The organism is Brevibacillus parabrevis (assembly GCF_022701015.1).
Classification (GTDB): Bacteria; Bacillota; Bacilli; order Brevibacillales; family Brevibacillaceae; genus Brevibacillus; species Brevibacillus parabrevis.
In genome coordinates this window covers 5937501-6049164 of sequence record NZ_CP064090.1, presented here as the reverse complement: position 1 = coordinate 6049164, position 111664 = coordinate 5937501, and the positions used below count along the sequence as shown (strand labels likewise).

General features: G+C 51.2%; 121 protein-coding genes and 2 riboswitches (1 of these 123 running past the window's edge). Of the genes, 72 read left to right on the top strand and 49 right to left on the bottom strand.

Annotated features, from left to right (window positions below):
* Window positions 1-325 carry the final stretch of a proline dehydrogenase family protein gene (locus IRJ17_RS27855; RefSeq protein WP_063230470.1) on the top strand. Its footprint begins 596 nt before the window's first position, so 325 of the gene's 921 nt are visible here — the last part of the coding sequence; its start codon lies off the left edge, out of view; its stop codon occupies window positions 323-325.
* Between the two features lie 100 nt (window positions 326-425).
* Window positions 426-1355 (top strand): DNA-3-methyladenine glycosylase family protein, encoded by a 930-nt coding sequence (locus IRJ17_RS27850; protein ID WP_242772597.1) that lies wholly within the window; start codon window positions 426-428, stop codon window positions 1353-1355.
* 372 nt (window positions 1356-1727) lie between these two features.
* On the opposite strand, the gene IRJ17_RS27845 is transcribed toward IRJ17_RS27850, so the two are convergent.
* Window positions 1728-2369 (bottom strand): hypothetical protein, encoded by a 642-nt coding sequence (locus tag IRJ17_RS27845; RefSeq protein ID WP_242772594.1) that lies wholly within the window; start codon window positions 2367-2369, stop codon window positions 1728-1730.
* Between the two features lie 349 nt (window positions 2370-2718).
* On the opposite strand from IRJ17_RS27845, the gene IRJ17_RS28385 reads away from it, so the two are divergent.
* The 6 genes from IRJ17_RS28385 to IRJ17_RS27820 all read left to right on the top strand — a co-directional run bounded on the left by IRJ17_RS28385 (window position 2719) and on the right by IRJ17_RS27820 (window position 8833).
* Entirely contained in the window at window positions 2719-2991 is a 273-nt protein-coding gene (locus IRJ17_RS28385) for a DUF4046 domain-containing protein (RefSeq protein WP_423751950.1), read from the top strand.
* Window positions 2992-3108: 117 nt separating this feature from the next.
* Window positions 3109-4464, top strand: a complete 1356-nt coding sequence (gene brnQ / locus IRJ17_RS27840; RefSeq protein ID WP_217022469.1) for a branched-chain amino acid transport system II carrier protein — start codon at window positions 3109-3111, stop codon at window positions 4462-4464.
* Window positions 4465-4685: 221 nt separating this feature from the next.
* A complete protein-coding gene (locus IRJ17_RS27835; RefSeq protein WP_063230467.1) occupies window positions 4686-5381 on the top strand; it encodes a response regulator transcription factor in 696 nt (231 codons plus the stop codon).
* Entirely contained in the window at window positions 5381-6835 is a 1455-nt protein-coding gene (locus IRJ17_RS27830) for a sensor histidine kinase (RefSeq protein ID WP_242772591.1), read from the top strand. Before IRJ17_RS27835 ends, IRJ17_RS27830 begins: the two co-directional genes overlap by 1 nt.
* 151 nt (window positions 6836-6986) lie before the next feature.
* A complete protein-coding gene (locus IRJ17_RS27825; protein ID WP_122966218.1) occupies window positions 6987-7361 on the top strand; it encodes a hypothetical protein in 375 nt (124 codons plus the stop codon).
* Window positions 7362-7816: 455 nt separating this feature from the next.
* Entirely contained in the window at window positions 7817-8833 is a 1017-nt protein-coding gene (locus tag IRJ17_RS27820) for a S66 family peptidase (protein ID WP_242772589.1), read from the top strand.
* Window positions 8834-8888: 55 nt separating this feature from the next.
* Here the strand turns inward: IRJ17_RS27820 and IRJ17_RS27815 are convergent, their stop codons facing one another.
* The 3 genes from IRJ17_RS27815 to IRJ17_RS27805 all read right to left on the bottom strand — a co-directional run bounded on the left by IRJ17_RS27815 (window position 8889) and on the right by IRJ17_RS27805 (window position 10946).
* Window positions 8889-9815, bottom strand: coding sequence for a DMT family transporter (locus IRJ17_RS27815; RefSeq protein WP_242772586.1), 927 nt, complete (start codon window positions 9813-9815; stop codon window positions 8889-8891).
* A gap of 163 nt (window positions 9816-9978) precedes the next feature.
* On the bottom strand, window positions 9979-10491 hold the full coding sequence (locus IRJ17_RS27810; protein ID WP_173597109.1) for a GNAT family N-acetyltransferase: 513 nt from the start codon (window positions 10489-10491) through the stop codon (window positions 9979-9981).
* A complete protein-coding gene (locus IRJ17_RS27805) occupies window positions 10488-10946 on the bottom strand; it encodes a DinB family protein (protein ID WP_242772583.1) in 459 nt (152 codons plus the stop codon). The genes IRJ17_RS27810 and IRJ17_RS27805 overlap by 4 nt, the downstream gene beginning before the upstream one ends.
* Before the next feature lie 165 nt (window positions 10947-11111).
* On the opposite strand from IRJ17_RS27805, the gene IRJ17_RS27800 reads away from it, so the two are divergent.
* Window positions 11112-11522 carry an acyl-CoA thioesterase gene (locus IRJ17_RS27800; protein WP_063230461.1) on the top strand — a complete coding sequence of 137 codons (411 nt, stop codon included), beginning with the start codon at window positions 11112-11114 and terminating at the stop codon, window positions 11520-11522.
* Window positions 11523-11594: 72 nt separating this feature from the next.
* Here IRJ17_RS27800 and IRJ17_RS27795 read toward each other — a convergent pair whose 3' ends face one another.
* Window positions 11595-11747: a hypothetical protein gene (locus tag IRJ17_RS27795; protein ID WP_229049827.1), complete on the bottom strand. Its 153-nt coding sequence runs from the start codon at window positions 11745-11747 to the stop codon at window positions 11595-11597.
* Window positions 11748-11885: 138 nt separating this feature from the next.
* On the opposite strand from IRJ17_RS27795, the gene IRJ17_RS27790 reads away from it, so the two are divergent.
* Complete coding sequence (locus tag IRJ17_RS27790; protein WP_173597108.1) at window positions 11886-12599, top strand: HAD family hydrolase; 714 nt, start codon at window positions 11886-11888, stop codon at window positions 12597-12599.
* A gap of 65 nt (window positions 12600-12664) precedes the next feature.
* On the opposite strand, the gene IRJ17_RS27785 is transcribed toward IRJ17_RS27790, so the two are convergent.
* Genes IRJ17_RS27785 through IRJ17_RS27775 form a run of 3 tightly spaced genes read right to left on the bottom strand, consistent with a single transcriptional unit; the run spans window position 12665 to window position 14431 of the window.
* Window positions 12665-12835 carry a hypothetical protein gene (locus tag IRJ17_RS27785; protein ID WP_167470373.1) on the bottom strand — a complete coding sequence of 57 codons (171 nt, stop codon included), beginning with the start codon at window positions 12833-12835 and terminating at the stop codon, window positions 12665-12667.
* On the bottom strand, window positions 12828-13748 hold the full coding sequence (locus IRJ17_RS27780; RefSeq protein ID WP_242772581.1) for an ABC transporter ATP-binding protein: 921 nt from the start codon (window positions 13746-13748) through the stop codon (window positions 12828-12830). The genes IRJ17_RS27785 and IRJ17_RS27780 overlap by 8 nt, the downstream gene beginning before the upstream one ends.
* Entirely contained in the window at window positions 13748-14431 is a 684-nt protein-coding gene (locus IRJ17_RS27775; protein ID WP_122966211.1) for an ABC transporter permease, read from the bottom strand. Before IRJ17_RS27775 ends, IRJ17_RS27780 begins: the two co-directional genes overlap by 1 nt.
* 136 nt (window positions 14432-14567) lie before the next feature.
* On the opposite strand from IRJ17_RS27775, the gene IRJ17_RS27770 reads away from it, so the two are divergent.
* Both IRJ17_RS27770 and IRJ17_RS27765 read left to right on the top strand, forming a co-directional pair.
* Entirely contained in the window at window positions 14568-15284 is a 717-nt protein-coding gene (locus IRJ17_RS27770) for a response regulator transcription factor (protein ID WP_122966210.1), read from the top strand.
* A complete protein-coding gene (locus IRJ17_RS27765) occupies window positions 15281-17059 on the top strand; it encodes a sensor histidine kinase (RefSeq protein WP_242772579.1) in 1779 nt (592 codons plus the stop codon). The genes IRJ17_RS27770 and IRJ17_RS27765 overlap by 4 nt, the downstream gene beginning before the upstream one ends.
* A gap of 47 nt (window positions 17060-17106) precedes the next feature.
* Here IRJ17_RS27765 and IRJ17_RS27760 read toward each other — a convergent pair whose 3' ends face one another.
* The 5 genes from IRJ17_RS27760 to IRJ17_RS27740 form a co-directional block, all read right to left on the bottom strand.
* Complete coding sequence (locus IRJ17_RS27760; RefSeq protein ID WP_173597104.1) at window positions 17107-17988, bottom strand: YitT family protein; 882 nt, start codon at window positions 17986-17988, stop codon at window positions 17107-17109.
* A gap of 133 nt (window positions 17989-18121) precedes the next feature.
* Complete coding sequence (locus tag IRJ17_RS27755) at window positions 18122-18910, bottom strand: FkbM family methyltransferase (protein WP_122966207.1); 789 nt, start codon at window positions 18908-18910, stop codon at window positions 18122-18124.
* Between the two features lie 248 nt (window positions 18911-19158).
* A complete protein-coding gene (gene eutH, locus IRJ17_RS27750) occupies window positions 19159-20439 on the bottom strand; it encodes an ethanolamine utilization protein EutH (RefSeq protein WP_063230453.1) in 1281 nt (426 codons plus the stop codon).
* Between the two features lie 396 nt (window positions 20440-20835).
* On the bottom strand, window positions 20836-21036 hold the full coding sequence (locus IRJ17_RS27745) for a cold-shock protein (protein WP_063230452.1): 201 nt from the start codon (window positions 21034-21036) through the stop codon (window positions 20836-20838).
* Window positions 21037-21304: 268 nt separating this feature from the next.
* On the bottom strand, window positions 21305-21904 hold the full coding sequence (locus tag IRJ17_RS27740; protein WP_122966205.1) for a nitroreductase family protein: 600 nt from the start codon (window positions 21902-21904) through the stop codon (window positions 21305-21307).
* A gap of 312 nt (window positions 21905-22216) precedes the next feature.
* Between IRJ17_RS27740 and IRJ17_RS27735 the strand changes: the two genes are divergently transcribed.
* Together IRJ17_RS27735 and IRJ17_RS27730 are read left to right on the top strand one after the other, a co-directional pair.
* Window positions 22217-22876 carry a futalosine hydrolase gene (locus tag IRJ17_RS27735; protein WP_242772577.1) on the top strand — a complete coding sequence of 220 codons (660 nt, stop codon included), beginning with the start codon at window positions 22217-22219 and terminating at the stop codon, window positions 22874-22876.
* Entirely contained in the window at window positions 22877-23722 is an 846-nt protein-coding gene (locus tag IRJ17_RS27730; protein ID WP_122966203.1) for a 1,4-dihydroxy-6-naphtoate synthase, read from the top strand.
* A gap of 132 nt (window positions 23723-23854) precedes the next feature.
* On the opposite strand, the gene IRJ17_RS27725 is transcribed toward IRJ17_RS27730, so the two are convergent.
* Window positions 23855-24379 (bottom strand): superoxide dismutase family protein, encoded by a 525-nt coding sequence (locus IRJ17_RS27725; protein WP_122966202.1) that lies wholly within the window; start codon window positions 24377-24379, stop codon window positions 23855-23857.
* Between the two features lie 159 nt (window positions 24380-24538).
* Between IRJ17_RS27725 and IRJ17_RS27720 the strand changes: the two genes are divergently transcribed.
* The 8 genes from IRJ17_RS27720 (at window position 24539) to IRJ17_RS27685 (ending at window position 32098) form a co-directional block, all read left to right on the top strand.
* The gene (locus tag IRJ17_RS27720) at window positions 24539-25216 is read left to right on the top strand and encodes a response regulator transcription factor (RefSeq protein ID WP_242772575.1); all 678 of its coding nucleotides are present in this window, start codon (window positions 24539-24541) and stop codon (window positions 25214-25216) included.
* The gene (locus IRJ17_RS27715; RefSeq protein WP_122966200.1) at window positions 25213-26640 is read left to right on the top strand and encodes a HAMP domain-containing sensor histidine kinase; all 1428 of its coding nucleotides are present in this window, start codon (window positions 25213-25215) and stop codon (window positions 26638-26640) included. Before IRJ17_RS27720 ends, IRJ17_RS27715 begins: the two co-directional genes overlap by 4 nt.
* Window positions 26641-26761: 121 nt before the next feature.
* Entirely contained in the window at window positions 26762-27871 is a 1110-nt protein-coding gene (locus tag IRJ17_RS27710) for a Fe(3+) ABC transporter substrate-binding protein (protein WP_122966199.1), read from the top strand.
* A gap of 3 nt (window positions 27872-27874) precedes the next feature.
* A complete protein-coding gene (locus IRJ17_RS27705; RefSeq protein ID WP_173597099.1) occupies window positions 27875-29530 on the top strand; it encodes an ABC transporter permease in 1656 nt (551 codons plus the stop codon).
* Window positions 29527-30168 (top strand): ABC transporter ATP-binding protein, encoded by a 642-nt coding sequence (locus IRJ17_RS27700; RefSeq protein WP_122966197.1) that lies wholly within the window; start codon window positions 29527-29529, stop codon window positions 30166-30168. Before IRJ17_RS27705 ends, IRJ17_RS27700 begins: the two co-directional genes overlap by 4 nt.
* 129 nt (window positions 30169-30297) lie before the next feature.
* Window positions 30298-31020: a DsbA family oxidoreductase gene (locus IRJ17_RS27695; RefSeq protein WP_173597098.1), complete on the top strand. Its 723-nt coding sequence runs from the start codon at window positions 30298-30300 to the stop codon at window positions 31018-31020.
* An 18-nt stretch (window positions 31021-31038) separates the two neighbouring features.
* Complete coding sequence (locus tag IRJ17_RS27690; protein WP_242772573.1) at window positions 31039-31524, top strand: Rrf2 family transcriptional regulator; 486 nt, start codon at window positions 31039-31041, stop codon at window positions 31522-31524.
* 94 nt (window positions 31525-31618) lie between these two features.
* Complete coding sequence (locus IRJ17_RS27685) at window positions 31619-32098, top strand: ankyrin repeat domain-containing protein (RefSeq protein ID WP_173597096.1); 480 nt, start codon at window positions 31619-31621, stop codon at window positions 32096-32098.
* Between the two features lie 79 nt (window positions 32099-32177).
* Here IRJ17_RS27685 and IRJ17_RS27680 read toward each other — a convergent pair whose 3' ends face one another.
* From IRJ17_RS27680 to IRJ17_RS27650, 7 genes are all read right to left on the bottom strand, one after another.
* Window positions 32178-32624 carry an NUDIX domain-containing protein gene (locus IRJ17_RS27680; protein WP_370641095.1) on the bottom strand — a complete coding sequence of 149 codons (447 nt, stop codon included), beginning with the start codon at window positions 32622-32624 and terminating at the stop codon, window positions 32178-32180.
* 78 nt (window positions 32625-32702) lie between these two features.
* Complete coding sequence (locus IRJ17_RS27675; RefSeq protein WP_242772571.1) at window positions 32703-33284, bottom strand: GNAT family N-acetyltransferase; 582 nt, start codon at window positions 33282-33284, stop codon at window positions 32703-32705.
* Between the two features lie 191 nt (window positions 33285-33475).
* Entirely contained in the window at window positions 33476-34003 is a 528-nt protein-coding gene (locus IRJ17_RS27670; RefSeq protein ID WP_122966192.1) for a DinB family protein, read from the bottom strand.
* Between the two features lie 36 nt (window positions 34004-34039).
* A complete protein-coding gene (locus tag IRJ17_RS27665) occupies window positions 34040-34915 on the bottom strand; it encodes a radical SAM/SPASM domain-containing protein (RefSeq protein ID WP_173597093.1) in 876 nt (291 codons plus the stop codon).
* 276 nt (window positions 34916-35191) lie between these two features.
* Entirely contained in the window at window positions 35192-37018 is a 1827-nt protein-coding gene (locus IRJ17_RS27660) for an ABC transporter substrate-binding protein (RefSeq protein WP_242772569.1), read from the bottom strand.
* Between the two features lie 72 nt (window positions 37019-37090).
* Window positions 37091-38599: an ABC transporter permease gene (locus IRJ17_RS27655; RefSeq protein WP_242772566.1), complete on the bottom strand. Its 1509-nt coding sequence runs from the start codon at window positions 38597-38599 to the stop codon at window positions 37091-37093.
* Between the two features lie 15 nt (window positions 38600-38614).
* Window positions 38615-40069 carry an ABC transporter permease gene (locus IRJ17_RS27650; RefSeq protein WP_423751947.1) on the bottom strand — a complete coding sequence of 485 codons (1455 nt, stop codon included), beginning with the start codon at window positions 40067-40069 and terminating at the stop codon, window positions 38615-38617.
* A gap of 101 nt (window positions 40070-40170) precedes the next feature.
* Between IRJ17_RS27650 and IRJ17_RS27645 the strand changes: the two genes are divergently transcribed.
* Together IRJ17_RS27645 and IRJ17_RS27640 are read left to right on the top strand one after the other, a co-directional pair.
* Entirely contained in the window at window positions 40171-41910 is a 1740-nt protein-coding gene (locus IRJ17_RS27645) for an ABC transporter ATP-binding protein (RefSeq protein ID WP_242772563.1), read from the top strand.
* A 232-nt stretch (window positions 41911-42142) separates the two neighbouring features.
* Complete coding sequence (locus tag IRJ17_RS27640) at window positions 42143-42277, top strand: hypothetical protein (RefSeq protein WP_423751973.1); 135 nt, start codon at window positions 42143-42145, stop codon at window positions 42275-42277.
* 129 nt (window positions 42278-42406) lie between these two features.
* Here the strand turns inward: IRJ17_RS27640 and IRJ17_RS27635 are convergent, their stop codons facing one another.
* Window positions 42407-42952, bottom strand: a complete 546-nt coding sequence (locus IRJ17_RS27635) for a TetR/AcrR family transcriptional regulator (RefSeq protein WP_242772560.1) — start codon at window positions 42950-42952, stop codon at window positions 42407-42409.
* Window positions 42953-43205: 253 nt separating this feature from the next.
* Here IRJ17_RS27635 and IRJ17_RS27630 point away from each other — a divergent pair, with 253 nt between their 5' ends.
* Window positions 43206-44105, top strand: a complete 900-nt coding sequence (locus IRJ17_RS27630; RefSeq protein ID WP_173597092.1) for an alpha/beta hydrolase — start codon at window positions 43206-43208, stop codon at window positions 44103-44105.
* Window positions 44106-44295: 190 nt separating this feature from the next.
* Entirely contained in the window at window positions 44296-46245 is a 1950-nt protein-coding gene (locus IRJ17_RS27625; RefSeq protein ID WP_122966187.1) for an AraC family transcriptional regulator, read from the top strand.
* Between the two features lie 167 nt (window positions 46246-46412).
* Here IRJ17_RS27625 and IRJ17_RS27620 read toward each other — a convergent pair whose 3' ends face one another.
* From IRJ17_RS27620 to IRJ17_RS27610, 3 genes are read right to left on the bottom strand one after another with little or no spacing between them, the layout of a single operon-like run.
* A complete protein-coding gene (locus IRJ17_RS27620; RefSeq protein ID WP_173597090.1) occupies window positions 46413-46835 on the bottom strand; it encodes a hypothetical protein in 423 nt (140 codons plus the stop codon).
* Between the two features lie 22 nt (window positions 46836-46857).
* A complete protein-coding gene (locus tag IRJ17_RS27615) occupies window positions 46858-49185 on the bottom strand; it encodes an ABC transporter permease (RefSeq protein ID WP_370641097.1) in 2328 nt (775 codons plus the stop codon).
* Window positions 49185-49889, bottom strand: coding sequence for an ABC transporter ATP-binding protein (locus tag IRJ17_RS27610; protein WP_122966186.1), 705 nt, complete (start codon window positions 49887-49889; stop codon window positions 49185-49187). Before IRJ17_RS27610 ends, IRJ17_RS27615 begins: the two co-directional genes overlap by 1 nt.
* 266 nt (window positions 49890-50155) lie before the next feature.
* On the opposite strand from IRJ17_RS27610, the gene IRJ17_RS27605 reads away from it, so the two are divergent.
* Window positions 50156-50728: an MOSC domain-containing protein gene (locus tag IRJ17_RS27605; RefSeq protein ID WP_122966185.1), complete on the top strand. Its 573-nt coding sequence runs from the start codon at window positions 50156-50158 to the stop codon at window positions 50726-50728.
* Between the two features lie 173 nt (window positions 50729-50901).
* Here the strand turns inward: IRJ17_RS27605 and IRJ17_RS27600 are convergent, their stop codons facing one another.
* The 3 genes from IRJ17_RS27600 to rlmD all read right to left on the bottom strand — a co-directional run bounded on the left by IRJ17_RS27600 (window position 50902) and on the right by rlmD (window position 53648).
* The gene (locus IRJ17_RS27600) at window positions 50902-51267 is read right to left on the bottom strand and encodes a DUF6713 family protein (protein ID WP_122966184.1); all 366 of its coding nucleotides are present in this window, start codon (window positions 51265-51267) and stop codon (window positions 50902-50904) included.
* 246 nt (window positions 51268-51513) lie between these two features.
* Entirely contained in the window at window positions 51514-52221 is a 708-nt protein-coding gene (locus tag IRJ17_RS27595) for a DNA alkylation repair protein (RefSeq protein ID WP_242775343.1), read from the bottom strand.
* A 38-nt stretch (window positions 52222-52259) separates the two neighbouring features.
* The gene (gene rlmD / locus IRJ17_RS27590) at window positions 52260-53648 is read right to left on the bottom strand and encodes a 23S rRNA (uracil(1939)-C(5))-methyltransferase RlmD (RefSeq protein ID WP_242772557.1); all 1389 of its coding nucleotides are present in this window, start codon (window positions 53646-53648) and stop codon (window positions 52260-52262) included.
* A 174-nt stretch (window positions 53649-53822) separates the two neighbouring features.
* Here rlmD and IRJ17_RS27585 point away from each other — a divergent pair, with 174 nt between their 5' ends.
* From IRJ17_RS27585 to yhfH, 3 genes are all read left to right on the top strand, one after another.
* A complete protein-coding gene (locus IRJ17_RS27585; protein WP_063228784.1) occupies window positions 53823-54164 on the top strand; it encodes a hypothetical protein in 342 nt (113 codons plus the stop codon).
* Between the two features lie 519 nt (window positions 54165-54683).
* A complete protein-coding gene (ilvA, locus tag IRJ17_RS27580; RefSeq protein WP_122966169.1) occupies window positions 54684-55931 on the top strand; it encodes a threonine ammonia-lyase IlvA in 1248 nt (415 codons plus the stop codon).
* Window positions 55932-56114: 183 nt separating this feature from the next.
* The gene (gene yhfH / locus IRJ17_RS28225) at window positions 56115-56276 is read left to right on the top strand and encodes a protein YhfH (protein ID WP_083955695.1); all 162 of its coding nucleotides are present in this window, start codon (window positions 56115-56117) and stop codon (window positions 56274-56276) included.
* A gap of 241 nt (window positions 56277-56517) precedes the next feature.
* On the opposite strand, the gene IRJ17_RS27575 is transcribed toward yhfH, so the two are convergent.
* A complete protein-coding gene (locus tag IRJ17_RS27575) occupies window positions 56518-56823 on the bottom strand; it encodes a hypothetical protein (RefSeq protein ID WP_173597086.1) in 306 nt (101 codons plus the stop codon).
* A 170-nt stretch (window positions 56824-56993) separates the two neighbouring features.
* Here IRJ17_RS27575 and IRJ17_RS27570 point away from each other — a divergent pair, with 170 nt between their 5' ends.
* From IRJ17_RS27570 to IRJ17_RS27560, 3 genes are all read left to right on the top strand, one after another.
* Window positions 56994-57557 (top strand): hypothetical protein, encoded by a 564-nt coding sequence (locus IRJ17_RS27570; protein ID WP_173597085.1) that lies wholly within the window; start codon window positions 56994-56996, stop codon window positions 57555-57557.
* Between the two features lie 80 nt (window positions 57558-57637).
* Window positions 57638-58201 (top strand): biotin transporter BioY, encoded by a 564-nt coding sequence (locus IRJ17_RS27565; RefSeq protein WP_242772554.1) that lies wholly within the window; start codon window positions 57638-57640, stop codon window positions 58199-58201.
* Between the two features lie 113 nt (window positions 58202-58314).
* Window positions 58315-59658 carry a cytochrome P450 gene (locus IRJ17_RS27560; RefSeq protein ID WP_242772551.1) on the top strand — a complete coding sequence of 448 codons (1344 nt, stop codon included), beginning with the start codon at window positions 58315-58317 and terminating at the stop codon, window positions 59656-59658.
* 154 nt (window positions 59659-59812) lie between these two features.
* Here the strand turns inward: IRJ17_RS27560 and IRJ17_RS27555 are convergent, their stop codons facing one another.
* The 3 genes from IRJ17_RS27555 to IRJ17_RS27545 form a co-directional block, all read right to left on the bottom strand.
* A complete protein-coding gene (locus IRJ17_RS27555; RefSeq protein ID WP_242772549.1) occupies window positions 59813-61177 on the bottom strand; it encodes a sensor histidine kinase in 1365 nt (454 codons plus the stop codon).
* Window positions 61178-61897, bottom strand: a complete 720-nt coding sequence (locus IRJ17_RS27550) for a response regulator transcription factor (RefSeq protein ID WP_173597083.1) — start codon at window positions 61895-61897, stop codon at window positions 61178-61180.
* Between the two features lie 223 nt (window positions 61898-62120).
* Window positions 62121-62648 carry a C40 family peptidase gene (locus IRJ17_RS27545; protein ID WP_122966162.1) on the bottom strand — a complete coding sequence of 176 codons (528 nt, stop codon included), beginning with the start codon at window positions 62646-62648 and terminating at the stop codon, window positions 62121-62123.
* A 4-nt stretch (window positions 62649-62652) separates the two neighbouring features.
* Window positions 62653-62789: riboswitch (cyclic di-AMP (ydaO/yuaA leader) on the bottom strand.
* Window positions 62790-63092: 303 nt separating this feature from the next.
* Between IRJ17_RS27545 and IRJ17_RS27540 the strand changes: the two genes are divergently transcribed.
* The 7 genes from IRJ17_RS27540 to prpE all read left to right on the top strand — a co-directional run bounded on the left by IRJ17_RS27540 (window position 63093) and on the right by prpE (window position 68560).
* Window positions 63093-63497 (top strand): LiaF transmembrane domain-containing protein, encoded by a 405-nt coding sequence (locus tag IRJ17_RS27540; RefSeq protein WP_122966161.1) that lies wholly within the window; start codon window positions 63093-63095, stop codon window positions 63495-63497.
* A 67-nt stretch (window positions 63498-63564) separates the two neighbouring features.
* Entirely contained in the window at window positions 63565-64260 is a 696-nt protein-coding gene (locus IRJ17_RS27535; RefSeq protein ID WP_063228773.1) for a PspA/IM30 family protein, read from the top strand.
* Window positions 64261-64352: 92 nt separating this feature from the next.
* On the top strand, window positions 64353-64931 hold the full coding sequence (locus tag IRJ17_RS27530; RefSeq protein ID WP_122966160.1) for a class I SAM-dependent methyltransferase: 579 nt from the start codon (window positions 64353-64355) through the stop codon (window positions 64929-64931).
* A gap of 14 nt (window positions 64932-64945) precedes the next feature.
* Window positions 64946-65836 (top strand): cell wall-active antibiotics response protein LiaF, encoded by an 891-nt coding sequence (liaF, locus tag IRJ17_RS27525; RefSeq protein ID WP_242772546.1) that lies wholly within the window; start codon window positions 64946-64948, stop codon window positions 65834-65836.
* A 13-nt stretch (window positions 65837-65849) separates the two neighbouring features.
* Window positions 65850-66998 carry a HAMP domain-containing sensor histidine kinase gene (locus tag IRJ17_RS27520; RefSeq protein ID WP_122966158.1) on the top strand — a complete coding sequence of 383 codons (1149 nt, stop codon included), beginning with the start codon at window positions 65850-65852 and terminating at the stop codon, window positions 66996-66998.
* 7 nt (window positions 66999-67005) lie between these two features.
* Window positions 67006-67635: a response regulator gene (locus tag IRJ17_RS27515; protein ID WP_063228769.1), complete on the top strand. Its 630-nt coding sequence runs from the start codon at window positions 67006-67008 to the stop codon at window positions 67633-67635.
* A 103-nt stretch (window positions 67636-67738) separates the two neighbouring features.
* The gene (gene prpE, locus IRJ17_RS27510) at window positions 67739-68560 is read left to right on the top strand and encodes a bis(5'-nucleosyl)-tetraphosphatase PrpE (RefSeq protein ID WP_122966157.1); all 822 of its coding nucleotides are present in this window, start codon (window positions 67739-67741) and stop codon (window positions 68558-68560) included.
* On the opposite strand, the gene IRJ17_RS27505 is transcribed toward prpE, so the two are convergent.
* Window positions 68545-68838 (bottom strand): hypothetical protein, encoded by a 294-nt coding sequence (locus IRJ17_RS27505; RefSeq protein ID WP_173598643.1) that lies wholly within the window; start codon window positions 68836-68838, stop codon window positions 68545-68547. The genes prpE and IRJ17_RS27505 overlap by 16 nt on opposite strands.
* A 19-nt stretch (window positions 68839-68857) precedes the next feature.
* Window positions 68858-69685, bottom strand: coding sequence for an N-acetylmuramoyl-L-alanine amidase family protein (locus IRJ17_RS27500; RefSeq protein WP_242772543.1), 828 nt, complete (start codon window positions 69683-69685; stop codon window positions 68858-68860).
* Between the two features lie 152 nt (window positions 69686-69837).
* On the opposite strand from IRJ17_RS27500, the gene IRJ17_RS27495 reads away from it, so the two are divergent.
* Window positions 69838-70068 carry a YneF family protein gene (locus IRJ17_RS27495; protein WP_063228765.1) on the top strand — a complete coding sequence of 77 codons (231 nt, stop codon included), beginning with the start codon at window positions 69838-69840 and terminating at the stop codon, window positions 70066-70068.
* Between the two features lie 18 nt (window positions 70069-70086).
* A complete protein-coding gene (locus IRJ17_RS27490) occupies window positions 70087-70272 on the top strand; it encodes a hypothetical protein (RefSeq protein WP_122966154.1) in 186 nt (61 codons plus the stop codon).
* Between the two features lie 96 nt (window positions 70273-70368).
* Here IRJ17_RS27490 and IRJ17_RS27485 read toward each other — a convergent pair whose 3' ends face one another.
* Window positions 70369-71139 carry a TSUP family transporter gene (locus IRJ17_RS27485; protein WP_242772541.1) on the bottom strand — a complete coding sequence of 257 codons (771 nt, stop codon included), beginning with the start codon at window positions 71137-71139 and terminating at the stop codon, window positions 70369-70371.
* A 198-nt stretch (window positions 71140-71337) separates the two neighbouring features.
* Between IRJ17_RS27485 and IRJ17_RS27480 the strand changes: the two genes are divergently transcribed.
* The 4 genes from IRJ17_RS27480 to IRJ17_RS27465 all read left to right on the top strand — a co-directional run bounded on the left by IRJ17_RS27480 (window position 71338) and on the right by IRJ17_RS27465 (window position 75102).
* Window positions 71338-71946 carry a superoxide dismutase gene (locus tag IRJ17_RS27480; protein WP_063228762.1) on the top strand — a complete coding sequence of 203 codons (609 nt, stop codon included), beginning with the start codon at window positions 71338-71340 and terminating at the stop codon, window positions 71944-71946.
* A gap of 954 nt (window positions 71947-72900) precedes the next feature.
* On the top strand, window positions 72901-73695 hold the full coding sequence (locus IRJ17_RS27475; RefSeq protein WP_122966151.1) for a dioxygenase family protein: 795 nt from the start codon (window positions 72901-72903) through the stop codon (window positions 73693-73695).
* Complete coding sequence (locus IRJ17_RS27470; protein WP_122966150.1) at window positions 73695-74573, top strand: RNA polymerase sigma-70 factor; 879 nt, start codon at window positions 73695-73697, stop codon at window positions 74571-74573. The genes IRJ17_RS27475 and IRJ17_RS27470 overlap by 1 nt, the downstream gene beginning before the upstream one ends.
* A gap of 82 nt (window positions 74574-74655) precedes the next feature.
* A complete protein-coding gene (locus tag IRJ17_RS27465) occupies window positions 74656-75102 on the top strand; it encodes a carboxymuconolactone decarboxylase family protein (RefSeq protein WP_167470378.1) in 447 nt (148 codons plus the stop codon).
* A gap of 61 nt (window positions 75103-75163) precedes the next feature.
* On the opposite strand, the gene IRJ17_RS27460 is transcribed toward IRJ17_RS27465, so the two are convergent.
* Together IRJ17_RS27460 and IRJ17_RS27455 are read right to left on the bottom strand one after the other, a co-directional pair.
* Window positions 75164-75709 carry a pyridoxamine 5'-phosphate oxidase family protein gene (locus tag IRJ17_RS27460; protein ID WP_122966148.1) on the bottom strand — a complete coding sequence of 182 codons (546 nt, stop codon included), beginning with the start codon at window positions 75707-75709 and terminating at the stop codon, window positions 75164-75166.
* A gap of 178 nt (window positions 75710-75887) precedes the next feature.
* A complete protein-coding gene (locus IRJ17_RS27455) occupies window positions 75888-76883 on the bottom strand; it encodes a metal-dependent hydrolase (RefSeq protein ID WP_122966147.1) in 996 nt (331 codons plus the stop codon).
* A gap of 155 nt (window positions 76884-77038) precedes the next feature.
* On the opposite strand from IRJ17_RS27455, the gene IRJ17_RS27450 reads away from it, so the two are divergent.
* Entirely contained in the window at window positions 77039-77332 is a 294-nt protein-coding gene (locus tag IRJ17_RS27450) for a hypothetical protein (protein WP_122966146.1), read from the top strand.
* Window positions 77333-77352: 20 nt separating this feature from the next.
* The gene (mutY, locus tag IRJ17_RS27445) at window positions 77353-78468 is read left to right on the top strand and encodes an A/G-specific adenine glycosylase (protein WP_122966145.1); all 1116 of its coding nucleotides are present in this window, start codon (window positions 77353-77355) and stop codon (window positions 78466-78468) included.
* A gap of 101 nt (window positions 78469-78569) precedes the next feature.
* On the opposite strand, the gene IRJ17_RS27440 is transcribed toward mutY, so the two are convergent.
* Both IRJ17_RS27440 and IRJ17_RS27435 read right to left on the bottom strand, forming a co-directional pair.
* Complete coding sequence (locus IRJ17_RS27440) at window positions 78570-78728, bottom strand: YrzI family small protein (protein WP_122966144.1); 159 nt, start codon at window positions 78726-78728, stop codon at window positions 78570-78572.
* A gap of 136 nt (window positions 78729-78864) precedes the next feature.
* Window positions 78865-79017 (bottom strand): hypothetical protein, encoded by a 153-nt coding sequence (locus IRJ17_RS27435; RefSeq protein ID WP_167470372.1) that lies wholly within the window; start codon window positions 79015-79017, stop codon window positions 78865-78867.
* Between the two features lie 496 nt (window positions 79018-79513).
* Here IRJ17_RS27435 and IRJ17_RS27430 point away from each other — a divergent pair, with 496 nt between their 5' ends.
* Window positions 79514-81481 (top strand): methyl-accepting chemotaxis protein, encoded by a 1968-nt coding sequence (locus IRJ17_RS27430; RefSeq protein WP_122966143.1) that lies wholly within the window; start codon window positions 79514-79516, stop codon window positions 81479-81481.
* Window positions 81482-81563: 82 nt separating this feature from the next.
* On the opposite strand, the gene IRJ17_RS27425 is transcribed toward IRJ17_RS27430, so the two are convergent.
* The gene (locus IRJ17_RS27425) at window positions 81564-81788 is read right to left on the bottom strand and encodes a hypothetical protein (RefSeq protein WP_122966142.1); all 225 of its coding nucleotides are present in this window, start codon (window positions 81786-81788) and stop codon (window positions 81564-81566) included.
* A 197-nt stretch (window positions 81789-81985) separates the two neighbouring features.
* Between IRJ17_RS27425 and fabL the strand changes: the two genes are divergently transcribed.
* The 7 genes from fabL to IRJ17_RS27390 all read left to right on the top strand — a co-directional run bounded on the left by fabL (window position 81986) and on the right by IRJ17_RS27390 (window position 88960).
* Window positions 81986-82741, top strand: a complete 756-nt coding sequence (gene fabL / locus IRJ17_RS27420; protein WP_063228751.1) for an enoyl-[acyl-carrier-protein] reductase FabL — start codon at window positions 81986-81988, stop codon at window positions 82739-82741.
* A gap of 112 nt (window positions 82742-82853) precedes the next feature.
* Window positions 82854-83267: a GNAT family N-acetyltransferase gene (locus IRJ17_RS27415; RefSeq protein ID WP_063228750.1), complete on the top strand. Its 414-nt coding sequence runs from the start codon at window positions 82854-82856 to the stop codon at window positions 83265-83267.
* Window positions 83268-83314: 47 nt separating this feature from the next.
* Window positions 83315-83851, top strand: coding sequence for a DUF402 domain-containing protein (locus IRJ17_RS27410; RefSeq protein ID WP_005827695.1), 537 nt, complete (start codon window positions 83315-83317; stop codon window positions 83849-83851).
* 137 nt (window positions 83852-83988) lie between these two features.
* On the top strand, window positions 83989-85773 hold the full coding sequence (locus IRJ17_RS27405) for an ABC transporter ATP-binding protein (protein WP_122966141.1): 1785 nt from the start codon (window positions 83989-83991) through the stop codon (window positions 85771-85773).
* A complete protein-coding gene (locus tag IRJ17_RS27400; RefSeq protein ID WP_122966140.1) occupies window positions 85773-86993 on the top strand; it encodes an MFS transporter in 1221 nt (406 codons plus the stop codon). The genes IRJ17_RS27405 and IRJ17_RS27400 overlap by 1 nt, the downstream gene beginning before the upstream one ends.
* A 115-nt stretch (window positions 86994-87108) precedes the next feature.
* Window positions 87109-88335: an MFS transporter gene (locus IRJ17_RS27395; protein WP_242772539.1), complete on the top strand. Its 1227-nt coding sequence runs from the start codon at window positions 87109-87111 to the stop codon at window positions 88333-88335.
* 79 nt (window positions 88336-88414) lie between these two features.
* Complete coding sequence (locus tag IRJ17_RS27390; RefSeq protein WP_242772537.1) at window positions 88415-88960, top strand: flavodoxin family protein; 546 nt, start codon at window positions 88415-88417, stop codon at window positions 88958-88960.
* 82 nt (window positions 88961-89042) lie between these two features.
* Here IRJ17_RS27390 and IRJ17_RS27385 read toward each other — a convergent pair whose 3' ends face one another.
* The 5 genes from IRJ17_RS27385 to IRJ17_RS27365 form a co-directional block, all read right to left on the bottom strand.
* Complete coding sequence (locus tag IRJ17_RS27385) at window positions 89043-89909, bottom strand: NAD(P)-dependent oxidoreductase (protein ID WP_242772535.1); 867 nt, start codon at window positions 89907-89909, stop codon at window positions 89043-89045.
* 6 nt (window positions 89910-89915) lie between these two features.
* Window positions 89916-90749: a pyrroline-5-carboxylate reductase dimerization domain-containing protein gene (locus IRJ17_RS27380; RefSeq protein WP_122966136.1), complete on the bottom strand. Its 834-nt coding sequence runs from the start codon at window positions 90747-90749 to the stop codon at window positions 89916-89918.
* 123 nt (window positions 90750-90872) lie between these two features.
* Window positions 90873-91553: a zinc metallopeptidase gene (locus IRJ17_RS27375; protein WP_063228744.1), complete on the bottom strand. Its 681-nt coding sequence runs from the start codon at window positions 91551-91553 to the stop codon at window positions 90873-90875.
* A gap of 250 nt (window positions 91554-91803) precedes the next feature.
* Window positions 91804-91944 carry a hypothetical protein gene (locus IRJ17_RS27370; RefSeq protein WP_167470371.1) on the bottom strand — a complete coding sequence of 47 codons (141 nt, stop codon included), beginning with the start codon at window positions 91942-91944 and terminating at the stop codon, window positions 91804-91806.
* 116 nt (window positions 91945-92060) lie between these two features.
* Entirely contained in the window at window positions 92061-93353 is a 1293-nt protein-coding gene (locus IRJ17_RS27365; protein ID WP_122966135.1) for a glutamate-1-semialdehyde 2,1-aminomutase, read from the bottom strand.
* Between the two features lie 151 nt (window positions 93354-93504).
* On the opposite strand from IRJ17_RS27365, the gene IRJ17_RS27360 reads away from it, so the two are divergent.
* The 8 genes from IRJ17_RS27360 (at window position 93505) to IRJ17_RS27325 (ending at window position 101224) form a co-directional block, all read left to right on the top strand.
* The gene (locus tag IRJ17_RS27360; RefSeq protein WP_173600105.1) at window positions 93505-94347 is read left to right on the top strand and encodes a protein phosphatase 2C domain-containing protein; all 843 of its coding nucleotides are present in this window, start codon (window positions 93505-93507) and stop codon (window positions 94345-94347) included.
* Window positions 94348-94495: 148 nt separating this feature from the next.
* A complete protein-coding gene (locus IRJ17_RS27355) occupies window positions 94496-95506 on the top strand; it encodes an ABC transporter ATP-binding protein (protein ID WP_122966133.1) in 1011 nt (336 codons plus the stop codon).
* Window positions 95499-96293 (top strand): ABC transporter permease, encoded by a 795-nt coding sequence (locus tag IRJ17_RS27350; protein ID WP_063228740.1) that lies wholly within the window; start codon window positions 95499-95501, stop codon window positions 96291-96293. Before IRJ17_RS27355 ends, IRJ17_RS27350 begins: the two co-directional genes overlap by 8 nt.
* A 3-nt stretch (window positions 96294-96296) precedes the next feature.
* Entirely contained in the window at window positions 96297-97094 is a 798-nt protein-coding gene (locus IRJ17_RS27345; RefSeq protein ID WP_122966132.1) for an ABC transporter permease, read from the top strand.
* A 406-nt stretch (window positions 97095-97500) separates the two neighbouring features.
* Window positions 97501-97655: riboswitch (FMN riboswitch) on the top strand.
* Window positions 97656-97909: 254 nt separating this feature from the next.
* Entirely contained in the window at window positions 97910-98518 is a 609-nt protein-coding gene (locus IRJ17_RS27340) for an ECF transporter S component (protein WP_122966131.1), read from the top strand.
* Between the two features lie 317 nt (window positions 98519-98835).
* On the top strand, window positions 98836-100302 hold the full coding sequence (proS, locus tag IRJ17_RS27335; protein WP_217023445.1) for a proline--tRNA ligase: 1467 nt from the start codon (window positions 98836-98838) through the stop codon (window positions 100300-100302).
* A 338-nt stretch (window positions 100303-100640) separates the two neighbouring features.
* Complete coding sequence (locus tag IRJ17_RS27330; protein ID WP_242772533.1) at window positions 100641-101027, top strand: hypothetical protein; 387 nt, start codon at window positions 100641-100643, stop codon at window positions 101025-101027.
* Window positions 100973-101224, top strand: a complete 252-nt coding sequence (locus IRJ17_RS27325; RefSeq protein WP_242772531.1) for a hypothetical protein — start codon at window positions 100973-100975, stop codon at window positions 101222-101224. The genes IRJ17_RS27330 and IRJ17_RS27325 overlap by 55 nt, the downstream gene beginning before the upstream one ends.
* A gap of 147 nt (window positions 101225-101371) precedes the next feature.
* On the opposite strand, the gene IRJ17_RS27320 is transcribed toward IRJ17_RS27325, so the two are convergent.
* Window positions 101372-102010: an HAD family hydrolase gene (locus IRJ17_RS27320; RefSeq protein ID WP_122966128.1), complete on the bottom strand. Its 639-nt coding sequence runs from the start codon at window positions 102008-102010 to the stop codon at window positions 101372-101374.
* 84 nt (window positions 102011-102094) lie between these two features.
* Entirely contained in the window at window positions 102095-102727 is a 633-nt protein-coding gene (locus tag IRJ17_RS27315; protein ID WP_063228734.1) for an ArsR/SmtB family transcription factor, read from the bottom strand.
* 151 nt (window positions 102728-102878) lie between these two features.
* Here IRJ17_RS27315 and bcp point away from each other — a divergent pair, with 151 nt between their 5' ends.
* Genes bcp through IRJ17_RS27295 form a run of 4 tightly spaced genes read left to right on the top strand, consistent with a single transcriptional unit; the run spans window position 102879 to window position 105812 of the window.
* Window positions 102879-103349, top strand: coding sequence for a thioredoxin-dependent thiol peroxidase (gene bcp, locus IRJ17_RS27310; protein ID WP_122966127.1), 471 nt, complete (start codon window positions 102879-102881; stop codon window positions 103347-103349).
* Between the two features lie 48 nt (window positions 103350-103397).
* The gene (locus IRJ17_RS27305) at window positions 103398-104450 is read left to right on the top strand and encodes a M42 family metallopeptidase (protein ID WP_173597073.1); all 1053 of its coding nucleotides are present in this window, start codon (window positions 103398-103400) and stop codon (window positions 104448-104450) included.
* 9 nt (window positions 104451-104459) lie between these two features.
* On the top strand, window positions 104460-105221 hold the full coding sequence (locus tag IRJ17_RS27300) for a class I SAM-dependent methyltransferase (RefSeq protein ID WP_122966125.1): 762 nt from the start codon (window positions 104460-104462) through the stop codon (window positions 105219-105221).
* A gap of 42 nt (window positions 105222-105263) precedes the next feature.
* Window positions 105264-105812: a cob(I)yrinic acid a,c-diamide adenosyltransferase gene (locus IRJ17_RS27295; protein WP_173597071.1), complete on the top strand. Its 549-nt coding sequence runs from the start codon at window positions 105264-105266 to the stop codon at window positions 105810-105812.
* Window positions 105813-105858: 46 nt separating this feature from the next.
* Here IRJ17_RS27295 and IRJ17_RS27290 read toward each other — a convergent pair whose 3' ends face one another.
* On the bottom strand, window positions 105859-106773 hold the full coding sequence (locus IRJ17_RS27290; RefSeq protein WP_242772528.1) for a complex I NDUFA9 subunit family protein: 915 nt from the start codon (window positions 106771-106773) through the stop codon (window positions 105859-105861).
* Window positions 106774-106900: 127 nt separating this feature from the next.
* On the opposite strand from IRJ17_RS27290, the gene nth reads away from it, so the two are divergent.
* From nth to IRJ17_RS27275, 3 genes are all read left to right on the top strand, one after another.
* Window positions 106901-107557: an endonuclease III gene (nth, locus tag IRJ17_RS27285; protein ID WP_122966122.1), complete on the top strand. Its 657-nt coding sequence runs from the start codon at window positions 106901-106903 to the stop codon at window positions 107555-107557.
* A gap of 144 nt (window positions 107558-107701) precedes the next feature.
* Window positions 107702-108139, top strand: coding sequence for a peroxide-responsive transcriptional repressor PerR (gene perR / locus IRJ17_RS27280; protein WP_063228727.1), 438 nt, complete (start codon window positions 107702-107704; stop codon window positions 108137-108139).
* Window positions 108140-108398: 259 nt separating this feature from the next.
* Window positions 108399-110144 carry a glycosyl hydrolase family 18 protein gene (locus IRJ17_RS27275; RefSeq protein WP_122966362.1) on the top strand — a complete coding sequence of 582 codons (1746 nt, stop codon included), beginning with the start codon at window positions 108399-108401 and terminating at the stop codon, window positions 110142-110144.
* 72 nt (window positions 110145-110216) lie between these two features.
* Here IRJ17_RS27275 and IRJ17_RS27270 read toward each other — a convergent pair whose 3' ends face one another.
* Window positions 110217-110591, bottom strand: coding sequence for a YgzB family protein (locus IRJ17_RS27270; RefSeq protein WP_005827746.1), 375 nt, complete (start codon window positions 110589-110591; stop codon window positions 110217-110219).
* 117 nt (window positions 110592-110708) lie between these two features.
* On the opposite strand from IRJ17_RS27270, the gene IRJ17_RS27265 reads away from it, so the two are divergent.
* A complete protein-coding gene (locus IRJ17_RS27265; RefSeq protein WP_173600099.1) occupies window positions 110709-111584 on the top strand; it encodes a nucleotidyltransferase-like protein in 876 nt (291 codons plus the stop codon).
* Window positions 111585-111664 lie beyond the last annotated feature (80 nt).

Here is a 111664-nt window from a genome sequence, read left to right as displayed (position 1 = left end):
CAAGCCGGATGTAGATGAGAACTACAAAAAAATCATCAAACAACACCTGCTGAATGGCGGATATGCTGCCGTAGCCACACACGACGACAACATTATCGCTTATGTCAAACAACTGGAAAAAGAATACAACATTCCGCGTACACAGTTTGAGTTCCAAATGCTGTACGGTATCCGCACGCAATCCCAGATCGACCTGGCTCGCGAAGGCTACAAAATGCGCGTATACGTGCCATACGGAAATGACTGGTACGGCTACTTCATGCGTCGTCTGGCAGAAAGCCCGGCAAACGTGAAGTTCGTGCTCAAAGGAATGTTCTCGAAGTAAACCGCATACAACGCGTGAACCACACCCCTGGAGCTTTTCAGGGGTGTTTTGTGTTAGGATGAAGCCAAGAATCTGCCTTTGAGTGAAAGGGGTTATTTTCGTGCACGCATTCCAGATCCCGCTTATGCCTCCGTACTCCTTCGAACGACTTTTTCAACGGCTGCAAACTCATCCTGATCCCCAACTGGAAGTACAAGCAGAAAACAATCTGCTCAGGCGCGTTTTTCGGGTCGGGTCACGCCCGGTTTTGACCAGCTTGCAATTTGTGGGAAGTATCGATCAGCCGGTCTTACAGGTCGGGACGACTGCCGCTTTGTCAGCAGAGGAACGAAGCGAGCTGGTGCGCACGATCCGTCACGTTTTTTGCGCTGACCTCAACCTTTTGCCTATTTACGAACAAATGCAGGAAGAAGCTGAACTGGCTGTTCTTGTCAAACGGTTTCGCGGCCTGCGCTTGATGCACGACTCCGATCTGTTCCAGTCGATGGTCAAAACGATTATCGGTCAACAAATCAATCTGACCTTCGCGGCGAATTTGACGCAACGGTTGCTGACATTGGCAGGCGATGAGGTCGTGGACGAGCGCGGGGTGAAGTTTCTCGCTTTTCCTACCGCGGAAGCAGTCGCCAGGCTCGCTGTGGAAGATTTGCGTCCCTTGCAGTTCAGCCAGCGCAAAGCGGAGTATATCATCGACTACGCGCGTGCGATTGTCGATGGAACCGTGGAGCTGGAGCGGCTGTGGGCGATGGAAGACGAGGAAGCTGTGGCTCATCTGACTGCCTTGCGCGGAATTGGCCGCTGGACAGTGGAGTGTCTCTTGATGTTCGGAATGGGCCGTCCCAATTTGCTGCCCGCCGCCGATATCGGACTGCGCAACGGGATTTCGCTTGTATATAAACTAGATACAAAGCCGGACGAGAAAGAAATTCGCCGCATGGGGGAACGCTGGGAACCGTGGCGAAGTGTATATTCTCTATACATTTGGGAAGCGGTAGGCGCCGTCAAGCGCAAAGAGGCTGTTGACAGGTAGTGGATATTTTAAGTCTATGAGTGATGCGCAATGCATGGAAGAATGGGATTGGCTTTACTCTCGATATACGACATAGAAAGTAACGGATTCCAGGTAGTAGGAAGAGTGAAAGCATATTAAAATAAGTAGCCTTAGTCTTATTAACAGGACTAAGGCTACTTATTTATTTCTTATGGCTATCTTTACTTTGTGCGTTATTTCTTTTCTTGGAGGTTCTCGTGAAAAAATCCATTAATACAATCAAAACTACTATAAAAATTGACTGCATTAGAGGTTTAACATAGCTGGATTGATCGTATATAAAGTAAGCTAATATCAAGTTGAGTATGAAGGTAATAAAGTATCCAAAGGTTTTAATTATTTCACCTCATCTCAGAACCAAGGGTCTATAATGGTAGATTTTCTCACATCTACTTCAAGATTGCCACCACTATAATTTGAGTTTTTGGTAACCCTTATTTCTTTTTTGATTTCATAGTCTCCAATGAAGTTTCCATTCATATCGAATTTACCTGCTGATAATTCTCTGTAATAGTATTTAATAGAAAAATACAAGTTTTCTGTGTCAGTGGCTACGAAATAGTAGACACCGAATCCACCAACCGCAGCTACACCAACTCTACGTGGATCTGGTAATCCCCCATTTTTTGCCCATTCGACCACGGCTGCTCCCAACGCTGTTTTTACTGCCGCTCTGAATTTCTTCGAAGTATTAATGTCATTTGTTTTCATGTGTACATATGCAGTAGGATACGAAGCAGCGGCTTTCATAAGGCTTGAATTAAACTCTGAAACAAGTAGCTGGTTAACTTTAGAAATAGCTTCAGGCGCTGTGTTCACTAACTTCACATTGCCTTTTTCCACAGTGAAATCAATGTTGTTCTTTTTCAAGATGCTAACAATTCTTTCGTTGACCACAGGGGTTTTTTCATCGAATGCTGCGGCAGCACCGAGAGGAACACTGAAAACTACCAACAGACAAATGCTAAACAATAGAGCATACAACCTTTTCATCATTCAACCCCCTGCTGGTATATTTCTAACAGTATTTATTATAATAGGTAATTTTAGGAAAATAAAGAACTGACAGGAAATAGTTTTCGACAAACCTTTTTAACTGTGATTTAATTTTAATATATAGAATATTTCAAAAATTACACTTATACCATTCAAGCCTGAACGGGTTTTCTTGAACAACAAATAGGAATGGGATGTTTAAGGGTTTCAGACTTTTATTTGCCAATCACAATAACCTTCTCTCTGAAGTTAATGAGAAGTGATAGTAAATCTTTAAAAAAGACATATTATACAAAATGTCGCAAGAAACATAGGGATAGAAATCTATTCGTGATAAAAGGGTGAGTTGAATTTGAATATAATAGACCTATACAATAGAAAGCTAAATAATCCAAATATCAGATTTAAAAAAGGCATTTGGGATCCCGCAGATGGCGGATATGAGAATTTCAAGCGATTGCTAAGATATATTGTCTTAGAAAAGCGACAATGGTCGAGAGATGAATTACTGATAAATGTTTCAGATGAATTTCTGCGCGAAAGCAAATTATATGCTGGAATGGAGAGGTTGTTTCAGTATCGAATAGAAGATACCATTATTAGCTCCTGGGAGGAATAGTTGTCATCTTTGACGAAAAATTCTTTACTTTTAAACAAATTACAGTTGATAAATGAAGAAAAATTAAGTTATACTAATAAAAATTTTATAAAAACCAACAATATGGTGGGGAGTAACATGAGAGATTTAACAAAGAGAGAAACCATTACTGTAGGACTTATGCTGTTTGCTTTGTTTTTTGGAGCCGGAAACATGATTTTCCCGCCAGCGCTTGGACAGGCTGCTGGTGAAAATGTATGGATTGCCATGCTCGGCTTTATTGTGACCGGAGTGGGCTTGCCGCTCCTCGGGGTGATCGCCGTAGGATTGGGCGGCGGCAATCTGCAAGCGTTGGCAGGGAGAGTTCATCCTCTGTTTGCAACCGTCTTTACGTTTATTGTGTATTTGTCGATCGGGCCATTCATGGCCATCCCGCGAACAGGTACGGTTACTTACGAGATGGGCGTTCTGCCGTTTTTGTCTGAATCGGCAAAAGGAAGCCCGCTTCCGCTGCTTGTGACCACGATTGTTTATTTTGCGATCACGTTTTGGCTGGCATTGAATCCGAGCAAGCTTGTAGACCGAATTGGGAAAGTTCTGACTCCTGCTTTGCTGATCATTATTGGCATCATGTTTGTCAAATCGCTCCTTCAGCCGATGGGCGAGGTAGGAGTGGCGACGGGAGATTACCAGCATACCGCCTTTTTCAAAGGGTTTGTCGAAGGCTATCTTACGCTGGATGCGTTGGCCGCGATGGTATTCGGTATCGTCGTCACTGCTGCGGTAAGGGAAAAGGGCATCACTGACCCGAAAAAGCTGACATGGTCGACGATCAAGGCGGCTGTCATTGCAGCGATCGGCTTGGGGCTTGTCTACCTGGCGCTGGGATACATGGGGGCGACCAGCTATTCATTGGGACAGTCCGATAATGGCGGACAAATTTTGACGGGCGCTGTCCAGCATCTGTTTGGTCCACTCGGCAATCTGTTGCTCGGCGGCGCGGTATCACTCGCTTGCCTGACGACTTCTGTCGGGCTGGTGACGGCATGCAGCCGCTTTTTCTCCCAGCATATCCCGGGTGTTTCCTACAAGACAATGGCAATCATTTTGAGTGTGTTCAGCGCGGCTGTTGCCAATGTAGGGCTGACGCAGCTGATCGCGATATCCGTTCCGGTACTCATGGCGATTTATCCGCTGGCGATTGTCTTGATGCTCGTATCGTTTTTTCACAAATCATTCAAAGGCTACGCCGCTGTTTACCAGGGGGCGATTATTGCCACAACGGTGGTCAGTTTGTTGGATGGATTTGCGCAGGCTGGCATCAAGATCGCGGCGCTCGCGCCGATTTTGGAGCATTTGCCGCTGCACAAGGAAGGGATCGGCTGGCTGCTTCCTGCCATCGCCGGAGGGCTGATCGGCTATCTATGGGGCAGCTTGCGTCCCGGCCGCAAAGACGGACAAAAAGTATTGGAGCAAAAACTGGGCAAGGTGTAGGCTTTGCTTTGCCGATCGATCAGATGAAGAAAAGACGACGCGCCGCCTTGCAAAAGGGTCTGGCGCGTTTTTTGTCGCTTGTTCACTTCCTGCTATTCCCGGACAGTTAGGACTTCTATCCGTCCACAACGAGGATGATCTGTGTTACCATGGGAAAAAGCTGTAGCGTCTGCAACGGCACTTTTTTCCTATGCCGTTCAAAGGAAAGGAGGTTGTTAGCCATGGCCCAAATGAAGGTCCTCGTAGCTGATGACGATCCAAATGTACGCGAAATCATTCGCCTTTATTTTGAAAAACAACAGTTCGAGCTTGTCGTCGCCAAGGATGGACGGGAAGCTCTTGCCCTTGTAGAGACGGAACAACCCGATGTTTTGATTCTGGATGTCATGATGCCGCAAATGGACGGTTTTGAGGCGTGTCGGGAAATTCGCAAAAAATGGGATACGCCGATTATTATGCTGACGGCAAAAGATGAGGAATTTGACCGTGTGCTCGGTCTGGAGCTGGGAGCGGACGACTATGTGACCAAGCCGTTCAGCCCGCGCGAACTGGTGGCGCGAATCAGGGCGATCATGCGCCGCCTGCAGCCAAAGCCGAAGGTCGAGGAGGATGCGCCGCGCATTTTCAGCTTTGAGCAGTTGACGATTGACCTGGACAAGCGGGAGGTCATCGTCGCGGGAGAAAAGGTCAGCTTTCGCCCGAAAGAATTTGATTTGCTCGTGCAGCTGGTTAAATCGCCAGGCAGCGTATGGTCGCGCGAGCAACTTCTCGAACAAGTGTGGGGCTTCGATTATTTCGGAGACGTCCGCACCATCGACGTTCATATCAAAAAGATCAGACAACGGCTGGAAAATCTCCCGTATGAGTGCATCCACACAGTCTGGGGGATCGGCTACAAGTTTGGGGTGGAGAGCTGATGCTGGGCACTTCCAAAAGCATTTTCCGCCGTCTGCTGTTCAGCTTTTTGGCTACTGTGCTTGTCGGACTGGGCATTTCCGGCATCCTGCTCTCCTTTTTTGCGAGGGAGTACATTTACAATTCCAAGGAAGAAGAATTGCTGCGGATGGCGAAAAAGGTCAACGTCGCGATTCACGACAGCAATCGGGTGAACAAGGAGTTGCTGGACAAGCTGGCGATGCTCGACGAATCGTTTGACACCCGGATATGGCTGTTCAACAAAGAGGGGAAAATTGTCGCGACTTCGATGAAGGACGAAGTTTTCACCGGAAAGTCGGTCGCTGTCTCCATCGCAGACAACGTGCTGAAAGGCAAAAATGCGGTCACGGAATTGAAAATCGAAGGACTGGAGGACCCGATGCTCTCAGTCTCTGTGCCGTGGGGCGAGGGGGAGCAGGTGTACGGGGGAATCATCCTGCATGCTCCAATCGAAGGGATCGAGAAAACGTTCGGGCAAATGCGCGAGTCGATTTTATGGGCTACGCTGTTCGGCGTTGTGCTGTCTACGGCGATGGTTTCCTACTTGTCCTGGTCGATCTCCCGCCCGTTGCGCACGATTGAGCGGACGGCTGCGGAGATCGGCAGGGGCAATTACGCAGAGCGCGTCCAGGTCGATACGCACGATGAAATCGGCGATTTGGCTCACACGATCAACACGATGGCGGAAAAGCTGGAAAAGGTCGAACAGGAGCGGCACCATCTGGAACAGGTGCGCAACGACTTTCTCGCCAATGTGTCGCATGAGCTGCGCACGCCGCTGACGGCGATGCAAGGATTTTTGGAGGCATTGCAGGACGGACTGGTAGAAGATGAGGAAGCGCGGCAAAAGTATTACGCCGTCATGTACTCGGAGACGATGCAGGTGAATCGTCTGGTCGACGACTTGATGGATTTGATGAAGCTGGAGAACAACGAGGTCAATCTCGCCAAGTTCCCGGTCGACGTGGCAGAGGTCATGAACCGCGTAGCTTTTTCATTCCGGCAAGAGGCGGAAGAAAAAGGGCTTCAACTGGTAGTCGAGGCCGAAGCGGAACTGCCGCGCATTTACGCGGACAAGGATCGGGTCGCGCAAATTTTGAAGAACCTCGTGAAAAATGCGCTGAAATTCACTACGGCTGGCGAAATCCGGATGACCGCCGGGCTGCAGGAGCAATGGATGCGCATCCAGGTGCAGGATACGGGGATGGGGATTGCTGCGGACGATCTCGACCGGATTTGGGAGCGATTTTTCAAGGTGGATCGCGGTCGCTCCAAAAACAATAAAGGTACAGGGCTTGGACTTGCCATCGTCAAAGAGCTGGTAGAGCTGCACGATGGCGTGTGTCGCGTGGAAAGTGTGCCGGGGGAAGGCAGCACCTTTACTATTTTGTTGCCGATCATGCCGATATCGCCCGTATCGCTCGTCAAACAGTGACCATGACGCTGCTTGCGGTCATGGTCATACTTTTTTCATAATTAGATCATGGTTTTTTCCTATTCTCCTTACAGAATGGTTATCTTTGCCCGTTACGATGTTCTTGTGACGGCGAGAAGGTCACGAAGCCAAGGATGAAAGGAGAATGAGCATGAATAAAAAATGGATTTCCATTGCAGCTGTCGCATTACTCCTGTCTGGAAGCCTGGTTGCCTGCTCCAGCACAACAGGGACGCCTGAACCAGCGACACAACAAGAAGGCACCAGTCAAACGACACCAGCTACAGGTGATGGACAATCGAGTGACAACTCGGTTTCGGAGGACAAATCGACGTCTGATGCATCGAGCAACAGCTCTGATGCGACAACAGGCGGCTCGGATAGCACAAGCACGTCATCTGACGCACCAGCGGCTGACAGCAACAGCTCAGACAGCAAGTCTGACGCAGGCGCTGCTGGAACGACAGGAACGGAAAACAGCGGATCAGCCGATCAGTCTACATCAACTGATACGAGCAAGCAGTAACGATTCGATTCGCCAACTGGAATCACGTTTGTAATGTTTGTTGAAACTCCTCTACTTCCCTCCCGTTTTATATAAATGGTTGACGGCTCCGTGCTGTCCCGGCTGTCGAGAAAGTCTCGGCAGCTATTTTTTTTGCTGTGGCATCTGATCTGGCTGAACAGGAATCATCCGGCGGAGAAAGATCGTCCAGCATGGGTCACTATAGCGCACGCGTAAAGGGCTACTCCATCAAAAGTGGAGTAACCCTTTTTCTGCACAGCCTAGCTTGTTTCGATACACGCGTATGTATTGGAGAAATTCCGTTTTTCGAGATCGTTTTTCTTTCACTGGGTGTTGTTCCAACATGGATAGCAGTCGGCTTTTCAAATGGTCAGGGAGCAAAGCGCGTCATCCATATCCATCTGCTTTTTGTCTGATTTTACGATAAAATGGAAAAAAGGCGAGGGGGGAACATTGTGATTACATATCCGGTCTTGAAAAAAGGCAGCACAATCGGCGTAACAGCTCCATCGTCCGGGGTGCCGGCTGAATTGCATGAACTGCTTACACTTGCCTGCAAACGAGCGGAGGAACGGGGCTATTCAACCGTTTGCAAAGACACAGCATGGACGCAGCAAAAAGCAAGGTCGGCTGATGCAGCCATCCGCGCAGCAGAATTTAATGCCATGCTTCGCGACGAAAACATCGATCTGATCATCCCTCCATGGGGTGGCGAACTGTTGATTGAAATTCTCGATCAGCTCGATTTTGAAGCATTTCCGGCCAAATGGGTGCTTGGCTATTCCGATATCAGTCTGTTGTTGCTTGCGATTACATTGAAAACGGGTGTAGCCACGGCTCATGGCACCAATCTGATCGACTTGCGCGGGGAGAACATGGATGCGACGACAGCCCAATGGGAGGCTGTACTTTCGACCAAAACAGGCGAGCAGGTTGTACAAGAGGCGTCCGAATACTACCAGGCAGAGTGGCAGCACGACAACCCATCACCTTATGTGTTTCACCTTACTGAGCCGACTCGTTGGAAAACGACCGAATCAGAGCCAGTACATATAACGGGACGGCTGCTTGGCGGTTGCATAGACACGATCCGGCATGTGATCGGAACACCTTACGGGGATGTAGCGCGGTTTCAACAAACGATGATTCAAAATGAACAACTGCTGTGGTATTTGGAAAACTGTGAATTGTCGGCTGCCGACTTGCGCAGATCGCTTGTCCAGATGAAGCTGGCAGGCTGGTTCGCTCACTGTGCCGGGATCATGTTTGGACGCAGCGCAGCGAATCACGCTGTTCAGGACTATACAGCAGAGGACGTGTACCAGGAGCTGGCGGATGAGCTGCGAATCCCGATTTTGTACGATATTGATTGCGGACATATGCCTCCGCAAATGACGTTTGTCAATGGAGCGAGAGCCACGGTCGATATGGCTGAGGGAAGAGCGAAGGTTACGCAACATTTTTGTCCGTAGCGGCATGGAAAAAAGGACAGCGAGCGAGTTGCCAGCTGTCCTTTTTCGCGTTTGTTTATGATCTTTTCGCTGAATCGGCGGTTTCAGTGGCAGTGCGCTTGCGCAGATTGGACAAGGCTACGCCGAGAAAAATGAAGGCAGCTCCAACGAAAAAGCTGGTGCCCAGGTGTTCGTGGAGCAACAGCCAGCCGAGAAAAGCTCCGACAATCGGCTGGACGAAAAAGAAGCCTGCGCCACTGCCAGCTTGCATAAGCTCAAAGCCCTTGTTCCACAAATAAAACGCTCCGGCAGTCGAGATTAGCCCGATATACAGGATGCCCCCCCAAATCTCCCAGCCAAATTGCCACGATATCGGGGTGACAGATAGCTCCCAGAGCATGACAGGACTTGTGAAGACGAGCCCGAACAAAGCGACATACGTTGTGACAAGCAGCGAGGAATAACGCTGCGTCGCTTTTTTGCTAAGGACGGTGTACAGCCCCCAGCTTACAGCTGCGACCAACAGAATCAGGTTTCCCGTCAATGACGATTGGGCATCCGCCTGATCTGGCACACCGATTACGATGATCACGCCAACCGTTGCAAGCACGATTCCGGCGGCTTGCTTGAAGTGAATGCTTTCTTTCAGCAGCCAGACGGCAAAAATCGCAATAAAAGCTGGAGACGCGGAAGTAATCAGGGCGCCCATATGCGCCGTAGAGAGCTTGGTGCCGAGAAATTGGGCTGCAATCGAGATCGTGACCCCGACAAAAGCAATGCCCATGAGCAACGGATAATCTCTTTTCTGAACGACTTCCTTGCGGGCCAAAGCGAATGCTCCCAACACGAGCAAAGCGATGCCGAATCGCAGGATCAACAAAGTAAACGGCGGAATGACTTCCAGTACGACTTTGCTCACGACATACACGCCGCCCCAAATCGCTGCCGCAAGTGTCAGGCAGATGGCGCCAAGCAATGACTGTTTCCATGGTGAATACGACATAACAACAATCCCTCCCGGAATGATCTGATCCGTACAAATAGGCTTGTATAGCCGGGAGGCAGGAAAAAAGACGCTTCCTCACCGACTAGGCGAGGACAGGCACATCACATTCATACAGGTGGCGCTTCATTGTGATTCACCTCCTTGTTAGCGGGATGAGAGTTCAAGCTTCAAGCCATTTGGCGACCAGCAGGACAGGCTGTGTCAACTGCCCGACAGGTGCTTCTACTTGACGATACTGCTCGTAGCCAAGCTTGCCCCAAAAAAGCAGCGCTGGTTCATTGTACGCGATAATACCATGGTGAATGTGTTTGGTGCCGCGCAATAGGCAAAAGTCTTCAAACAGCTTCACCGCTTCTGTTCCCAGCCCTTTTCGTTGCCAGGACGCATGCAGAACGAGCAAACTGACCCAGCTTTTCGCATCGTGCTCGCTGGAGAGGACGACGTGCATCACACCGACGGGAGCTTCCTTTACCGTCAGCAGGAGCCAATAGCCATGGGGGATCGCCAGCGCAGAATGGTACTCCGCTTCCAACTCGGAAAGGCTCATGGTGTCGGTACGGGAGCGCAGCAAGTTGTACTGTGGATTGCTGTTGTACATATCGAGCACGTACGGCAGCTCAGCACGCTGCATCTCGCGGATGACGAGTTGTTTTCCGGAAAAGGACAAGGTCATCTTGCGCCGCCGTATTTGCGAATCAGGCCGATTTGTCCGCCATGATACCCCATATGATAAATCAGGCGACCGAGAGCCTGACGGGGAGTCAGCGTGCCGATGGGAGCTTCGCATGCCACATCCCAGGCAACCTGTGGCAGAGTGGTCAAAGCATCGACGAGATAATCGTAAGACGCCTCGCAAATAGCTAAAAGCTCATTCATATCAGTAAAATTGCCTTCGTCCTTGACTGGACCAATCGTGGCCAGAGAGGAGATATAATCAGGAAGCGGACGCGCAAAAAACATGGTACAGAAGCGAAATTCGACCTCGGCGATATGGCGAATCAAAAAGCCAATGGAGTTTGATTCGGGAGCGAGCTTCAATGGCAGCTCGTCAGCCTTAAGGTTCGAAAGTGTGTTCAAATAGCGGGAACGGGCTGTTTGCAGAGAAGGCAGCAATTCTTGCTCGAACATGGAACCATCCTTTCACGTACCGTAATAGGCGCTTGTCCTTTCTTTTATTATAGGAGAATCAACGGGAAAGAACAGCGTGATCATTCGGAAAATTTTGAATGAATGTTCACTCAGTTGCCGATTTTCGTTATACTAAAGAAAACAACAGCCAAGGAGTGAGAGAAAATGGCCCATCGCTTTGCGTTTACCGTGCAGTCTACGGATATTGATGTAATCGGTCATGTGAATAATGCCAAGTATTTGGAGTATATGGAGTGGGCGCGTTTTGACTGGATCTGGCAGCTCGGATTTACACTCGATGAATTGAAGCGGCGGGCCATTATGCCTGTGGTCGTGAATATCAATATCAACTATCGCAAAGAGCTGCGGATGAGAGAAGAGGTTTATGCGATTACGACAGCGCTGCGGGTGAAAGAAAAAAGCTTCGTGATTCGCCATGAGCTGTTCAACATACATGACGAGCTGGTGGCCGATGCGGATGTCACGATGGTGATGATCGATGCCAACACGAGGCGGTCCATATTGCTGCCGGAGGAATTGAGAGAAGCTCTGGAAAAAGAGTTAGCTGCGAAGTAAATCGTACGGCAATCGGCGATGAAAAAGCCGATCAGCTAGGCTAATCCTGCTTGAGCACAGGGATATCTTGTTTCAACTCCGAAACAGTGCCCTTAGCTCCAGCACTTCCTTTATCAAAGCATCCAGTTTGGCGTTTGTTTTATCCTTTCGATCCAAAAGAGCGCGAGTAACCAAACGAAGCTCATTCATTCCTTCCAGCAGCTGGTCAAGCTTCTCTTCTGACATGTCAATCCTCCTCCTTTTTCGCAAATGATGCCAAAAACGTGATGGCGGCTCTCATAATCCGTTACAATGATCTTAGCAAAAGACAGAGCCTTGCGCAGGTATTATTTAGAGGAAAAATGGAAGAGGAAGTGACCTACATTGTCTCGATTCAGTACGATCCTGTTTGATCTCGACGATACGCTGTTTGACTTTTCCGCTTGCTGGGAGCAGGGGATGCAGCAAACGATTGCCACTCATGCATTAACAGCAGGCATGGATGCTGCCGGACTGCTCTCGGCGCTGCGTCGCCACGGTGACGATCTGTGGATCGACGTCATTGCGAAAAAATACGATTTCACGCAGTATCGCCAACTGCGGATGCAAAGGGCAATGGCTGATTTCAACCGGATCATCGAAGCCCGGGACGTGGACGATTTTCAGCGTGCGTACCAGGCGGCGTGTCTCGATGCCGTACAGCCTGATCCATCCGTGCAACAAATCGTTGCGCAGCTGGCGGAGCAGCACAAGCTTGGCATCGTCACCAACGGCCCGGTTGATATGGCGTTTATCAAACTCGAACGTTTAGGGTTGTCCTCCTATTTTCCGCAAGATCGGGTGATTATTTCCGAGCTTTTGGGCTATCACAAGCCAGACCCGCGCATTTATGCCACGGCACGGGAACGGCTGGAAGCAGCGAGCGGCGAAGTTTTGTTTGTCGGCGATACGTGGGAAGCAGATGTCGCCGGAGCCATCGATGCCGGCTTTAGCGCGATCTGGCTCAACCCGAAAGGAAAGACGGCGACCACAGACCACAAGCCGCTGGCCGTGATCGAACGCCTTGATCAACTGCCGTCTTACTTATCATTCATGTGATCTGTTGCGCCGAAAAAGACAGCTTCGTCCCGGAAAAATGTCGGGATAAAAGCTGTCTTTTTCGTTTACTCGCCTGTACCGCGTTCTGTCCATTTCTTCCGGACGATGATGATCAAGTTCACGGTAATCACTCCGATCAGGAGCCATGTGGAGGGAGTCCACAAGTCGTCATTTTTGAAGATAATCCGATAGACAAAGACAGTGGACAAAATCAGTAAAATCATTTTGCTAGACATAGGTATCAGCATCCTGCATAAAGATTTTTTCCAGAGAGGGAACTTCCACATTCACGCCGTAAATATCCACGCGTTCCTGTACGAGCGCGCGTACCAGGGCGGCGACTTTTTGTTCCTCATCCACTTGAAGCGAAAAGCGACCATCCCCCCAACTGAGGTTGCGACCGAGCGATGCGATAAATGCGTGCAATGCAGGGTGCTCGTCAGTGGCAAAAGCGGAGTGGCGAACTTGTACCTGCCGCCATGTCTGCTGCGCTGCCTGCAACTCGTCGAGGCTGCCGAGCGAAGCGATTTTTCCGCTTTTCATGATGGCAATGCGGGTGCAAATCTTTTCTACCTCATGCAAGTTGTGCGAGGTCATAAAAATCGTTTTGCCCTTCTCGTGCAGACGGCGCAGCAGCTCCTGAATGTGCAGGGCGGATTCGACGTCAACGCCAGAGGTAGGTTCATCGAGGAACAAAATTTCCGGATCGCCGATCATTGCCTGGGCAATTCCGAGTTTCTTTTTCATCCCGAAAGAAAAAGTTTTCGCTTTGCGCGAAGCATGTTCAGCAAGCTCTACCGCTCCGAGGATGCGCATGCACTCCTCATTCGTCAAGGCAACTCCTTTGACACGGGCAAAATAGCGCAGATGATCGGCAGCCGACAGAGAGTCGTAAAAAGTGGAATAGTCCGGCAAGACGCCAATGCGCCGTTTCCATTGTTCATCGCGGACGTCCTGGCCAAACATCTCGATTTGTCCGGAAGTCGGGCGAATAATCCCTGTCAGCATGTTGATAAAAGTAGACTTCCCGGCTCCGTTTCGCCCGAGAAACCCGAAGATTTCCCCGCCTTGTACAGACAGGCTTACTTGATCGACGACGGTGCGGTCACCGAAACGTTTGCTCAATTTCATCGTTTGAAAGACGGCCATTAACAATCCCTCCTTTGGAACAAATACATGGAAGCGCCGAGAAACAGGACGACATAGCCCCAGATGACTCCGACCCACGCGCCGCCTTTTTCCAGGTAAGTAAACGGAGTCAAGTAAGCGATCCACTGTGCAGCAGGCTGCTCGGAAAACGTGCTCCACAATCCAAGACCCGGGAGCAGCATCGCCACGACAATTCCGAGAAACATCGTGTAGCTCGGGCGCGGAACTACGAGAGACAGCAAGAGAGCCAGCGAAATGCAGTAGACGAGCAGCGACAAGCAGTGCAAAAAGGTTTTGGCGTCAAACGTATGCACAGTAGCGAGTACGACGCCAAAAGTAATCACGAGACAGCTCAGCCAGAAGCAGAGGATTCCGAGAAATTTCCCCAGAATGATCTTGTTCCGGGAAGTGCGGGTGACGAGAAAGCGAATCGTCCGGCCTGCCAGCTCACGGTTGATGACGTCATGCGACAGACTAAAGACGAAGAGCGGTCCCAAAAGCATAATCAATACAAAAACGCCCAAGGCGTGTCCCTTCGCCAGTTCTTGTTGGGGGATCAAAGTTGCCGCCTGATTGACCAGATCGGAAACCCAATACGACACGCCGACGATAAAGGCGATTGTAATCAGTGACTTGATACTTTTGAACAAACGAAAATATTCATGCCTGCAAATAGCCCACATAGTGTTATTCGCTCCTTTCTCCTACAGCATAAAGGATGAATCTTTCCTCTACGAAAACGCAACCTTACCATTACCTTATCTTTTATAATGGCCGCCCCCGCTCGTGATATGATGAGGGAGAAAAGGGAGTGAGAATGTGGAACAAGAAGCGAGAATTTTGCTGGTAGATGACGAGGAAGCGATTTTGCACATGCTAAAAACCGTTTTGCAAAAAGAAGGCTTCGTACATATAGATACATGCACAAGAGCCGAACAGGCGCTGCGGATGGTCGAGGAACGCCAATATGACTTGCTGATTCTCGACGTCATGCTGCCGGACAAAAACGGCTTTGAGCTTTGCTCCGCTGTTCGCCAGCGCACGAAAGCGCCGATTTTTTTCCTGACGGCGAAAGGAACCGACTTTGACAAATTGAGCGGCTTTGCTCACGGGGCAGACGATTATATCACCAAGCCTTTTCATCCATTGGAAGTCGTCGCCCGGATGAAGGCGCACTTGCGCCGAACGCTGGGCGGGCCAGCACCTGCGCCGGAAGCGAAAATTTACGACTTCGGCCGTTTTCAGGTCAATGCGGAGGCAGCCGAGTTAACCGTGAACAACGAGCAGGTTGACTGTCCGGCGCAAGTCTTTTCTTTGCTGGTGTTTTTTTGCCAAAATCCGAATCGCGTGTTCACCAAAGAACAAATTTACGATCACGTCTGGAAGGACGAGTATGGGCTGTTCGATGAAAATACGGTGATGGTGCACATCCACAAGCTGCGCCAGCGAATCGAGGAAAATCCGGGACAACCGAAGTATTTGCTTACCGTCAGAGGATTGGGATACAAGCTGGTGACGCCAGGGAGACAGGCATGAATCTGCGCAAAAAGCTGATCATCCAATACGTTCGCCAGTTTTTCGGCTTTTTGCTGGTTTTGCTTCTGTGCCTGATCGGCTCGCTCATCGTTTTGGGCTATCGCCTCATGAACGAGGAGCTGGAAACGGATCTGTCCCGCTTGGTCGCTTCCGATTTGCGCATGCAGCTCGAATGGGAGCAAGACAAGATAAGTGTCAACGACCGAGTGAAAAAAAGCGTCGATAGCCACAACGGCTGGCTGCAGATTATCGATCCGAAAGGGACGCTTTTGTATGCGTATCGCACCCCGGCGACTATCCCGCAAGCGTATGAGCCGGGAGAGTGGATCACGCAGACGCAAAACGACCAGGCTTCGGCTTACTACGTGAAGCATTGGGTGGTAGAACAGGAGCTGTCGGAGCAAAAAGTAATCGTGCTGTACGGGACGCCAGCTCCGGAAAACGCCTTGATGGCGCAGCTTTTGGCAGCAAAACCGACAGCTGGCTCCCCGGTTCCTGCCGAGCTTGCGAACAGCTTCTCCCGGGAAAAGGGCTGGTACGCCATTTATGATCGGCAAGGCAAGCTCGTCGCGGAGTACAACGCAGCAGATGCAGCCAAGCAGCTCGATCTGATCCCGATTTTACAGAACGGCAAAGAAAGTCGAAACGTCCCTGTCATCACCACTAGCCGCTACGACAAGGCGAGCGGTTTTACGTATATCGTGGGTGTTGCCAACCCGTGGTATCGCCCGGGAGCTGCGGCTGAGTCCGTCGACAACATGATTGCCTATTCGTTTTTGCAGGTGGGCGCCGTCCTGATTGTGTCTGTGCTGCTGGCGGGCAGCTGGTATGCGCTGCGGGTCGGGAAACCGCTTTTGCATATGGTGAACTGGCTGGGCAACCTGGCGCAAGGACGCTATGCAGAGCCGATTGGCAAAAACGGTCGGCGCATCGGAACGACGCGAAAAGGCAAGCGGAAAAAGTCGTTCGCCGTCTTTCAGGACATTTTTGACGCGTTGGCGAAGCTGAGCCATACTTTACAGACCAATGAAGAACGGCAAAAAGACATCGAGAAAACGCGCGAAGAATGGATATCCGGGCTTTCCCATGATTTGAAGACGCCGCTCAGCTCGATTTTTGGCTATGCGACCATGCTGGAGTCGGAGCAGTACGAGTGGGGCAGGGCGGAAGTAAACCAGTTTGGCCGAACGATCCGGGAGAAAGCCGATTACATGAATGGCTTGATCGAAGACTTGAATTTGACGTACCGTTTAAAAAATCACGCGCTGCCGCTGATGAAAGAGCCAGTGTCTGTCGTGGAGGCGATCCGCAGAATGACAGCTGACCTGGTAAACGAGCCGAGCGCGTCTGGGCACGAGATCGAGTTTGAGGCTCAAGAGGAAAAAATCGTGGCGCTGCTCGATCCGAAATGGTTTTCGCGGATCGTCATCAACATTTTGACCAATGCGATCCGGCATACGCCAAAAGGGACGCTTGTGCGCGTAGAGGTCAGTCTTGCTGCCCCTGACAGCTTTGCAGTTCGCATCGCGGACAATGGTCCGGGGATGGACGAAAAAACAAAAGCGAGCTTGTTTGAACGCTATTATCGCGGGGGGCACACCAAAGAGGATACGAGCGGAACCGGACTGGGGATGGCTATCGCCAAACAGCTTGTTCTCGCCCACGCCGGGAACATCGAGGTCAAAAGCGAGCCGGGGAAGGGAACAGAGGTAGTGATGACGTTTCCTTGCCAGACGCAGACAGCAAGTCATGGCAGCCTGCCGACAAAGACATAAAAAAGGTGCCGCTGATAGTCAGGCGGCACTTTTTTTTGCAGAGCTTCTTAGTGAATGGCGTTTTTCTTGAACTGCCCGCCGCGTACATCGTGGATGTTGCCGACTGCCAGGAAGGCATTCGGATCAAGCTCCTCGACGATCAGCTTCAGCTTGGCTTCTTCCAGACGGGTGATGATGCAGAAAATGACTTTCTTGTCATCTCCGGTATAACCACCCTCCCCTTTCAAGTAGGTGATACCGCGTCCCAAACGGGCAACGATGGCGTCTCCCAACAACTTGTGGTTTTCGCTAATGATCCAAACGGATTTGGATTCCTGGAAGCCTTCGATGGTCAGATCGATCATTTTGAAAGCAATGTAATAGGCAATCAGCGAGTACATCGCGCGATCCCAACCGAATACGAATCCGGCACTGCTCAAAATGAATAGGTTGATAAACATGACGATCTCACCAACGGAGAACGGAGACTTTTTGTTAAACAGTACCGCGATAATTTCCGTACCATCCAGAGAGCCGCCGTAGCGCAGAACAAGTCCTACTCCAATCCCCATGATAATACCGCCGAACACCGCAGCAAGCAGCGGATCATCCGTCAGTCCGGGAACGGGATGCAGCAGAGTGGTTCCGAGGGACATGATACTTACCCCGAAAAGCGTAGAGATTGCAAAGGTCTTTCCGATTTGCTTATAGCCGATTATGAGAAAAGGCAAGTTAAGCAAGAATAGGAAGATGCCAAGAGACAGAGATGTGAGATGCGAGGCAATGATGGAGATACCTACGATTCCTCCGTCGATGATCTTGTTCGGCACCAGAAAAATCTCCAGAGCCACAGATACAAGGGAAGCACCGACGAGAATAAAGAAGATTCTCTTCAGCAACTTTCCAATGGGTAATTTTTGATGAGTCGATTGTGCATTGAGTTGTTCCATCGTTTCTCTCCCCATTGTGAAATTTTGTACCTTTTTATTATAACATTCATTTTTGCTTGACTACTGCTCAATTGCACATTACACAAAAAAAATAAGCAAATTCTGATATGTATAATTGAATTTTGGCCGCAGATCAATCGGTCATAATCAAATAAGGGCACTCTCCGGTCGCCAGCACGATATCGAGGTCGATTTCTACCGTTGAGCCTTCGCTATTGAGGACGAAGAAGCGCTTGGAGAACGTCTGGCGATAGTGGCAAAGCAGTTGGGCGAACGGCTCCCAATCCGCTTGCAGCATGTTGCGGTTCAGCTCAAAGACGACGTTTTTCGCTTGGGTGGAGAGTACCCGTTCCATGCCGAGAAAAGCTTGGTATTCGCCGCCTTCAATATCGACTTTGACGAAATCAATGCTCTGGTCTGGCGGAAGCAGATCGTCGACGGCGACAGCGTCCACTTCGAGCTGGTCAAATTCATCCAGATAGTGCTTGTGGTAAGCTTCATTGTGTTGTTGCAGCGAGCTGTTGCCGAGGAAGCGACGGGAGGCGTAGAACGAAATGCGCGACTTCCGGGAAAAGGCCGCCAGCCGATAGCTCTGTACGCGGTCGTGAAAATAGTTGATAGAGAGATTGTCCAGCAGAAAGGCATGGCAGCGCGGGTGCGGCTCTAGCGCAAACAGCTTTCCGGTCGGTCCGATCAATTGACCGAGCAAAATGGTAAAATAGCCGATGTGGGCACCCAGCTCTACAACGACCTGACGAGGCTTCACCTGCTGGCAAAAATAGCGGGTCAGCGGGCTCTCATGGGTTCCGTTTGCCGCAAGCTCAACGCCCACACTCAAGTCTTCCGAGGGACTAAGCAGCTTTTTGCCATAGCAAGTCGTGAGCAAAAGCCGATTGTTTCCCAAATAGACAGGGGAATGCATCCAGAAATCAGCTCCTTGTCGCATTTTTGCCAATACAGTACAGCGTATGTACAGCAGGACGTTCTGAGACGTGTTGCTTTTTTGCGCAAGGCATGGCGCAAAAAAGCAGCGGATTTGTCCGACTGGCTCGGTGTCATGAGGCTGTCTTGGCGGTGTGAGCATCATTTTGCGGGCGCCGTGACGATGACTTGACATATATACTGCATACAAACAGCAAAAAGGCCGCCCTTGATGGACGGCCTTGCTTTTTATTCTTTCGTAGCAGCTACTTCAGAAGCAGCTTTATTGGATGCATGGTGATCCTTGTATTCATCAGGGCCGATGATGCCAGCTGCGCGATCTTGTTTCTCCAGCTCCAGTGCTTTTGGCACAGACAGCCAGTAAGAGAGCGCGATTGCAATGACACCTGCGCCGAGCTTGCCGAGCATGACAGGCAAGATGATGTTAGGCTGGAAGTTCGCAGAGAAGGACAAGTGGTCACCCAGCAAGAACGCTGCACATACGGCAAACGAGATGTTTACCACTTTGTCTTTTGGCGGCATGGAACGCACGAGACGGAACATCGCCAAAATGTTTGCGACAGTTGCCAGAAGCCCCGCACTGCCTGTTGGGCTAAGACCCAGCTTGTTACCGAGTGCTTCCAGTGGCTTCGCCGCGTATTTACGCAGCAAGTATACCATCGGGAACGCACCGCAGAGCATGATACCGATATAACCGGCTGTTTCCAGGGCGCGGTACTGGTCTTTCGGGTCGGCGATGATCGGATCGAAGCCCCAAGCGCCAAAGAGGGTAGTAAAGATGCCAGTAAAGTATTGCACGATCGAGAACACGAGTACGAGTTTGATACCAGCGTCCATTGTTTTACCGAAGATCATGAATCCGCGAATCATCAGGTCAGGCATGAAGCGCAGACCAGCGGCAATCGCTATTACGAAAATGAGGATAGGAGACAAGTTCAGCAAAACCTGGCCGATTCCGATTGCAAAAGCGTAGGTGGAGTCAGCATTCGTAGAGATTTCAGCACGCACTTGCGCATTGGTCAAAGAGAGAATGGCACTGGTGATAAAAGCGCCGATCGGAACAGTCAAAATCCCGGACATGACGCCAAGCGCCATGTATTTGTGGTCGCGCTTGTCCAGCATGGCAAGTCCCATCGGAATGGAGAATACGATCGTGGCACCAGCCATCAGACCGACTACCATTGCCATTACCCAACCCTCGGTCGAGCTTTTCAAAATGTTCGCCAATTGGTATCCACCCATGTCAGAGGCCAAAATCGCGGTCGCTGCCAGGGCAGGGTCGGCGCCAATTTTGTGGAAAATCGGCGATACGGCTTTTTCTACAAACCAGGAAATATAAGGGAGAGAGGCCATGATACCGGCAGCAGGTACGAAGATGTAACCGGTTGAGTGAATCCCTTCCATGAACTCCTTGCCAAGCCCTTCATCGCTGTTGCGGATTGCTGCGATCGCACCGATGACTGCGCATAGCATGATGATGTAAATAATGACACTTCCAATGTGCTCCATGGACAACCCCACCTTTTTGAAAGATGTAAACAATAAAAGCGCTTAGGAATCCCTGAAAACAGGATGTACCTAAGCGCCTTTGCTTATTTTGTATGGACTTGTTTAAACAGCTTTATGATTGCTAACCATCTGGAACCGCTTTCAAACAAAGTTAGAAAATAAGCGAAGGAATCACTATCATTGCGTAAAATTTTGAAAACTTCATGCTGGAAAGCGCCATTGCTTTTCGCTGCATTATAACGTGATTATATGGGGAGCGTTGACTATTGTCAACAGCTCTTTAGGGACAAAGTCCGAATTTTATAACGCCGATCGACAAAAAACGACTTTTTCCGCCTGAAAAAGGCAGTAAAAAAAGCCGCCCCGCTATGCAGCAAGGGCAGCTTCGTGAGTCAATTACAGTTTTACAACGTTCTCAGCTTGTGGGCCGCGGTTGCCTTCTACTACGTTGAACTCAACGCGTTGGCCTTCTTCAAGAGTTTTGAAGCCGTCGCCAGTGATTGCGCTGAAGTGAACGAATACGTCGTTTCCGCCTTCAACTGCGATGAAACCATAACCTTTTTCAGCGTTGAACCATTTTACTGTACCTGTTTGCATGGGTGTTACCTCCAACAATATTAAAATGAATATGCAACTTTTATTTGTGGATAAAATAAAATTCACACATTGTGAAAGGTTCAAACATAACTGTAAACCCTTTACAATATGTGAACGCTTTTTTGAAACATCTTTTGTTTAAGTTAATACTACCACAGACAAATGCGGAAATCAATCGCTTACTTTAATATCTTCCCGGTAAAATATAGACAAAGACGGCGAAAAGCTGAAATGGCTTCGCGCCGTCTTGTCATGAGCCGTGAAAAAATTAGGCGAAGAACTTCACGCGCTCTTCGATTGGCTGGAACTGTTTCTCGCCAGGCTGCGCGGTTGGCTTGCCGAACGGCATTTGTGCGATCAGCTTCCACTCGCTTGGGAGGTTCCATGTTTGTTGGACTTCTTCATTGATCAGCGGGTTGTAGTGTTGCAGGGATGCACCGAATCCTTCTGTTTCCAGGGCAGTCCACACGACGAATTGCAGCATGCCGGAGGATTGCTCGGACCAAACCGGGAAGTTGTCTTTGTAGGCTGCGAATTTTTCTTGCAGACCTTTCACTACGCTTTGGTCTTCGAAGAACAGAACCGTGCCGTAGCCATTGCCAAATGCGTTCATTTTTTCTTCCGTAGGAGCGAAGTTTTCGGCTGGAACGATTTTGCGCAATGTTTCTTTTGTGAGGTTCCACAGTTTATCGTGTTGTTCGCCCAAAAGCACAACAACGCGGGCGCTTTGCGAGTTAAAGGAAGATGGAGTATGCTTTACGGCTTCTTCAACAAGCTCGCGGATGCGCTCGTCAGAAGCAACGGCTTCCTTGCTGATTCCATAATAAGTTCTTCTGTCTTTAACGGCTGTAAAAAAGTCTTTGCTCATGATCATTTACCTCCAGGAGATTGTGTTTTATTTACATAGTGGATGAAAAAAGTTGAACTTATTCAACATAATTAACTTACGTTTCGTAACCTAATATATTTTATTAGAAGCACATTGTCAATACCTTTCCGGCAAGGAAGGTGCAGTTTCACTATCAGTATTCCCAATCTCAGTGTAAGTAATTTCCTTTCGCTATACAAACAAGTCAAACACTTTACAGCAAAGAAAAGTAGCGATAACGTGGAGGAGGAAAAAGTTTTTTCAAACAGGATGAAAACAAGCAGGGAGAGCGGAAGGAGGGCAGGCGAAAAGATGCTTGATCAGCAAAAAAAGCAGCGCATCCTGATCGTTACATCGGTAGCGGTTGAACGGGATGCGGTCATCGCAGGTATTGGTGAAGATGAGCGGTTCACCTTTTTAGTCGGAGGCGTGGGGCCAGCAGCTGCGGCTGCCAGCACAGCACGGGCTTTGACCGAAGCTCGCTACGATCTGGTCGTATGTGCCGGAATATGCGGCGGATTCGTCGGACGCGCAGATGTCGGTTCGCTCGTGGTTGCCAGCGAGATTGTGTGCGCCGATCTGGGGGCCGAGACACCGGATGGTTTTCACAGTGTGGACGAGCTAGGGTTTGGTTCTGCGCGCGTACCAGTCCCGGATGAACTGGCAGAGCAGGTGGAGCAAGCGATGTTGCAGGCGGGCTTGCCTATTTATCGCGGGCAAATTTTGACGCTGTCTACGGTGACGGGAACGGCGCAAACGGCGCAGGCACTGGCAGAAAGAATGCCGGGGGCGCTCGCGGAGGCAATGGAAGGCTACGGCGTTGCCATCGCCGCGCAAGCAAGCGGAGTGCCTGTACTGGAGATCAGAACAGTTTCCAATGCGATTGGTCCGCGCGACAAGTCGGCTTGGCGGATCAAAGACGCTCTGGAAGCTTTGCAAAAAGGAAGCGTAGTATTGCGGGAGGTGCTGTAGATGAAGATTGCATTTTCACCGTGTCCGAACGATACATTTGTCTTTCACGCCTGGGCGCATGGCTTGATCCCTGGCGCACCGGAACTGGACATCATGTACGCAGATATTGACATTACGAATACGCTTGCGACGCGGGCGGAAGGCCCGGAAGTGATGAAAATTTCTTACGCCGCCTTGCCGTGGGTGCTGGACAAGTATGCGCTGCTTCCGTGCGGAGGGGCTTTGGGCAGAGGGTGCGGCCCGCTTGTCCTGACGCAAGGCGATTCCGGCGCGAGTGCCAACGATCCGGCCCGGCTGTCCGGCAAACGGGTGGCGGTACCGAGCGAGCGTTCCACAGCTTACTTGTTGTTCCGCTTATGGGCAGCGCAAAACGTCCCGGGAGGCGTCGGAGAAATCGTCGTGATGCCGTTCCATGAAATCATGCCAGCTGTACGAGACGGCAAAATCGACGCGGGGCTGGTCATCCACGAAGCGCGCTTTACTTATCAAAACTACGGTCTTTCACTCATGACCGATCTCGGCAACTGGTGGGAGGCGGATACGAATCTGCCTATTCCTTTGGGAGCGATCATCGCGCGCAGATCGATGGATTTGGAGTCGCTGGCGAACTGGACGCGGGCATCGGTGGAGTACGCCTGGGCGAACCCGACAGCTTCCGAGGAGTATGTCATGTGCCATGCGCAAGAGCTGTCTGTTGAGGTTGCCAAGGCACATATTGACTTGTACGTAAACGAATTTACCCGAGACTTGGGCGAAGATGGCTATGCGGCGATTACTGCCTTGCTCGGTCGTGCAGCCGAGGAAGGGCTTGTCCCGCGCTTCGATCTGTCGCTGCTGCGCGGATAGACAGGTATGGAAAAAAGAAAACGAAAAGCACAGGGGCTGCGTCTCTGTGCTTTTTGGCGTCCATGGCAGGAAGGGCGGGGGAGAGATTGCGGAGAAGCGCTGCTTTTGTCATGGAGTTGAGCTGTGATGGGGCTAGGCGGGCATGATGATGCCGCAGGCGAGTCTTTTTCCGCTATTCCCGGATGGCTGTGTCCGGTAGTCGTCGGGATTTTGGTGAATGATCACTGATCTTCCGACGACATCTGCTGCCCTGAACTTGTTGGTAAAAAAGCTCATTCGCGTGTACCCGTCATTGGAAAAGAGTACGGGGAAGTCGCCGGCATGGTTGCCGTGCGGCTGGTTGGTCGGGTTCCAGTGGCTTCCCGCTGCGGTAAAAGGATCGTCGGCATTGCCGACTGTGCACACGCCGTGGTCGTGCAGGTGAAAGCCAAAAGGACCGATCGGCTGTTGATTGCCGGATGCAGGCTTGTAGGGCGGTAAACCGATCGCTTCCACATACACCTCTGTCCCGTACGGAACGTCCGTGAAGACGACATAGCCGTTCAGGTTCGGAGCCAGCGGCCCGCCCTGAATTTGCGCATAGGCTTGTGTCGGCGCAGCCGGGTATGAGGAAGAAATCATTCTCGCGTCGTAAAAATAAGGCGAATACCCGTTCATTTTCACATCCCCCTCATGATGGAATGGTTACGATGATCATCCTATGTAGCAAATGGGCGGATGGTTCATCGACGAACGAGTCGCTTATGTTGACGCTGATAATTATTATCATCTACAATCAGATGGACTTCCCCATGAGGGACAAAAGGTGAGTAAACGATGAAAAGAGTGCTTTTGATTGAAGATGAAAAAAACATGGCAAGATTTATCGAGCTTGAATTGCGCCACGAATCGTTTTCCGTCGTTGTCGCTGATGACGGAAAAACAGGACTGGAGCTTGCGCTAAAGGAAGAGTGGGATCTCGTACTGCTCGACTTGATGCTGCCGGAAATCGATGGGATCGAAGTGTGCCGCGCCATTCGCGAACGCAAAAAAACGCCGATCATCATGCTGACGGCCAGGGACAGTATCGATGATCGCGTCTCGGGTCTGGACAGCGGCGCAGACGACTACATCCCGAAGCCGTTTGCCATTGAGGAGCTGCTTGCGCGAATGCGGGTCGTGTTCCGCAGACAGGAGGAACAGAGCGACCTGGCGCGGACGAAGCTTGCTTTTCGCGAGCTTGTCGCAGATTTGGAAGCCCGCACGGTAGCAAAAGCCGGCCAAACGATCGAGCTGACGAAAAGAGAGTATGATCTGCTGGTGGTGTTCATGAAAAACATCAACCGCGTATTGCCCCGCGATGTGCTGCTGGACACGGTATGGGGATACGAGTCGGCGGTGGAAACGAACGTGGTCGACGTGTACGTGCGCTACTTGCGCAACAAAATCGACTCGGCACAGGAAGGCAGCTACATTCAGTCCGTTCGCGGAATCGGATACGTGATGCGCAAATGAAAAAATACACCCCGTCGCGACTGTCCAGACTTCCGATCAAATGGAAGCTGACCCTTTGGTCGTCCGTGCTGCTGTTTTGTGTGTTCATCGTCTACAATACCGTCCAATACTTTTTTGTGGAAAAATGGATGATCCATCAGGAGGAACAAGCCACCGAAAAAACGATGCGCGAGATTCTCAATTTTGCTCTGGAAAGGGAGATTTCCTTTGAGGGGGCCGATCTCGACGAAATGCGCGGCTTCCTGCAAAAAATCAACCAGCAAGACCAGCGAATCCGCATCCTCGACGAACAAGGAAACCCGGTCGCTGCCGTGTCCAATGGCATCGAGGACAGCCTGGCAGCCACAATCACAGGCTCCCCGCACGAACAGTGGCGGAGCATGCACGTCAAAGGCAATCTGCTGTTGATGGAGCGGCCGATCACGATTTTTCAGTTTGACGGCACGGTGGAGATTGTAAAAAACATCAACGAATTTGAGCAGCTGAGCGGAGCGCTGTTTCAATTTATGGCGATCGGCTGTCTCGTTGCGGTTATCATCAGCGGCCTCGGGGGGCGGATGCTGGCTCGCCAGCTGGTGAAGCCGCTGCAGGCGATGAATCAGACGATGAAAAATGTGAAGCAAAAAGGGCTGGCTGAGCGGATCGCCTTTTACGACAACCACGATGAGATTGCTACGACGATGAACATGTTTAACGTCATGATGGACAAGGTCGAACGTTCTTTTCAACAGCAGCGGCAATTCGTCGAGGATGCCTCGCATGAATTGCGGACGCCAATCGCGATCGTCGAAGGGCATTTGGGCATGCTGCATCGCTGGGGCAAGCATGACCCTGCCGTTCTGGAGGAATCTTTGCAAATCTCGATTCAGGAGCTGGCGAGGTTAAAAGCGCTGGTAGAAGAACTGCTGGCACTGACGCGGGCGGAAAACTTGCAAATGGATGAAGCAACGGCTGTGTGCGAGCCGGAGCAAGTCATTTTGCAGACGATCAAAAAAGTGAATGTGCTGCATCCGGCTTTCATCATGGAGCGTGACTTGCGAGAGTTGTCAGGAGTGAGGCTTGCGATATCGGTGGAGCACCTGGAGCAGATTTTGCTGATCCTGCTCGACAACGCCGTCAAGTATTCGCGGGAACGAAAACGGATCGCTGTGCAGGCGACGGTGCAAAAAGAAAGAGTGTGTCTGGCCATCAAGGATGCAGGGATTGGCATTCCGGCAAAAGACTTGCCTTTTGTCACAGATCGCCTGTATCGGGTAGACAAGGCACGAAACCGCAAAAGCGGCAGCGCAGAAGGGAACGGGCTTGGTTTGTCGATCGCGAAGCGGCTGGTCGAGCGGTACAACGGGGCTTTGTCCATCGAGAGCATCGAGCAGGAAGGGACGACTGTAAACGTCTTCTTGCCGATTCGCGCGGGCGTGCAATGAGGACGAAAAATGTTTTTTTGATTTTCTCATCGTTTTCTCATTTTGTTTCGCTAGAATAAGCCTTGTCGATTGGAAATGATATTCATTATCAAAACAACCGGAGTAAAGGGGACGAATCAAGATGAGAAAAACAAGCATGCTCGGTCTCATGCTTTTTACGATGCTGACCGTGCCGTTCATGGCAGGCTGCGGTGCCGGACAAGGGCAAGGCGAAGGCAGCGCGAATCAGCCGCAAGCCAGCACGGAAGCGCCAAAAGCGGACGAGAAGGCAAGCAAGGATCAGGTTGTCAACGTATTTACGGCCAGACACTACGAGATCGACAGCAAGTTGTTCAGCGAGTTTACCAAGCAAACCGGGATCAAGGTCAACGAAGTAAAAGGAACTGCCGAGGAGCTGGTTGAACGCCTGAAGCGCGAAGGGGAAAGCTCGGAAGCGGATTTGTTCATCACCGTGGATGGCGGCGTGCTGAACTATGCCAAACAAAATGGCGTTCTTCAACCAATCACTTCCGCCGAGGTAGATAAAAACGTGCCGAGCAAATGGCGCGATTCCGACAATGAGTGGATCGGCATGGCGACCCGCGCTCGCGTCATCGTGTATGCAAAAGACCGCGTGAAGCCGGAGCAGCTGTCTACTTATGAAGATTTGGCGAGCGACAAATGGAAGGGCAAAGTGCTGGTGCGTTCTTCTTCCAACTTGTACAACCAATCGCTGGTCGCTTCTTTCATTGAGCTGAACGGCGAACAGGCTGCCCAGGACTGGTCAACTGGCCTCGTCAACAACCTGGCTCGCAAGCCAGAGGGCGGCGACCGTGATCAGGCAAAAGCCATCGCTGCCAAGATCGGCGATGTTGCGATCATGAACACCTACTACGTCGGGCAAATGCTGAACTCCAAAGACGCCGAAGAAGTGAAGGTCGCAGAAAATATCGGCGTATTTTTCCCGAACCAAACTACGACTGGCACACATATGAACATCAGCGGCATCGGCCTGACCAAGCACGCCAAAAACAAAGACAATGCCATCAAGCTGGTGGAATACATCACGGGCAAAGAAGGCCAAACGATGTTGACACAAGGCAGCTTTGAATTTCCTGTCAACGCCGAGGCAGAGCAGCCAGCGCTGTTGAAAGAGTGGGGAGAGTTTAAAACACAAGAACTGAACTTTGCCAAGCTCGGCGAGAACAACAAAAAAGCCGTTGAACTGATGAACAAGGCAGGGTGGAAATAAAAGATGACGGGAGCTGCGTTGCGAAGAAGCCTGAAACGAAAGTGGAACGGGTGGGTAGCGCTGAGCGTGACAGGGGCCGTTTTGGCCCTTCTCCCGTCTCTTTATATTTTGCTCGGACTGTTTGCTCGAACAACCGAGAACTGGCAGCATATTCAGGAATACATGCTGCTGGACTACGCGCTGCAATCGCTCTTGCTTGTGCTGGGAACCGTGTCCTGTACGATCGTCGTAGGCGTTTCGCTGGCTTGGCTGGTAGCTGCCTACGACTTTCCGCTGCGGCGTTTTTTTTCGTTCGCTTTCGTACTGCCGCTGGCGATCCCGCCGTATATTGCCGCGTATACGTACGGCAACATGCTGAGCTATACGGGGAGTATTCAAACTTTTTTGCGAAATGAATGGGGGCTGGCTCCCGATCAGCGCTATTTTGACATCATGTCCATGAAGGGCGCTATTTTTATTTTCACGCTGTTTTTGTTCCCGTACGTGTATTTGATTGCGAAAACATTCATGGAGAAGCAGAGCGCGGCTTTCATCGAGAACGCCCGCTTGCTGGGGAAAAATTCGTTGCACATCTTTTTGCGCATCGTGCTGCCACTCTCGCAGGCTGCGATTGCCGGCGGGGCAAGTCTCGTTGCGTTTGAAGTGCTGAACGATTTTGGCGTCACGAAGCATTTTGGCATTCAATCGTTTACGGCTGCCATTTTCAAGACGTGGTTCGGCATGTATGACGTCGATTCTGCAATTCGTCTGGCGGCCTGGCTCATGAGCTTGATTATCGGGATTTTTGTGGTCGAACGGCTGGTGCGCAGACGCAAAAAGTTCAGTTCCCCGACCAACCGCATGACGCCATTGCGCAGGAGAAAGCTGAAGGGACTGTCCAAGTACGCGGTGCTGTGCTTTTGTGTCGCAGTCGCAGCTTTGTCTTTTTTCATTCCGGTCGCGCAATTGGCAGTTTGGGCGACGTGGACGTACAAGGAAGTGCTGAACGACGTATTTGTGCAGCTTTTGACCAATACATTGCTGATTTCCTGTATTTCCATCACGCTCTTGATGATTTTGGCGGTCACAGTGGCAAATGTCATTCGCTACTCGCGAACTTCCGTATTTTCGCTGGTCATGACCAGGCTGATCTCCATGGGCTATTCGATCCCGGGAGCGGTATTGTCCATCGGCGTGCTTGCTGTCGTGATTTCACTCGATAAAGAGCTTGCGCCGCTGTACGCCTGGCTGGGCTTCGCGGAAGGCAAGCTGGTCATCAGCATGTCGCTGTTCATGCTCATTTTCGCGTACATCATCCGCTTTCTCGCGGTCGGCTACAACGCAGTGGAAGCGGGGTTTGAAAAGACGGGAAACCGTTATGCGGAGGCGTCCCGCTTGCTCGGCATGGGGATGACGCGCACTTTTTTCAAAGTGGATTTGCCGTTGATCAAGGGCGCAGTAATTACCGGGTTCATCCTCGTGTTCATGGAGATCGTCAAGGAGCTGCCGCTTACTTTGCTGCTTCGTCCTTACAACTTCGAAACTTTGGCGACGAAAGCGTATCAATACGCCAGCGATGAGCAGATTCATCAGGCGTCGATTCCTTCGCTGCTCATCATCGGTGTCGGCATCGTTTCGGTTTACTTTTATCACTGGCTGGGGGAGAGGCAGGCAAAATGAGCTTTTTTCAATTGGAGAATGTCACATTTGGCTATGATACGGGGAGCGGGCCTGTCGTGCGCGATTTTTCGCTGCGCATGGAGCAAGGGGAGATCGTCGGGATACTGGGAAGCAGCGGCTGTGGAAAAAGCACGTTGCTGCGCTTGATCGCCGGGCTGGAAGCTCCTGCGGGAGGGCGGATTTTGATCGCTGGAAAAGTGCTGGTCGATCCGCGGCAGTTTGTCGAGCCTGAGCATCGTGGGGTCGGGATGATTTTTCAAGATTACGCTCTGTTCCCTCATCTGACCGTCGAACAAAATATTTTGTTTGGACTGCATCGGCTGACCAAAAGGGAACGGGAACAACGTCTGGGGGAAATGCTGTCTCTCGTACAGATGGAGGGCTACGGAAAGCGGTATCCGCACGAGTTGAGCGGCGGGCAGCAGCAGCGGGTAGCTTTTGCCCGGGCTTTGGCGCCCCGTCCCGCGATTTTATTGATGGATGAGCCATTCAGCAACCTGGACGCGGATTTGAAAAAGAAAATACGGGAAGATTTGAAGCAGCTGCTTCGCCACGCGCACATCACGACGATATTGGTGACCCATGACAAGGAGGATGCGGAAACGATTTGTGACCGGATCATCCGACTGGCTCGGTGACGGGCAAAGTGTCGCTTTCTCCTCAAAAGTGCAGCATACAGCAAATAGATGGTGTATAATGTGCTTGTAATGATTGCAGTTTACGGTTGGCCTGTCGGCAAGAGCCGTTGAATAAGAGGAGGATGTACGATGAAAGTAGAAGTTTGGTCTGATTTTGCCTGCCCGTTTTGCTATATTGGCAAGCGTCAACTGGAAGGAGCTTTGTCGCAGTTCCCGAACAAGGATCAGGTCGAGGTTGTTTACCGCAGCTTCCAGCTCGATCCAACCATGGAGCGCGATACGAACATGGACATGCATCAGGTGCTGGCGTCCAAATACGGCATGTCGCTTGAGCAAGCAAAAGGCATGAATGACCGTGTAGCTCAACAGGCAAAAGGCGTCGGTCTGGACTATTACTTTGACACGATGATTCCGACGAATACGTTTGATGCCCACCGTCTCGCTCACTATGCGGCTACTCACGGCAAAATGACGGAGATGAAGGAAAGACTGCTGAAAGCGTACTTCACGGAATCGCTGCACTTGGGAGATCACGAAGTATTGGCGCAGCTCGCTTCCGAGGTTGGACTGGACAAAGAGGAGACGCTCGCCATGCTGGCCGGTGACGAATACAAAGACAAGGTGCAGGAAGACAAGCAAAGAGGTGCCGATCTTGGCATCAACGGCGTGCCGTTCTTCGTTTTCAACAACAAATACGCGGTATCCGGCGCGCAGCCTGGAGAAGTGTTCCTGGGAGCGCTGAACAAAGTATGGGAGGAAGAACAGGCTGCTGCCCCTCTCCAGTTTGTCGGCCAGGATGAAAAAGAAAAGACAGCCGGGGACAATTGCGCGGACGGTTCCTGCAAGCTGTAAACGACAGGTTGTGTGAGCATGAAGCTGAATCGAATTGATCAGATAGCCAAGCCGCGCTTTCGGATTGCTGTTCACGTACTGGTCTGGCTCGCCCAGAGTGGCGGAGTGCTGTCGAGCGCGACGATTGCGGCCCAAGTCAAGACACATGCCACTTTTTTGCGGCGTGTCATGGCCCAGTTGACCCGTGCCGGTATTGTGGAGGCAAAAGAGGGGCGCGTCGGCGGCTACTACATGACGAAGTGCCCGAAAGAGTTGACGCTGGCCGATATTTACCGCTCTCTCCCGGAAGAACGCGAGGAAGACAGCCAGGAAGAGCTGGATTGCGGCGAGGTTGGCGTGCAGCTCGATCGGCATTTGGAGTCATTGATGAATCAGGCTGAGCAGCAGCTAATCTTGTTCCTCGAGCGGTATACGCTGGCAGATGTCATGGACAGCATCGGCTTTGGCCAGGTAGAACCGAGCGAAGAATTGCTGGAAATCAAACAGGAAGGCCGACTCTTGTAATGGGAGTCGGTTTTTTTGTGGAAAAAACAGGATATTGCATTTTTTTGCCGAAGCGTTTTGCAGAAGAAGTCCAAAGGAAAAGGAAGAGAGCGCAATGGCATATACATTCGAAGATTTGTACGAAGCAACAGAAATAGACGATTTCGATGAGGTCAAACGGATCTTGCAAAAGCAGCCCGATTTGATTCATGGCAAGGACGAGTATGAGTTTTCCATCTTGCATGCGGCGGTGATGACTGAAGACGAACAGTTGCTTGAATGGTTGATCGCAAAAGGTGCCGATGTTCACGCCAAAAACGATGAGGGCATCACGCCGCTGCACATCGTCTTGTACCCGGAGATTGCCGCCCTGCTGATTCGGCATGGGGCGAATGTCAACGCTGCGGCGCATGACGGAAGTGCCCCGCTGCACACACAAGTGTCTGACGGGGAGGAACGGCTGGATGTCATCGAGGTGCTGCTTGCGCACGGAGCGGATAAAACGCAAAAGGACGATCGTGGTCAGACTCCGCTCGATATTGCCCTTGAACGCGAGGAAAAAGAGATCGCTCAATTGCTTGGACAAGCGGAGTAAGGCTCGGATTTGCTTGGGAAAAGCTGCGCTGATTTACTGGCGCAGCTTTTTGCTTTGCCTTGTTTTGCTTGGCAATCGATTACATATGGCTTGGCGCTGCCGCTCTTTTTTGCAGCGCTTCAATGGCAGGCAGCGTAAAGCAAGCGAGATTTGCGGGGAGGTTGTCCAGAGCGAACCATTTGACTGCCCCGATGGCCCCGCCTTCCTCCATGTTGCGAGCGACCCCGTTCTTGACCACGACTTCGTAGATGGCGGACACCCAATGCTCTCCTGCGTCAGCCTGAATCGTTTCCGCCATGCAGAGCAGGCCGACGATTTCCACATCGAGGTCGACTTCTTCTTTTATTTCCCGAATAACACAGGCTTCCAACTGCTCGTACGGATCGATTTTTCCGCCGGGGATGCTCCAGGTGTCCTTTTGCGGATTCCGATTGCGCCATACTAGCAAAATTTCGTTGCGCTCATTGCGGATGACCGCGCCTACCCCCAGTCGGGGCAGGGTTTCATTGGTTGTGTTCATTGTCATAACTGTGCTCCTTTTGTGCGTAAAAATTCAGCGACGGCATCGTGATCTTGCCGGATCACCAAGGAATGGCAGCCGTTTTTACCGAAGACGAGTTTCCGTCAACGGATAGTGGCTACGTACATGTTGCTTGAAGGTCGCATAACTGCACTCGTATACATGGGAATCGTGGTCGCTTTCGCACAGAAGAGTCATCCCGAGACGGCGGGCAAACCGATTGCCGGCAGCCGTTAACGTATCAATGATGATCGAATGGATGCGAGTGCCGCTTCGTTCGACCTCATCCAGCACGTCGAGATAATGGCGGAGCATGATAGGCAGGGCGCCACTTTTCCGATAAGCATCGGCGACAACGACGCAGGACAAATAGTAATGGGCCGACTCGTTTGGCAGCTTCGGATCGTCCATATCCGCTGTGGTCATGAGGCTGTCGTTGAAACGTCCCGCTGCGATCTGCTCGTAGATGTGTTTCTTGACTGGGAGCAGGTTCATGAAAGCGACAATTTGCCCGTCATCCTCCATGGCGACGATGCTGTCAGGCCGATAGCGATACCAGTTATAGCTTTCCTCGTACGGCGTGATGAACTCGGCGTCATAGTAGGCAAGCTCCAACTGCTCCATCTGCCGAAAATGCTCCAATTGCAGCTGCTCTTGTTTTTTCATGGTTGTGCTCTCCTTGATCAGACTCGATGATGCGTGCATGGTGCAAGGCTGTCTGAAGCCATCGGGTGTTGGAAACTAACTAGCATTTTAACATAGAGCGGAAGCCGTTGTGAAAGAATGGAAAACTCCGATCAGAGAGTGAGTCATGAAAAAAGAGGGGGAACGGCTCCCCCTCACGAAAAAGTTTTCCGTTATTTGTCCTGCAAAATACCGAGGTACTCTTTCCACGGGCCTACGTCTGTCGTGTATCGTTTTGCCATCACGCGAACGATTTGGGCGATGTGCGTCAAGTCGTGGACGACCCAGGTGGAGATCAGCTCCCGCGCTTTTACCGGACCGAATGCCGGGTGCAAGCCGGTCAGCTCCAGATGCTGGTCGGGATCAATCAGCTCGGTCAGTCTGGCGATATTTTGCAGGCGAATCGTCTTGAAGTCTTGCAATTTTTCTTCCAAAGATGTCTCGGCCTGATTGTTCAGATGGGCAAAACGGTCAAACGGAGGGAACGGCTCGCTCTCGCCCGCGAGCAAAAGATGTTCCAGTCTCGGTATCCAATTCGTTCGTTCCGCTTCGATCAGGTGCTCCAAAACTTGCAGCGGGCTCCACGTATTTTCGCCTTCCGTGCAGTTGAGCCATTCGCTTGAAAGTCCTCCGAGAGTATGCTGCAACGTCTGCGGTGTGCGCTCCAGCATCCGGGTAGCCTCACGCATTGTGAAATTCATCGAATCGCCCCTTCTGATCCGTGTCCGGATAAGTGTTTATGCGCCAAAACGCTGGCGATACCCACAGCGTTTGCACAATTCCTCGACAGCTTCCCTCCGTGAAAACCCTTCGACGATGGCATTGGCCCGCTCGCCTTCCACAATATCGGTAAACGTTGTCTGCTGAATGTTGCCCAGTTTGATGACTCCTTCGCCGTCCAGACAGCAAGGAACGACTGTCCCGTCGACAAGAATGGCAGCCTGACTGCGCAGCGCGTGGCAAAAGCCGCGGCCCTCGTCGCTTGGAGCTGTCATGCTTGGCCACTGAAACTCGTGATCCTGATTCAAATATACGCGCTCGGCGATTTTCACGCCGCTGCCGGGCACGACTTTTTCTTCAATCTGGTAGTCCAGGCCAAACTCTTTTTCAATCATCTCCAGCGTCTGGCGGTTTCTGCTCTTTTGAATGTTCGTGATGTTGTCCTGGGTCAAATTCCAGAGGCGAAAGGAAAAGATGACGTTGTGTTCCGCAGCATCGCGGACAAAAGAGAGAATTTCCCGCAAGTAGCCTTCGCGGTCGGTGGAACCGATATGGCCGTCAAAGCTGTGCAGGGAGAAGTTCATTTGCCGCAGGGCAGGCTTTCCCAACAGCTTATGCCGATTTTTCGCGATCAATGTGCCGTTGGTCGTGATGTTGACCTTGAAGCCTTTTTCGTGGCTCACGTCGAGCAGCTCGTCAATTTTTGGATGCAGGAGCGGCTCTCCTTTTACATGCAAGTAAATATGCCGGGTATGCGGCTTGATCTCATCCAGCCGTTTTGCGAAGTTTTCCACTGAGATAAACGTAGCCTTGCGCTCGGTCGGCGGACAGAACGTACAGGCGAGATTGCAAATACTCGTGATCTCTATATAAACTTTTTTAAATGTTTTCAAGATCGTGTCTCCATTCCAGTTGTCCTTTGTTAGTAGGCAGGTATACCTCACATAGTAACATAGGAGGGGAAAGAGGGGGAGCGGTGTATTATGGCGGGAAGTGCTGCCACAGGTTGAAAATGCCTGGCTGCCGGGAAGCGGATGTTTCCTCTGCAATGAGGGCGCGGCATTCCATGTGTCTCAAAAAAACAAGAAGTAACCGTCCGCCAAAGTCCAGCGAGTCGGTTACTTCTATATATAAAGGTATAAAGGGAAACGATCAGGCTATCGCGCCGTTTATTTTTTCACGCTTTCAATATACTTGGTCAGGTACTCCTTCACTTTTGTCGGATCGGCTTTCAGCTCATTGCCTGTTTTCACGAGCGGGCTGACGGTCGAGAAAGCTTTGAGTTTGTTGTTTTTATAGAACTGCAAGATTTCGTCCTGATTGATCGAATAAAGCACAGCTTTTCGCAAATCCTCGCTTGTGGCGACTTCCCGGTTTTTCGTGTTGAACAGCAAATACGTCACGCCGTTGCTTGGCAGAGTTTGCAGCTTCAGCTTGCTTTCGCCTTTGACAATATCGTACTTCGTTTCCGGCACGCCGTAGTACACATGAATTTCGCCGCTGCGCAGGGCGGAAAGCGAGCTGTCTGCATCCTTGATAAAGCGGACGGTAATTTGCGAGACTCGCGGTTCATGCTCGGTGCCCTTCATGTAGCCAGGGTTTTTGTAGAAGACGCCTTCGTAGTCGTTTTTGTAAGCCAAAATATACGGGCCGCTTGCGTACAGCGTGTTGTTGTACTTGTCGCCTTCCGTTACCGTATTTTGATCGCCATACGGGATGTCTTTGTTTTTATCAAAAGTGGCTACGTCGTACGTGTTGATTTTCTCCACTTGCTGCTTGGATACGATGCCTCCCGACTGGTGAGCCAAATAGTTCAATACTTGAGGGAAAGGCTCGGTTGTCGTCAGTTTGACTACCTGATACTTGCCTTCTTTGTTGTTGGCCTGGTTTTTGTCGGCCACGAGTGCGGCAATTTTTGCATTCAAGCCTTTTTCCAGCGCTTCTTTTACTGTTCCGTTGCCGCCGACTTGCTTCACGGCTTCCAATGCTTGCAGGTCGGTTACGATCTCGGCGTTTTTGATATGTTCATGCAGCGTGTAGGTGCGGTGATCCGGGACCGAATTTTTGTCTTTTGCCCGCAGCAGGGAAAAGACAACGTCTTCCGCGCCTACGCGTTCGCCGGAATCAACGGCGGCTTTGTTTTCCACTTTGGCGAAGTGGATATCGTCGCGGAGCAGGAAGTAGTATTCGGAATTTCCGTCAGCGATGCTGTGGTTGAGCGACAGCGACCCTTTGGACGTAATCACGTCATCATCGGTCAGATTGACGAGACGGACATACATATTCGTGTTGAGCATGTTGATGGACCCGTCATTGCCCTTGATCGGGTCGAGCGATGTCAAGGTGGACGACGCCTGTTGCAAAATCAGCGGTGCGCTGGCCCGCTTGGACTTGTCCACAAAATCAAGCTCTTCCCACGGCAAGGAACGGGACTTGGACAGCCGGATCGATTTCTCGTCGACGACTTCCTTGTTGAACGCCTGACTTTTCAACGAATTGTACAACGGCACGATGTAGGCTTTGTCCGTTACGAGGCGCTGCTCGAATTTTTTGTAAGTCTCACTGAATTGGTCCGGTGTTTGTGTCGCCGCTTCATCAATCAGTTTGTCGATCTCGGGATCGGCCAATTTGCTGTAGTCGCCGCCTGTCTTGAACAGGGAACGAACCGCATAATCGGGGTTTCCGGTCACGGTCGTCCAACTGGACAGGGAGATATCGTAGTTGCCTGCGTCTTCCTGGGTCTTGAAGCTGCCGTAGTCGGGTTGCAGGTTCAGCTTGACGTTAAAGCCGTTTTTGGTCAGCTGATCGCGGATAATGTTGAGATCGGATTCGCCAGAGCTTTGTCCGAGCAATTCGATCGTAATGCCGCCTTGTCCTTGCGGTGCAGGGGAAGGGGCGGTGTTGTCGCCGACGGCTTCGCTTTCCGTCTGCACGCTGCAAGCGCTCATGGTGAGCGATAAAGCGAGTCCCAAGGTGATCAAAGCGCGTTTTTTCATGAATGGTTCCTCCTGAACATGACTGTTTTATCTATCTAAAAATTTGCAAACCAAACGGAAGCGGTGCTGCAGCTAGTCGGTCTTGGGGTCGAGCGCATCCCGGAATCCGTCTCCGAGAAAGTTGAAAGACAAGACCAGAAGCATAATGGCAAGCCCCGGATAAATCGCCAGGTAGGGATGAGACTCCAGATAGGCACTGCCCAGCTTCAAAATGTTCCCCCACTCCGGAATGTGCGGCTCCACGCCAAGCCCCAAAAAGCTCAGGCTGCTGGTGGAAATGACGGCGCTGCCGATCGTCAGCGTCGATTTGACGATCATCGGCGCAAGCGAATTGGGAACGATGTGCTTGAAAATGATGGACATGTTCGACGCGCCGAATGCCCGCGCAGCTTCCACGAACTCAAAGGTAGAGACTTGGAGGACGTTGGCGCGCATGGTGCGGGCGTAGACCGGAATCGTCCCTGCGCTCAGCGCCAAAATCAGGTTGACCGTATTCGCGCCGAACGCAGCGATAATCGCAATCGCCAAAAGAATCACGGGAATGGCGTACAAAATATCCAGAAACCGCATGATGACGTTGTCCGTGCGTCGGCCGTAATAGCCGGAAATCGCGCCGAGAATGCCGCCGATTACCAGCGGAATGACGGTCGAAGCGACCCCGACAATCAACGAAATCCGGGCGCCGAAGACAATTCTGGAAAACAGGCAGCGGCCGAAGTTGTCTGTTCCGAGCGGATAGGCCAGGCTGGGGGATTGCAGGATCGCCCCGTAATTGTTCTGCACGGCTACGTTGTAGCTGAACGTAAAGGAACTGCAAATGGACAAGGAAAACAAAAAGATGACGAAAAACAGGCCGAGCATCGATGTTGTATGACGGGTGAGCCGTTCCCAGACGTCCTCCCACTTCGCTACGGCGAGGCTGTTGCTCTGGCGAATTTTTGTGAGCAGATTCAGTCCCAACAGCAGCGCAAACAGATTGCCCGTGACGGCGGTCAAAATAAGCGGGTAAGCGAGAAACTTCATCCAGGAAGGAACGTGATGTTCACTTCCGTATTTCGCAACGAGCCAGAAAACGACCAAATCAAACAGGAAGATCGCGAGCAGAAGGAACATGGCAGCCAAAAACGTATTGGCGACATACGGCTTGAACAAATTCAACGCAGAGACGGCAATCACGGCCAACTGCGTAAGCACCATGTACACCGCAAAAGTGTAGTCGGATTTCTTGTGTTTTTTAATGAGAGTGAATGCAGATGTAACTACAAACAAATTTCCGGTCAAAATGCTGAGCAACTGCACATATCCGCAAGCTCTCGTGGAGTTTTTGATCTGTCCGTCGACCAAGATGTCTCTTTTGATCATGGCGGTAAGGATGATTTGGAAGACGGTAAAAAGGGCGTAAGCCGAAAAAGCCGTGAACACGTAGGGCTGGACGGCCCCGTTGGCAAAATCGTAGCTGTTCACTAACAGGATGACAGACAAGCTCAGGGAGAGAATCCAGGCAAAGCCGGCCTGGTTGTACTCCAGGGAGTCTTTTAGCTTGTACTGGTTTTTTTGTTTACGATCATACGTCGTTGTCATGTAATAACACCTGCTTTAGTCTTGTTTCATCCTCGACCGGATTCTGGGATCGAAAAAGGCGTATAAAATGTCCACGACAACGTTGGCTAGTGAAATGACGATCGCTGTATACACCACACCGCCGATGATGCCGGGAATATCGGGGATGAACTGGACGTCCACGATATAGCTGCCGATCCCGTTAATGTTGAACACTTTTTCCGTTACAGAGGAGCCGCCCATCATCGCGCCAAACTGCAAGCCGATGACCGTGATGATCGGAATGAGGGCATTTCGCACGGCATGCCCGAGCAGTAGTTGTCTCTGGCTCAAGCCTTTTGCCCGGGCGGTCAGCATGTAGTCCTCATGTATCACTTCCAGGGTGGAAGAGCGCGTCATTCTGGCAATGGACGCCGTCAAGCTCGTTCCCAGTACAACGACTGGCATGAGGATCGAGAGCCAGTTCTGGGGACTATAGCTTGCCGGCAGCCAATGGAGCTTGATCGAGAACGTCAAAATGAACACAAGCCCTTGCCAGAAGCTCGGAATCGACAAGCCGATCAAGGCGATAAACATGAAGGCATAATCGAAAAAAGAATTGCGTTTGACAGCGGAAATGATTCCGAGCGGCAAGGCGATTGCTACTGCCAGCAGCAACGAGGTGACTGTCAGCGTAAGCGTGATCGGGAGTTTTCTGCCGATGGTTTCCGTAATCTCCTCGTTGCCTACGAAAGAGTTGCCCAGATCGAAAGTGAAAATTCCTTGGATGTTGTTCCACAGCTGAACGAGATAAGGCTGATCAAGCCCATATCTGTGATTGAACGCCGCAATCTGCTCGGCTGTAGCCGTCTCGCCCAAAATACTGGCGGCCGGGTTGAGCGGCGAGAGATACAAAATCGTAAATACGGTAACAGCTACGCCCAAAATGACGAACACGCTCATGACGAGCCGCTCAAATATGTATTTGAGATACGGATTGCTATAGAGCAACAGCAGCACATACATGAGTATTCCGGGAAGCAGTGATACAGCCAAAAACAGCGGGCTTTCCAGGAGGGATTGGAACGTGCCGGCAAAGCTCGGTCTTTTTTGATCGGCTTGCTGAAGCAGTTGCTCCGTTCGCTCCTTGAGTGCTGCTTGAAATTCCGCTTCCACTGCCTTTTCGACTTGGCTGTCCAGTTTTTGCGGACTGACTTGCTGCCCGAAAAAAACGTGCTTTCGCAGCAGTTGTTCCTTGATCTCCGCTCTCAGCTCGTCCTTGTAATGGGCAGCCGTCAGCTCGCGATTGGCTTTTTCCAGTTCGGACGAGTACAAACCCGTTTTTCTTCTGTATAAATAGACAAGCCATACAGCAAGCGTAACGGGAGCGCCTAGTAGCAAAAGTAGCAGGCGATAGGGCGGGTAGCGAAACATTTTGTTGCAGGTTGTGCTGAAGATGGGTGCTATAGCTGGCGCTGGCGTGTCACCATTTCGCGTTACTTCTGTCCTCACACTCTGATATTCCTCCGTTCGTTTTAAATTGAATAATTCCGATAAGTTTAGTATATTTTATGGTAGCGAGAATTTATAGTCAATAGCAGGTGAGAGAAAATATGGAATCTATTTTACAAGTAAACAATTTATCCGTATCGTTCCAATCCCGCGGTGAAGAGATTCGGGCAGTGCGCGGCGTAAGCTTTGAGGTGAGGAAAGGAGAAACGTTGGGAATCGTAGGGGAATCAGGCAGCGGCAAGAGTGTGACGGCCCGCTCCATCATGCGTCTGCTGCCTTCGCCGCCTTCTTTTATGAAGGAAGGAGAGATCGTTTTTTTGGGCGAAAACCTTGCGCACAAGACAGAACAGGAGATGGAAAGCATTCGCGGCAAGGAGATCGGCATGATTTTTCAGGACCCGATGACTTCTCTTAATCCTACTGTTAAAGTCGGGATTCAAATAGCGGAGGGCATCATCAAGCATCAGAAGCTGCCGAAAAAAGAGGCGGAAAAGCAAGCCGTGGAAATGCTGAAGCTGGTCGGCATCCGCAACAGTGAAGCCCGCTATCATCAATACCCGCACGAGTTTTCCGGCGGCATGCGCCAGCGGGTGATGATTGCGATTGCTCTGGCTTGCCACCCCACCTTGCTGATCGCGGATGAGCCTACGACAGCGCTTGATGTCACGATCCAGGCGCAAATCCTGACCCTGATGAAAAACATGCAGAGCAAGCTCGGCACTTCCATTATCATCATCACGCATGACCTTGGCGTCGTAGCGGGCATGTGCGACCGTGTTGCCGTCATGAAGGACGGGGAAATTGTCGAGACGGGAACGACGGAAGAGATTTTTGCCAATCCGAAGCATCCGTATACGTTGAAGTTGTTAAACGCGCTTCCGCGTCTGGACGAGAAGAAGAAAGCGAAGCCTGCCCCGCTCATTTTGACCAGACCGGACAACGATCGGCCGTTTATCGAAGTCCGGTCGCTCAAAAAGCATTTTGACATGGGGAAAGGAAATATCTTGAAAGCGGTTGACGGGGTCAGCTTTCAGATTAACAAAGGGGAGACATTGGGCGTTGTAGGCGAATCCGGCTGCGGCAAATCAACGACAGGCCGTACGATTTTGCGTTTGCACGAGCCGAGCGGCGGCGATGTGTTGTACGAGGGAATGTCGGTGAACCGCTTGTCAGCCAAAGAGATGAAAAGCATGCGCCGCTACATGCAAATGATTTTTCAAGATCCGTATGCTTCGCTGAATCCCCGGTTGAAGATTTTGGACATTATCGGTGAAGCGCTCGACGTTCAAAAGCTGGCAGGCAGCCAGCAGGAACGGAAAAAGCGGGTGGAGGAGCTGCTTGATATGGTGGGGCTTGAACCTGCTTTTGCCCAGCGGTATCCGCACGAGTTCTCGGGCGGGCAGCGACAGCGAATCGGCATCGCCCGTGCGCTCGCTGTCGATCCGCAATTTATCGTTTGCGACGAGCCTCTGTCTGCTCTCGACGTCTCGATTCAGGCACAAGTCGTCAAGCTGCTGGAGGAACTGCAGCACCGTCTCGGCCTGACGTATTTGTTCATCGCCCATGATCTCTCGATGGTCAAGCATATCAGCGACCGCGTAGCCGTCATGTATGCGGGGAAAATTATCGAGCTGGCGGAAAGCGAAGAGTTGTATTCGAATCCGCAGCATGAATATACGAAGACTTTGTTGGCGGCGATTCCGATTCCCGATCCGCAGGTTGAGGCGAAGAAGAAGAGAGTGTTGGTGGAAGAGCAGGCGGGAGTGGACAAGTACAACCTGGAGCATTCCGAGCTTGTCGAAGTATCGAAAGGGCATTGGGTTGCGGTTCCAACCAGGTAGGGCGGGAGTGCTGCTCTCTTTTGGCAATGGGGGAATGCGGGCAGATGGTTCCCCTCCAGCATACATGGATGGATTGATTTCGCGGTGCCTCGTGTCTTTGCACAGCAGATTTCAGATGGCTTCGCTCCATGTTAAAATATACCTGTATTTCCATATCGCTTTTCGTTCTAGCCTTTCATTTCGTGACTAGCCACTCATGGATGAGGAGCGAAACAAGGGAGGTTGGATTACGGTGGAGTTTCTGTCATTGACGAAACATAACATAGAGTCTGAACACGTCTGCTGTGCATTTGGTGCCAAACAATACGAGAAGGCAGTTGCGGAAAAAAAGGACTGGCTGGATGAGCTTCACGTCAGCCGCAATTGAGTTTGGCAGAGAAAAAGGGAAAGGCAGGAGGGGGCTTCTGCTTTTCCCTTTTTCTTATAGCTGCAAAGGGCAAGAGTGGATACGGACGACCTGCGCAGGAGCCAGCAGCAACATTTTCAAGTCGCTTCCTCACAAATTCCGCTCCAACAATCTCCCCATTTGTTCAGCCAAAACCTTTTGCGAGACAGGCCGATTATTTGCAAACCACCATTCCACCAGCCCGACCAGGGCGGAAGCTACAAACTGAATGATCACTCCTTGATCAAACCCCTGATTTTTCCCCTCGGCTACATTCACTTCTTTTTTTACTTCATCAATGAGATAGTCCAGAAATCGCGTGCGGAAATAAGGTGCTCCTTTACTGGTGAGCATCAGCGAAAAGAAAGCGTAATGTTCTTCAAAGTATCTGCTCCAGATTTCGGTGGCTTCGATAAACTCCAGTTCGGAAGAAGATTCGCACAGTGTCCGGAGCTGTTCGATGTGGGCCTCGATCAGCTTGTCCAGCAAGTCGTACTTGTCCATGTAGTGCAGGTAGATCGTGCCCCGGCTTACGTTGGCTTTGTCGGAAATGTCCTGAATGGTAATGGCATCGAAACTTTTTTCCGCCATCAGCTCAATGACCGCTTTTTTTACGGCTTCTTGTGTTTTGAGGATGCGTCTATCCACCTTCGCCATGAGTTGTCACCCATCTTTCTATCGATCATGTACAAATGATATCGATTTGTTCATTACTAAACAAACGGCAGGAATCTAACAATTGTAGATTTGCTAGACATATTTATAATAATAGACATATGTTTAATAATATATCAACGTTTATTATCTTTTGCCGCACGAAAGTTACTGACGGAAGGAAGGGCGCTGGAAGAGCTTGACTGTATTCAAATAAAAACCTTCTATAATAGACGAACGATAAGGAGACTTCGACATGAAAACATCGATCACTTTTAAAAATGGTCTTTTGCATATGGCAGGCGATCTGTACTTGCCAACCGATTTTGACGAAGCGAAAAAGTATGCTGCGGTCGTGACTGTGCATCCAGGCGGAGGCGTCAAGGAACAAACGGCTGGCCTGTATGCACAAAAGCTTGCCGAGCAAGGATATGTTGCACTGGCATTTGATGCGTCTTATCAAGGGGAAAGCGGTGGCGAGCCGCGCCTGTTGGAAGATCCTTTTGCCAGAGTGGAGGATGTTCGCAGCGCGGTAGATTATTTGACCACGCTCCCGTTTGTCGATGCGGAAAAAATCGGGGCGCTTGGCATCTGCGCAGGCGGCGGTTATGCCGTAGCGGCGGCGCAAACAGAACGCCGGATCAAAGCGGTGACGACGGTCAGTGCGGTCGATATCGGTGCGATGTTCCGCGGGGAAGACAGTGCCGCGGTATTGCAAACACTCGAAGCAGTAGGAAAACAGCGCACGGCAGAAGCAACAGGCACCGAAGCGATGTTTTTGCACTGGGCGCCGAACTCGCTTGAAGAAAGAGCGCAAGCAACTTCCGTGCTCATGCAGGAAGCTTACGACTACTACCGGACTCCTCGTGCGCAACACCCAAATTCTACAAACCGCTTCCTGTTCAGCAGTCTCGACAAGCTCATGGCGTTCTCGGCAACGACCAATATCGGCACCTTTTTGACGCAGCCGCTCCTGTTGATTGCAGGAAGCGAAGCAGATACGCGCAGCTACAGCGAGCAATTTTTCGCTTTGTCGAATGGGCCGAAAGAACTCTTTTGGGTAGACGGCGCAACACATATCGCGATGTACGACATTCCTGAGTATGTGGCGCAAGCGGTAACGAAATTGACGGCGTTCTTTGGTGAAAATCTGTAAGGCTATAAGTATGCATGCAGAAAAAGGCTAAGCCCCCGCTTCCAACGGTGCTTGGCCTGTTCTTTGTGTTGGGCGATGCGAGCAGCCAATCAGCCGCTGTTACAATCAATTGGACAGCGCTGGCTAAGGTCTAGTAGACTAAGAAGCAAAACAGACAGAAACACGAGTGGACTTGAGGGGAGGGGCCTTGGTGGATATAGACGAGCATTTGCGGCTATGGGATCACGCTACTGTCAAAATACTGGATGTCCGGCAGGTGATGCTGGACCCGCACGAGAAGCGATCTGCCTACAGGCTGCCCGCCAGCTTTTTTCTCCTGGTCACTCGTGGACGCGCCTATGCAGCCGTGGACGGGGTTTTGCAAATGTTTGCACCGTTCAAGGTTGTGCACGGTGGCAAAGGGACACAACTGGAGATCGTCCAGACGCTTGAGGCACTGGAATACTATCTGATTTGCTACAAGGCGACAATGCCGCTCTCCTGCAAAAGCGAGCTGCTTCAGGCATTGGAACAACATCGGCCTTTTCATGCCCCATTTGCCATGGAGCCGCGTTCCCCTCTCGCGTTGCTTGATATCGTTCAAAATATGCAGGGACTTGTCGGGCAAGAGGGCCAATGGGAAAAATTGCGGATCAAGTCGTTGTTCTATCAATTTCTGTTGGAAGTATACGGACAACTGCGGGACGATCACAACCGAGTCACGACAACCGATCCCGTCACACAAGCCATGACGTATATGAAAACGCATTTTGCCCAACCGATCACAGTCGAGTTTCTGGCAGACATGTTCGGTTTGAGTCCTGGATACATGGCAAGACGCTTCAAAAGTCGCACAGGAACAAGCGTCATCGAATACGTGATTCAGATTCGCATTCAGCAAGCGAAAACATGGCTTTCGCAAACAGACGCTTCCTTGCAAGAAATTTCCTCGCGGATCGGGTACGAGGATGTGTATTATTTCAGCCGTTTGTTCAAAAAACGCACAGGACTGTCGCCAATCGAATTTAAAATGTCCCAACGTCAGCATAATCCATCTGCAAGGTCAGAATCGTCTATTGTCCCACTTTCGGCTCACTGGTATATTGATGATGTTAATAACGAGAATCATTATCATTATCTTGTGAAAAGAAAGGACCCTTCCTCCATGTACAAAATGACGAGATCTTCCTTGCCTTTAACCGGACTGTTGAGCCTGCTGCTGTTCCTGTCCGCGTGCTCGGGCGGGGCAAGCCTGAATGCCCAGCCTGTCAGCAGTCAAAACGCGAGCAGTGCAGAGGCGCAGACAAAATCGGCAGAGCAGGCGGTGGCGCAAACGAAAACGGTCAGCACGATTTTCGGAGACGTAGTGATTCCCGCCAAGGCGAACCGAATTGTCACGAACAATTTGTTGTCGTCGATTTTAGCTGTGGGAGTAACACCAGTCGGCGCACTAAAGCCTTACATTGACAACCCGTTCATCTCCCAGGATGTGGCTGGTGTCGAAAGCATCGGTGAGGAATGGACGGTATCGCTGGAAAAAGTCGTTGCTTTGTCTCCCGACCTGATTATTATTGATACGAACGACAAGAGCGAATACGAGAAGTACGCGAAAATTGCCCCTACCGTTGCCGTTCCGTTCGGGACGTTCAAAAACGATCATGAGGAAGTCCGCTATTACGGCAAGCTGTTGGGGCGTGAAGCCGAGGCGGAAGCGTGGCTGGCCGAATACGACCGCCGGGCAGAAGCAGCGAAAAAGAAAGTCGAGGGGCTGTTCCCCGCCGGAGAGACTTTTGCGCTCATGCGCTGGGAATCCGACTTCCGCATTCTCGGCAACAGATGGGGCAGGGGTGGACAGGCGATCTACGATATTTTGCAGTTGAACCCGCCACCGATCGTGAAGCAGGAGCTGTGGGGCGACACCCAGCAACTGTCCATCTCCGAGGAAGTGCTGGACAAATACGCTGGCGACCACATTTTTATCGTCAGTGGCAAAGACAACCGCCAGTTTGAATCGAACCCGATGTGGAAGCAGTTGAAAGCGGTCAAAGAAGGCAAGGTCTACTGGTTCGAATCGGAGCGCTACTCCTATTGGGACCCGATCACGACGATTGCCCAAGCCGAAGAAATCGCGGATATGCTGGTGGCGAAGTATCGGAAGTGATGGGGGATCGAGAAGCCCAAGCAGGGGATCATGCTTGGGCTTTTTTCTGTGAGAAATATCTGGTATTTTTCATGAAATTGGATGTGACGGCTTGCGGTCAACCAAAAACGGTTATGACTGTTTGGGAATAGCTTGGTTAAACTCGGACGCTCCCGGCAAAGTATCTTCTAGGACTGTTGCAGGCCAGCCAGCGAAAGATCGCCGTACATATCTACTGTCCAAATATCATTGTGATCCGCCCGCTGTTTTAAGCTGACGCTATATAACCAGCCGTCTTTCGTGATGACTAAAATATGACGCTGATTTTCGCTTTTGCTTATAGTTTGAAATGACTCCATTTCTTTTTGAAAATACTCAGAGATAAAAGTGCGCAATACTTTTTTGTAGTCTTTGCGATCGGGATCGTTTTCAAGGCTTTTCAGCTTGGTTGTGTCAAATTCTTCGACAGAATTAAAGTCATGAATCAACTGGAACCGCTCGACCAGCTGGTCCCGATCTACAATATGAACAGGCGAGGTGGGATTCGTATTTTCTTTTGGTTCGCATCCAATCAAGAGTAACAAAATCAGACAATAACTTGCTAATTTCATCTCAACGACCCCCTTTTCTTTTTTACTCCACACTCTTCAACGACCCGATCATATCAATCCTGCCAACCTTCCGTTTCAGCAGCAAGTTAGACAAAAGCGTGAGCAAAAACGCAAGCGCAACAGAAGCGACTAGCACAAATACATTCAATTGATCAGGAATCTGTTGATGGCTGCTGGACAGTGCCTTCACGATCATCCGATAAACATAGCCGCTGAGCGGCAGAGCGACAATGACCGCAAAGGCGGTCAGGATCATGTTTTCCCAAAAGATCAGCCGGTTGATTTTATGTTTCGGATAGCCCAATACTTTCAAGGTCGCAAGCTCGCGGTTCCGTTCGTAAATGTTGATGGAGGATATGGTGTAAATGGCGCCAAAAGACAGGATGATCGCGCAAACGATAAACAGGATAAAGACAAAACTGTTTTGTTGCAAAATATATTGTGCCGATTTCTTCAGATCGTTTTTATCCGCAATCGCATCTACCCGATGATCCTGTTCAAAAAAGGTGCGAACCGTTGCCAGGTTTGTCGGGCTGGCTCCTTCCACCAAAAGCGTGCTCGGATTGTAATCTATGCCAAAGCTCTGCAAATAGGCTGGCGTGCTGTAAAACGCCGGATTCGAATACTGTGTTGATACATGTAAAACCTTCATATCTACCCACATTTTTTTCAACTCGGGTGCGGTGAATTGCACTTGGATGGTATCGCCTTCGGAAATACGGTATTTGTCCGCGTACGATTTGGGTACGAGAACGCCGTGATCTTCCAGAGAAATTTTATTCCCTTTTTCGTCGAAGAAATGAAGCAGGCTGTTACTCTTTTCCGTAACAACGAAAGTGGCATTTTCTGTTTCAGTGCCTTTTCTAAACGCAACAGGAAAAGTTGCCAAAAAATAGCCGTTTTTGCTGCCAGGAGGCAACTTTAGCTGATCAAGGGATGTGCCTTTTGCAAAATCTACGCGCAAGTCGTACGTGTAAACCTCTTCGATTTGGCTCGCTACTTGCAGCAAAGCTGTCTGCGTGCCGAAAGCAGCGATCAGTAACACCGTGCTGATCACAACGCCAATCGAGCTTGCCAAAGCCTTTTGCTTGTTTAAAAATATATTTCGCAAAATGAGCTTGTAGCTGTAGGACAGCCGATTCCAAACACCCGGGAATCTTTCTATCCACAGTTGTTGCATCGTTTTGGGCGGTTTGGGACGCATGGCTTCGGCTACACGTTCTTTTAAAATGCTTCTGCCACTCAAATAACAGGACAACATGCCAAAAACACTGGAAAAGAGGAGGGGCGGGAGGACAGAAAAAACAGACATGGAGTAGGTGATACCAGGCAGAGAGTAGGCTCGCGCGCTCGAAGCAGTTACTAAGGGAACGAAAACAATAGCGGCAACGACGCAACCGATGATGGAACCTGCGATAGCGACCAGGACGGGATACCCCATGTAATGAAGCATGATCGTTCTTGTCGGGACACCCAAGGCTTTCATAATGCCAACTTGATTTCTTTGCGAATCAACCAGTCTCGACATGGTCAGAAAAAGAATAATAGCTTCAATCAAAAACAGTACAAAAGGGATAACTTTGCTCATCAAGTTGTTGTTGTGAATCGTCTGATTAATTTTTGAGTAGCTGAAAGTCCGCTCTTTACTGATTTGATCCACATAAGCAAGGGGATTGGACTGCGCTTCAATAGACTTGCCCAAGCTGTCGATATCGTAGCCATCCTGCGCATCGATTATCACCTCATTGTAAGAAAAGCCGCCTGCGATTTCGGGTATCGTCGCTTCGGCAATATAGCCGATTCCGTACGCTTGGTGATCTTGAATGTCGTTCTTTTTCGCATGCTCGACGTTCTCGCCCAAGCCGCTGATGGTAAAGCTCACACTTTTTTCGTTCGCACGTAGATGGATTTGCTCACCGATCTGCAGCTGATTTTCTTTGGCGTAATGGGAGTCTAGCATGATTTCATTCTTTTTGTCCGGGATATGCCCTGCAATCAAAGTGGGCGTGTTTATTTCATTTCGCACAGGGATGGAGTGAATTTTTAGCGAGGTGTTATGACCTGCAATCACTTGTGTGGCGTCAAAGGTGTAGCGTCCTTCGATTTTCTTGATTCCGGCAATGCTGCTTAAATCGGCCAACTCGTCTTTGGAGATTTGTTTGTACGACACATATAAATCGCTTACATGATGTTCTTTGAAATAGCTGTTCACAAAAGCGCTCAGATTATCGCTGTACGTGGTCAGCCCCGCATAGAAAAAAGCTCCAACCGCTACGACCAAGATCAAGGCGATAAATTGACCGATGGATTGCCTGATATCCCTTGTTAGCTTCCAAAATAATTTCATCATCACCACTCGATCCCTTCAACGCTTTGTTTGCGATGATTAACGGTCACGCTCTCGATCATTCCGCTTTTTACCTTGATGATTTTATCGGCCATCGGCGCGATTGCAGAATTATGCGTGACCAGCACGACGCACTTTTTGGTTTCCTGGTTCAAATTTTGCAGGAGTTTCAGGACGGATTTGCCCGTCTCATAGTCCAAAGCCCCAGTCGGTTCATCGCAGAGCAGCAGCAGCGGGTTTTTCGCAACAGCCCTGGCAATGGCAACTCTTTGCTGTTCGCCGCCAGAGAGCTGGGAAGGGAAGTTTTTGAGCCGATGGCCTAATCCGACCAGTTGCAAAATGTCTTTGGCCTTCAGATGGTTTTTGCATACTTCCGTGGCAAATTCAACGTTTTCCAACGCAGTTAAGTTGGGGATCAGGTTGTAAAATTGAAACACAAAGCCAACTTTTTCAGCCCGGTACTGCGTTAGTTTTGTCTCGTCGAATCTCGTAATTTCTTGGTTGCCGACAAACACCTGGCCAGAAGTAGCGGTATCCATGCCGCCAAGTATGTTCAAAATCGTGCTTTTTCCCGCGCCACTTGCCCCTAGAACCACGACAAATTCGCCTTCCGCGATGGAAAAATCAACCCCGTTTAGCGCCTTGATCGGGACTTCGCCGATTTTGTATTCTTTTGTGACGGCTTTGAATTGGATTAGCTGTTTCATTGAGTGCCCTCCATGAATAATGCATATGAATCCATAATATACCAATTTGTTGGAGGGACATCCTGCACCCGATGTAATTTTGTATCAGTCTTAGGGAGGAGTATCGTTTCACGATTATGCTTTTTCTTCCTAAAAAAGGAGCCATTCATGATACACTGTGAGGAATGGGGCGAAACAGGGGTTAGCCAGAAGACTGTGGGGGAAATATTCAAACATTTGCGGCAAGCATTCGGAGCATAATCGCCGATCACTGAGAGGAGAATTGTATGAAAACATACGCAGCATCAGTTGAAGCTATACTTATCGCTGACAATCCCGAGACTTTCGTCACACGCCGTATCCCCGAGACAAAGCTGGAGTTCGGAGGCATACCGGGTGACCGACATTTTGGCGTGACTTTCGGAGCAGACTCCCGTCAGACGATGTATCCGCGTGGAACCGAAATCTTGAACCGTCGCCAAATCACGGTGGTGTCCCAAGAGGATTGCGCCATCATCGCCGAAAACTTGAAAGTTCCGTTTGTTTTGCCCGAGTGGCTGGGGGCTAATCTTTTGATAAGCGGATTTCCTGATTTGACAAGCCTGACGATGGGCTCGCGAATCCTGCTGCCGAGTGGAGCGGGTCTTATTTGTATGGGAGAAAATCTTCCCTGTGTCCATCCCGGAGAAGAAATTCAAAAAAATTACGATGCAGAGGCACACCCAAAATTGGCCGGACGCTTTGTAAAAGCGGCATTCAAGCGCAGAGGGATTGTTTGTGCCGTCGAATGTCCCGGCACGATCAAGCTGGGGGACCAGGCTCAGATTCTCGTGAATAACCTTGCCAATCCGATGCAATAAATCATGTTGCTGCGCTGGCGAATGTTCATGAAGTAACGAAAAAGGTGGTTAAACCCGAGAAGCTTCAAGAGGTTTAGCCACCTTTCTGGTTTGTATTTTTCACCGCAAACTGACAGACTCTGCAGGTGTTGAGGGCGTATGCGCGACTTGACGTGACGGATGGCGCGGTAAGGTCAAAACAGCATTAACCCGAGCAGATGCAAGACTCCCAATACGCCCATTGGATAAATGAGCAATCTTGAATACGTGTTCGTAAAGTTATTGTTCGGATGCTTCTCAAAGAAATAGTGGATGATCGAGTGAAAAATGAGAAACACATCTATGATGATGAAGGAAACGATTTGTTGACTGATAAACGAATACAATAAGATGGCATACAGGGGAAGATGGAGGATGGTAAATACTTTGAAGGCGCGGCCATCGTCCATATCTTTCAGGATGGCGAACATTTTCCATTCTTTGGCCCTGATTGCGTCCATCTCGTGCAAGAGCAGGAGAGAGAAATTGATGGAGAAGATTACGAGCAAGACCGATGACAAAATGGCCACCCTCTTTCATTGCTGATTACCTACATTAAATCATGTTGAAATCTGCCAAACAAATGAAAGAATGGTGAATGTTGTGTTGGAGGAAACTCGGGGTCAGCGCCAAGAACTTGATTCACATGCAAAAGAAAAAGGTTAAACTCCCGTCGAATCAAAGGGGTTTAGCCTTTTAGCTTATTTCAAAGTCTACAACGTCACAGACTCCACATGTATCGTATGACGAGTGCAGCACGCCAGAGTTTAACACCTTACATGCTTGCGCTTGAAACCAAGCTGTCCTTTATCTACTGCTTTTTGAATATTTTCGAAAGCGTGTATGAGCTTGCTTTTGTTTTTGTCCCGTTTGACTTCTACCGGGCCTACTGCCTTGGCAGTCTCGACAGCCTTATCATGGAGCGGCACATAAGATACAGCCACCGTGTACATAAAGTTGTTCATCGCGTATTTCGCTCGTTCGGGAGCAGCATGAATCGTGCGTTGCACCAGATCAAGCATACTGGAAATTTTGTCCACAGAGAACTCACGATCCGGACGATTCCCCAACAGCCAGCAGTAGCAGCTCCAACCCGCCGACATTCGCAACTCTTCGTTGCTTGCGATCCATTTATCGGCAACCTTTTGGGCAATATCTGATTCCGCTAAAGTTACGGCAACCACATAATCGGACAGCATGTAAAAATAAGCCGCATCCATCCAACGTTCATAATCCGCTTCCGTCATCGCATGAGGGTCTGCAATGATGCCAGCAAAGTACATAGCGTCGTAGTTCCCTGTTGCATAAAGCTCCTCGGCCAGAGGCTGATTGATCTTTGTTTTCTTGAAGATGGGCTTCATCGCGCCTGTCGCCACGCCAAAAAGCGGTTCATGCGCGCCGTTGGAAATGTACATCTTCTTGAGTCGTTCTTTACCGAGAGCCTCAAGCTCCTGCATCACCATATCGGCATTCATTGTCTGACACACCCTTTCTGCAGCGGATTTGCCCGGTTTCATTGCATTTTGATTGTCAACAGCGACACCGACTCCACATGCGCCGTATGCGGAAACATATCCACCGGCTGCACGCTTTTCAACTCATACCGCTGCATCAGCTTCGCAATGTCCTTCGCCAGCGTCGATGGGTTGCAGGACACGTACACGATCTTCTTCGGCCGCACGTCCAGCAAAGAGCGGATCAGCGCGTCATCCAGCCCGGTTCGGGGCGGGTCGACTACGACGACGTCCGGGCGCGTGCCTTGCTTGGCCCATTTCGGCATGAGCACCTCGGCGCGGCCTACGTGGAAGCTTGCGTTCGTGGCCTGGTTGCGCACGGCGTTGCGGTTGGCGTCTTCTACGGCTTCCGGGATCAGCTCGATGCCGCGCACCTCGCGCGCGTGCGGGGCGAGCCAGAGGCCGATCGTTCCGGTGCCGCAGTACAGATCGAGCACCAGTTCCTTGCCCGTCAAGGCAGCCGCCTTTTTGACCTGGTCGTACAGCTTTTGCGTCTGCTCCGGATTCAGTTGGAAAAAGGCGCGGGCGGACAAGTCAAACGACAGTTCCCCGAGCTTTTCCGCGATAGAAGGTCTGCCCCACAGGGAGAGCGTCTGGTCGCCGAAGACAAGCGATGTTTTTTGCGCGTTCACGTTTTGCGCGATGCTGACCAGCTCGGGCAGGCGGGTGCGCAGCTCCAGGAGCAGCTCTTTGACGCGGGGAATTTCTTTTGTGGCCGTTACGAGCGTCAACTGCGTCTCGCCTGTGGCAAAAGCGACCCTCGCCACGAGCGTGCGGATGACGCCTGTTCGCTTTCTTTCGTCGTACACAGGGATGCCCAGCTCTTCGATGATTTTTTTAGCGACTTGCACGATCTTCGTCGTCGCCTCATGTTGCACCTGGCAGCCTTCCAGATCGACGAGCTTGTGGCTGCCTGTCTGGTACAGTCCGGCGATGAGCTTCCCGTTTTGCTTGCCGACCTGGAATTGTGCCTTGTTGCGGTACGACCACGGATTGTCCATCCCGATAGTCGGGGCGACAGGCGGTTCAGGCAGGCGGGCGTACTTGCGCAGCGACTCGATGACGATTTCCTGCTTGCTTGCAAGCTGTGCCGCATAGTCCAGATGCTGCAAGCTGCATCCGCCGCATTCCTTGTACACCGGACAGGGGGGAGTGGCGCGATCTTTTGATTTTTCCACCACGCGAAGCAGCCGGGCTGTCGCGAATTTTTCCCGCGCTTCCGTCACTTCTGCATGCACGACCTCTCCTGGGAGCGCTCCTTCTACGAATACGATCTTTCTTTTGAAATAACCGATTCCTTCGCCGTTGATCCCCAGGCTTTTTATGGTGAGCGTCATTTGCTGGCCGACGCGTATGCTTGTTTCTTGTTCCTTTTTCGATGTAGTCATTTTGTTCTCCTCAGGGCATTTCAGTATCTCCTCATTATAGTCCATTCCCGGACTTGTTGCATGGGGAGGGCGCAGATCGGATCTGCCGATATGTTCACAAATAATGGCAACTTCCTGTGCAGGCTTGTTTTTGTTATAATGGGGCGGAGAATACTGAGGGAGTTGTGACGCTAGATGCAAGAGCTATTCGACAAAATGAAAGAGTATCTCAACATGGATACCGAGATTTCCTTCGATGAGTTTGACGGGTACTACAAACAAGTAGTCGCGTTTTTGAACGACAACTGGAAAGAGTTGAACGAGGAAGATAGCATGCGCATGCTGTTTATCTTGGACAATCTCAAATCGAACGGTGAAGATCGCTCCAAGCGCAAAGTGAAGGAAGCGAAAAAATACGCAAAAATGGCGCAACGCACAGAAATCTGGGCAAATGCACTGATTGGACGCCTGCGTGAAGCTGGCTTGACTGATGAAGAAATCGGCAAGCGCTACGAAGCGATTTACGAAGCGGTATAAATTTGCGACCCACCAAAAAGAAGGAGAGAGCCACTCGCAAGCGGGCTTTCTCCTTCTTTTTGCATGCAACCAGACCAAATGGAATATCGGTTTTGTTTGACAAGAAAACAGACTCGCATTATAATTTGTAACTAATAATTTGAATAGTTTGTTATCAGTTGCGTAGAAAAGGAAGAGTAGGAGCAGAGAGCAGCGTGCAGAGAGCCGTTCCCCGTGCTGAAAGAACGGACGCCCAGCCTGTTTTGAAAATCACCTTGGAGCAGTGCCCTAGAACGCAGTCGCAAAAAGCTGCAAGTAGAGGACAACGGATTCGTCTCCGTTACCCGGACGGGGGTTCCCATCGTGGAACTTCTATTAAGTCTGTTTTTCGTGAGGAAGACAGAGAAGCTGAGTGGTACCGCGATGCCTTCGCCTCAGCCAGCCGTGCGCATTTAAGCGACGCTGGCGAGGTGAAGGCTTTTCTTTTGACTGGGCAAGTGAAAAAAGAGACAACCAACGTTTGGGAGGAGCAAGAGAGATATGTCTATAGTGAGAGTGGAAGAGATTGTGGTTGCCAACCACGGGTTAAAAGATGTTGTCGAGAAGACGCCGCTGCAAAAAAATAATGTCCTATCTGAGCGCTATGGCTGCAATGTGTATTTGAAGCGGGAGGATTTGCAGGTCGTCCGTTCTTTTAAAATTCGTGGAGCCTACCATTTTATGCGGAGCTTGTCTTTGCAGGAGCGGGAGCGCGGCGTTGTATGCGCGAGTGCGGGCAACCACGCGCAAGGGGTAGCTTACTCTTGCCAGCATCTGCAAATCCTCGGCACGATTTTTATGCCGACAACAACGCCGCGGCAAAAAGTGTCCCAGGTCAAACGGTTCGGCGGCTCCTACGTGGAGGTTGTGCTGATCGGGGATACATTTGACGACTCGTTCGCAGAAGCGATGAAATATTGCATTCAGGAAGACCGGACGTTTGTCCATCCGTTTGACGATCCGCTGGTAGTGGCTGGACAAGGAACAGTGGGGCTGGAGATCATGAACGATTTGGAAGAGCCTGCGGATTTTGTGTTCATGAGCATCGGTGGCGGTGGTCTGGCTGCCGGGGTAGGCACATATGTAAAAGGAATCAGCCCGAATACGCAAATCATCGGAGTGGAGCCTGCGGGAGCGGCGTCGATGAAAGCGGCGTTGGAGCGAGATGACGTCGTGACGCTCGATGAAATCGACAAGTTCGTGGATGGAGCCGCAGTCAAGCAGGTGGGACAACTGACTATGAGCATTTGCCGCGATGTGTTGAATGATGTTGTGCTGGTGCCGGAGGGCAAAGTATGCACGACGATTTTGGAGTTGTATAACAGCAGTGCGATCGTGGTAGAGCCTGCCGGTGCCTTGTCGATTGCCGCCCTTGATTACTACCGGGACCAAATCAGGGGGAAAAATGTGGTCTGTATCATTAGCGGAGGAAACAACGACATCGACCGGATGCAGGAGATCAAAGAGCGTTCTTTGCTGCATGAGGGGCTGAAGCATTATTTCGTCATTAATTTCCCGCAGCGCGCCGGAGCTTTGCGCGAGTTTATGGAAAAGGTGCTCGGCCCGCACGATGACATCACGCGCTTTGAGTACACGAAGAAGAACAACAAGGATAACGGCCCGGCGCTCGTCGGGATTGAAATGAAGTGCCAGGAGGACTACCAGCCTCTGATCAGCCGGATGAAACAACACGGCATCCGCTATGTGGAGATTACCAACGATCCGTATTTGTTCAACCTGTTGATCTAAGGCGATTGTGTTACAACAGAAGCTGAATTTGCAAAAATGTATGAATACAGCGAAAAATGAAGCAAGCGGGAGCATTTGCGCGAGAGATGAAGATAAAGTGTCATAATGTATTATAACAAACTTTTATAAAACAGGTGCTGTTGTAATACAATACAGATAACAACACACGGGGGGTTAAAAATTATGACGCCAATCACTTCTTTTTACCGAAATCTCGAGGCAAAATGCTGCGCTGCTTGCGGCCAAACCATCAACGAACAGGCTGAATCGTACGCAAACGAGTGCTTCACTTGCCAAGAAGAGGCATCCTTCGATGCTTACAAGCACTACCACCAAAAACGGTAAGCAGATGAATACAGGATAGAACAGGTATACCACGAGGCGGCAGCCAGGGAGGTATACCTTTTTCTTTTCAAGAAAGCTTTTTGTCTCGATTGTCATTAAATTCCTCTTAATCAAAGGCAAGTAAAGGACAGGCAGGACTGCTCAGGCAATGGTTTTTTCCTGCCTGCCACTCCACTCCCAACGTTTCGATAAAATTACATACAAAAAAACCGCTGCTCTCCTGGCAGCGGCGCTTTGCCGTTCAGTGCGATTTGGGCGAGGTGCTGGCGGCCTGTTCCTTGACGTAGTCGATCAGGCCCAGTTGAAAGCCCTCCTGTGTCAAAAGGCGCTGGGCTTCGTAAGTGCTGGCATAATAGGCTTGGACGTGCGGATCGTTCTCCAGCACACGGCGGCAAGCCTCGTCGCTGGCAAGCTCTCTGTACCAATCAGTTGTTTTGATTTGGGCGACCAGCTCGTCATAGGCCGGCTCGGGCTTTTTCCAAGGGTTTAATCTGTGAAAGAGTTCACCGAAAATCGCAACGACGACTAAAATTCCAATGAGAAACATGTGGGTCACCTCTGACGTTGGTTCCTTTCCATGGTAACATTCCCGGGTTGCTTTTCGCTATGGGGAAGTCGTCTCTCGCTTGCAAAAGCGCAAGAAAGCAGGCATGCTAGATACGAAGAGCTGTTCGAGGATATATCAATCAAGTCAGGAAAAGGAAAGGAGGATGCTTCGTGTTTCATCCACTCATCTTTGACAACATCCGGGTGGTACTGGAAGGAGCGGTGTACGACCGCGATTTTGACGGAGCGATCACCATTACCGGACGATCAGATGTCATGGATATGGCTACTTTCCAGCGGCTGTTCCAGATTGAGTTCAAGCTGGCCGAACAGGCGGCAGGCGAAAAAGCCGTGCGGGCGCAAATGCAGTTGCGCACGAGCCTCGGCGACATCGCCTCGGAACAGCTGGAACAGCCGCTCGTGGAGCATGTCGGCTGCACGATCTGCATTCATTTTCATTTGCAGCTGCCAAATCCGGACGACATCCCGAGCGAAGCGAACAAAATCACCACGCTGCTCAATGAAATCTGGGGTCAGCGCCCCTACATTACGCAAACACTGTCCGCCAAACTGCCGGAGCATCGGATCGAATGGCCGCCAACGGTAGTAACGAACCACATCACCCTGGATTTTCACCGCAAGATCGACGAAGGCAACATTGACGACCTGCGCGAGCTGATCGAGCACACGATTCAATCGCTTGCGGGTCTGCAACGACATGTCGATCAAACATAGGGGATTTACATTTTTCTTCGTGCGTATTATCATTTTGTTAACCTTATTATATTTTTAGTTAACATTGGAGGATACTACGCATGAGAAACGAACGTTTGAGATGGCTCCTGTTGTCCGCCATTTTTGCTGCTGTCACAGCGGTGCTGTCGCAGGTGACGATTCCTTTGCCGCTCATTCCGATCACGGCACAGACGCTGGCTGTCGGTTTGACGGCGACGATTCTGGGCAGCCGCTACGGCACACTTGCGCTTTTGATTTACGTACTGCTCGGAGCAGTCGGCCTGCCTGTCTTTACGGAAGCGAGCGGTGGCGTGCAAGTATTGGTCGGCAAGACTGGCGGATACATTTTCGGATTCATCGCGACTGCTTTTGTGACGGGCTGGTATTTGGAAAAGATGGGCTTCACTCTGAAAAGTGCCGTTATTGCCAACGTGATCGGCATGTTCGTGACACTCGCTTTTGGAACCGTCCAGCTCAAGTTCGTTCTGGATATCCCTTGGGACAAAGCGGTTGCGTTCGGCGCTACGCCGTTTTTGGTTGTAGGCGTGATCAAAGCTGTACTCGCCGCCGTGATCGGGATCAAGGTGCGGGAGCGGCTGATCGCTTTTCGTCTGCTGCGTACGGAGCAGCCTGTTGCACGCTAATAGCTATACCTGATTTGCCACCTGATTGCTTCGGGTGGCTTTTTTTCGCATAAACTCCTTTTCGTGCCGGGATACTATCCATAACCTAGCCAAAGCATATGAGGGGGATTCAGATGGGTGTGACAATCACAGGACCAAGAGGTTTGCCGATTTCCGGGAACTTGCTCGCTTTTCGCAAAAACCCGCTCCAGTTTATCCGTGAAGCAGTCGCCGAGCATGGCGAGGTCGTTCATTTTCGCTTTGGTCCGAAGCGCCATGTTTACTTGCTGACCAATCCCGATCAGATCAAAGAAGTGCTCGTTACCAAGCAAGATCACTTCAAGAAGGGCAAAGGCTTGCAGATCGCCAAAGCCGTAGTGGGCGACGGGATTTTGACCAGCGAAGGCAAAAAGCATTTGCGGCAAAGGCGCCTGATGCAGCCGGCTTTTCATCGGGAGCGCATCGCCGGATACGGTCAGGTGATGGTGAGACATGCGGTCGAGCTGATGGACGATTGGAAGATGGGAGAAGTCCGCGACATTCACAACGACATGATGAAAGTAACGTTGGCGATCATTACGGAGACGATGTTTGGCAAAAGCATCAAGGAGGGCGCTGACAAAATTGGCCATGCTATCGACGTCGGACTGAAATATGTGGCGAATAAAGCCGCTTCCTTTATCGACATTCCGCTGTCGGTTCCGACAAGAAGCAATCGACAATTTTTGGAATCGAATGAGACGCTTGACGAAGCGATCTATTCTTTGATCGAATCAAGGCGAAAAAATCCGGAAGCTCAGCAAGACGATTTGTTGGGAATGCTGCTCGCTGCGAGGGACGAGGACGACGGTCAAGGAATGACGGACGAGCAAGTCAGAGACGAAGTCATGACGATTTTCGTGGCAGGTCACGAGACGACTGCCAACACGATGTCGTGGGTGTTTTATTTGCTCGCTACGCATCCGCACGTCGAGCAGAAGCTGCATGAAGAACTGGCAACCGTGCTGGAAGGCAGACTGCCTACAGTGGAGGATTTGCCCAAACTGACCTATACGAGCCTTATCGTTTCGGAAACATTGAGACTGTATCCAGCCGCCTGGACGATCAATCGGGAAGTTGTCGAAGAAGTGACGATCGGGGAACACACCTATCAGCCGGGGGAGACGCTGATGATGAGCCAGTTTGTCATGCACCGTCTGGAACGGTATTACGACAAGCCGGATGAGTTTATCCCGGAGCGGTTCGCCAGCGACTTGCTGAAACGCAACCCTGCGTATGCCTACTTTCCGTTTGGGGGCGGGCCAAGGGTTTGTATCGGAAACAACTTCGCCCTGATGGAAGCGGCATTGTTGCTTGCGACGATTGCGCAGCGATATCGCTTGCGGCTTGCCGAGCCTGGACAGGTAGTGGAGCCAGAGCCGCTGGTTACGCTGCGTCCGAAAAACGGACTGCCCATGCGCCTGGAAAAACGGGATTAAGGCAAAAAAAAGAGGCATCTTTTCACTACGGTTTCGCCGTGATGTGTCAGATACCGAACTGGGGGTTATTTATCACTGAAAGCAACATGCTTACAAGAAATACTTTAACAGAGAAATATAAAGAATAAATTAACTGACAATAAATCTAAATAAACTATCCGTGGAAAAAGGGAATGGTGAAAGAGAAGCTGCTTCCTATTCCCTGTTCGCTGTTTACCGTGAGTTCTCCGCCATGGCGGCGCACGATGCTCTGGCAGATCGTCAGTCCGAGCCCTGTGCCGCCGTTGTTGCGGTTGCGGGATTTCTCCGCGCGGTAAAACTTGTTGAAGACTTTCGGCAAATCTTCGGCAGCAATTCCTTCGCCTTTGTCGATTACGGAGAACAGCACGTGACCTTCCCTCTGATCGCATGTAATCAAAATCGAGCCATTCGGTTTGTTGTAGTGAATCGCATTGTTGATCAAGTTTTCCATGACGCGGCGCAGCTTGGTTTCATCGGCCTCGATGTGCAGCTCATTGGAGACGCGCAGTTTCCATTGAAAAGTCAATCCGGCTTCTTTCACCCGCGCCAGGTAGTCCTCGATAATTCCCTTCAAAAAGCCTTTTACGTGAATGCGGCTAATGTTGAGCCGCACCTCTGTGCTTTGCACGGTAAAGTCTTGCAGCTCGTCCAGCAGCTTTTCCAGATCGCTCGTCTTGACTTCGATCTTGCCCATTTGCTTCTGGATGCGCATCAAATCCGTGACGCGGCCAGAGCCGATATAGGAGGCGTACCCTTTGATCGTAGTCAGCGGCGTGCGGAAATCGTGGGCGATCGAAGCGATCATCTCCGATTGCCGTTCTTCGGAAAAACGCAGCTCATCGACCATGTCGCCAAAGTAGCGAAACAGCTGTCCGAACTCGTCATGGGAGCGATACGTAAACGTCACCAGCCGCTTGCCTTCGCGAATTTCCTGCGTGACACGGGCCAGTTCGCTAACCGGACGCAAAATCCAGCGGACGAACAGAGTGAGCAACAGCAAGCCGACCAGCACGAGGCTTCCGTAAATAAACCAGAGCATCATCGAGACTCCGGTTGTGCCCATAATGTCGTAATCGTCCGTGTAGAAATAGATGACAATCTCGCCTTCACGGGGAGGCTCTTGCTGAAAATGGTATTCTGCCACGACTTTCAGGTCGCTTTTCGTGGTGGAAGGGAGGGACAGCTTCAAGGAGTAGGCTTTTGACGGCCTGTGGTAAATCGTGTTGCCGCTCGCGTCCTTCACGACCATCCGGTACATGACGTCTTCTGGCAACTGCTTCTCCAGCTCCTGGCGCTCGATCGGGTCCTTGAAGTTGCTGGAGCGCAGCAGTTGGTTGACCCGGACCTTTTCTGCCGCATCCTTTTCTGCCTGGTACTGGTTGTGACGGTCGTTTTTCAACTGGTCGATGATGATGTCCTGAAAAACGAACTTGAACAGCAAGATGTTGAGCGTAATCAACGCGATAAAAGAAAGAAACAGTTTTTTGCGGAGGCTCATCTAAAGCTTCTCCCCGATGAATACGTAGCCCGTCCCCCACTGAGTTTTGATGAATTGCCGCTCTGTTTCCAGCTTCTCGCGCAAGTTTTTGATGTGTACCGTCACCGTATTGAGCGAGCCGTAGCCATAGCCCCAGACGCGGTCGTAAATTTGTTCCCGCGTGAAGACGATACCCGCATTTTCAGCGAGAAAAGTCAGCAGTTGAAACTCTTTCGTGGACAACTCGATCTTTTGGTTGTTGACGTAGACGGAATACGTTTCTTTATGGATTTCCAAATCCTTGAACTTCAAAACCGTGATCGGGGAACCGGAGGCGTCTTTTTCCGGCTGCTCCTCGGTATGCTTGCGGATGCGCTCGTAGCGGCGCAGATGGGCGCGTATGCGGGCGAGCAGTTCTTCCGTGTCAAACGGCTTCGTAATGTAATCATCGGCCCCGATTTCAAAACCGACTACTTTGTCTACGGCCTTGCTTTTGGCGCTGAGAAACAAAATAGGCAAGTCCCATTCGCGACGGATTTGCGAGCACAGCTCGTAGCCGCTCATGTTAGGCATCATGATATCGAGCAGAATGAGATTAGGCCGCTCTCCCTGGCTGAGCAGGGCAAGTGCATCCTCGCCATTTTCCGCAGAGGAGACCTGAAAGCCTTCGTTTTCCAAAATATCTTCAAGCAGTTCAATAATCTCCTGATTGTCGTCAACGATTAAAATGTGATCTTTCACCGGAATTACCCCCAGTTACTTCTATTAATAAGTGGACAAGTGTCATGGCAAAAAAAGAATCAGCCTTGTCTGTCTATCATAACATGCTTTCACAGAATAGGAACAAGTATCCCTTCATTCATGCTTATTTCCTTATAAGTAAGGGCACCTAATTAGACCTGGTACTAAATTTCGTCAGAAAAAGCCAGAGACGATTGTCCCTGGCTCTTATGTTTTTGCCGAACTACTTCTTTTTTGGTTGATTTTCCGGCAACGATGCAGCTTGCACCGCGTTTTCCTTTTTCGGAGTGTCCGCCTTTGCTTCCAGAACAGGCGAGCTGATGCGCTTGGCACCAACAAAACGCTTGCTCCAGTAGTACGGGTCGTTCAACTTGGTGTTGACGACTCCGCGGCCGGATTCCGAATGCACGAATGTGCCGTCCCCGATGTAGATGCCCACGTGAGAGATGCTTCGTCCGTTTGTATTAAAGAACACAAGATCTCCTGGTTGCAAGTCTTTCCGTGCAACTTCTGTACCGTACTCATATTGAGAGGCAGAATTGTGCGGCAGGTCTACACCTAACGCGTCAAATACGTAGCGTGTGAAACCGGAGCAGTCAAAGCCTTTTTTGGATGTGCCTGAAGATTTGTAAGGAACGCCGTACAGATCATCGACAACCTCTTCGAGTGTCGTGTTCTCCGCCGCATGTGCAGCGCCCGCTCCCATAGCAAGCAATCCAGCCATAAATAAAGATAGTACCACCTTGCGCAAAAGAAACTGCTCCTTTCGTGAGCCTACGAAGTTAGCTGAAGGGTTCGGTCGAAAGGACGCCCTAAGTTGCCTAACGCAACTATTCACCCCAAAAAACTGGTTCCCCCGTTTCCGACATGCGGAATTCGGCTATTTTTCGATGTTTTTTTACACGCACTCTACGAAGATTCGCTGCTTGTCCGATTTTTCCTTTTTTTTGACTGCTTGTTCATATTTTTGTCACAAAATCCTGTCTAAAGGTGTAACGTTTTGTTTCGACATTGCAAGAGCGGTTGGAATGGGGCGAAAACAGGCTCGTCCGATTATGGCAGGAAGTGCTCTCCGTCCAAGGACGGAGGGAAAAACCAACCGCACGCCCGTTATGGAAAGCCTATCCGGGGGGCTACAATAAGGGCATAAGTTAGCAAGCACCACATGCACAAGAGAATAGGAGGTAAGCGAGCAATGAGTGAACGGTCTGGAAAGGTTTTGCTCGGGCTGGTTCTCTTGCTAATCGGCGGGTTGGTTCTGCTGGATCAAATCGGAATCGACTTCGGTGACCTGCTCGGGCTTTTGATTCCCGGGGTCATCATGCTGTACGGCGCTCGAAAGATTATGGGACAATCCGGTTCGCGTTTCTGGGGAATCGTGATCTTCCTCTTCGGGTTCCTGATGCTGATTGGCAAGCTCCATCTGCTGTTCCACGGCTTACTGGCCATTGGTGTGATTTATCTGGGGTATCGCTTACTGCGCCCCAGCCATGTCCCCAAAGAAGCGCCACCTGCCTGGGAGCGTCAGTGGGCCCAAAAAGTATTGAAAGAAGACGCGCTGGACGCCTGGGAAAAAGATGTGACCCGTCGCCAGCCATAGAGTTGCTCAAGTCGCGAGAGCTTTTGGATGAAATGACACGATGTGATATGATGAGGAGGAAATAAACATGAGTATTTTTAAACGTTTGCGTGACCTGACAGTAGCTTCGGTGAATGACGCTTTGGATTCGATGGAAGATCCGGTAGTCATGCTGAATCAATACATGCGAGATATGGAAGTGGAAATCGGACAAGTCGAAGTGGCTGTCGCCCGTCAGGTAGCACTGGAAAAGAAATTCCGCCAACAACTGGATGAAGCGAACACACTGATCGACAAACGCGATCGTCAAGTGAAGCTCGCTCTGACAGAAGGGGAAGATGAACTTGCTCGCCGTGCACTTGCAGACAAAAAGCAATACGAAGCGCGTGCAGCAGAGTATGAGACACTGTACCTGGCAGCATCCGAGGCAGCTACGCAAATGCGCGAGAAGCTGGCTGAGCTGAAGGAAGAGTTCTATAAAATGCGTGCGAAAAAATTCACGCTGATGGCTCGGGCACAGGTAGCTCGTACACAAAAGCAAGTGAATCATGCCGTAGTGGGAATCGGAAATCAGTCCGCAGGCCGTGGCTTTGCTCGCATGGAGGAAAAAGTGCTGCGCATGGAAGCCGAAGCGCAAATGAGCGGTCAATGGCGCCAGACAAACCTCGCTTGGGAGAACGCGCTTTCTGAGTTGGAAAAAGACGATCTGGATACAGAACTGGCAAACATCAAGGCATCGCTTCAACAGAAAAAACCAGTGTCCGCCCAGCCGGAACAATCTTGATTGGACAGGAACTGGGGGATTGGTTGTAGAATAGAGTGTGTCAATCAGGCAGCCTGTATAGCAGGCTGCTTTTCCCCTAGGAGGTACGATTCTTGGCAGACTTCATGGTCTTTTTGCGAAGGTTCATCGCTGAGCCTGGGCGTGTCGGCAGCGTGATCCCGAGTTCGCGGTTTTTATGTGAGCGAATGTTGAGCAGCGTCAATTGGGCTTCAACGGATGTTATTCTGGAGCTGGGACCTGGCACAGGAGCTTTTACCCAAACCATTTATCAAAATATCAATCCGGATACCGACTATGTGCTTGTGGAGCGTGACAGCCAGTTTCGATCCATCCTTCAATCACGCTTTCCTGATCTTCCTGTCAGGGAGGAAGCGACGAGACTCGGACAATATTTGGAGGAGATGGAGCTTGGCAAGGCAGATGTCATCATTTCCGGCCTGCCGTTTGCCAATTTCCCACAAGAGTTGCGAGCAGCCATTCTGGATGAAGTACAAAACGTATTAAAACCAGGCGGCCTGTTCATTACATTCCAATATTCGCTACAACTCCAGGCTGAGCTGCAGGCGCGTTTTCCTTGGGTAGAGACAGACTTCACCTTGCTGAATATCCCACCTGCATTCATTTATACGTGTCGAAACAGACAAAGTGAAAAAGATCGGCATGGGGCGTAAGAGAGGAGACTTTTGTGAAACTGTCCCGCTTGCACACAATGTTGGCTGGCGTCCTGATCATTTTGACAGGCATCGGCCTTTTATTAGACAGTTTGCATATCATTTCGTTCGGTCTGTTTGATCTGTGGCCGATGGTGCTCGTCTACTTCGGCGTTCGCCTCTGGGGTCAGAACAAACGGATTGGCGGCGGCATTCTGTTCAGTTTGGGAATCATTATTGCTCTGGACATGTGGTTCGGTATCGGTGTGGATGACTTGTTCCAACTGGCAGTTCCCATCCTGTTGATTTATTTTGGCTTCCGATTGATTCGCGGCAAAACGAGAGGGGGCGGGAACCGGGCTTCCTTTCCCCCGTTTCCGGAACAACGGGAAGAGCCTTCTGGTCCGGCTATGACTAGCGAGGATCAGCCTGTTCATACACACAACGGCATTCGGCATGACGCTGCACAATGGCTGGACAGCTTGAGCAAGTGGAAGCCTTCCCGCAGCAAGCTGCTTGAGAAGGAAGAGGAAACTGGGCGTGAACGAATTTTGCCCAAAGATTCTCGCAGTTCGTTGATTGGCGATTATCATCTGACTTCCGGGCGTTTTGAGTTGAGCACCCTGCATGTGTGGCACGGGATCGGGGATGTGGTGATTGATCTGTCCCGCGCGGTTTTGATGCAGGACGAGGCCGCTCTTATTGTGGAAGGATGGGTAGGGGATGTCACCGTTTATGTCCCTGTCGATCTTCCGGTTTCAGTGAACGCCGAGCTGAGTCTGGGCGACCTGGAAGTATTGAGCTACCGCCAGGGAGGGATCAACCGGAGTGTGATGATTCGTTCCGAGCAATACGAGGAGGCGGCTCAAAAAGTGAATTTGCATATCTCGCTGCTTGTCGGCGATATAAAAGTCAAGTACATCTAGGAGGTACTGGCGGATGCGTCGACAGCGATTAGCGAGTATTCAGTGGCAATATGTGCGCTACGGCGTCCTGCTCGCCGCAAGTGCAGTTACGGTTTCGTTTGTTTGCTTTTTTTGGCTCTATTTTTCCTGGAAAGACATGCCGGAGGTTCATCGCGCATACAGCAGGCTGATCAGTGACCCGAGAGTCGTCTTGTGGATGCAGGATTACTTGGGCTTGGCCTTGCCCACACAGCCTGACGGGTTGGTCCAGCTAGTCGCTTTTGTCATATCGCTTCCTGTCGGTGTGCTGGTTGCCCTGATTATTTCCTATATCTTCGGGAATTTGTTGAAAAAACGGCTTGGCGTGCTGTGGGAAGCAGCCATGAAGCTGGGACGGGGAATGCTGTCATACCGTGTGCCCGATCTGGGCGTCGACGAGGTCGGCGAACTGGGGTGGCAGCTGAACCGCCTGGCTTCGCAGTGGGAGGAGCAGGTCGCGTCTTTGCAGCGACTTTCCAACCATAACGCTGCTTTGGCGGAGCAAGTCAAACAGGCAGCCGTGACAGAGGAGCGCCAGCGTTTGGCAAGGGAACTGCATGATGCAGTCAGTCAGCAGTTGTTTGCCATCGCGATGACGACAGCGGCGATGAAGCGGCTGGTGGAGAAAAATCCGCAACGGGCAGCCCAGCAAATCGAGCTGGTCGAGGAGATGGCAGCAGCGGCTCAGGCTGAGATGAGGGCGTTACTGTTGCATCTGCGCCCGGCCACGCTGCAAAACAAATCGCTGAAAGAAGCGATGATGGAACTTTTAGAAGAGCTGACTCGTAAAAATACGATGGAACTGACGTGGGAGATTGAAGACGTCGAAGGGCTGCCAAGCGGCATCGAAGACCACTTGTTTCGCATTTTGCAAGAGTCTTTGTCCAATACGCTGCGACACGCCAAGGCCAGCCTGATCGCGGTCAAGCTGTTCACTTTGCAGGAGCAGGTGCGATTGCGGGTGACAGATGATGGTGTCGGCTTTGACCCGGATGGGGAAAAGATGACGTCATACGGACTGCGCAGTATGCAGGAGCGAGTGGCAGAAGTAGGCGGCTCGATGGAGATTTATTCAGCGGTCGGCAAGGGAACGCAAATAGAGGTGCGGATTCCCCTGATGCTACAGCCGGAACGGGAAGGGTGAAAATGCTGTGATTCGCGTATTACTGGTAGATGATCATGAGATGGTACGGATGGGACTGGCGGCTTACCTGTCAACAGAGGATGATATCGAGGTTGTGGCAGAAGCGGGCAGTGGTGAAGAAGGTGTGCGGATGGCTGTCGAGCTGCGGCCGGATGTTGTCCTCATGGATTTGGTCATGGAAGGCATTGGTGGCGTGGAAGCGACCAGACGCATTCGCGAAGCATGTCCGGCCAGCAAGGTCATCGTTCTCACCAGCTTCATTGATGACGAGAAGGTATATCCGGTTATTGAAGCGGGGGCTTTCAGCTACTTGCTGAAAACTTCGCGGGCGGCGGAGATCGCGAAGGCCATCCGTTCGGCAGCGGCCGGAGAACCTGTACTGGAGTCGCGAGTGGCAGGGAAAATCATGGCCCGTTTCCGGCACGGCCAGGAATCGCATCCGCACGAACAGTTGACACCGCGTGAGCTGGAAGTGCTGAAGCTGATCGGTCAAGGCAAGTCGAATCAGGAAATCGCCGATGAGCTGATTATCGGCATCAAAACGGTCAAAACACACGTCAGCAACATTCTTGCCAAGTTGAATGTAGAGGACCGGACGCAGGCGGCGATTTACGTTCATACGCACGATCTCGGTTGATTTTGCCGTAAAAAAGCTCCTCATGATGAGGGGCTTTTTTGAGTTTTTTTTGCCGTTATGGTAAAGATAGTAAGTAACAGATTGGGAAAGGAGGGAACGCGCTATGAGGCATAAACCTCAGACACGCTCCAAGGTGCTTTCGGCCGACAACGGCGTGGATATCATCGGAGACGTTCACGGCTGTTACGACGAGTTTATGGAGCTGATCCAGCGGCTCGGGTACGAGCAAAGCAAAGACGGTGCCTACCGACATCCAAAGGGCCGAAAGCTCCTTTCCCTCGGAGACATAACAAGCCGCGGACCGCATTCGATCAGGATGTTGCAATTTTTCCACCTCCACGTCACGGCTGGACTGGCAGAGATGGTAGACAGCAATCACGGCTGGAAGATCGCCCGCTGGCTGGATGGCAGGCCGGTTACCTTGGCGCACGGCGACGAAAAAGTGGAAGAGGAGCTGAAGCTTTATCAGCATGAATTTGGGCCGAAAAAAGCTTCTTTGCTGCGGGAGCAAAGTCGGCGGCTGCTTTTTTCCTCGCCGTCGCACATGATGATCCGCCGTCATGACAAGCTGGCTGCTGTAGCTGTTCACGCCGGGATCAGGGATGACTATATTGGCATGGAATCTCCTGCGGTGCATACGTTTTGCCGATACGGCGATGTGGCCGGGACTGGGCCTGATGGCCGCCCTATTCGCAGAGAGTGGGCAAAAGAACGCAGAGTCTCAAGTCCGACGATCGTCTGGGGACACGATCCGCACCCGGAACCGAAACGCAAAAACGGCACAATCAATATCGACCAGGGCTGCGTTTTCGGCGGAATGCTGACCGCCTATCGCTTCCCGGAGGACGATGTATTGAGTGTGCCGGCGAGAAAAAATTATTCAGGTCTGTCGGATACGCCGCTGACGCGTTATACGGCAGATTGAGAATCGGTTTTCTTGTTTTTGCTGTTGCTTACTTGCTCGATCGTGTTTTTGGCGGAAGAGTGAATGCCTACACTGGCCAAGCCCGCTGTTACGCCTTCCATTAGCGCTGTTTTCCAGTCAAATCCGGGATAGTACAGCCATTGATTGGCCATGTACAGCCCGACAATCAAGACAACGGCTACCCAACTGCGCAGCTTTTTCGGGATGCGAAGCACATCGGACAAGGTAGCGGTTCCGGCCAGGGCAAAGGCGATGATTAAACCGAGATCGAAGCCCACGGGGCACTACCTCCAAATCTTATTTTTTCAATTGCTCATACAGGCGCTTCAATATGATGGCCTCGGCCCAAAGCGGCAAAGGCTTGTCAGCTTGATTGCGCCAGTCTTCGTTGGTCAACAAGCCTTGGTCAAACATCCAGTCGATCCCTTCCTGTTTCCAGTCGGGCACTGTTCCTCCACCTCCATCTCCGGGATTGGGGGAAGCGGTAGGCGCAGGCGTCGGGGTGGGAGTAGGCGCAGGTGTGGGCGTCGGTGTTGGCGCGGGAGTAGGTGTAGGAGTAGGAGCTACTGGAGGGCGGTAGGGCAGTTTGGCATATTCGCAAAAAGCGCGGACAACCCCCTCGGCGAGTTTTTTCCAGTCCTTGGCGAGCGTATCTGCGTCCAGTGGATTGTCTGCAAAGCCGTACTCAATAATGACCGTCTCCACGCTTCCTGTTTCCCTGTGCATGTAGTAGTAGTCGCGGTTCGGGTTGTTGGGGAGCGTACGGGTGAAAATCCGGCGGTTCGGCATTCCCTCTGCTTCAAGCTCTTCCTGGATCATGCGGGGAAATACGGCTGACCCATAAATCGAGTAAATGACTTCAGAGCCTCTGCCGCCCCCCGCATTGATATGGTTGGAGATGCAGTAACGGGCGCCGCTGTTTCGCACCAGGGCAGTCCGTGCATCGCTTGAAAGCGTAGTATCGCTGGTCCGCGTCATCGCGACCGGAATGTTCAGTTCCTTGAAGCGGTTGAACTGGTACAAGGAAATTTGCAAGGTCATATTCTTTTCAAGAAACTGCGCATTGTTTCCGCCGCCAGGATCGACTCCCCCGTGCCCGGCGTCCACAATCAGGATAGGAGCCATTTATGCATCACCTCTTGTTCTTAGAATATGCTTGGAAAGGCCGACATGGCTTGGGGCAGTCTCATCATTTTCGCGCGTTGCAATGTACAGAAAGCCCATCTATGGTACAATGAAAGAGTTCTTAATTACGCATAGAGGATGGTAATGTATTGATGGCTTGGTACAACTGGGTAATCCCGATCGTTACATTGTTACTCGGCCTCGTGGGCGGTTTTGCCGGAGGCACTTATTATTTGAAAAAACAGATGTCCAACATGCAGATGGACGACAAACAGCTGCAAGCCATGGCCCGTTCTATGGGAATGAATCTCAACCAAAAACAGCTGAAGCAAATGAGCCGCACGATGAAAAATATGAAAATGCCAAATAAATTCGGGAAGTAGTGCGAAGGGGGTGTCGTTATGGGACCGACCCGTCTACGCTACACGATGATCGGTTTTATTGTGGGTGTATTGATCGTGTATTTGAAAGATCTGCCTATGGGGGAAGGGACCCGATTCGCAGCCCCTTTTTATGGAGCGGGCATAGGTCTTCTCATCGACGGCATCATATTGCGCATGAAGCAACGAAAAGGAAAAGACGAGTAGGGGGAGCTTGGCTTTGGCCAGGCTTTTTATTTTGGCGCTTCGTAAAAAAGACCAGTCGGATCACCTGTGCGATCATCCGGCTGGTCGTCTTTGTTGTTAGGGGGTAAAAATCAGCTCGTAAATCATTTTCGTAATCAAGGTGATCGAGACGATCAAAAACAGCGGGCGGACGTAGCGAACGCCGGTTTTGATGGCGACTTTCGCACCGATGCTGGCACCGAGCAGCATCGCAATCCCCATGACCAGACCTGTCAGGAAAATGACCTTGCCTTCTACGAGGAAAACAAACAGCGCGGAGATGTTGCTGGCCAAATTCAAGATCCGGCCGTTGCCTGCTGCGATTACGAAGTCATAACCGAACAGAAGCACCATCAAAAACACGAAAAAAGAACCCGTTCCCGGGCCGAAGAAGCCGTCGTAGAAACCGATCAAAAAAGTAAAAGGAATGCCTAGCCCAAGCGTAAACTTGGTCATCCCTTTGTAGTTGGAGTCTTGACCGAACCGTTTATTGAACAAGGTGTAGACGAAAATCAGCGCCATCATGACGATGACCAATACTTTCAACATTTCTTGGGGAACGAACAGCACCGTCTTGGCTCCGAAAAAGGCACCGACGAGCGAGACGGGGAAGAGAATGAGCATCAGCTTCTTGTCGTATTTTCCCGAGCGGATAAAAGTGAATGAGCTGGTTGCCGAGGAAATCGTGCCGGCGAGCTTGTTCGTGCCGAGCGCGAGATAGGGAGGCATGCCCAGACCGAGCAGAGCGGGCAAGGAAATCAATCCGCCGCCGCCAACTGTACTGTCGATGAAGGCTGCGACGAATCCGAAGAAAGCGAGAAACACTACCGTTAATAAGTCCAGTTCCATTCATGATCACCTGATTCTCTAAGTATGTATGCAATAAAACAAGTCTAGCACTCTCTTTTTTGAATGCAAGCTGGAAATCTCTGAAAATGGCTGATAGATTAATATACTTTGCATACTGATTTGTTGTAAAAGTGGTTGTCTTGTAGTATAATAAGCTCGTAGCTTGAACCATACATATTTTTGAGGAGGAATGTTATAATGGCACATCAACTTCCAGCATTGCCTTATGCACATGACGCACTGGAGCCTCATATCGACGCGCAAACCATGGAAATTCACCACGGACGCCACCATGCTACTTACGTTAACAACCTGAATGCAGCTTTGGAAGCTCATGCAGACTTGCAAGAAAAAAGCGTAGAAGAGCTGATCAGCAACCTGGACGCTCTGCCTGAATCCATCCGCACAGCTGTGCGCAACAATGGCGGTGGACATGCTAACCACACTCTTTTCTGGGAAATCCTGAGCCCGAACGGCGGCGGCGCACCAACTGGTGAATTGGCTGACGCAATCAACGCGGCTTTCGGCAGCTTCGACAACTTCAAAGCTGAATTTGCAAAAGCAGCAACTACTCGCTTCGGTTCCGGCTGGGCTTGGCTGACTGCTGAAGGCGGCAAAGTAGCGATCTCTTCCACTCCTAACCAAGACAGCCCGATCATGGAAGGCAAAACACCTATCCTCGGCCTGGACGTATGGGAGCATGCTTACTACCTGCGCTACCAAAACAAACGCCCTGACTACATCGGCGCGTTCTGGAACGTAGTGAACTGGGATGAAGTAAGCAAGCGTTTTGCTGCTGCGAAGTAAGCTTGTTTTTTTGCAATGATAAAAGCTTGTTGCTCGATTGTGGGCGGCAAGCTTTTTATTTTGGGTTCCGTCTCCGGTGAAAAAGGAAAACCGCGTCAAAAGCAGCGAGATCGAAGAAGTGAACGCACGTTGCCGCTTAAAGGCGTGTTTTCCTTTTTCGCCTCCGCCTCGGAAGGAGTCCCAAAGCCCTTTCGCTTGTTTCTCCTGTTTCCTCGGCCAACGGTAAGCTTTGGTCGGATATTGTTTTTTGGAGGTTGCTCAAGGGCGGAAAATCCAGGGCAGGAAGTGAGCAAGCTTTCCCCGAACTGGTGGCATGAAGCAACCGTCTTCAAGAAGAATCTTAATCATTGTTTCTATGTCTTTTTTTGAAACCCTCCATCACCCCTTAACCAGCCTCGCCACGCCTGAAGTACCGATGAAGCAAACTGCAAATCGCTACCCAAGCCAACTTTTATGTATTCAGCCTTTAGCATTTTCTTTAAAACTCGCGCCGACCACACCCAGCCGCTGACGAGGAAAGAGACGAAATCCGCGAAAGCTCTTTGGGATACCGACCGAGGTTCCGAGGAAAAAGCGAAACACGATTTTAAGCGTCAACGTGCGTCTGCTTCTCTGAGTCCGCTGCTTTTGACGCGGTTTCGCTTTTTCCCCGGAGCCGTGCAGTCTAAGCCCAAGAAGCTACAGCGATTCGTCTCTTTCCTCGCCACGCCTAAAGTATCGATGAAGCAGACTACAAAGCATCACTCCGAGCAAGCTTTTATCATTCGCCGGAAAAGTGTAAGCTGTCCATAACACGAGCCAATTCAAGCCATCTGCCCCGAACGGCTGCAGAATCGCAGAATCAAGGAAACAAGAAAACTTATTTTCCGCAAAGGATAGCCATGAGAACAAATATCAGTTATAATACTTACTAAAAGTAACCTTATTTAAAAACTATAGAGGAGAGTGTTTCTCATGATGCCATCCTTTTTCGTTGCACATGGCGCTCCGCTGCTTGCTATCGAAAACAATTCCTATACACAAGCCATGCATCAGATTTCCAGCCTGCTTCCGCGCCGTCCGCGCGCTATCGTCATGTTTTCTGCGCACTGGGAAGCATTTGACCAGATGGTCGGCACGATGGAGACGTTCCCGACGATCCACGATTTCGGCGGGTTTCCGCAAGAACTGTACGAAATTCAATATCCGGCAAAAGGCGACCAACAGATTGCCGATGAGACGGTTCAATTGCTGCGTGATGCAGGCGTGCCTGTCACGGTAAATACGACACGAGGTCTGGATCATGGGCATTGGGTAGTTTTGCGCCATATTTTCCCGGACGCAGATATCCCGGTAGTTGCCCTGTCCGTCAACCCGAATCTGACTGTTGCGCAGCAATACATGATCGGCAAAGCGCTCAGCCCGCTGCGGGAAAAAGACGTCCTGATTATTGGCTCGGGTGGAACCGTTCATAACTTTTCATACATCGACATGCGTGAAACGCAAGGACGCGCTTTCGAGTGGGCCTTGGAGTTTGAAGAATGGCTGCATCAGTCCTTGAGCGGATGGAAAGTGGACGATTTGGCCCGTTATCGCGAGCTTGCGCCGCACGCGGAAAAAGCGGTTCCTGCCTATGGCAGCGAACATTTTGTGCCGCTCCTTTACGTGATGGGAGCAGCAGATGACGAGCGCACCGCCAAGCGACTGCACATGAGTTTTCGTTACGGGAGCCTGAGCCATACGATTTGGCAGTTTGGTGAAGCCAAATAATGAGCGTGGGGATCGCAGAAGTTTATCTCCAATACAAAGGATTGCTGTTTACCCTCGCCTACCAGATGACAGGCTCTGTCGCGGAGGCCGAGGACATTGTCCAGGAGACGTTTGTTGCGCTTGCGGGCGTTGACATCAACGATATTCAACACGTCAAAAGCTATTTGTGCAAAGCCGTGACAAACCGTTGCCTGGACACGTTGAAATCAGCGCGCTGGAAACGCGAACAGTACGTAGGAGAATGGCTGCCCGAACCGCTGTTTGACGACGGCGGCGAGAATGACCCGTTGCGAACCGTGATCGCGCAGGAGCACGTATCCTACAGCTTGCTTGTCTTGCTCGATCGGCTGTCTCCGGCGGAGCGGGCCGTCTACGTGCTGCGCGCAGCCCTCGACTTTGAGTACCGAACGATCGCTGACCTGCTGGAAAAAACAGAGGCGAGCTGCCGCAAGCTGTACAGCCGCGCACAGCAAAGGCTGAAAGAGCCAGGCCTGCAAGTCACAGCAGTACCCGCCCCAGCCAAAAAGCTGATTGAACAGCTGATGCATGCGATTTCCAAAGCAGACGCGAGTGCATTGGTACAGCTTTTGACACAGGATGCTGTGCTTGTCAGCGACGGGGGTGGAAAAGCCAGGGCTGCGCTGCGCCCGATTTTCACCAATCGCCGCGTGGCCTCGTTCTGGAAAGGTGTCTGGCCGCGCTGGGCGGATCATTCGCACATGGAGATTCGCTCCATCAACGGCCAGGATGGCATCGTCGTCATTTCCGAAGGCCAAGTGAAAATGACGCTTCAAATCAGCCTGAATCAAGCGGAAGACCGGATCGAGCGACTGTTTATGGTCGTCAATCCGGACAAATTGGCGCATTTGCAAAAGTAATTTTTCCAATCGGTCACAAAACCGGAAAGCCACTCGTCTTTGAGGTTGAAAGATCACATTCGAGTGGAGAGGAAAGATGAACATGCAAACAAGATTCAACTATCGCCAGGCGAACCCGCAAGCGTACCAAGCCATGCTGCAACTGGAAAAATTCGTGAACGAAAGCGGCCTCGACAAAAAGCTGATCGAGTTGATCAAAATTCGTGCGTCGCAAATAAACGGATGCGCCTTTTGCATGGATATGCATACGCAAGACGCGCGCAAACTCGGCGAGACAGAGCAACGCATTTATTTGCTCAGCGTTTGGCGCGAGTCCGCTGTTTATACGGATGCCGAGCGTGCGGCTCTCGCCTTGACCGAGGCAGTGACGCTGATTACGAAAGACGGCGTTCCCGACGCCCTTTACCAGCAAGTAAGAGAGCATTTCGACGAGAATCAGTACACGGCGATGATCATGGCGATCAACACGATCAACAGCTGGAACCGCATCGCCATCTCGACAGGCATGTTTGCCCCGTACAACCGCTAAATACGTTGCGGACAGACGAATGAAAACGACACGTTCCCAAGGAAGGGGCGTGTCGTTTTTGTTACACATCCATTTCTACTTTTTTACCCGGATAAAATTGATTTTCTTCCGAGCCTGGATTGCCTTTGGCCGTGAGCGTATCCGGGGTGATGCGAAAAATAGCGGTTACGCTGCCCATGGACGAGCGATACTTCAGCACGTGCTGCAAAGGCAGCGGATCGGAAAAGTAGCCTGGCACGTATTTGTCGATCATCGCTTGCATCGCATCGCGCATTTCAGCCGGCTCCTGCACGCGCTCGATCGTACCCGACAAAAACACGCTCATATAAGCGGTATCAATATGCGCCGGAACAGGCGAAGCGATCGTGCCGTGCTCTTCGCAAACGCTGAAACAGACGCGGTTGTTTTCGTTGATCATCTCGATCTTTCGCCCAGAGTCTGCGCCGTGAAAGTAAATACAGCCGTTCCACCAGGCAAAATTGAGCGGAATGATATACGGCTCGCGCTCGTTGGACATTCCGAGGTGGCCGACTTTTGCTGTGTGCAAAAACGAAGCGATCTGCTCCTGATCAGTAATGGTGCGTTTGGAATAGCGGATAGGTATCATTGGTAATCCCCCAGTCAGACAGTTCTGTTTTTCGATGTAGCCTGATCGTAGTCGGTTTTTGACTTGGGAAAAAGGTGCAGTTTAGGCTTAATCGAGCAGGTCAGATTCAGATATAAAAAAACCGCTCCATTCTCAAGAGCGGTTTTGATTCAGTATTCAGTTGCTGTGCGATGGGCGATTATCCCAGCTGTCGCTTGGAATCGAGTTTCTTGGCAAGCTGCTCTTCCCCGCGGTGAATCCAGCCGACGAAGGAATCGCGGATGTTCAGTTGAGGATCGAGATGGACAACGGCGACGAACATGTAATGGCTTTTTCCTTGGAAGCGGGAGCGATAGCGCAAGTCGATCCATTTGACTTCATAGCCGAAGGGCTGTTCCTTTGTTTCCACGTGGACGTGGTGGGTGAAGGCGAGGAACGATTGCACCTTGGAATCTTGTTTGGCAGCGGCAACGACTTCGCTCTCGGGTTTGATGGCAAATGTGTCCAAAATACTGACATCGCCGGAGTTCACCTCGCCTACATACCAGTGCTGCTCCGTTTTGGCAACAAAAGTCCAAAATGTCCAGGACAGGGTAGGAATGATCGTGTACATGCCCGGCTTGCCGATTCGCGCGCGAACTTGCTCTGTCGTCCGCTTTTGCACCTGGCAGCGCCAATAGTAGTAGCCCGCAATCACCAGGTAAATCAGCAAAAAGGATCGGCCAGGGTGCGCGCCCGCTGCCCAGAGCATGAAGCCGACGAGATGAGCGGCAAAAATGAACGGATCAAAAATGAAAATGGCGTTCAGGGCAACCCACTTATCGCGAAACGGATACAAACCCTTTGTGCCATAGGAATTGAACAAGTCGACAAAAACGTGCAGGCAGACGGCCAAAAAGATCCAGCCCAGCAAATGGAGCCAGGAGGCTTGCGGCATCAGGGCCTGTATGAGAACAAAAATGGCTCCCGACCAGAGAAACAGGGCAGGTACAGAGTGGGAAACGCCTCGATGATTGCGAATGTAGGCCGCAGTGCCGCGAAGGCGAACCAACCCATCCAGATCAGGTGCTTGCGAGCCGATGACCGTACCAATCATCACGGCGGCTGCAAGCGATGGAGAAGAAGCTACGACAGGATCGAGGTAGGCGAGCCCGGCCAATCCGAAGCCCATGGCAAAGTGAGTGGCTGTATCCATGGAATCGTTGTCTTCCTCCTTTTCTTCCAGGCTGTTGTTATGTTTATTATAGCGTGAGAGATGACATAATTCCCCCCTCTGCTGAAAAAAATTGTGAGCTTGTTCCCGCTTTTGCAAAAAGGGTATGATGAATAGATCAAGGAGGGACAAGTCGTATGTTAACTGTCTTTATCGAATACAAGCTGCAACCGGAAAAACGGGAGCAGGCTTTGCGACTGCTTGCATCCATGGCTTCGCGGCTTGCAGCATGGGGAGCACGCGAATATCGCTCCTTCGAGGGGCTTGATCAGCCGGGATTGTTTGTGGAAACTTTTGACGTTTCCACTGTACACGAATATGAACAAATCAAAGCACACCGTTTGGCGGATCAGCAGTTTTGCGACTGTATAACGGGCGGAGCGGCCAAGCTGCACGTCTGGGCGTTTCGCCCCGCCGAGTATCCAAAATAAAAGGAGCAGACAAGAAAGACATGGCAAGAAAAAAAGACAACAGCTTGCAGTACACTCTTCCCGAAGAGTTTCATGTGTTCGGTTTCGCCCAGGATTTGTTGGCCTGGTACGACTCGCAAAAGCGGGATTTGCCGTGGCGGATCAACCGTGACCCGTATCGTGTCTGGGTGTCGGAAATCATGCTTCAGCAGACGCGGGTAGAAACCGTTAAACCTTATTATGCGAATTTCATGGAGAAATTTCCGACGGTGTCGGATTTGGCAAATGCACCAGAAGAAGAAGTGCTCAAAGCGTGGGAAGGACTTGGCTATTACTCCCGCGCTCGCAATTTGCAGGCTGCTGCTCGCGAGGTAACCGTTCGCTATGGCGGCGTCGTGCCTGACACGCCTGAAGAGATCGCCACGCTGAAAGGCGTGGGGCCGTATACAGCGGGTGCGATTTTAAGCATTGCCTACGGAAAGCCGGAGCCGGCTGTCGACGGAAACGTCATGCGCGTCTTTTCCCGCTTGCTGTACCTGTCGGATGATATTGCCAAGCCCGCCACCCGGATCAAGATTGAGCATCTCGTGCGCCAAGTCATTCCGGAAGGGCGCGCAGGTGATTTCACCCAGGCTTTGATGGAGCTGGGCGCGATGGTCTGTGTGCCGCGCTCGCCGCAATGCTTGACCTGTCCTGTGTTCGATTACTGCATGGCCCGCAAGGAAGGGGTACAGGAGGAACTGCCGATCAAAGGGAAGGCAAAACCTCCGCGCCCTGTCGATTTGCAGGTGGCAATCGTGGTTCGCGATGGCAAGGTGCTGATTAACAAACGGCCGGAGCAAGGGCTGCTGGCTGGCCTGTGGGAGTTTCCCATGGTGGAGACGGAGCAGCAAAAAGACAGTGCCAAAGCAGAGGCGCTCGCCAGCGGAATCAGCGAACGATTCGGAATCGATATCGAAGTGCTGGAACCGCTCGGTGCCGTGCAGCACATCTTTTCGCATTTGCAGTGGAATATGCAGGTTTGGTCCTGTGACTGGATTGACGGAGACAAGCTGCCCGCTCATGCCAGGTTTGCGGCCTGGAGTGAGCTGGACACGTACACGTTTCCGATGGCCCATCACAAAATCAGGGAATTGCTCGGACAAAAAAGCAAGTAGGACAGGAAGCCAAAAAGCTGTCGAGATAAACTCGGCAGCTTTTTTCATTCGGACGACCATGCAATGGCCGTCTCGTTATTTTCATGGACTGTCGTTGTCGATTATCTGTACAGAAATTCCGGAAACTGCATTGCGATCTGATGTTTCCGTTGTTCCCACTCAGCGATTGCTTGTTGTTGCAAATATTGCGCCTCGCGCTGTTCTGGGGTCAATTTCCGCTTCTCGATAATAATCGTGAAGAAAATCATTGGAATGTGCATGAAAATCCACCTCCCATCCCTGATAAATCGTGCAGTTAGTCGCCATCTATCGCTTTGACTCCTGTAAATCTCATCATCTGACGTCTTTGTTTATTTTTCATTGAAATCCCTCCTGGTTTGGAATGCGAAGACGAAATTAGATGCGGCTAACGTGTTGGGCTGCTTCAAAGGCGTGAGCCTCAGCGCGTTCTTCCAAATAACGCGTGCGCGCATAGGCAGCCAGGCGTTGTTCTGGTTGAACGTGATTGCGTTCGATCTTGATGGTGAAAAACAAGAAATTCAGTACCATACCAAATCACCTCCTCTCATTGGTAAAAATTGGATGTTTGTCGCCAAGAAAAAGACCACGGGCTGATGCCTGCGGTCTTTTGGGCGCACGAAGAAAAGGAAAGACCACAAGCTACTACGCCCATGGTCTGGTAATTGACGAAAGAGAATGTTGAAGATACGAATGCATCTACAATTCGTCGGACCAGGAGGCGCTTCTATATGCAGTTTTTGCAACGATAAGACGATCAGCGAAATCATATGCAAAATCCCATACATTCATCATCATGTTGCATCCTCCTTCCTTCGAGTAGTAGTGGTGTAAAACGTAACCTTAGAATATGGCATTTTTTTCTTGCTGTAAAGCACTTTTTACCTAAATTCTAAAGAAAGTTAATTCTGAAAATAATAAAATATAATAAAAAATAAAGTTGCGGGCGATTTTTGGTTTAAAATGCTTGCTATAATGGGTAAGTATATCTGACAACGAGACTATGCGAAAAGGTGTGGAAATGCAGATGAAAATGCCAAGATTGACTGTCAGAGCCAAGCTGATTGCTTCGTTCTCCCTTATTTTGATTATACCTGTACTCGCTCTTGGTCTGCTTTCGTACCAGAGCGCAAAGGATCGTCTTGAAGAGCAACTGCTGACGACAGCATCGGAAAATGTGCGCTTGGTGGACGAGCTGATTGACCGTACAATGGAAGCCCAATCCAGAGACCTGCAATTCATCGTGTCCGATTTGACAAAAGCTGACCTGGTGGATCAGGCGAGAGACGAACTGCATAAGAAGCTGCAAACTTTCCTCAAGCTGCACCCGGATATTGGGGAAGCGTACGTCGGAGATGAAACAGGGAACATGCTGACAGCGACTGGCGCCAAGCTTCCCGACGGCTATGATCCGCGCCAGCGTCCGTGGTATCAAGCAGCGATGAAGACGCCTGACAAATCGATTATTACCGACCCGTATATCGACGCATTTACGGGCAATGTGATCGTGGGTGTAGCCAAAGCTTTGCCTGACCGCTCCGGCGTGCTCGGGATCGATATTCAGCTCACCGCCCTGAACGAAACGGTGAAGCAGGCGAAAATCGGAACGAATGGCTATATGACCATCCTCGATGCCAACCACAAGCTGTTGATCCATCCGACAGGAACACCTGGCTCAGACATGACAGCGCCTTGGATTGGCGATCTGTACGCCAAAGCGGCAGGGACGTTTGACTTCACAGATGAGAACAAGGAAGCCAAAGCAGCTTTTGTCACCAATGATCAATCGGGATGGAAGCTGATGGGCGTGATGTACAGGACGGAAGCAGCGGATGCGGCCAGCCCGATTTTTTACCGGACAATGCTGGTAATTGCGATCACGATTGTGATTGGGGCAGGGCTTGTGTTTGGCATTTTGCGCTCCTTGCTTCGCCCGTTGCAACAACTGACAGCAGCCGCGAAAAAAATGAGCGAGGGAGACGTCACCCAGCAGGTGGAAGTGAAAAGCGACGACGAGTTGGGCGTTTTGGCCAAAACGTTCAACCATATGGCGGAATCGCTGCGCTCTCTCTTGTTCTCTGTGAATGATTCCGTTCAGCAGCTCGCAGCCTCCGCAGAGGAGCTGTCGGCAAGCGCTGACCAGACGAGCAAGGCGACAGAGCAGATTGCCACGACGATGCAGGATATGGCGACGGGAACAGAACAGCAAGTATCGCATACACAAAAAAGCACCGATGCAGTCGGGCAGATGTCGCAGCGAATCGCCCAGATTGCCAGCTATACGCATGAGGTGTCCGACACAGCCAAAGAGACAGCAAGCATCGCAGCAGAAGGCAATCGCTCCGTACAGTCGGCGGTTCAGCAAATGAACGCTTCCAACGAGTCGATTCTCAGCCTGGCAAAAGTGGTGGACAGCCTGGGGGTACGCTCGCAGGAAATCGGCAAAATCGTAGATGTCATTACGGCGATTGCCAACCAGACCAATTTGCTCGCGCTGAATGCAGCCATCGAAGCCGCACGCGCCGGAGAGTCTGGTCGCGGATTCGCTGTCGTCGCTGACGAAGTAAGAAAGCTGGCTGAGCAGTCATCTGCTTCGGCGGAGCAAATCAGCCATCTGATCAAAGCGATCCAGCAAGAGACCGACCATGCCGTCGATGTGATGGAGCAGAGCAAACGCGAAGTAACCGAAGGAATCGGCAAAGTGAATGAGGCCGGGAAGTCATTTGAACAAATCCAGTCTGCGGTGGAAGATGTGGCGGACAAAATCGAACAAGTCTCGCAAGCGTCGCACGATATATCCGAACAGACGCAACTGGTGGTCGAATTGATCAATCATATTTCCGATGTCACCATGCAAGCTTCCGATGGGACGCAAAGCGTTTCCGCAGCAGCCGAGGAACAACTGGCTTCGATGGAAGAGATCGCTTCTTCCGCGATGTCGTTGGAGCGACTGGCAGAAGATTTGCAAGATCAGATTGGCAAATTCAAGATATAGGGAAAAAGCCCGGCGCAGGAGTGATTCGCTCTCTTGCCGCCGGGCTTTTTGCTATTGCCCGTTCCTTTTCAAGCATCAAACATCAATCGTAAATAGGTTTGGAGGCGTGATCCCAGGCACCGCTGTCGCCGCCTACTGGCCCGCGTGATTCCAATTCGCGGATGACCTTCACGTGCAGGGAAGCCCCTTCTGCGCTCAAGTATGCGGCGAGCTGGGAAAACGTATCGTGAAAGTACAAAAGCTCGTTGATTTCCCACTGGGAAAGCGGGACCATCGTCAATTGGGACAGGTCGCGTCCTATGTACATCGTTTGATTCCTCCTTGATCTTATGCCTGCCCTCTGTTTTTGCGCGTGCTTAGTATGGCTTTTTCAGCGAGGAATGAGTCAGACGAGATTTTGGCTTCCGGTAGCAAAAGCGGAAGGGGAGTTGTATAATGAAAAATGTGATTTTGATTGATTAGTACCTGCTATTAATAGTTGGTGAGTAGGAGGCATTTCTGATTATGAATACAAAAAAAGTAGCATTGGTTACCGGCGGAACGCGCGGTATCGGAAAAGCAATTGCATTGCAACTGGCTGAGCAAGGGTACGACCTGGTTTTGAACTACTTGCGCAACCGGACTGCTGCGAGAGAAGCGGCAGCCGAGCTGGAAGCAAAAGGAGCGCGCGTGCACCTGGTGAAAGCCAATGTTGGCGACGTGGCAAAAATCAAGGAACTGTTCGCAGAGATTGACCAGGAATTTGGCCGTCTCGATGTGTTTATCAACAATGCAGCTTCCGGGGTTTTGCGCCCGCTGATGGAGCTGGAAGAAAGCCATTGGGACTGGACGATGGAAATTAACAGTAAAGCCTTGTTGTTCTGCGCGCAAGAAGCGGCAAAACTAATGATCAAGGGTGGCAACGGCGGAAAGATCGTCAGCCTGTCCAGCCTCGGCTCGATTCGCGTTTTGGACAACTATACGGCAGTCGGCGTGTCCAAAGCAGCTGTAGAAGCGATTACGCGCTATTTGGCAGTGGAGCTTGCTCCGCATAACATCGTAGTCAACGCAGTATCTGGCGGCGCTGTGGATACAGATGCGCTCAAACACTTCCCGAACCGCGAAGAACTGCTGGGCAGCTCCGCAGAACGCACGCCGGCAGGCCGGATTGTCGAGCCGGAAGATCTGGCGAATGCCGTGATGTTCCTCGTTTCCGACAAGGCTTGGATGGTGCGCGGACAAACCTTGATCGTTGATGGCGGTATCTCTCTTTTGACCTAGTTGATTTTTAGGAGCGGTGACAAGGAGTTGGCGACTTTGACGTCTCACTACACAAGACAAAGTTGTCCATGTGTTGTACAATAGAGGAAGAAGGTTACGAAGGAGGCAACGTATGCTGATTCGTCCGTTTCGACTCGGTGACTATTCGGCTATCACAAGTATCTGGCAACAGACGGGCTTGGACCAATCGGACACGGTGTCGTTGAACGATTTGGCCCAACAGTTGGCATGGGACAGCGATTTGGTTATGGTTGCGGAAAAAGACGGCAAAGTTGTTGGGGTCGTGGTCGGCACGATCGACGGAGCACGAGCCTATTTTTACCGGCTGGCTGTTCTTCCCGAGATGCAAGGTTCCGGTATCGGCCGCGAACTCGTGGCTGCCATCGAAAAGCGCTTCAAACAGCGAGGCGTCAATAACGTCCTGATCATGGTCAATCAGGCAAATCCGGAGATCCTTCCGTTTTACCTTTCGCTTGGCTACGAAGTACAAAAATTTGTTACACTTTCCAAAAAGCTCTCTTCCTAAAGGAGGCTTGTCCCCATTCAAAAGAGAAGAGAAGAAAGGGGAGAGTCATGTCACCAACTCCGGGCTCCAATATCCGCATTGAAAGTTATAAACATGATCATTCGCTGCACCGCATTTGGGACAAATCCACGTTGATTCATACCAGTGATGCGGTGGTGATTGGGGGAAACGATCGGGTCAAGGTGACAGAAGCAGACGGGCGGGAGTGGCGTACGCGTGAACCGGCCATTTGCACATTTGGTCGGGGCCAATGGTTCAATACCATTGCCATGATTCGCGACGACGGCATTTACTATTATTGCAACATTGGTTCGCCCTTCAGCATGAAGGGACAGCTGCTCAGCTACATAGACTATGATCTCGATGTAAAGGTGTTTCCCGACATGACGTATTCGATTCTCGATGAAGAGGAGTTTCTGTTGCACAGCAAACAGATGAACTACCCTCCGTTTGTCGTGGAAAAGGTACAGACTGCGTTGCGAGAGGTACTGGATTGGGTAAGCGCGCGCCGCGGCCCTTTTCAGAACGGCTTCGTGCAACGCTGGTACGAGCGGTATCTTTTAGTGCGAGACGATGAGGAATAATCCCTTTCCCGTTATTCGGGGGAGGGATTTCCTTGTAGTGTCAGAAAGTTGGAAATGGCGAAGAAGATCGTACCAATTTGGCTGTGCCTGAACATATCGGGTACAGCCAAGTTTGCTATGGGAAGGAGGTATGCTGGTTGAGCATACGCCGCTATTTGGCATATGTCATGCCCTATTGGAAACAAATTTTGGGCACTATATTGATAGGTATCATCAAATTTTCCATTCCGCTTGCCTTGCCGCTCCTGATCAAATACGTCATTGACGACCTGCTCCCCAGCTCGATGCCCCGCGAGGATAAGCTGACACAATTGTTTTGGCTGATGCTTGGGACGTTCTTGATGTTTACGGTCGTACGGGCGCCTGTCGAGTATATCCGCCAATATTTCGCGCAGTGGGTGTCCAGCCGCATTTTGTTTGATATCCGCAACCAGCTGTACGCCCATTTGCAGCGGTTGTCGATGCGTTACTACAACAACACGAAGACGGGCGAGGTCATTTCCCGGGTTATTAACGACGTGGAATCGACGAAAAGCTTCGTGGAAACAGGCTTGATGAACTTGTGGCTCGATCTGATTACGATCGTACTGACGCTTTTGATCATGTTTTCCATGGATGCGGAGCTGACATTTGTAGCGATCGTCGTTTTTCCGCTGTATAGTCTCTCTGTCAAATTTTTTTACAAAAAACTGAGACAGCTGACGCGGGAACGCTCTGCCGCTTTGGCGCGACTCCAGGGGTATTTGTATGAACGAGTGAACGGGATGGCGCTGATCCGAAGTTTTGCTCTGGAAAGTCACGAAAGCAAAGGCTTCGCAAAGGAAAACAACCAGTTTTTGGACAAAGCGCTGGAGCATACCCGCTGGAATGCCCGGACGGTTTCTGTCGTCAATACCGTCACGGATATCGCGCCGTTGCTCGTGATCGCCTATGCAGGCTACCAGGTGATCGGCGGAAGCATGAGCGTAGGGACACTGGTGGCTTTTTACGCTTATTTGGAACGCTTGTATACCCCGTTGCGGCGCTTGGTCAACTCCAGCACGGTGCTGACGCAAGCGATTGCTTCGATGGACAGAATGTTCGAGTTCATGGATGAATCGTACGATATTGAGGACAGTCCAAACGCTCGCGAGCTGCCTGTTGATCCGGCGACGGGACGTATTCGCGGAGAAATTCGCTTTGAGCATGTATCGTTTCGTTACCGGGAAGAAGGGCCGCTTGTTTTGCGCGACGTCAATCTGACGATTCAACCTGGCGAGACGGTCGCCATCGTCGGAATGTCCGGTGGCGGGAAATCGTCTTTGATCAGCCTTTTGCCGCGCTTCTGGGACGTGACGGAAGGGCGGATTACCATCGATGGAGTCGATGTCCGCGACTTGAAGCAGCAAAATTTGCGCTATCATATCGGACTGGTGCAGCAAGACAACATTTTGTTTAGCGAATCGGCAAAAGCCAATATTTTGATGGGGAATCCGGAAGCGGATGAACATATGGTTCAGGAAGCTGCCCGCGCCGCCAATGCCCACGATTTTATCAGCGAGCTGCCAGAAGGATACGATACAGAGCTGGGCGAGCGGGGCGTGAAGCTGTCGGGGGGACAAAAGCAGCGGGTCGCTATCGCCCGGGTGTTTTTGCGCGATCCGGGAATATTGATTTTGGATGAAGCGACCTCTGCTCTCGATCTGGAGTCGGAGCATATGATCCAGGAATCGTTGAATCGCCTGACCAGAGGGCGCACGACGCTCATTGTGGCGCATCGCCTGTCCACGATCACCCATGCAGACAAAATCATCGTCATGCGCGAGGGACAAATTGTGGAACAGGGCAAGCATGAGGAGTTGCTGGAACAAAAAGGCGTGTACTATGGCCTGTGGAGCGTCCAGGATTTGGGGATTGATCGAGGGGGAATGGAGGGAATCTGATGGAAATATGGCGCCGCAATCTATACGTGTTATGCGGATCGCTGTTTGTCGTCATGGTGGCGATGAGTATGATCATGCCTTTTTTGCCGCTGTACATTCAGCAAGATTTCGGAATTGACGATCCGCATCAGGTGACAGCATGGGCGGGAATTATTTTCGGGGCCAATTTTTTGACCGCCGGACTCGTTTCTCCCATTTGGGGGAACTTGGCTGACAAGCACGGACGCAAGATCATGATTTTGCGATCCGGCTACTTCATGTCGATCACGGTAGCGTTGACAGGCTTTGCAGGCAGTTTGTGGCAACTGTTGGCGCTGCGGCTGATCAACGGACTGGTGGGAGGAATCATCCCGGCCAGTACGGCGCTGGTTGCCTCTTCCGTTCCGAAAGAGCGCATCGGCTGGGCGCAAGGGCTTTTGCAATCGTTTATCACGGCAGGGACGATTATGGGACCGCTTTTTGGCGGAGTGCTGGCGAATCAAATCGGCTTTCGCATGATCTTCCTGATTACAGGCAGTCTGCTGTTGCTGGCGACTTTGGTCATTACGTTTACGGTAAAAGAGAGCTTCGTTCCACCTGAAAAAAAGGACCGGTCCAGCCTGAAGGAAGATTTTCAAATGATCTTTTCGTCCAAAGAGCTGCCGGCGCTCTTTTTTGTAACCGTGATGATCCAGTTTGCCTTGTTCAGCATCGTGCCTGTATTGCCGATCTACATATCGCAGTTGGTCCAATCAGAAGGAGCAAAAGTCGCGCTGTGGGCCGGAATCGTCCAGGCGGCGATGGGGATTGCCAATGTGTTTGCTTCTCCGCAGCTCGGGCGCTTGGGTGATCGCTTTGGCTCGCAAAAGGTGCTGCTGTTCGCCTTGCTTGGAGCAGCGATCCTGTTTATTCCGCAGGGGCTTGTCTGGACCGTGTGGCAACTGGTCGTGCTAAGGTTTTTGCTCGGTTTGTCGCTGGGAGGCTTGCTCCCGTCAGTCAATGCGCTTTTGCGGCGGGCCACGCCATCCCATATGGTCAGTCGCGTCTACGGTTACAACAACAGCTTCGTCAGCATCGGAAGCATGCTCGGGCCGATGATCGGCGGTTTTATGGCTGGCTACGTAAGCATCAACGGCGTGTTTTTTATGACGAGTGCTTTTTTGTTCATCAATGCAGGCTGGGTGTACTACAGCTTTTTCCGCAACAAAACTGTACAATCTACAGATTCTGGAATAGACTAAAACATATTGGATGAAAAGAGGTGCACCTCCATTGTGATGATCGGTCGGCAGGAATAATCGCATATTCCGTCAGGGCGATGGAAATATGTCCTGAACCGACAGGAGGTTGTGCATCGTGTGGCATAGACGTTTTCTATTCCTCTGGGCGGGTCAGACATTGGCCAATCTGGGGGATGTTTTTTATATTGTGGCGTTCATTTCGGTCATTTACGCCGTATCCGGTTCTGTCATGTACACGGCGTTTGTTCCGGTGGTCATTTTGTCGGCGCAATCGGTCAGCGGCTTGACAGCGCCGTTGCTTTTTCGCAGACTGTCGCTTCCGTCCATGCTGGTGCTGTCGCAAGCGCTGAAGACGTGCTTGCTCGCGGCAGCGGCTGTGCTTGTCGACAGGACAGCAGGCACCAACGGTCAGGCGATCTGGCTGCTGTTCGGATTGGGCGGGCTGATTGCCTTTATGGATGGCTGGGCCAATCCCGCACGCAATGCGTTGGTGCCGCAGCTTGTGGAACGCGAGCAGCTGATCAGGGCGAACGGCTTGCTTGCGACTTCCGATCAGACGGTTCATTTTGCCGGTTGGGCAGCGGGTGGACTGCTCGTGGCGTTCCTCGGAGCAAGTGCGGTTTTGTGGGGAACGGTAGCGGCTTATGTGTTGGCATCTTTGGCAATGCTCGCGGTCAAGCCGGAAAAAGCTGCTCCAGACATGACGGTTGTCGAACCGCCGCAGGAAAATTGGCTGACAGGCTGGAAAGCGATTCGCGATGTGCCGCTCTTGCGGCAGCTCGTCGCACTGGATGTCGTCATGGGCGTCTCGGGAGCGGTCTGGATTGCGGCTATTTTGTTGCCGTACGTGCTGGAAGCGTTGGGCCGAGGAGAAGAGTGGTGGGGCTACATCAATGCAGGCTACCTGCTCGGCTCCATTTTGGGGGGCACGCTGCTGCTGAAGTACGCGGACAAGATGAATCGCCAGCTGTATCGCTGGCTGCTGGCAGGTGTTGGCGGGGCTGCTGCGATGACCTTGCTGTTTGGCAGTACGACGTATCCGCTGGCTGCCTTGCTCTTTTCCTTTGCGCTGGGGCCGTTTTTGGAGATAGCCCTGGTGAGCAAGCAGACAATTTTGCAGCAGGAGACAGAGACGCCGATGCTGCCGTACGTTCTGTCAGCAAAAGGGACCATCGATGCGCTGGTGTTTGGACTTTCCTCGCTGTTGATGGGGGCGCTGGCGCAGTGGCTTGGCCCGAGAGCGGTTTATTTGCTCTCCGCAGTGCTTTTGGCAGGCGCGGCCTTTTTCGTTTGGCGTTTGCGGCAAAAGCAACTCGCAAGTGCGCGCAAGCAAACTGTCTAAAACATGTAACCCTCTGGCGATTGCCGGAGGGTTTTTTGATACAATGACAGGTAAGAAAACAAGGAGTGGAGTGAGCCGCATGAACATTCTCGTTTTGCATGGTAGCTCAAGAGAGGGTGGCAATACCGAACAGCTGACGAATATCGCGCTGGAAGGGATCCCGCACACAAGCATTCACCTGCGGGAGAAAAACATTTTGCCGATCCACGATCAGCGGCATGTGGAAGGTGGCTTCACGGCGGTAGCAGATGATTACGACGAAGTGACGGAAGCCGTTTTGGCCCACGATTTTTTGATCTTTTCCACCCCGATCTATTGGTACGGCATGTCCGGCTACATGAAAAATTACGTGGATCGCTGGTCGCAAAGCCTGCGGGACAAACGTTACGCCTTCAAGGAATCGCTCGGGCGCAAACAGGCTTATGTCATCACGACGGGCGGCGACCAGCCAAGGATCAAAGGACTGCCGCTGATCCAGCAGTTTCAGTACGTCTTTTCTTTTGTGGGAATGCCGTATGCGGGCTACATCATTGGCGAGGGCAACAAGCCGGGGGATGTTCTCGCGGATGCGCAGGCTGTGGCTTCGGCTAAGCAGCTCAATGCGTGGCTGAAATCGCAGCAATAAGGCAGAAAAAAAGACCGGAAATCCGGTCCCAGATTGTCGAGAAACCCCACACATGGTGAGGTTTCTTTTGCTTTTTAAAAAGCTATTTGCTGGTCGGAGTCGCGCCCTTCAGATGGCGCAAAATCGCCATCAAATCGAGTTCGCCCAACCCTTCCTCCAGGGCGTGGCGATAGGTGGCCTGCGCGGATTCCGCCAAAGGAGTAGCTACGCCAGCCTCGCGGGCAAGCCGCAAATCTTTTGCCATATGCTTCAAGGCAAAAGCGGCAGGGAAGTCGTCTGCGAGAATCGAAGCAGCTTTGCCGCGAATCAGCGAGGTTCCTACTGCGCTTTGCGAGATAATCTCCAGCATTTGCTCGGTGTCGATGCCAAGCGAGCGGGCGAACAGCAACGTTTCCGCTACTCCTTGTACCGTGATGCCGAGCAGCAGGTTGATCGCCAGCTTGGCAGACGTTCCCGCTCCATGCGACCCGAGGTAAACAGCTGCTTTGCCGAGCTTGTCCAGCATCGGCTTCGCTACGTCATAATCCGCTTTCTCGCCGCCGACCATGATGACCAGTTGCGCTTCCTTCGCCGGACCGACACTGCCAGAGACGGGAGTGTCGAGAAAACGCAGCCCGACTTTTTTGCTTTGCTCCGCCAAAAAGCGGGAAGTCTCCGGCGCAATCGTACTCATGTCGATCGCGAGCTTGCCGGAAACGCGGGCAGACAGCAAGCCGTCTGTTCCTGTATAAATGGCTTTCACAGCCTCGTCATCACTTACCATGGTGAACAACACATCGCATTCATCGACCAGTTGCGCGAGTGATTCGGTTTGCTTCGCGCCGAGCGCAACGAGCGGAGCCGCTTTTTCGGGTGAGCGGTTCCAGACGCGGACAGCGTAGCCTGCGGACAGCAAGTTGCTTGCCATCGGTACGCCCATGTTGCCCAAGCCAATCCAACCTATGATCATGTCTGATTACTCCTTTTCATCCATTTGTTTTCCGACCTGCTTTTGCACAAGCTCTTTCAAGGCAGCGTGTTTCGATTCGGTCATGGCAAACAGCTCGTCGAAGCCGCCCGGCAATGTTTTGGCGAGCACGCGCAGCCCTTCTTCGGTGATTCCGCCTTTTGTCGCAACGCGCTCGATTAGCTGGTCGAAGCCAAGCTGTTCGTTTTTCAAAAGCAAAGCGGTGCCGAGCATCGTTTCCACGAGAATGGTTCTGGCTGTCGCAATATCAAGCTCCGGCGTCTTGCGGACCGCTGCTTGTGCAAACGAATCGAGTATCCCGGCTATCAGTCCGGGTGCGCTGCTGCTCAAAATTGTGGCTGTTTCGATATTCGTCTCTGTCACTTCCTGCACTTCGCCGATTGCGGACAGCAGGGTGAACAAGCGGCTTCGTTCCTCTGAACTCACCCTGTCGCTTGCCGTATACAACGAAACGCCGTGCAGCTCGGATGACGTCACGGTAGGAATCACTTTGCTGACTGGCCCGGCATGAACGCTCTCCAGGTCGGAGATGCTGACTCCGGCAGCGACAGAGACGATGTGCTTCTCGCGAGGAATCGTCAGCTTTTCCAGAACAGGCAGGATGTCCAGCGGCTTCGTACAGATGAAAATCAGGCTGGCCTGCTCGCAAATCGCTTGGGCGCTATCCGCGACAGCTACTCCAAAACGGGCTTGCAGCGCGTCCGCTTTTGCCCGCGTGCGGTTGAAAACGACGATGTGTTCAGGGGAAATCACTGCGCTTTTGCAAAAAGACTTCACCAGCATTTGCCCCATACTTCCTAATCCGATAATCCCGATGCGCATGTGCAAAACCTCCCGTCCCATTGTATCGTAAGTCTACGCAAAAAGGTACAGTCTCCCGGTAGGGAAGAGACTGTACCTTGTACTAAGCTTGTATTGGTTTTGGCTTTGTCAAAAGCGATGCGATTAGTCGTCCGAGCTTCGGAAGATCATGATGTACTTCGCGAGTTCGAGTACAGAGATCAGAGCGGCGGCGACGTAAGTGAGGGCGGCAGCACCGAGCACTCTGCTTGCCCCGCGTTCTTCTTCGTTGCGGATAAAGCCCATTCGCACCATCAGCTCTTTGGCACGGCTGCTGGCGTTGAACTCGACTGGCAACGTGATGAGCTGGAAGGCAACGGCACCGGAGAAGAAAATGATCCCCAGGAGCAAAAGACCGGACATATGGAAGAAGAAACCGGCGAGCAACAAAAGCGGCGCAACACCCGATACGAGATTGACAACCGGGAAAATGCGGTGGCGCGCTACGAGCATCGGATAAGAAACTTTATGCTGGATCGCATGGCCGACTTCGTGACAAGCAACAGACAGCGAAGCGATGGAGTTGCCAAAGTATACAGGATCGGACAGGCGAACCACACGGGACATCGGATCGTAGTGGTCAGTCAGCGTACCTGGAATATGTTCGACGGGAACGTTGGTCAAACCGTTTGCATCGAGCATCCGTCTCGCCGCTTCAGCCCCGGTCAAACCGGAAGAAGTAGGGACCTCGGCATAGCGGTTGAAGGTGCCTTTTACTCGGAATTGAGCCCAGAGAGACAGTCCGAATGCAATGAGTATCAGAAAATCCATCGGGTGAAAAAACATTGAACAATCACTCCTTTTTATCTGCATGAAGAAACACAATAGCAGTTCCTTACACATTTTGTCCCATATCCATGTATACGAATAAGTGTCAGGGCAGTTTCATTAATTTTATTGTACAATCTCTGACCATTCTTGACAATATCACCACCTGCTTATATGTGCAGATTGACTCTTGCTACATGTGAAGCCAGCTTTTCCTCACATAAAAAAACAGACACATCCGTGAAGAATGTGTCTGTCTTTTCGCCGTTTACCGATCGTGGTTTTGCGTTTTGTGATGCTCGGTTTTGCGCGGGTTTTGGAAGCCGACGACCTCCAGCATTTTGCTGCTCTCTTTGGAATCCAGCGTCTTTTCCGGAGCTTGCGGGTACGTTTTTTCGCCTTTTGACACCTAGATCTCCTCCTCGCGATGATACTCACTGCAATTGTTAGTATCTCCAAAAGGCAGGAAACCGGGCTTGGCAATGCTTGTCTCGGCGTCAGGCTCACGTACGCAGCTAAGCTACACTACGCGTTCAACTGTGCGAAGGCGCGGTCGACAGCCGAGATTGTTTGCCGGATGTCATCTTCCGTGTGCGCGGTGGTGATGAACCACGCCTCGTACTTGGAAGGAGCGAGGCAAATGCCTTCATCCAGCAAAAGGCGGAACATTCGGGCGAACAGCTCGCCGTCTGCTTTTTGCGCTGCATCGTAATCGCGAACAGGCTCGTCTGTAAAGTACACAGCCATGGCCCCTTTGACGCGGTTGAGCTGGATGGTGACGTCGTGCTTGCTCGCTGCATCGCGGATGCCTTTTTCCAGCAGCGCGCCGAGTCGCTCAAATTCATCGTACACGCCAGGCTGTTTCAGCACTTCCAGACATGCGATTCCGGCGCGGATCGATGCGGGATTGCCCGCCATTGTGCCCGCTTGGTAGGCAGGACCGAGCGGCGCGACTTGCTCCATAATCTCGCGGCGTCCGCCATATGCTCCGATTGGCAAGCCGCCACCGATGATTTTGCCGAGCGCGGTCAGGTCAGGCGTTACGCCCAGCAAGTTTTGCGCACCGCCGTAGCAGAAGCGGAATGCGGTGATGACCTCGTCGTACACAACGAGCGCGCCTGCCTCGTGCGTGATGCGGTTCACTTCTTCCAAAAAGCCTGGCTCCGGCGTGACGATACCGAAGTTGCCGACGATTGGTTCGACCAGGACGCAAGCCGTTTCGTTGCCCCATTTGTTCATCGCTTCGGCGAACGCTGCAACGTCATTGAATGGAACCGTGATCACTTCGCTGGCGATGCTTTGCGGAATACCCGCACTGTCAGGGATGCCGAGTGTGGAAGGGCCGGAGCCTGCCGCAACCAGCACGAGATCGGAGTGACCGTGGTAGCAGCCCGCAAATTTGATGATTTTCACGCGTCCGGTGTAGGCTCGTGCCACGCGAATGCACGTCATGACAGATTCCGTACCGGAGTTGTTGAAGCGGATGCGCTCCATGGATGGAATCGCTTCGCGGATCATGTTCGCAAAAGTGACTTCCCAAGGAGTTGGCGTACCGTACAACGTTCCGTTGGCCGCCGCTTCCGTAATGGCTTTTGTGACGTGCGGGTGAGCATGTCCGGTAATAATCGGGCCATACGCCGCCAAGTAGTCAATATATCGATTGCCGTCCACGTCCCAGAAATACGCGCCCTGGGCACGCTCCATCGTAACGGGCGCTCCCCCGCCTACGGCCTTGAAAGAACGGGAAGGGCTGTTTACCCCGCCGAGAATAACATCCATGGCTTGTTCGTGCAGTTGCGCGGATCGTTCACGTTTCATGCGATTTTCCCTCTTTTCTTTTCAAAAAAGTCCTTCATTATCTTAACACAGCAAAAGTCACCTGGATATGGATGGGGAGCTATAGCTGGGGAAAAGGAAAAATGATACAATTTTCAAGCAAATCACTTCACGTAAAAGGCGGTAATCCACCATGAAACTTGAGTGCATCTCCATCAAAGGAACCGGCAATACCAATGAGGACGCCTATGTGATCTCGCAGGCCGATCAGGTGTACGCGGTGATCGACGGTGTCTCGTCGCTCGTTCCGTACGAAAACCGATTCGGGCAGACAGGAGGAGCGATTGCAGCCGAGCTGGTGAAAAGGAAGCTGGAAATCATGCCGCCTGACGCTGTGCTGTCCGATTACCTGACGTTTGTCAACGAAAAGCTGCGGGAATTGATGCGCGAGAGCGAGATTGACTGGAAGCAAAAAGAAGCATTGTGGGGAGCGGCATGTGCAGTCGTTCGGGTGAAAGAGCAGCACATCGAGTATGCCCAGACTGGCGATTGCATGATTTTTGCGGTCTATGAAGACGATACGGTGCGGCCTTTGACGTTTCCGCAAGTTTCGCTGCTGGAGCAAAACGCCATTGCCCGGTGGGAAGACGGGATTCGCGAGGGGCTGTCTACCCGAGCCGAGCTGCACGAGCGATGTAAGGACATCCTGATTCATAACCGCTATCAGGCGAACGGATCAGGAGGATATGGCGTTTTGAACGGAGATGCGGCTTGTGCGGATTTCATAGAGTATGGACGGATCAATCGGATCGGATTGAAGGCGCTTGTTTTGGCGACAGACGGTCTGTTCATGCCACGACCAACAGGCGGAAAAGAACCGGGGTGGGAAGAAACGGTATTGCCAATCGTCCACAAAGGGCTGCAACGTTACACGGATGAGCTGATCGCACTGGAAAACAACGATCCCGAATGCATCCGCTACGCCCGCTTCAAAAAGTCGGACGACAAGACGGGCATTGTCGTGAATTTGCGCTGACAGTTTGTTACAGTTTGCCTTTTGCACATTTTCATGCGCTCATATACACTAACAGTTGTTCATGACCGTTTTGCCAGCCGCAAGTGGTCACATCTCTTTGCATGAAAAACGTCAAGGCGTTTTTCCACTAAAAAAAGGATGGTTATCCATGATTCAAGTGAAGAACCTGCAAAAGGAGTTTCGCATCCACCAGGCCAGAGCGGGTCTCGGGGGTGCTTTTCGTGATTTGTTTAGTCGCGAGTATAAGACCGTCAAGGCAGTGAATGACCTTTCTTTTACCGTGGAAGAAGGGGAAATGTTCGCTTTGATTGGGGAAAATGGCGCCGGGAAATCGACGACGATCAAAATGCTGACGGGCATTTTGACGCCAAGCGAGGGCGAGATCGTCATCAACGGCTACGTTCCGTTCAAACAGCGCGAGGAATACGTGCGCTCCATCGGTGTCGTATTCGGACAGCGTTCGCAGCTCTGGTGGGATTTGTCGCCCATGGAGTCGTTCCGGTTGCTGAAAAGCGTCTACAAAGTCGACGGGCCAGAGGGAGATAAGTGGCTAGACCGCTTGATTGAGGAGCTGGAGATCAACCCGTTTGTCAGCCAGCCAGTGCGCAAGCTGAGTCTGGGTCAACGGATGCGCTGCGAGGTAGCGGCGTCATTGATTCACAAGCCGCGCCTGTTGTTCCTCGATGAGCCGACAGTTGGGCTGGACGTCTTGGTGAAGCAAAAAATTCGCGAGTTTTTGCGCAATCTGAACGAAACGGAAAACATGACCATCCTGCTCACGACCCACGACGTTTCCGATATTGAAGCGCTCTGTAAGCGGGTGCTGGTCATGGACAAAGGCAAGCTGATTTTTGACGGCCTGCTCAGTGACCTGAAGGAAAAGTGGGGCAATGGCACAGAGGTGTCTTTCCAGATGAAAAAGCGCACACCCGCCGACGAGCTGCGCAAGACGCTTGGCGAGATGCCGTGCGAAATTTCCCAGGTAAACGAATATACAATCAGTGTGAAAGTGCCGCAGAGCCAGGAAATGCTGCCGTTTGTCCTGTCAACGGTCATGTCGACGTTCGAGGTCAGCGACGTAAAAATCATGGAGACGAGCACAGAAGATATTGTCCGCAACATTTACCAGGTGGATACAGGGGTGCGGGGCCATGCATAAGCTCTACATGGAACTGATCCGCATGCGCTTTTTGACCATGCTCGCTTACCGGGTGAATTACTACAGCGGGATCATTATTTACGCGATCAACATCGGAGCGTACTACTTTTTGTGGGGCGCAATCTACGGCGGCCAGCAGCAGCTTGGCGGCCTGTCGGTCGAGCAAATGACTTCCTACGTCGCGATTGCCTGGATGTCGCGCGCCTTTTACTTCAACAACATCGATACGGAAATTGCCCAGGACGTACGGGAGGGTAAGGTCGCGATCGAGATGATCCGCCCTTACAATTACTTGTCGGTCAAGACAGCGCAAGCATTTGGGGAAGGGATATTCCGCTTCCTGTTTTTCGCAGGGCCAGGAATTTTTCTCATCAGCCTGATTATCCCGTTTCATTTTCCCGCGACAGCGACTGGCTGGGGATTGTATTTGATCAGTCTCATGTTTGCTTTTTTGATCAACACGCAAATCAACCTGCTGACGGGGCTGTTCACCTTTTTCCTGTTCCGCAACGACGGGATGATGCGGGCGAAGCGTGTCGTCGTTGATTTGATGTCGGGCCTGGTGCTGCCGATCAGCTTTTTCCCGGGCTGGGCGCAAACGGTTATGGGCTTTTTGCCATTCCAGGCCGTCAACTACTATCCGAGCCTGATTTTCACAGGGGCGATTACTCCGGGGCGTTCCTGGGAGTTGATCGGCTTCCAGGCGATCTGGATGGTTGTTATTCTGGTTCCGATTCTGATTTTGTGGCGCATGGCCCGAAATCGGCTGGTCGTGCAAGGGGGGTAGCATATGCAAAACGTCAAGCACATTTTCGGTATTTTCGCCGACTACCTGGGCCAGTATTTCAAGACGAGACTTGCCTATCGGGCTGACTTTCTCGGGGATTTTGTGTCCAACTTGATTTCCGAGCTGATCAATCTGGTGTTCATCATCGTCGTCTTCACGCATGTGCCGTTGATGAAGGAATGGACGCGGGACGAAATCATTTTCATTTACGGTTTCTTTTTGGTGCCGTATGCCTTATTCTCGATGTTTTTCGGGTTTTGGGACTTCAACGAACGCTATATTATCCGGGGCGAAATGGACCGCATCTTGACCAGGCCGATCCACAATCTGGCACAGGTCTGTCTGGAGTCGATCGCACCGGACCGGATTTTCGGCGTCATCACAGGGCTGATCATCATGGGCTATGCTGCTTTTCAGCTCGATTTGACGTTTTACTGGTACGACCTGTTCATCTTCATCGGGCTTGTGATCAGCGGCGCCCTGATTTACGGCGGGGTGTACACGGCGATTGCCGCCGTCAGCTTTTTCTCCGATTCCCGGACAGGAATTGCCCCGATGATTTACAACATCCAGCAGTACGGGCGTTACCCCGTGGATGTGTACAACAAGGCGATTCGCTTCGTGCTGACTTACGTGTTGCCGTTTGCTTTTGTCGGGATTTACCCGGCGGCTTACTTTTTGCGAAAAGAAGTGTGGTATACGTACGCAGCACTTACTCCGGTAGTCGCGGTCATCTTCTTTGGCATCGGCTTGCTCGTCTGGAACTGGGGCGTCACCAAGTATCGGGGAGCGGGGTCGTAGTGGCAGAAGCTACTTTTGGTGCGATTTGGTAGGCAGGAGCAGGATTATGGATTTTTATTTGGGAACGGTTATGGTAATATTAGAGGTAACGAGCTTGAAAGAAAAAAAGACCGTCCGGCGGCTACCGGAACGGTCTGGTCTGTACAAACGAGGCTTCCCTCAAAGGGGACGGCTCAAAATTTGGTGAAGAATAGACCGCCGAGGAGCAGTCAACTCAAGGGCGGTCTATTTCTTTTTGGTCCAGGTAACTACCTATAGCACGTGGCGACTTTAGGCTGAGAAGCCCCATTTTTTTAAAAATATATCCAACTAAATCAATTGGAAAATAAAGATAAAATGTCGATTTAACAGTTTCGTCTATTGTCAAATCGAAAAAGCGCAGTATAATATGCTGTATACAACTACACAATTCCTTCAGGGCAGGGTGAAATTCCCGACCGGCGGTGATGGTGCAATCAGCACGTCAAGCCCGCGAGCCTCCCGAGCTGTTGATAGCGACGGAGTGCAGGATCTGGTGAGATTCCAGAGCCGACAGTACAGTCTGGATGGGAGAAGGATGACGACAGTACGTTTACCACACACGTGCTTGTTTGCCTGTGCTGGCAGGACAGATGCGATGAGGCATGCATGATGAGCCGCCTCGTTGTTTCTTGAACCTGTATTTATTGCACATGCTTTGTCATACGCCTGTAAGCTGCCCTGAGAATTATTCTCAGGGTATTTTTATGTTTGCAAAAGCGTAGACATTTTGGCACGTGTGGGCAAGACCGCTGTTGCCATTCCTCAGAAGGAGAAAAAACGAGGAGATGGTACACATGAAAGAAACAGCCCTGCACACATCGCGCAGAGCAACCCAGCGGATCGTGACGATTCCGATGCTGGCAGCCGTTGCTTTTATCTTGCAGTATTTGGAGGTTCCCGTTCCGCTGATGCCGAGCTTTTTGAAGCTTGATTTCAGTACGTTGCCAGCGCTGATCGGCGGACTCATGTACGGCCCTGTAGCCGGCATCATCATCGAAGTTTTGAAAAATACATTGCACATGCTCTTTAAAAATACAGACGGATTGTTGATCGGAGAGCTTGCCAACGTCGTGGCGGGCGCCAGCTTTATTTTGCCAGCCGTCCTTCTGCAACGCAGCGGACAAGGGAAAAAAGGCTTTTTATCGGGCCTCGCGCTTGGAACGTTGCTGATGACGATCGTCATGGCTGTTGCCAATGCGTACGTCCTGCTCCCGGCATACGCCGCTCTTTATCAGATGCCGATGGCAGAGCTGCTGGCCATGTTCAACGCAACCAGCGTCTGGTCCCTGGTCATGGTCGGTATCGTTCCGTTCAACCTGTTCAAAGGGGTCGTGCTCGCGCTGGTCGCGTATCCAGTCTACGCCAAGCTGGGTGCGCGCATTGCCCTCAGAACCACAAATTGACAACGGCTGCGCGACTTGCTAAGATATTCCCTAACAAAAAGCAGTTTAGCGAAAAGGCTATGAAAGGACCCGCAGCTATATCCTGGTTCCAGAGAGTCGGCCCTAGTCTGGAAGGCTGATACGAGGCGTACCTGCACCCCATCCTGAAGCCGCCAGCGACGAGCTGGTCCGGTTGCCCGCCGTTATCGGGTTGTTGAGTGGACTTATGGCTTGTGCCATGGTCAATCAGGGTGGTACCGCGGAAGTGAATCCTCCGTCCCTTTTTTGGGATGGGGGATTTTTTGCATTTTCATGTAAGAAAAAAGGAGCGTAGAAGGATGAAAGAGGACAAAGCGTTCGTAAAAGAAATTACACCGCAGTCGGAAGATTTCTCGCGCTGGTACATCGAGGCGATCAAAAAAGCGGATTTGATGGATTACACGCCAGTGCGCGGCTGCATCGTCTTCAAACCGGATGGCTTCGAGCTGTGGGAGCGCATCCAGGAGGCGATGGACAAAAGGTTCAAAGAGACGGGACATCGCAACGCCTACTTTCCAATGCTGATTCCCGAGTCCTTTTTCCAAAAAGAAAAAGAGCACATCGAGGGCTTCAACCCAGAGCTGCCTTGGGTGACGGAAGCGGGAGGAGAGCAGCTGGAGGAAAAGCTTGCCCTGCGCCCGACTTCGGAGACGATCATCGGACATATGTACGCGCAGTGGATTCAGAGCTACCGCGACTTGCCGATTCTGATTAACCAGTGGGCAAACGTGTTCCGCTGGGAAAAGCGCACCATGCCATTCTTGCGTACTTCAGAATTTTTGTGGCAGGAAGGCCATACCGCCCATGCGAACGAGGAAGAAGCGCGCCAGGAGACCATGCAAATGCTGGAGATTTATCGCGAGGTTGTGGAGCAGGAACTGGCGATTCCGGTATGGAAAGGGCAAAAAACGCCAAGCGAGCGCTTTGCAGGAGCAGTCGACACGTACTCCATCGAGGCGATGATGAAGGATGGCAAAGCGGTGCAGGCCGGAACCTCCCACTACTTGGGAGACAAGTTTGCGCGCGGCTTTGAGATCAAGTTCCTGGATCGCGACAATCAGTTCAAATACGTGCATACGACTTCATGGGGCAGCTCTACCCGCTTGATCGGCTCGATGATCATGGTGCACGGCGACGACCGCGGCTTGGCTTTGCCGCCGCGGATGGCACCGACTCAGGTCATCATGATCCCAGTCGGACCGATGAAGCTGCGCGATCAGGTCATGGTTGCATTCGATCCGCTGTTCGACGAGATCAAAGCGGCAGGCGTTCGCGTCCGGGCAGACTTGCGCGAGGAAACTCCGGGCTGGAAGTTCAACGAATGGGAGATGCGCGGTGTGCCGCTGCGTCTGGAGCTTGGACCGCGCGACGTGGAAAACGGCCAGGCGATTCTCGCCCGCCGCGATACCGGAGAGAAAATAACCGTGCCACTGGAAGGCATTGCGCAGACGATTGCCCAATTGCTCGAAGACATCCAGCAAAACATGTTCCAAAAAGCGCTGGCCTTCCGGGAAGCCCATTCGCATCTCGAAATCGATACGCTCGCGCAGCTGTCCGCGCACATCGAAAAATGTGAGAACGAAAACACGCCAAGCGGCTGGGTGCTCGCAGGCTGGTGCGGAGACGACGCGTGTGAGTCCAAGGTCAAGGAAGAGACGAAGTTCACGTCCCGCAACATTCCGTTTGAACCGCCTGCGCAAAAATCGGTCTGCATTTGCTGCGGCAAAGAGGCGAAGCATACAGTTTGGTTTGGCCGTTCGTACTAAGGTTTCATTTAATAAACAAAACAAACAAGGGAGTGCTCCCCGTACGTAACGGAGCACTCCTTTTTGTATCCACAGGAGTCAGCGTGTGCGGGTAAGTTGTAAAGTATTTCCATTAACGTAATTTATCATTCGAGTAAAAAGTATATACATAAAAGTAAATATTTTGTATTTTTATTGATGGTTATATAAACGACTCCACGAAGTATGTAATGTACATGGACCCATGGGATGGTCAACATTTTACTATGACTTATGACTCTTTCTTGGATAGCTCAAGACAAGAATGGATTGGCTCATTGTATGGTTTTGAGTCAGAATAATTTAAGGAGGGCAGTTGTATGAAGAGATATGTTTGGACATTGTTCGGTGCAGTTATAGTTGCTGGAATATCATTGGCTACTTGGGCTGGTGCATCCAATCAAGGGAACAAGGAAGCACTAAATGCATACAAGAAAATGGAACAAGCCCGGAATCAAGAGAACAAATCTTTGAACGAATCGAGCAATAATTTTACGCTGTCAGACTTCTCAATTCCAGGAGCTTTATTGTCAGAAGCGGATAAAATCAGCAAATACAAAGGTTCGAACGTTCATGAGTTATTGACTGCGCATGATGAGAAGCTTTCGTTTATTATGGAAGGTGATGAAGTAAAAGGGATACGGAGCCAATCATGGCAGGTGGTGAAAAAACCGGCCCTGAATTGTTTGACCTTCATGAAAAAATAAAAAACGATCTTGGTGACAATGTCAACATTATGTACTTTAGTTATGCAGGCGGATTTGTTTTTGTTGCTACTGATAACAAAGGGGAGGAAAGCTTGTGGCTCGATCAACGCGCTGCTCAGTTTCTGGAGCTTTCTCCTCACGTTCAACTCGATTCCGAAGAAGTTTTGCAACGAATCCGAAACAATATAAATCAATAAAATGACAAGGGGGCGTCTCTTCGTCGAGCAATCGACTTTTGAGGCAGCCCCTTCGTATTATGCGGTCAAAATCCGTATATGAAAAAATCTCAGCCATGCAAGACTGTCTATTAACGAAGTAATAGCAGGTTAGGCAACCCGAATCAATCAGCGGCCAAGCACCCAGTCAACAAACGCCTGCGCGTCAGAAAAGCGATAGTCCGGCTCAGGATCGAAGCTCCCGGCCTTCTGGGTGACAAGCAGCCAGTCAACGCCGACCGTAGTCAGCCCTGCGGCGCGTCCCGCGATAATGTCTGCGTCGCTGTCGCCCACAAAAATCGCATTCTCGGCTGTAGCTCCCAGCTGTTTCAGCGCTGTGAAAATGCCTTCCGGATGCGGCTTCGGCTCGGTCACCTCATCGCCTGTGATCACGACAGAAAAATACTTTTCCAATCCCCACTCGCGCAGCGATATATCTGCACTTCTGCGCCCTTTTCCCGTCACGACTCCCATCTGAATGCCCGCAGAATGCAACTGTTCAAGCATCTTTGCAAGCTGCGGAGGATTTTGCACCTGAGCGTGCTCAAGCGTGTACACATGGAAAAAATGATCGAGAGCGGCTTCGTGTTCATGGGCGGGCAGCTTGTTTTGCAAAATGCCAGTTTCGGTTGGACCAAACATCGCTACGATTTGCGCATCGGAGTAGTGCTCTTGCAAAAAGCGCTGAAAAGTAGAGCGAAAGGCCGTGAAAATGAGTGGGAGCGTATCGGCGACTGTACCGTCAAAATCAAACAAAATCGTGCGCATGGCTGCCCCTCCTTTGGAATAAAAAAAGAAAAACCATCTCTCTTGATGGTTTTCCTGGTGTTGGTCGATTTCCTTTTTACAGCTTTACAGCGGCTTGTTCTGGTCGTCTTGCTCCTCAAACTGCTCTTCCGAATCGTCTGTCGGCTCAGCAGGCGTCAGCGGAAACAAGACATCGAAAAACTTGAACTTGCGGCGGCCTTGCTCGTTTTTGAAGCCTTTGTACTTTTGCAACAGGTCGCTGATGTCGTCCACCAACTGATTGCGTTCTTCCTGGCTCAAATAAAATTCAGTCAGGTTGAAAGCAAAAGTATTCTGGTATTCCTTGCGAACATCCTGATCGCTTGCAACGAAACGATTGAGTGTCCTCATGAGATCCTTTTCTGTGGTGCGAAACGGAGTGAACATGACGTCACTCAATTGCTGTGCATTTTCTTCAATCATAAGCTGAAGCTTAACCTGAATCACCTTGGCGACTGGCTCGTAGTATTTCTCCACGATGGAACCTTTGACGCGGGTATCTACCTGTTCGAGCAAACCAACACGCACAAGTTCCTTCACGTGGTAGTGAAGACGTGCAGCATTTTCGCCTAGTTCCGTAGCGATTTGTTTGGCCGTACGCGGCTCCAAATCCTCGAAGAGTTCTAGAATCTTAACCCGTTCTGCTATGGCAAGGGATTTAAGCGCTTCTGGATCCGTTACTTCAAAAAACTCTTTCATGCCAATTCTCACCATCCAACTGACTAGGCCATTTTTTTATTTTTCTTAATTAATTCTATCGTTTTCTGCTAGAAAGCGCAACGTATATGCGGATGAAGTACCTGTAAGCTTGTGGTAAAATGAAACCAGTGATTTTTACGGGGGGATGAGCATGATCGAAACCGGACAAGCCGCGCCTTTATTTACTTTGCAGGCAAACAATGAACAGACGATTTCGCTTTCGCAATACCGCGGAAAAAATGTCGTGCTTTATTTTTATCCAAAAGACATGACGCCGGGCTGCACGACCGAAGCGTGCGATTTTCGAGACTATCACCCGATGTTCGCGGAGCTGGACACTGTCGTGCTCGGAATCAGCCCGGATTCCGTGAAGTCGCACGACAAGTTTATTGCGAAGCACGAGCTGCCGTTTGTGCTTTTGGCCGATCCGGAGCATGAAGTTGCGGAGGCGTACGGCGTTTGGGTGCTGAAAAAAATGTACGGCCGCGAGTACATGGGAATTGAGCGGAGCACTTTTGTGATCGACAAGGAAGGCAACATCGCCAAGGTGTGGCCGAAAGTGAAAGTAAAAGGGCACGTACAGGAAGTGCTCCAGTTTATCAAGGAAGAGCTGCAAAGCTAAAATCGGCGTTTAATACATAGTCATAGTACATAAAAGGAGGATTTTCTCATGGGTGTGTCTACCGAGTATGTCGTTCAAGCTTTTTGCCAATTGGCGAATATCCCGAGTCCGTCTGGCAACACAGAAAAAGTAATGGCGTGGGTCGCTGGGGAACTGGAGCAGCTTGGCGTGGAGTACAAACGGACGAACAAGGGAGCGATTGTCGCTACCGTGCCGGGGGCGCGTGATGACAAGGCGCGTTTGCTGACGGCGCACGTCGATACGCTGGGAGCCATGGTCAAAGAAATCAAAAGCAACGGACGCCTCAAGCTGACGTTGATCGGCGGTTTTGAGTTCAATGCCGTGGAAGGCGAGCACTGCACAGTGGAAACAGCGAGTGGCCGCCTGGTGACCGGGACGATTTTGTCTACGAAAGCATCTGTTCACGTCTATGGCCGTGAAGCAGGCAAGGCAGAAAGAACCGACTCCAACATGGAAGTTCGTCTGGACGAGAAAGTGACAAACCGCGAGCAAGTACAGGCGTTGGGCATTTCGGTTGGCGATTTTGTTTCGTTCGATCCGCGCGTGACGGTAACAGACAGCGGCTTTATCAAATCGCGTCACATCGACGACAAGGCAAGCGTTGCCGTTCTGTTGGGCGTGTTGAAAGCGCTTCGCGAGACGGGCCAACAACTGCCGTATACAACCCACTTTTTCATCAGCAACAACGAAGAAATCGGTTATGGCGGCAATTCCAGCATTCCAGCCAACGTCGTCGAGTATTTGGCGGTTGACATGGGCGCGATCGGCGACGGACAGACGACCGATGAATATTGCGTCTCGATTTGCGCGAAGGATTCCTCCGGGCCGTACCATTACGGATTGCGCAGCCACTTGACACGTTTGGCGCAGCAAAATGGACTGAATTACGCGGTAGACATTTATCCGTTCTACGGATCAGACGCGAGCGCGGCGCTCAGGGCCGGATACGACATTGTTCACGGCTTGATCGGTCCTGGCGTGGACGCCTCCCACTCCCATGAGCGCACGCATACAGAAGCGCTCGACAATACAGCGAAGCTCGTCATGGCTTACCTGGCTTCCGAGGACATGCAAGCATAGGAGGGCGGCATGAGCAATATGTATCAATGGGCTGATTACTATGACCTGATGCAGCGCGGACTTGCTGGCGATGTTGAGTTTTATTTGGAAGAAGCGAAGCAAGCTGGCGGAAAAGTGCTCGATCTGGCCTGTGGGACGGGAAGGATTGCAATCCCGCTGGCTCAGGCCGGAATCGAGGTTACGGGGATCGACCTGTCGCAAGAGATGCTGGCGAAAGCGCAGGAAAAAGCAGATGCGCAAGGCGTCAGCGCCGGATTGAAGCTGTTGCAGGGAGATATGCGCAACTTCGAACTGGGGGAAACCTTTTCGCTGATCATGATCCCGTTTCGCTCGTTTTTACATCTCTTGCACGTTCAGGAACAGATGAAGGCGCTTGCCTGTATTCGCAAGCATTTGGCGCCAGGCGGCAAGCTCGTCATGAACGTCTTTGTACCGAAGATCAATCATTTTTACGAAGAAAATGAAAAGATGTCCCTGCGCGGCACACAGATGTTGCCTTCGGGAGAAGAACTGTCGATGTGGGACTACACCCGCTACGATCACTTCCAGCAGTTGTGCGAAGTGACCCGCATCTACGAGCGCACAGATGCAAACGGAGTGGTAACCGAGCGGCTGAAGGGACGTTTTGCCTTGCGCTACATTTATCCGTCCGAATTTCATCACTTGTTGCGGTTGAACGGACTGAAAGTGACCAAACGGTACGGAACGTTTGCCAGAGCGCCTTTTGATGCGAGCAGTACGGAGCTGATTGTCGTTTGTGAGTCTGTGTAGCTTACTTGTTCCAGACAAAAACCAATGAAGGCGGGGATCGGAATGAAGATTTATACGAAATCGGGAGACAAAGGCGAAACTTCATTGGTAGCGGGAGTGCGCGTGCCCAAGTTTGCAGATCGCGTCGAGGCGTATGGAACGTGCGACGAGGCCAACTCCCAGATCGGGCTTGCCTTGTCCTTGTTGCCTGTGTCCGATGCGTGGCAAGAGCTGCAGGATGTTTTCCACATCATTCAAACCAAGCTGTTCCACGTAGGGGCAGAACTTGCCACGCCGGAAGGGAAAAAGGTCGGCTGGCCGATTGCAGAGGATGATGTTACGTTCCTGGAGGGGCAGATTGACCAGTTGGATGCCAGTCTGCCGCCGCTCACGAACTTTATTTTGCCGGGAGGACATCCCGCTGCTGCTGCCTTCCATGTCGCCCGCACGATGGTGAGACGCGCAGAGCGAAAAGCCGTCCACGTTGCCCAGCAGGAACAGGTGAATCCGTCGGTGGTCAAATATCTCAACCGCCTGTCTGACTATCTGTTCGTCGTCGCCCGTCACGTGAACAAAGAGACGGGTTCTGTGGAGAAAACACTGCATGAATAAACAAAAGTCCCTGATTTTTCAGGGGCTTTTTCTTTTTGGCGGATCGTTATGAAAGATAGGTGGAGATTCCTGGGCGAAAGGCGATTTTTTCTGTGGAAAAGGTGTCGTACAGCCGTTCGGCGTCCCGGCAGGCATTGCCTTCGAGCAGCATCGTCAGCTGCGTGTTGGTTATCGGAAAAAAGGAGAAGCCCTCCATTGCGTTGATGACTGGTTTCATGAAGGCGAGCGGGATGTGGATTTTGCGCACTTTTTGCTTGCCGAGCACCTCGCCGATCGTATCGAGAATTTGTTCGTAGGAGACGGGAGCAGGCCCGCCTGTTTCGTACGTCTGATTGGTTGCCTCGCGATGGTTCAAGGCTTGGACAAAGACGTCCGCTACTGTTTTTCGCGCTACAGGCTGCAACAAGTAAGAGCCGTTTCCGAGCACAGGAGTGACTGGCATGCGAACAAGATCGGCCAGCATGTTTACAAACTCGTCGCCAGGCCCGAAAATGACCGATGGCTGAAAAATGACGTAAGGGATGCCGCTTGCTTTGACAAGTTGCTCCGCTTTGTATTTCGTAAGATGGTACTGGCTCGTGGCGTTTTCTCTTGAACCGAGTGCGCTCATGTGGACGAAGCGTTTTACGCCATGCAGTTTGGCTGCTTCCAGTACGTTGCGCGTGCCGTCGACGTGAATCCGCGAAAAAGTGATTCCTTTTCCCGGCTGCTCGCGAATAATTCCGACCAGGTGAATGACGGCGTCGCAGCCTGCCATGGCTGTTGTAAGCGATTCAGCGTCCAGTATATCCCCAGCCACTTCCGTCACGCTTCCAGAGCCAGTCACCTCAGGGAGCAGTTTGCCTTTTGAATCTGCCCGACCTGGCCGGGACAAGCAAACGGTATCGTAGCCTTCTGCAATCAGACGATCCAGCACGCCTTTGCCGACAAAGCCGGTAGCTCCTGTCAGGAAAACTTTCATTCATATCGCCCCCTGTTAAATGATTCCAAGCTTATTGTACATCAGGTCACGAACTGCTTTCCATGGCTTGCGACGATTGCCGAGCTGTTCAAGATCGGTATAATGTAGGAAAAAGGGGGATATATTTATGGCACAACGCAAAGTACCCGTTGCAGACATTCTGGACACACTTCAGCAGATGTACCCGGATGCACACTGCGAGTTGAATTATACAACCCCGTTTGAGCTTTTGATCGCCACGATTCTTTCGGCGCAGTGCACGGATAAGCGGGTGAATGAAATTACAGAACCGATGTTCAAACAGCTGAACCAGCCGGAACACTATTTGCATCTGACGCAGGAAGAAATGGAAGAGCATATAAGAGGGCTGGGCTTGTACAAGAATAAGAGTAAAAACATTTTGGAGACCTGTAGAATCTTGTACGAAAAGTACAATGGAGAGGTGCCGCGAACGCACGCCGAGCTGGAGGCGTTGCCGGGAGTAGGTAGAAAAACGGCCAACGTCGTACTCTCCAATGCGTACGGTGTTCCGGCGATTGCGGTCGATACCCATGTGTTTCGTGTCGGGAATCGCCTGGGCCTTGCCAAGAGCGACAATGTGGACGAAGTAGAGCGCCAGCTGATGAAGAAGATTCCGCGCGAAAAATGGTCGGATGCGCATCATTGGCTGATTTGGCACGGGAGAAGAGTGTGCACGGCGCGCAATCCGAAATGCGATCAATGCCAATTGCAATCCATGTGCAAATACGCTTTGACCGAAGCGAAAAAGGCAGCAAAAGCTTGATTTCCATTTCTTTCTCCGCAATTCGGCGGAATGGATATTGACAGTTTTCGCCGAATAGACGTACACTTATTTAAAGTAATTCTAATCAATGACAAACAGAGTTGATTGATCTTTTGTCTTGCGAAGACTGTGGGGTGTGACAATATGGCACAGCGTGTAGAAAAAGCTGTAGAAATCCTCAAAAACACCGGGGTTCGGATGACACCTCAACGCCATGCAATCTTAACCTATTTGCTGGAGACGATGACTCACCCGACGGCTGACGAAATATACAAAGCTCTCGAAGGCAAATTCCCCAATATGAGCGTCGCGACGATTTACAACAACCTCAGGGTTTTTAAAGATGCGGGTTTGGTAATTGAGCTGACCTACGGGGATGCTTCCAGCCGCTTCGATGCCAATGTGGAAGAAGACCATTACCACGCGATCTGCTCTAGCTGTGGGGCGATCCGGGACTTCCATTTCCCGTACTTGCGGGAGGCGGAAGAGGCTGCGGCGAGAGATATCGGGTTCAAAGTCACCGGCCATCGGATGGAAGTATATGGCGTCTGCGAGTCCTGTCAAAAGAGTACCCTAAATTGAGTTATGTGGATGAACACCTTTTGCCTCAACGAATGTCGAAGAGTTGAGGCAGAAGGTGTTTTTCTGTTGAAATGTGTAACGTTTTGGCTGTTTCAAACGTCTTTTTTTGGAGGGAGAACGGCTCGTCCTGCGTTTTCCAGTATACAAAAGGTTGTGAATCGTTTGAACCAAGGCTATGATCGAAATATTGCAGGAATGATACAGATGATCGGAACCGTGGCGAAAGCCCGTTGGTTGGGAGGAGGGTATAACCGTGAGCATGCAGCTTAATACAGTACCTCGTCCCAGACGCAGAAGGGGAAGAGCGCTGCGCAGACTTTTCATGCTGATGTTTTTCTTGCTCGCCATCTTTGGGAGCATTTACTGGTTTTTCGTGCTGCGGGCGTCAACGGAACATGTGCAGCCGTACGACGGCGCCAAAGATGTCATCGTCTTTGAAGGAAAGCGCATGGATGCCACTTACTTGCTCGACGGGGAGCAAATCTTGCTTCCTTTTGATTTCATTAAAGAGAAAATCGACCCGGCGATCTTTTGGGATGAGCCTACCCGTTCTGTAATCGTGACGACGAAGGACAAAGTTTTGCGGATGGAGAGCGGGGAAGTCGTAGCTCATCTGAACAAGCAGCCAGTCAATTTGCAGGTGCCCGTGAAGGAAGTGGAAGGAAAGCGCTATGTGCCGCTTGATCCGCTCACCAAGCTGTATCCGTTTGCCTTCGAGCGAAAAGCCGATACAGGCGTGCTCCTTGTAGAGCAGGAAGGGTACGAGATCGAGCAGGCGCATGTGATCGGTGGAGAGGAAAAGCAGCTCGTCCGTGTTGGAGCCTCTCACCGGACACCGATCGTAAGCGAGCTATCCTCCGGGGATACAGTTGATGTTCTCGGAGAACAGGAAGGCTATTACCGCGTGTTGACAGCATCCGGGATTGCAGGCTTTCTTCCGGAGAAAAGCGTTGAGATGTCCGGAAAGCGAAAGGTCAGCTTGCAGCATGCCGGGTCTTCTGGCGAGCAAGTCGCATGGAAGCCTGATGGGCAAAAGGTGAACATGGTTTGGGAGCACGTCGTCAGCAAAAATCCGAATGTCGCCCAGATCGAGACGCTGCCTGGCGTCAATGTGATCGCACCTACCTGGTTTGAATTGAAAGATGCAGAAGGAACGCTTATAAACCGAGCGGACTCGGCGTATGTAAAATGGGCGCATAAGCGCGGCTACCAAGTGTGGGGGCTGGTCACGAACGGCTTCAACCCGGACTGGACCCAATCCGTTCTCGGCAGCTACGACAAGCGAGACAAGCTGATTGTCCAGTTGATCCACTATGCCCACTTGTATGATTTGGACGGCATCAACATCGACTTTGAAAACGTGTATTATGAGGACAAGGAGCGGCTCGTCCAGTTTGTCCGCGAGCTGACGCCTTACTTGCATCAGCAAGGACTAACCGTTTCCATCGATGTGACAATCAAGTCCAACGCCAAGACGTGGTCGATGTTTCTGGATCGCAAAGCATTGGCCGAAGTCGTCGACTACATGGCTGTCATGACCTACGATGAGCATTGGGCGGCAAGCCCGAAAGCAGGCTCGGTGGCGTCATTGCCATGGGTCGAGGCAGGCTTGCAAGGAGTATTGGAAGAAGTGCCGAACGAAAAGCTGCTTTTGGGTGTTCCTTTTTACACAAGATTGTGGACAGAAGCCAAGCAGGCTGACGGAACAGTCAAGGTAAGCTCCAAGGCGCTGTCCATGCCGAGAGCGCAGGAGTGGATAGCGGAGCGAAAGCTGACTCCGGTCCTGGATAAAGCATCTGGTCAGCAGTATGTGGAATACCGCGATCCGAAAGACGGGAATGTCTACAAGATGTGGTTGGAGGACGTCTCGTCCATGGCAAAGCGGATGGAGTTAGTGAAGAAATACGATTTGGCTGGAGTCGCCTCGTGGCGGCGAGGGTTCGAAGTGCCGGAGATTTGGCCGACCATCGAGGAAGGCTTGAAAAACGCTATAACCGCTCAGTAAAAAAGAAGCCACCTGCTGCCCGAATGGGAAAGTGCAGGTGGCTTATTGCATCTCGAACGAATGAGAAATCGATCATGTCTGGTTTTGCTGGGGCTGCCCGTCTTCCAGACGCAAAGGCTGTCCGCAAAACATACAGGCATCTTCTTTCCCAAGCATTTTCGTTACTTTTTGGCACGAAGGACATTCTACTTGAGGAGCAGAGGTAGATACCATGCCGGAGATCATAAACAAGACGGTGCTGCCCATCGTCAAAATAAAGCCGATGATCAAAAGCAGCGTCATGAAGATGTGAGAGCCTTTTAACAGGTTGCCAAGGAAAGGTATAAAGTCCAGATATCCTCCGAAAAAAGCGTACCCTGTATACATCAGCAAAATGCCGATCACCATGCTCCAGTTACCCCATGTGCGCATGCGTTTGATTTTGCTCAGGCGTTCAGTTTTTTTCATCATCATTCCTCCTACTATACAGTATAGCATACAAAGGATTTGTCTGTTGACAAGCAGGAAACGGACAAATCGTGTAGAATCCATAAGTTCAACCCAGGGGCAGGGAGGAACACCGACATGGCAATGAAGCGAGAGGAGAGTCAGCAAACGTATCTGAATAAGCTGCGGCAGCGCCCGGATGTACAAGCTGTGCTGGTTTTGCCTGTTTCGGATCTGCTGGTTCCGTTTCGCGATGGCGCCTTTTATCTTGTCGTGGTCAACCAGCCGCAAGCAGAGGGAAAAATCCGCCGTCTGCACATTCAGGGACGAGTGGTCATGGAGCAACAGATTAGTACCTGGCAGCTTGAAAAAGGGGCGGTTAGCGGTCTGGATGAACGTCTGGCTGCGTTGCTTTGGAGAGCGGATATTGTCTGGGACAAAGACGGTTATATGAAGCAGATGAAGAGTCGGTTGAGTCGTCTGCCTGTTGCGCTGCAAAAAAAGTTTATCTGTAGGGAGTATTCCCAACTCCTCCGTTTTTTCCACGAGACAAAAGAGTTTCTTCAGCAAGGACTGATCTTGGATGCCCATCATGCGCTCATCCAATCGCTGCATTCGTGGGCGAGGCTGATCGTGTACGAAGCGGGGGAACATCCGCAGGCTGCGCTGTGGTCCCAAGTAAAACAGATGGACTCATCGGTATTCAAACTGTATGAGGAGTTGTCCATTAATGGAGAAGCGTTGGAAAAGCGCATCGAGCTGCTTGTTCTCGCGATCGAGTTTTGGATTACGTCCAAAGTAAAAGAGTCCGTCACTTTCTTGATGGAGGTTATGGAATCAAAGGCAGGTCCGTGGCGCCTGGAGGAGCTTGTGAACCATCCGGCCATTGTAGATGCACAAATTGATGTCCCTCTTCTTATTGATAAAATGCTGCAAAGGCAATTGATTCAAGAAGTCGTTTTCACAGAGGGGGCAAATGGCGACAGAGAGTCAGGAGTAATATTGCTCAGGTAAAAGTTTTTAAATACTATTGACTTCTGGTTTTGCTACATGCTATATTAACAAACGTCGCTGCTGCGCAAGGAAATGCTGAC

Excerpts from the sequence above, each read along its gene's own strand:
- IRJ17_RS27845 (WP_242772594.1), bottom strand. The coding sequence starts at position 2,369 with ATGAAAAGGTTGTATGCTCTATTGTTTAGCATTTGTCTGTTGGTAGTT.
- brnQ (WP_217022469.1), top strand. The coding sequence starts at position 3,109 with ATGAGAGATTTAACAAAGAGAGAAACCATTACTGTAGGACTTATGCTG.
- IRJ17_RS27835 (WP_063230467.1), top strand. The coding sequence starts at position 4,686 with ATGGCCCAAATGAAGGTCCTCGTAGCTGATGACGATCCAAATGTACGC.
- IRJ17_RS27830 (WP_242772591.1), top strand. The coding sequence starts at position 5,381 with ATGCTGGGCACTTCCAAAAGCATTTTCCGCCGTCTGCTGTTCAGCTTT.
- IRJ17_RS27825 (WP_122966218.1), top strand. The coding sequence starts at position 6,987 with ATGAATAAAAAATGGATTTCCATTGCAGCTGTCGCATTACTCCTGTCT.
- IRJ17_RS27815 (WP_242772586.1), bottom strand. The coding sequence starts at position 9,815 with ATGTCGTATTCACCATGGAAACAGTCATTGCTTGGCGCCATCTGCCTG.
- IRJ17_RS27810 (WP_173597109.1), bottom strand. The coding sequence starts at position 10,491 with ATGACCTTGTCCTTTTCCGGAAAACAACTCGTCATCCGCGAGATGCAG.
- IRJ17_RS27805 (WP_242772583.1), bottom strand. The coding sequence starts at position 10,946 with ATGTTCGAGCAAGAATTGCTGCCTTCTCTGCAAACAGCCCGTTCCCGC.
- IRJ17_RS27800 (WP_063230461.1), top strand. The coding sequence starts at position 11,112 with ATGGCCCATCGCTTTGCGTTTACCGTGCAGTCTACGGATATTGATGTA.
- IRJ17_RS27795 (WP_229049827.1), bottom strand. The coding sequence starts at position 11,747 with ATGTCAGAAGAGAAGCTTGACCAGCTGCTGGAAGGAATGAATGAGCTT.
- IRJ17_RS27785 (WP_167470373.1), bottom strand. The coding sequence starts at position 12,835 with ATGTCTAGCAAAATGATTTTACTGATTTTGTCCACTGTCTTTGTCTAT.
- IRJ17_RS27780 (WP_242772581.1), bottom strand. The coding sequence starts at position 13,748 with ATGGCCGTCTTTCAAACGATGAAATTGAGCAAACGTTTCGGTGACCGC.
- IRJ17_RS27775 (WP_122966211.1), bottom strand. The coding sequence starts at position 14,431 with ATGTGGGCTATTTGCAGGCATGAATATTTTCGTTTGTTCAAAAGTATC.
- IRJ17_RS27765 (WP_242772579.1), top strand. The coding sequence starts at position 15,281 with ATGAATCTGCGCAAAAAGCTGATCATCCAATACGTTCGCCAGTTTTTC.
- IRJ17_RS27760 (WP_173597104.1), bottom strand. The coding sequence starts at position 17,988 with ATGGAACAACTCAATGCACAATCGACTCATCAAAAATTACCCATTGGA.
- IRJ17_RS27755 (WP_122966207.1), bottom strand. The coding sequence starts at position 18,910 with ATGCATTCCCCTGTCTATTTGGGAAACAATCGGCTTTTGCTCACGACT.
- eutH (WP_063230453.1), bottom strand. The coding sequence starts at position 20,439 with ATGGAGCACATTGGAAGTGTCATTATTTACATCATCATGCTATGCGCA.
- IRJ17_RS27745 (WP_063230452.1), bottom strand. The coding sequence starts at position 21,036 with ATGCAAACAGGTACAGTAAAATGGTTCAACGCTGAAAAAGGTTATGGT.
- IRJ17_RS27740 (WP_122966205.1), bottom strand. The coding sequence starts at position 21,904 with ATGAGCAAAGACTTTTTTACAGCCGTTAAAGACAGAAGAACTTATTAT.
- IRJ17_RS27735 (WP_242772577.1), top strand. The coding sequence starts at position 22,217 with ATGCTTGATCAGCAAAAAAAGCAGCGCATCCTGATCGTTACATCGGTA.
- IRJ17_RS27730 (WP_122966203.1), top strand. The coding sequence starts at position 22,877 with ATGAAGATTGCATTTTCACCGTGTCCGAACGATACATTTGTCTTTCAC.
- IRJ17_RS27725 (WP_122966202.1), bottom strand. The coding sequence starts at position 24,379 with ATGAACGGGTATTCGCCTTATTTTTACGACGCGAGAATGATTTCTTCC.
- IRJ17_RS27720 (WP_242772575.1), top strand. The coding sequence starts at position 24,539 with ATGAAAAGAGTGCTTTTGATTGAAGATGAAAAAAACATGGCAAGATTT.
- IRJ17_RS27715 (WP_122966200.1), top strand. The coding sequence starts at position 25,213 with ATGAAAAAATACACCCCGTCGCGACTGTCCAGACTTCCGATCAAATGG.
- IRJ17_RS27710 (WP_122966199.1), top strand. The coding sequence starts at position 26,762 with ATGAGAAAAACAAGCATGCTCGGTCTCATGCTTTTTACGATGCTGACC.
- IRJ17_RS27705 (WP_173597099.1), top strand. The coding sequence starts at position 27,875 with ATGACGGGAGCTGCGTTGCGAAGAAGCCTGAAACGAAAGTGGAACGGG.
- IRJ17_RS27700 (WP_122966197.1), top strand. The coding sequence starts at position 29,527 with ATGAGCTTTTTTCAATTGGAGAATGTCACATTTGGCTATGATACGGGG.
- IRJ17_RS27695 (WP_173597098.1), top strand. The coding sequence starts at position 30,298 with ATGAAAGTAGAAGTTTGGTCTGATTTTGCCTGCCCGTTTTGCTATATT.
- IRJ17_RS27690 (WP_242772573.1), top strand. The coding sequence starts at position 31,039 with ATGAAGCTGAATCGAATTGATCAGATAGCCAAGCCGCGCTTTCGGATT.
- IRJ17_RS27685 (WP_173597096.1), top strand. The coding sequence starts at position 31,619 with ATGGCATATACATTCGAAGATTTGTACGAAGCAACAGAAATAGACGAT.
- IRJ17_RS27680 (WP_370641095.1), bottom strand. The coding sequence starts at position 32,624 with ATGACAATGAACACAACCAATGAAACCCTGCCCCGACTGGGGGTAGGC.
- IRJ17_RS27675 (WP_242772571.1), bottom strand. The coding sequence starts at position 33,284 with ATGAAAAAACAAGAGCAGCTGCAATTGGAGCATTTTCGGCAGATGGAG.
- IRJ17_RS27670 (WP_122966192.1), bottom strand. The coding sequence starts at position 34,003 with ATGAATTTCACAATGCGTGAGGCTACCCGGATGCTGGAGCGCACACCG.
- IRJ17_RS27660 (WP_242772569.1), bottom strand. The coding sequence starts at position 37,018 with ATGAAAAAACGCGCTTTGATCACCTTGGGACTCGCTTTATCGCTCACC.
- IRJ17_RS27655 (WP_242772566.1), bottom strand. The coding sequence starts at position 38,599 with ATGACAACGACGTATGATCGTAAACAAAAAAACCAGTACAAGCTAAAA.
- IRJ17_RS27645 (WP_242772563.1), top strand. The coding sequence starts at position 40,171 with ATGGAATCTATTTTACAAGTAAACAATTTATCCGTATCGTTCCAATCC.
- IRJ17_RS27635 (WP_242772560.1), bottom strand. The coding sequence starts at position 42,952 with ATGGCGAAGGTGGATAGACGCATCCTCAAAACACAAGAAGCCGTAAAA.
- IRJ17_RS27630 (WP_173597092.1), top strand. The coding sequence starts at position 43,206 with ATGAAAACATCGATCACTTTTAAAAATGGTCTTTTGCATATGGCAGGC.
- IRJ17_RS27620 (WP_173597090.1), bottom strand. The coding sequence starts at position 46,835 with ATGAAATTAGCAAGTTATTGTCTGATTTTGTTACTCTTGATTGGATGC.
- IRJ17_RS27615 (WP_370641097.1), bottom strand. The coding sequence starts at position 49,185 with ATGATGAAATTATTTTGGAAGCTAACAAGGGATATCAGGCAATCCATC.
- IRJ17_RS27610 (WP_122966186.1), bottom strand. The coding sequence starts at position 49,889 with ATGAAACAGCTAATCCAATTCAAAGCCGTCACAAAAGAATACAAAATC.
- IRJ17_RS27605 (WP_122966185.1), top strand. The coding sequence starts at position 50,156 with ATGAAAACATACGCAGCATCAGTTGAAGCTATACTTATCGCTGACAAT.
- IRJ17_RS27595 (WP_242775343.1), bottom strand. The coding sequence starts at position 52,221 with ATGAATGCCGATATGGTGATGCAGGAGCTTGAGGCTCTCGGTAAAGAA.
- rlmD (WP_242772557.1), bottom strand. The coding sequence starts at position 53,648 with ATGACTACATCGAAAAAGGAACAAGAAACAAGCATACGCGTCGGCCAG.
- IRJ17_RS27585 (WP_063228784.1), top strand. The coding sequence starts at position 53,823 with ATGCAAGAGCTATTCGACAAAATGAAAGAGTATCTCAACATGGATACC.
- ilvA (WP_122966169.1), top strand. The coding sequence starts at position 54,684 with ATGTCTATAGTGAGAGTGGAAGAGATTGTGGTTGCCAACCACGGGTTA.
- yhfH (WP_083955695.1), top strand. The coding sequence starts at position 56,115 with ATGACGCCAATCACTTCTTTTTACCGAAATCTCGAGGCAAAATGCTGC.
- IRJ17_RS27575 (WP_173597086.1), bottom strand. The coding sequence starts at position 56,823 with ATGTTTCTCATTGGAATTTTAGTCGTCGTTGCGATTTTCGGTGAACTC.
- IRJ17_RS27565 (WP_242772554.1), top strand. The coding sequence starts at position 57,638 with ATGAGAAACGAACGTTTGAGATGGCTCCTGTTGTCCGCCATTTTTGCT.
- IRJ17_RS27560 (WP_242772551.1), top strand. The coding sequence starts at position 58,315 with ATGGGTGTGACAATCACAGGACCAAGAGGTTTGCCGATTTCCGGGAAC.
- IRJ17_RS27555 (WP_242772549.1), bottom strand. The coding sequence starts at position 61,177 with ATGAGCCTCCGCAAAAAACTGTTTCTTTCTTTTATCGCGTTGATTACG.
- IRJ17_RS27540 (WP_122966161.1), top strand. The coding sequence starts at position 63,093 with ATGAGTGAACGGTCTGGAAAGGTTTTGCTCGGGCTGGTTCTCTTGCTA.
- IRJ17_RS27535 (WP_063228773.1), top strand. The coding sequence starts at position 63,565 with ATGAGTATTTTTAAACGTTTGCGTGACCTGACAGTAGCTTCGGTGAAT.
- IRJ17_RS27520 (WP_122966158.1), top strand. The coding sequence starts at position 65,850 with ATGCGTCGACAGCGATTAGCGAGTATTCAGTGGCAATATGTGCGCTAC.
- prpE (WP_122966157.1), top strand. The coding sequence starts at position 67,739 with ATGAGGCATAAACCTCAGACACGCTCCAAGGTGCTTTCGGCCGACAAC.
- IRJ17_RS27500 (WP_242772543.1), bottom strand. The coding sequence starts at position 69,685 with ATGGCTCCTATCCTGATTGTGGACGCCGGGCACGGGGGAGTCGATCCT.
- IRJ17_RS27495 (WP_063228765.1), top strand. The coding sequence starts at position 69,838 with ATGGCTTGGTACAACTGGGTAATCCCGATCGTTACATTGTTACTCGGC.
- IRJ17_RS27490 (WP_122966154.1), top strand. The coding sequence starts at position 70,087 with ATGGGACCGACCCGTCTACGCTACACGATGATCGGTTTTATTGTGGGT.
- IRJ17_RS27485 (WP_242772541.1), bottom strand. The coding sequence starts at position 71,139 with ATGGAACTGGACTTATTAACGGTAGTGTTTCTCGCTTTCTTCGGATTC.
- IRJ17_RS27480 (WP_063228762.1), top strand. The coding sequence starts at position 71,338 with ATGGCACATCAACTTCCAGCATTGCCTTATGCACATGACGCACTGGAG.
- IRJ17_RS27475 (WP_122966151.1), top strand. The coding sequence starts at position 72,901 with ATGATGCCATCCTTTTTCGTTGCACATGGCGCTCCGCTGCTTGCTATC.
- IRJ17_RS27470 (WP_122966150.1), top strand. The coding sequence starts at position 73,695 with ATGAGCGTGGGGATCGCAGAAGTTTATCTCCAATACAAAGGATTGCTG.
- IRJ17_RS27465 (WP_167470378.1), top strand. The coding sequence starts at position 74,656 with ATGCAAACAAGATTCAACTATCGCCAGGCGAACCCGCAAGCGTACCAA.
- IRJ17_RS27460 (WP_122966148.1), bottom strand. The coding sequence starts at position 75,709 with ATGATACCTATCCGCTATTCCAAACGCACCATTACTGATCAGGAGCAG.
- IRJ17_RS27455 (WP_122966147.1), bottom strand. The coding sequence starts at position 76,883 with ATGGATACAGCCACTCACTTTGCCATGGGCTTCGGATTGGCCGGGCTC.
- IRJ17_RS27450 (WP_122966146.1), top strand. The coding sequence starts at position 77,039 with ATGTTAACTGTCTTTATCGAATACAAGCTGCAACCGGAAAAACGGGAG.
- mutY (WP_122966145.1), top strand. The coding sequence starts at position 77,353 with ATGGCAAGAAAAAAAGACAACAGCTTGCAGTACACTCTTCCCGAAGAG.
- IRJ17_RS27440 (WP_122966144.1), bottom strand. The coding sequence starts at position 78,728 with ATGCACATTCCAATGATTTTCTTCACGATTATTATCGAGAAGCGGAAA.
- IRJ17_RS27435 (WP_167470372.1), bottom strand. The coding sequence starts at position 79,017 with ATGGTACTGAATTTCTTGTTTTTCACCATCAAGATCGAACGCAATCAC.
- IRJ17_RS27430 (WP_122966143.1), top strand. The coding sequence starts at position 79,514 with ATGAAAATGCCAAGATTGACTGTCAGAGCCAAGCTGATTGCTTCGTTC.
- IRJ17_RS27425 (WP_122966142.1), bottom strand. The coding sequence starts at position 81,788 with ATGTACATAGGACGCGACCTGTCCCAATTGACGATGGTCCCGCTTTCC.
- fabL (WP_063228751.1), top strand. The coding sequence starts at position 81,986 with ATGAATACAAAAAAAGTAGCATTGGTTACCGGCGGAACGCGCGGTATC.
- IRJ17_RS27415 (WP_063228750.1), top strand. The coding sequence starts at position 82,854 with ATGCTGATTCGTCCGTTTCGACTCGGTGACTATTCGGCTATCACAAGT.
- IRJ17_RS27410 (WP_005827695.1), top strand. The coding sequence starts at position 83,315 with ATGTCACCAACTCCGGGCTCCAATATCCGCATTGAAAGTTATAAACAT.
- IRJ17_RS27400 (WP_122966140.1), top strand. The coding sequence starts at position 85,773 with ATGGAAATATGGCGCCGCAATCTATACGTGTTATGCGGATCGCTGTTT.
- IRJ17_RS27390 (WP_242772537.1), top strand. The coding sequence starts at position 88,415 with ATGAACATTCTCGTTTTGCATGGTAGCTCAAGAGAGGGTGGCAATACC.
- IRJ17_RS27385 (WP_242772535.1), bottom strand. The coding sequence starts at position 89,909 with ATGATCATAGGTTGGATTGGCTTGGGCAACATGGGCGTACCGATGGCA.
- IRJ17_RS27380 (WP_122966136.1), bottom strand. The coding sequence starts at position 90,749 with ATGCGCATCGGGATTATCGGATTAGGAAGTATGGGGCAAATGCTGGTG.
- IRJ17_RS27375 (WP_063228744.1), bottom strand. The coding sequence starts at position 91,553 with ATGTTTTTTCACCCGATGGATTTTCTGATACTCATTGCATTCGGACTG.
- IRJ17_RS27365 (WP_122966135.1), bottom strand. The coding sequence starts at position 93,353 with ATGAAACGTGAACGATCCGCGCAACTGCACGAACAAGCCATGGATGTT.
- IRJ17_RS27360 (WP_173600105.1), top strand. The coding sequence starts at position 93,505 with ATGAAACTTGAGTGCATCTCCATCAAAGGAACCGGCAATACCAATGAG.
- IRJ17_RS27355 (WP_122966133.1), top strand. The coding sequence starts at position 94,496 with ATGATTCAAGTGAAGAACCTGCAAAAGGAGTTTCGCATCCACCAGGCC.
- IRJ17_RS27350 (WP_063228740.1), top strand. The coding sequence starts at position 95,499 with ATGCATAAGCTCTACATGGAACTGATCCGCATGCGCTTTTTGACCATG.
- IRJ17_RS27345 (WP_122966132.1), top strand. The coding sequence starts at position 96,297 with ATGCAAAACGTCAAGCACATTTTCGGTATTTTCGCCGACTACCTGGGC.
- IRJ17_RS27340 (WP_122966131.1), top strand. The coding sequence starts at position 97,910 with ATGAAAGAAACAGCCCTGCACACATCGCGCAGAGCAACCCAGCGGATC.
- proS (WP_217023445.1), top strand. The coding sequence starts at position 98,836 with ATGAAAGAGGACAAAGCGTTCGTAAAAGAAATTACACCGCAGTCGGAA.
- IRJ17_RS27330 (WP_242772533.1), top strand. The coding sequence starts at position 100,641 with ATGAAGAGATATGTTTGGACATTGTTCGGTGCAGTTATAGTTGCTGGA.
- IRJ17_RS27325 (WP_242772531.1), top strand. The coding sequence starts at position 100,973 with ATGGCAGGTGGTGAAAAAACCGGCCCTGAATTGTTTGACCTTCATGAA.
- IRJ17_RS27320 (WP_122966128.1), bottom strand. The coding sequence starts at position 102,010 with ATGCGCACGATTTTGTTTGATTTTGACGGTACAGTCGCCGATACGCTC.
- IRJ17_RS27315 (WP_063228734.1), bottom strand. The coding sequence starts at position 102,727 with ATGAAAGAGTTTTTTGAAGTAACGGATCCAGAAGCGCTTAAATCCCTT.
- bcp (WP_122966127.1), top strand. The coding sequence starts at position 102,879 with ATGATCGAAACCGGACAAGCCGCGCCTTTATTTACTTTGCAGGCAAAC.
- IRJ17_RS27305 (WP_173597073.1), top strand. The coding sequence starts at position 103,398 with ATGGGTGTGTCTACCGAGTATGTCGTTCAAGCTTTTTGCCAATTGGCG.
- IRJ17_RS27300 (WP_122966125.1), top strand. The coding sequence starts at position 104,460 with ATGAGCAATATGTATCAATGGGCTGATTACTATGACCTGATGCAGCGC.
- IRJ17_RS27295 (WP_173597071.1), top strand. The coding sequence starts at position 105,264 with ATGAAGATTTATACGAAATCGGGAGACAAAGGCGAAACTTCATTGGTA.
- IRJ17_RS27290 (WP_242772528.1), bottom strand. The coding sequence starts at position 106,773 with ATGAAAGTTTTCCTGACAGGAGCTACCGGCTTTGTCGGCAAAGGCGTG.
- nth (WP_122966122.1), top strand. The coding sequence starts at position 106,901 with ATGGCACAACGCAAAGTACCCGTTGCAGACATTCTGGACACACTTCAG.
- perR (WP_063228727.1), top strand. The coding sequence starts at position 107,702 with ATGGCACAGCGTGTAGAAAAAGCTGTAGAAATCCTCAAAAACACCGGG.
- IRJ17_RS27275 (WP_122966362.1), top strand. The coding sequence starts at position 108,399 with ATGCAGCTTAATACAGTACCTCGTCCCAGACGCAGAAGGGGAAGAGCG.
- IRJ17_RS27270 (WP_005827746.1), bottom strand. The coding sequence starts at position 110,591 with ATGAAAAAAACTGAACGCCTGAGCAAAATCAAACGCATGCGCACATGG.
- IRJ17_RS27265 (WP_173600099.1), top strand. The coding sequence starts at position 110,709 with ATGGCAATGAAGCGAGAGGAGAGTCAGCAAACGTATCTGAATAAGCTG.